Here is a 115,343-nt window from a genome sequence, read left to right on the forward strand (position 1 = left end):
CATTTGAAGACAGAATTTCACAAGTTGATTTATTGAGTTAGGGGGCTAGCCCCCTAACTCAATAAATCAAATGACACAGTTTAATGAACACTCCCGCTTAGACTTTTTGTTTTTTTACAAAGACAACTCCGTCAGGAGTAAAATATTGGTAGCAAATTAATGATAAAATCCCATCAGTGTTCCGCAGGAACATTATATTTCGTTCCTACGGAACTTGAGATTCAATCGCTGTTTTATCTATACTACCGATATAGAATCCCTACGGGATGGATGAGTTTATAGTTGTTACTAAAACCATCAGTATTATTGAGTACTAATCTAAAATTCTATCTTTACAAAAAAGAAAAGGTCAGATAGACTTAAAAAAACATCGATATTGAAGGCTTATCCAATTCAATACAATTATAAAACAATAAGTTTATGAACATTAATCGAAGAACATTTATCAAGGCTTCGTCTATTGCAAGTGCTGGTTTACTGGCAAATTCTCCCGTTTTTGCCAATGAATATCCTACCGTTCGTGTGCCATTGAGCCAAAGAAAATTTAGCAGTCCAATCATTGAAGCAACCATCAAAAGAATGAAAACCAGCATCAAAGATACGGAGGTAGCTTGGATGTTTGAAAACTGTTTTCCGAATACGTTAGATACGACGGTCAATTACCAAATCAAAAATAATCGTCCTGATACTTTTGTCATAACGGGCGATATTCATGCGATGTGGTTACGTGATAGTACGGCGCAAGTTTGGCCTTATATGCCTTTAATCAAGGAAGACAAACAATTAAAAGCATTGATTGCAGGCGTAGTAAACCGCCAAACAGAATGTATTTTGATTGACCCTTATGCGAATGCTTTCAACGATGGACCGGGGAAATCTGAATGGCTTTCTGACCACACCGAGATGAAGCCTGAATTGCATGAAAGAAAATGGGAATTAGATTCATTATGTTATACTGTTCGTTTGGCTTTTCATTATTGGAAAACAGCAAATGATACCAGTATTTTTGATGAGAAATGGTTGAAAGCTGCCAAATTGATTATTGCTACTTGTAGAGAACAACAACGTTTTCATGGAAAAGGACCATATCATTTTGGAAGAACTACTTCTTGGTCAACTGATACCGTTCCGGGAAATGGTTATGGAAACCCAACAAAACCAAATGGTTTAATTAATAGCATTTTCCGTCCATCTGATGATGCCACTACTTTTCCTTATTTAATTCCTGCTAACTTATTCGCAGTCGTTTCTTTCCGTCAGATTGCGGAGATTGCTACGAAGGTTTATAAGGATACAGCTTTTGCCAAAGAATGCACAGATTTTGCTAGTCAAGTAGAACAAGCAGTGAAGAAACACGCTATTATTACGCATCCTGTTTATGGACAAATGTATGCTTTGGAGGTAGATGGATATGGAAACCGTTTATTGCAAGATGATGCCAACGTACCAAATTTAATGGCTTTACCCTATTTAGGAGCCTTGAAATTATCTGACCCAATTTATCAGAATACTCGCAAGTTTATCTTTAGTGAAAACAACCCTTATTTCTTCAAAGGGAAAGCAGCCGAAGGTGTTGGTAGTCCGCATACTTTAATTGACCAGATTTGGCCTATGAGTATCATCATGCGTGCTATGACTTCCACAAACGACCAAGAGATTTTAGCCCAATTACGTTTCTTGAAAAAGACTCATGCCAATACAGGTTTTATGCACGAGTCTTTCGATAAAGACGATGCTACCAAATTTACCCGTAAATGGTTTGCTTGGGCAAATACTTTGTTTGGTGAATTAATGCTGAAAATAGAAAAGGAAAGACCGCATTTGTTGGGTGTGAAATTGTAGGTATTCTGATAGTTTAGTAGTAAAAAAAGGTTTGCAATACTATTCTTTGCAAACCTTTTTTAGTTCAAACATAGAAGAAAAACAAATGTCTCACTCATCAAACACAAAATGTCATTTCTTCAATTACTCCATTTTCTAAAACGTAAATATTATCTGATTTTTCGGCTATGCTATTACGGTGTGTAACCATGAAAATTCCTATCTCAGATTTTAGTTTTTCAAGAAGGTTTAGCACAAAATTTTCGGTATTATTATCCATTGCAGAGGTAGCTTCATCAAGTAACAATAAGTTGGGCTTACGATACAAAGCTCTTGCTAAAGCAACTAATTGTTTTTGTCCACCTGAAAGGTTTATACCTTCTTCGCCTACTATGGTTAAATAGCCTTGAGGAAGGTTTTCAAAAAATCTATCTAAACCAATGGATTTACAAAAGTCAACAGCTTTTTGTCCTTCATCCATCACATTACCTAAAATGATGTTATCAATTAAAGTACCATTAAAAATCTTAACGTCTTGTGGAACTACTCCTATTTTTCTACGCCAAACATCAGGGGCTATATTTTTGAATGCCAAATTATCATTTACAGAAATTTCACCTTCTTCATAATGCTGAAATTTTTGTAAAATTTGTAATAGCACACTTTTTCCAGAGCCAACTTCTCCTAACAATGTTACCATTGTACCTTTTCTTAGAAAAAGGGAGACCTTTTTCAATAATTGTGTTCTTCCTGCAAACCTAAATGACAAACTATTTACTGTCAGCGAATTAATATCTTCTAACTCTGTAATATCATATTTAACATCTAAATCATTTTCTGGTTTAATACTCGCAAATTCATACATTCTTTCAAAAGCTACTTTCGCTTCTTGAAGTTGTATATTGGTTGTTGATAATCTACTAACCGCTCCAATCATTCCAGAAGCAATTGAAATAGTTGCCATCATCGCTCCAATTTTAATATCCTTGTGTAATACAGCAAAAGAGGAAACGGACAAAATCGTGGTAATTAACAGTGCATTTAAGATTTCACTCCAAAATCCGTAACGATTGCTTAAAGTACCAAGCTCGTAGATTTTTTGTTGAAAAAGTTGATAATAAATCTTTCCAACTTGTACAAACATTGATTCTTTATTAGTTGCTTTGATAACAGAAATCCCAGTTATTGCATCTACAAAATGACTTTCAGTACTGGCGTATTGGCTCATTACCCCTTTTTGATTCTTGATGATTCTATCGTTGTATTTCCATATCAAACAGCCAAATAAAGGTAAACTTAATAAGGATAGTAAACCAACTGTAACGGAATAATTGAATACATAGACTGCCGAAACTAACAATACCAAAATATCAATGACTACGTTTCCTACCAGATAACTAATTACTTGTTGTATTCTACGAGTATCGTTTAGCCTTGCTATAATTTCCCCTGTTTTACGAGTATCAAAAAAAGATTTATGAAGGTGAAGAAATTTGTCATAGAAATCATCCATTAAACGATTATTAAAATCTTTACTTTGACGAAGTAAAAAGAAACCTCTTAAATAACCCAAACCAGCCCTCGCTAAAAGTAAAAAGCCTAATAAAGCCATTCCTAACCAAAGGCGTTGAGTTTGGTGTTTTGGAATAATTTCATCTAATAATTTCTGGCTAAAAATGGCTGTTGCCATACCTAAAACAGCTAAAGCAATACCCAAAACGGCTGCTATTACCAACATGGAAGTATCATCCCTCAATAATTCTTTAAACCATGCAATCTTTTTTTGATTATTTTGAGGAACTTTTTCAAAAGCTTCGGTTGGGCTTAAAATCAACACAGCTCTTGTTTTCCAGCAAGATAGTAATTCTTCTTCAGTCCAAATTTCAATACCTTTGGCGGGGTCTCCAATAATAAAACTTCCGTTAGTGGATGCTTCATAACAAACGATATAGTGTTCTAATTTTTCATCAATTACTACGTGGAGAATACAAGGAAAACTTGCTTGTTTTTTGAAAACTTCAAGGTCATCAACTTCAAAAGCTTCTGCTTGTAAATTTAGACTGTTAGCTGATTGTTTTAAACCTAAAAGGCTTGTTCCCTGAATACTTGTACCACTTGATTCTCTCAGACATTCAAGGGTATTTTCACCTCCATGATAGCGGATAATAGATAAAAGGCAAGCAACACCACAATCGGATTCATCTTGTTGAAGCATGAACCCTTTGGTTTGCTGAGAAAGATTTTTAGAAGTATTATTTTTCATAGTTTAGGTAAGATAAAAGGTAAAAACCATAGCAATAAAAGGACAAGAACTTGCCAGAGTAAACGTTCCATAAATTATAGATGATTGCTTTTCTGAGTAACTACATATTTTAAAAGTGCTTCTACTTTAGTCTCGCCTTTGAATTCTTTTTGCAATTGTTTTTGCTTATCATAAATAAAAATATGAGGAACAGAGATTGAACCAAAAACTTTCATGACACTTTCAGTCTTTAAATGTGCCAAAGACGTATTAGGCTGGTTGTATAAGTGATATTCTTTACTAAATGCTCTGATTGATGAACTATCAGCAAACGAAATCCACCATAAGTTGATACCAGAAAACGCTTGTTTCTTTTCAGTAATTGTTTTGGCTTCGTATTGGCAGTGTTCACACTCTGGATGAAAGAACATGATAATTGTTGGTAGTTCATTCATCTTAGGTTTATTATCTATCCATTGAAATAAAGAAAGCTGAGGCAAATGTTTTACTTGTTCAGTAAAAACCTTCTTTTCTTCAATTTTTTGATAGGATTGATAGCCAAAATAGGCTATAGTTGCCAAGACTAACAGAATTAGACCTAATAGTAATAGTTTTTTCATAGGGTATATTCAATTTATAATTTCCTACTTGGTGATTTAGGATGCTATATTTAAGCTAAGAAAAGTAATAAAAACCACCCAAAGTAAAAGCCCAGTACCATAACTTGACACTACCACTTCCATACTTTTGTTGAGAGAAAGGTTAAGAAGTTTTTTGAGCCAATAAGCCAAAAGAACCCAATAAATTAGCTCAAAAACATTCAATAACTGAAGTGGGTATACTTGCCAAGAAGGAAGCTTCTGTACATCAAATAATTGTAAAGCTGAAAGAGGAAAGAAATATTGTAAATCGTTTAAATCATAATGTGTTTGGATAAACAAAAACCAAAATAGCTTAATAATAGGAACTATCAAAAAAGGTGCTTCTGCCAACATCACAGCTTTAAAAATGATTGAAAAACTTACTTTACGCTCAAAGAAAAAGAAACCTGTTTGTAGAACAAGAGTAATAAGTAAAAATTTCACATAGTAAATAATTGGCAAAAGTAAATATCCTACCCATGCCCATTTATGAGATTGCTCAATTATGCCTTCAATTTTTTCTATTGTTAGTTGTTCTGCAAATGTATTGTAATACAGTGTATCAGAAATTAGAAATAGATTAGAGAAGTATGTAAATGCAATAACATTTAAAATTACTGTGAGAAATAAAACTGTATTGTTGTTTTTAAACAAGGCAATTAAGTTCATATTATTATATTAAAATTAATCATTCAATCTCTTGTCTTTTCCTTCAAGCTTATGAGAAATATAAACTGTAATTAGGCCTAAGATAAAGCCTCCGATAAGCCTATAAGCAGTAGATATATTTAGGCTAATTAAAAAATTCCTTAATGAAAGGTTGAAGCTGGCTCTAAAACATAAATATGTTGCAAATATTAACCAAGCAATACCGAACAAGCGTTGTTTTTTTTTACTCTTCATGATATTTTACTTTTATGTAGTTGAGTTGAAAGTACGTGTATCCCGTACTTTCAACAGAATGATTACATTACTACTTACTAGAATCACCTAATAAACATGCACCTCCAGCAAGAATTACTACCCCTATACCAACTGGCCCTAATGTCCAGCCTAATGAAAGACCTACACCAACACCTGCTGCATACCCAGCACAAAAAGTTGTTAAATCTCCTCCCTTTATCCCTGATAATTGGCAGTTTTGCGTTATTTTATTCATAATTGACAAATATTTAAAGGTTTTCGTTTATTAACATTATTATTAAATATAGATTCTTTTGGCTGCTGCTCCCCCACAGAAAGCCGCTACACCTACACCTATAAATCCCCAAGTTGCAGGAGCTATTGGAGATGTTGCAAACGCAGCAACTGTCCCTACACCTAAAGCAAAACCACAGGCAGCATCCCAATCGCCTCCCTGTAAGACTTCCATCTGATTAATTTCAATTTTTTTCATTGTATAAAAAGTTTATTGTTCAATTCAAGCACTATTGCAAGAACACAACAAACTTATGATAAGCTACTGAACTAAAAGTTCAGTGGCGAAAAAATATTTTAAATAATTTTCATTACTATATTTTTCATGTAATAATGTACTCAACGTTTGTACTTTTTGTTTGTAGCTTTTGTTATTCAATAGCTCAAATATAGCTTGCTCAATGCTTTGTTTGCTATCTGCTAAATCTGCTTTTTCTCCTAAACCATGATATACTACACGGGCAGCAGTTCCATTTTGGTCCCATTTATCATTTAATGGAAACAGAAGCATCGGTGTTGCTTGAATGATAGATTCAAATACAGAACCTGGGCCTGCATGGGTTAAAAAGACATCAGCTTTGCTCAGTATATCCATTTGTGGAGCATAATCTAAAAAAATGATGTTTTCAGATTTTGTTTTCAAGCCCGAACGCATACTTTTTTCTAAGGCAATCACAAAATATAAGCTTGGGTTCTCAAAAGCAATATCTATCATTGCGTTAAAAAATGTATTGATATTTACTTTTCTGTGGGTCAGATGCGATTTAAGCACCGTTCCTAATGAACAATACAACAATTTACTATTTTGATAAGTCTCTTTCTTTTTGATAAAATTCAAATAATTAGACTCTAAGTTTTCTTGTCGGTCTGTCATTACCATTGGGCCAACATACTTTTGCCAAGGTAATAATTGTTGTTCAGGGAAATCTAACTCTTTAGGTATCAAAAACCATTCTTCTACATTATTAAAGGTAGGGTTAAAAACTTTTTGGGTATTTATTTGAAACTTTTGAGGTATTTTTTGCTCTTTAAATTTCTGTCTGAGCATACTTAAATCACCTTTCCCAAAAAACTTTAAATCGTTTAAGAAGTAACGCCATTTGTATTTTCTAAAATACGATTTCCACAATTTTTCAGCATCTGCGTTAGGAAAGGCATAAGTATTTAACGGCGGTACTTTCTGATGATAATACATGGGAAACTTAGTTTGGAGTATTACCAATTTTCTTTTTTCAAGAAATGGATATAATAAAATAAAGTCTGAATAATTGAACTCATCCAAAAGTATCAAATCAGGATTTACGGTTTTTATTAGACCTTCGATATCTTTTTTCCTGAGCTTATATAGTTTATTGGTATGTCTATCAACCAAACTTTCCAGCCATTTTTCCTTTTTATCTTCATGTAAAAGGTCTTCAAGCCCAAGTGCAAAAGATATACTATTCATAGCATGAAATTGAAATCCATGTTTTTGGGTAAACCCAGTCATTTCTTGTGTCCCACCATAGTAAACATTAAAACCCTCATTCTTGTAATATTCAGCCAGCTTAACAGTTGGGTTTAAGTGTCCCATCAAAGCAGGAAAAAGAAAAACAGCAGTTTTCATATTGAAATATTGTATTATCAATTCATTTTCTGCAAATAGTTTTCTTTCACTGAACTATAAATTCAGTGAAAGAAAATTTCTAAAATAAATATTAATGTTGCTTCTTCCTCCATTGAGCTTTTCGGTTTCGTTTTTGGTGAGTTTCCGAAAACCAATTTCAAAGCTACCTTCTTCGGTATAAATATAGCTTCTGCTGAATGGACAGTAAGTGATGGGTAAGTTTAAATCATTGATTAACTCATCTCGGTATTTATACCATGCACGTTCGGTAATACCCAACTTTTGTGAAAGTTCTTTTGGTGTTCCAGTCGCTTTTAATTTTATAAGCCTATCTAAGTAGCTCAGGCGTTGGCAAATTTTAAAAATCATAGCTGTATTTTTGAGGGAGAAATATTTTTCATATTTATTATTAATGCTAAATTTTGCATTAATAATGCAGAAAATATGAAATAATTGATTTCGTTGTAATGTAAATATATTCATTTTCAATATTTACTGCAATTTTTTCAAGCTTTTTTCTTACAAAAAAATATTTTGAAATAGCATTCGTATTTGCTTAAGATTTTGGAAAGAGTATAAAACTAAAAAATCGGCATCAGAACAATCTGATACCGATTTTCAAGACATAAAATGTCAATACTTAATTCCCCAACTGACTGGCAATTTGCTTTAAAGTAATCTCAGCTATTTTGGCTGTGTAGCTTAAATTATTCAGGCGATAGCCAGAGTTTTCAAAACTTTGTTGTGCTTGTTTTACATCAATAATGGTGGCTTGTCCTAATTGAAAACGTTGATTCATTAATTTCAATAATCTATCTGCCAACTCATAATTTTGTTTTTCCGATTCAATCAACTGCAAAGTATTGCTATAAGCTTCCCAAGATTTTGCCGCAGTATTCTGAAAATTCTGAGCAATTACTTCTTTCTGTAAACGAGCCGTTTCTGTGTTAATCTTGGCAACTTGTACTTGGCGAGTATTTGCTGTTCCTGCATAGATTGGAATACTTGCGTTTACTCCTAAAAATGGTCCATAAGTTTGGTTTAATAAAGTAAAACCTGCACCACTTTGGTTACGTCCGTAGTTATAACCAGTATTCAAATTGACGGTTGGATAACGTCTGGCATTAGCTTCTCTTTCTAACAAAAGATTTACGTTAATTTGAGCTTCTGCCGATAAAATACTTGGATGCTTTTTGATATTCGCTTCTATGTTTTCCCATTGAAGACTTTTATCTAATTCAATCGTAGTATCAACAACAGTAATTGCCGTTTTAGGATTTAAAACTAAGCTACGAAGTAAGTCTGCTTTGCTTTGTTCAATCACAATTTTTTGTGTTTGTAAAGCTTGAGTTTGTGCATTCAAATCTAAATTCGCTTGTAAGAATTCCGCTTCGTTTGATAAACCAACGCTTTTACGAGCTTCAATCAATGAAAGTTTTTGTTTTGAAACTTCAATAGATTGAAGTAACGTAGCAACAAAATTTTGCTGTTGTACGACTGCAAAATACTTCAACATCACATCAGCAATGACATTCTGAACACTTGTATTGACTTGTTCTTGACTTTGCTTTTGCAATTCTTCCAAACGCTTTTTAGTAGCCATTACTCTACCCCCATTATACAACATCATAGTAGCCGTAACACTCATATTGGTATTGTTCGACACTACGCCTGTTCTGTTGGTACTTGTTCCGTTACTCAATTCTTGGTTCAAACCAGTTACTTGTTCATTCGTATTGAAACTACCCGTAACCGTTGGCAAACCGCCTGCAACACCAATATAATTATTGACAGTATTCGCAGAAAGCGCATTCTTTGAAATCTGAATATCCAAATTGTTTTTTAAGGCTGTTTCAATCGCTTGGCTTAGCGTAATTTGTTGCTGGGCCACAATCGTATGAATGCCTGTAACCAACAAACAGAACGCTAAAGGAACAGTATATTTAAGAAATATTCTCATGTTTTTTCGTTGATTTTCAAATTATTAGCCTACGATGTAAGCCTTTCTTTTATTAGGTTAAACCATTGCTTAACCTAATTCTTCCGCTAATTTAGATTCTTCCGTTTTGTAAGTTTTATTAGAGATAAATGTGTAAACGGCTGGAATTACAATTAGAGTAAGGATTAAAGAGAATAAAATCCCGCCAACAACTACAGTTCCTAAAGGAATACGGCTTGTTGAAGCAGCTCCTAAGCTCAAGGCAATCGGTAATGCTCCTAGTGAAGTAGCTAAACTTGTCATCAAAATCGGACGTAAACGTTGCGTGGCAGCTTCTACTACAGCATCAATTCTTGATAGTCCTTCGGCACGTTTATGGTTGGCAAATTCTACAATCAAAATACCATTTTTCGTTACCAAACCAATCAACATAATCATCCCGATTTGCGAGAAAATATTCAACGTTTGTCCGAATATCCAAAGACTACCCAATGCACCCGCCAAAGCCAAAGGCACCGTAATCATGATAGTGAATGGGTCTTTGAAACTTTCAAACTGAGCGGCTAATAACAAGTAAATCAATGCCAAAGCTAAACCAAAAGCAAAAGCAGTGTTTGACGAACTTTCAGAATAATCTCTTGAAGGACCACTCAATGCCGTTTGGAAAGATTTGTCCAATACTTTATCGGCAATGGCTTGCATGGCTTTTACGCCATCACCAATTGTTTTTCCTTCTGCCAATGAAGCCGAAATCGTAGCCGATTTCAAACGGTTAAAGTGAAATAATGTTGAAGGATTACTACTTTCTTCCAATTTTACTACCGCACTCAAAGGAATTCTTTCTCCACGAGCGTTTGTCACAAAAAGGTTTTCAATATCTGTTGGTTCTTTTCTTTCTTTACGTTCTACTTGTGCAATTACTTCGTATTGACGTCCATTCATCGTAAAGTAAGCTAACCTTCTACCACTGAATGCACCTTGAACAGCACTTACAACATCTTGTGTGGTTAAACCTAAATCCTTGATTTTAATGCGGTCGAAAGTCATTAAAATCTCAGGTTTGTTGAATTTTAAGTTTACGTCAACATTTTGAAAGGTTTTATCATTACGAGCTTCGTCCAAAAACTTAGGAATCGCTTCTTTAATTTTCGCAAAATCAATATTTTGTAATACGAATTGTACGGGCAAACTACCTCTTGAACCCAAACCTACCGAAATGGTTTGTTCTTGAATACCAAATACACGAGCGTTGTTAAAACGGCTCATTTTTTTGTTCAATAGTTTCGTCAATTCATCTTGGCTTCTTGTTCTTTGGTCTGGGTCAACCAAACCAATACGAGCCGCAGAAGAGTTTGTTCCGCCATTTCCACCAAAACCTGGCACAGCATTAAACACAAAGTCTTTTTCAGGAATAGAATCATTCAAGAAATTCGTTACTTCATCCGAAACCTTTTGGGTAAATAAATAACTTGACCCTTCGGCAGTACTTACTGTAAAACGGATACTACTTTTATCTTCCATCGGTGCAATTTCACTTTGTAAGTTTTTACCTGCCAGCCAAATTAACACACCACAAGCCACTACAATTACCCAAGCTACCCAACGAACTTTCATGAAGCCTTTCAAAATGTTTTTGTAGCCACTTTCCATACCCGTAAAGAATGGTTCGGTTTTGTCGTAAAGCCAACCGTGTCCTGCTTTTTTACGAGTTAAATAAACATTCAGTACAGGCGTAATGGTTAGCGAAACAAAGGCTGAAATCAATACCGCACCTGCAACCACAATACCAAATTCACGGAATAAACTTCCTACGAAACCTTCTAAGAAAATAACAGGAAGGAATACCACCGCAAGGGTTAATGAAGTAGAAATTACGGCAAAGAAAATCTCTTTACTTCCTTCCAAAGCCGCTTTTCGAATCGGTAAGCCTTGTTCTAATTTTCGGAAAATGTTTTCTGTAACAACAATCCCATCATCTACCACCAAACCTGTTGCTAATACGATTCCGAGTAAAGTCAATACATTAATCGTAAATCCGCAGAAGTACATGATAAAGAAAGTAGCAATCAAAGAGATTGGAATATCAATCAATGGACGAATCGCAATTAACCAATTTCGGAAGAAGAAGAAAATTACCAAAACTACCAAGCCAAATGAAATCACCAAAGTTTCTTCTACTTCTTTCAAAGAACGACGAACGTTTTTGGTGTTATCAATCAATAATTTAAACTGAATATCAGATTTGTTTTCCTTCTGAATTTCTTCTAAACGTTTATTGAATTCGTCTGCAATTTTAATGTAATTCGCTCCGGGTTGAGGAACAACTGCCAAACCCACAGAGTAAACGCCATTGTATTTCCAACTTTGTTCAAGTGTTTCAGGTCCTAATTCTACGTCTGCAATATCACCCAAACGCACAATACCAGTAATACTTTCACGGATAATTAAATCACGAAATTGTTGCTCAGTCGTTAATCTTCCCAAAGCACGAATCGTCATTTCGGTATTACTACCATAAATTTTACCTGCTGGTAATTCAACGTTTTCACGAGCCAAAGCTGTTTGAATATCCGTAAACGATAAACCATAAGCATTCATGCGGTCGGTTTTCAACCAAATACGCATGGCATAACGTTTCTGTCCTAAAATATTTACACCACTTACGTTATTGATGGTTTGGAAACGTTGCTGTAAAACGTTTTCTGCATAATCACTCAATTCCAGCAAACTTTTACTTCTACTTTGAATAGCCAAAAGCAAAATAAAATCACTGTTAGCATCTGCTTTAGAAACTACTGGCGGAGCATCAATATCTTGGGGCAAGCTTCTTACGGCTTGTGCTACTTTATCACGCACATCACTGGCTGCCGCTTCCAAAGGCACATCTAAGTTGAATTCTACCGAAATAGAACTACTTCCTAAAGTACTTGATGAAGTAATTGAACGAATACCCGGAATACCATTAATTTGTTTTTCGAGTGGTTCAGTAATTTGGTTTTCAATAATATCAGGGTTCGCACCAGTGTAAGATGTTCTTACGGTAACAATGGGCGGGTCGATGGCAGGGTAATCCCTTACTGCCAAAAACGAAAATCCAACTACCCCAAAAAGGATAATCAAGACGTTCATCACCGTGGCAAATACGGGTCTTTTAAGAGATAATTCTGAAATATTCATGAATAATGCTGATTAAATTAATGCAGGCTCTACTAAAAGAGTGATTAATTTTATGAAATCTTTTGAATGATGATTTTGAACGAAGAAAGTAAAATACTTATAAGTTTTTTACGCCTCTTACTTTAACAGGTTTATCTGGACGAGCAAATAAAACACCATCAACCACTACAGAATCGCCTTCGCTCAATCCACTTGTAATTTCAACAACATCTTCTTGTCTGAAACCCGTTTCTACTGTTACGTAGCTTGCTTTTCCATCTTTAACAACTACTAGTTTTTTAGATTTATCATCAGGAATAATAGCATTTGTCGGAATCAAAATACTGTTTTGAGCAGCACCAGCACTAAAATATACTTTTGCGAAAGTTCCCGGATTAGCATTGCAATTTGATAACAAAGCACGTACCAATAAATTACGAGTAGTTTGGTTGATTTGTGGCTCACGAGCAATGACAACTGCTTTGCAACGAGCTGCTTTTTGTCCTTCTACTTCTACTTCCACAACTGTTCCTTTGCGGATTAATTGTGTGTATTCTTCAGGAACGGTAAAATCAACTTTTAATTTATTGACTTGCTGAATGGTAGCAATAATGGTAGTAGGTGAAACATAGGCTCCTTGACTGATTTGACGTAAACCCAATACGCCAGTAAACGGAGCTTTCAAGACCGTTTTTTCAATTAATACTTGAGTATAAGCTAAATCTGCCTTTAAACTATTTACTTGGTTTAAAGCAGTATCGTATTCACCTTGACTAATCCCATTAATTGATAAAAGTTTAGCCAAACGTTTTTCTGTTTTTTCAGCTAAATCAAGCTGAACTTTGGTTTTATTCAATTGAGCTTGCAAATCAGCATCGTTGATTCTTGCCAAAACTGTTCCTTGGTTAACAGTAGTGCCTTCAGCAATATTCAAATAAGTAATTCTTCCGCTAACTTCTGTATGAAGTTCTACGAATTCATTAGCAACAATAGAACCATTGGCTTCAACATCCGAGCTAATGCTTTGTTTTTTAGCAATTACTACATCGACGATAGCAGGTTGGTCTTCTTTTTTATTATTGTCTTGAGGCTTCTTACTGTGGCAACTAGCCAAAGCTAAACAGATTGATGCCCCAACAGATACCATTGAGAGCGTATTTTTTTGCTTCATATTTACGTTTGTATGAATAATTTTCTTGCTAAATTTCTATAAAGGTACTTTATAAAGAATAACCTTTTGTCCCGATTTACTTCGTAATCTTAATATATTTCGACTAACTTATCATTTCTATAGATAAGTGGATTAAATATGCCAATTAACTACCTAGTAATGAGCATTCCTTGCTTCATGATGTTTCAAAATCTATGGCATAAAAAGCAGGCTTAGACTGTAAATGACACCTAACTCACCAATACTGAGCCTTAACTCACTAAAACTGCATTGTAAGTCAGATTTTCTGTATTAGCTTACAGTTTTAGTGAGCTGGAATACAGAAAATCTGAGTTGAAGCTCGCCAAAACAGTATTGAAGCTCAGAAAATCTGAGTATTAGCTCACTACTACTGAGTTAGTACTCAATAAATCTGAGTTAAAGCTCAGCCAAACTGAGTTAATAGTCAGAAATACTGTATTAGAACTCCCTTCGACGTTCTTTTGCTAATGCCAAGCGAGGGCTATAAAGTCTCCCAAATCCATTTAAGCCAGCCCCAAACCATTCTTCACAAAACGGAATATTTTTATTCGGTTTTCTACAAATTTGGTTCATGAACTTAAGCATCTGAGTTCAAAAATCAACCAAAACATACACAACAATGAACATTCCTATTACCACCATTATCAGCATAGCAATTCCTGTGCTTTGTTTAGTTTTCTACAAATTTATTTTTCGTTTACTGGGCATTATCATTATTCCAGAAGACAAAATTGGCTTAGTTACCAAAAAGTTCGTACTCTTTGGCGATAAAAAATCTTTACCCGAAGGACGAATCATTGCCACCGAAGGCGAAGCGGGTTATCAAGCTAAACCTTTAGCTCCAGGTATTTATTTTTGGTATTGGATTTGGCAATACGATATTACGCTTCAGCCACTTACCATTATTCCAACTGGTAAAATTGGCTTAATCTTGGCAAAAGATGGCAAAGAACTTGAAACAGGTTCTATTTTAGCTAGAAAAATCGAATGTGATGGTTTTCAAGATACGGAATCTTTTTTAAAAAACGGCGGAAGAAAAGGACGACAAACAGCGGTAATTACAGCGGGTTCATACAGAATTAATACTTTTTTGTTTGAAGTAGTCATTACTGATATTACTGAAATCCATGAAAACATGGTTGGGATTATTACTACGATGGATGGTGCTTCTATCGAAGCAGGACAAATTGCAGGTAAGTCAATTGACGGTCATAATAATTTCCAAGATGCTGATACTTTCTTGAATAGAGGAGGAAACAAAGGCTTACAACAACAAGTAATTTTAGCAGGTTCGTACAACTTGAATCCATGGTTTGTGAAAGTAGAAGAAATTCACATGACCGAAATTCCGATTGGTAATGTAGGCGTAGTCATTTCTTATGTAGGCGAAGAAGGTGTTGATATTAGCGGAACGGAGTTTAAACACGGAAATATTGTTTCAAAAGGCTACAAAGGCGTTTGGGCAGAAGCTTTTGGACCGGGTAAATATCCAGTAAATACTTATGTTCAGAAAATTGAAGTCGTGCCGACAACCAATTTGGTTTTAAACTGGGCAAGTGCAAGGTCAGAGTCGCATCAATTGGATAAAAATCTGTCAACAATTACGGTTCGTTCAAAAGATGGTTTCCCTTTCAATTTAGATGTTTCGCAGATTATCCACATTCCTAATTACGAAGCACCAAAAGTAATTGCCCGTTTTGGAAATATGAACAATCTTGTAAGCCAAGTGCTTGAACCAACCATTGGTAATTACTTTAGAAACTCAGCTCAGGATTCAGATGTAATTTCTTTCTTAGGCTCAAGAAAGGAACGTCAGGAAACAGCCAGAAGATATATTGGTGAAGTACTTTCGCAATACAATGTAAACGCTGTGGATACATTGATTGGTGATATTGTTCCGCCAGAATCATTAATGAAAACTTTGACTGATAGAAAATTAGCCGAAGAACAAAAGGTTACTTATGAAACCCAGAAAATGGCACAGGAAACCCGCCAAGCTTTAGAAAAAGAAACAGCAATTGCCGATATTCAAAAAGACATTGTAAAAGCCGACCAAGGTGTTGTAATTGCGGAAAGAGTAGCCGATGCTTCGGTGAAAAAAGCACAAGGTGAAGCCCAAAGTTTGAAATTGCAAGCAGGAGCAGAAGCCGAAAGAGTAAGAGTACAAGCCAGTGCGGAGTCTGAAAGAATTAAATTGATTGCCAATGCAGAAGCTGAAAAAATCAGTAAAACGGGTACTGCCGAAGCTGAGAAAATTTTAGCGATTGGTAAAGCTGACGCAGAAGCCTACAAATTGGCTGTTTCGGCAATGGGCGAAGGCAACTTTACACAATTGAAAATCACTGAAAGTATTGGTAAAGAGAAAATCAAAGTAATGCCTGATATTTTAATTACAGGCGGTTCAAACGACCAAAACGGAGCTTTGAGTGGATTGTTGGGCTTACGTTTGATGGAAGAAGTAGGCAAGAAAGTAGAGAAAACTTCTGTTGATGTACAAACAGATAAAAAAGAGTAATTAAAAGTGAGAAAGATTCATAAACCCGTGGAATATTTCTACGGGTTTATTTTTTCTAAGTATTAATACCAGTTTTCAGTCACCTAATCATCTTTTCAAAAATATCATGAACTATTCTAAAGTGTTTTTTCGTTATAATTTTCCCCATCTAAAAAACTAATGAAAATATACCGAATAAACTGATATGCAGAAACTTAATTTAACAATCACCCTCGAAACGTACAATAACGACACTGAGCTGTCGGTATTAGAAAATAAATTATTGAACGAAGCTCGTAAAGCTACTTACAAATCGTATGCTCCTTACTCAAATTTCCATGTAGGTGCTGCCATTCTTTTGGATGATGATACCATTGTGATGGCGAATAACCAAGAAAATGCAGCTTTTCCTTCTGGTTCTTGTGCAGAACAATCTGCTATTTTTTGGGTCGGAGCGAATTATCCAGAACGAAAAATAAAATCCATAGCAGTTATTGCTCGTCCGGGAAAAGGCAATGTATTCAGAGGCGTTTCTCCTTGTGGAGCTTGCCGACAAGCGATGTTGGAATATGAAGTTCGTCAGCAAGAACCAATTCGTTTTATCATGTTAGGAGCAAACAATCAGATATTAGTGACAGAATCCATTGGAGATTTACTTCCAATCAAATTCACTGATTTCTAAGTTTTTTGTAGAATGCTGTTAAGGCATCTATCTTTGTACAATGTTAGATTTCCTCCAGAAAAATACTTTTTCAATAGTTTATACTTTCTTTTTGGGCTTGATGCCCATATTTGCTAGCTCTAGTATAAGCTATTGGCTAATTATGAACGAGCAGGAAGTTCAACATTTTACAACACTTCAATGGGTTTTGGTTTATGTAGCTTCGTGCTTTAGCATGGCTTTTGCCCTTACTCCTACTACTTTTATTGCATTATTGAGTGGCTATTTCTTGGCTTGGAATGCCTTCGTTCCTATTGCCATTAGTTATTGGTGTGCCTCATACTTGGGTTTTAAAGTAGCGAAATTGATAGATGGGGGAAGATTTCTAAACAAACTTTCAGAAAAACCTAAAGTAAGACAAGTACTGGATAATCTTCAACAAGATGAATTTAAGATTATTTTATTGGCTCGTCTTTCGCCTGTTTTGCCTTTTGCCATTACTAATGTGTTGTTTTCTTTCTCAGGAACGAAACTAAAAAACTTTCTAACAGCAGGTTTTATCGGAATGCTTCCAAGAACTATTCTTTCAATTTGGTTAGGAACACAAGCCCAAGAAATTCGTAAACTGATAGAACACCCAAGTCAAGGCAGTGGCATTCAGTTTTTTGTTTTTGGTTTGATTCTGGTATCAATGTTGGGTTTGGGATATTTTATTAAGAAAGCTGTAAGTGTTAAGCTGTAGGAAGCAAGTTGTTCGTGAGACACGAACAATGGCAAGAGACACGAACAACGGCAAGAAGAGCTCAAAGCTCATAGCTTACAGCTTACTCTTAGCCTTCTCCATATAATACCTACGAGTTCTTCCAATCATCATTCCGCCGATTACTCCTGGTGCAATCCAAACTACTAAACCCGGAATATATGGTGGATTATTTACAACCAAAAATGCCGTTACCGTAGCAATATAAGCTCCGCCCATTCTTGAAATATGATTCTGAAACCAATATCTCGCTTGGAAAGGAACAGTATTATCAATTACTTTTTTGCCTGAGAATACTCTTAAATCTTCTGTAGCCATCAACAACGAAAAGATGCCAAAAACATTAAATAAAATGGCATAAAAAGTAATCCCTTTTTGATAAGCCAATACTCCAAAAGTCATCATTGCTAAAGCACTAATGATGGTTAAAATTGCACCAATCCAATCAATTAATTCGGGTGCTAAATTTTTCTTCATTCGCACTAATCTTACACCTGTGAAAGTATTATAAAAACTAAAAACAGCAATTCCTGCCAAGAATATTAATCGAAATTCCATTTTGAAGCGAATCAAAGCCGTTAGGGCTACTAAGAACATCGCCCAGTAAAATACATTGCCCCAAAACACATGGGCTTTTCCTCCTTTCTCGGCAAACATGGGTACTAAACCAGCAGTGAGTGCTGTAAAACCTGCTGCGATATGCACATACAATGCCATTTTTAAAACTATTTCCATTAGAGTATTCGTTTTGTGATTTACGTTTAGATTTTTATTTTTTGAATGGCTCAAAGGTAGGGCTACCTCACAAAATGGTAAAATACTTGGGGAAATGAACAAGAGATTGGGATGTTTGACAAAGTGGAGGGGATGTAATATCATCAATATAGTTCGTTAGGGCTAACTGTCAAGCTATATCTGAATATAACTACCCCTAAAAACTACTTATAAAAGGTTGAAATGTTAAAGAAATAAATTTAGATTTGTATAGACGATTTAAACAAAATTCTCATGGAAACAAATCAAGTTAAACTTTTAGCATCATTGGCTAAAAAAATCAAATCTGAGAGAAAAGAAAGAGCTAAAGTGATAGCCTCTTTACAGTCTGCCAAAATCTTAACAAAAAACGAAAACTTCACTGGTCATTACAGTCATTTAAAAAAAGTTGTTAATGTTTCTGCCTCCTAATGTATAATAAAAGACCAAACTTAATGCTTGGTTTTCATGGATGTGATGAATCTGTGAGAAACGAGTTAGTTACTAAACCTGATATTGTAAAGAAAAGTCAAGAATCTTTTGATTGGCTTGGGAATGGTTTCTATGTCTGGGAAAATAACTACGAGCGAGCTCTTCAATGGGCTTTAGATAAAAAAGCAAGAGGGAAACTACAAAACCCATCTGTTGTTGGAGTTGTATATCAACTGGATTACTGTTTAGATTTTACTGATGCTTCATTCATTAATATCCTTTCTTCATATTATGAATTGATGAAAGATGATTTACTCTTTGCTGGCAAAACACTTCCAGAAAATAAAGATTTACCGAAAGACAAACACCATGATTTAATTTTAAGAGAATTAGATTGTGCCGTTATTGAGTATTTACACCAAAAAATCAACGAACAAATCATTTCAGATATATCAACAAAAGGCTTTAGTGAATTAAAACATTTTGATACGGTAAGAGGTATTTTTACAGAAGGTGGACCTGCTTTTGAAGGGGCAGGTATTCAGGCTAAAAATCATATACAAATTTGTATTAGAAACCTTAACTGCATTAAAGGTTTCTTTATTCCTAGAAAAGAAATAAAGTTTCCATAACTTATTTTCAAGCTATGAAAAACCTTCTTTATCGTAAATTCAAACAATGGGAAGGTTATTTCATACTTCTCCAACCATCAATAATTAACATATTTTTCGTCAAAACTACCGTCTGCATATAAGTCTAATAGTCCGTAACCCGGAGCGGTTTGCTTGTTGTTGCCTTTCCACCAAGCACCACTTACAGCACCGTTACAGATATAAGTCACGTTATTATACTCAACTTTATCCCGTAAATGCACATGTCCACTCAAGCAAACTTTAACATTGGGATGTTGATAAAATAGATTGATAATTTTTGCGGTATCGGTGTGCATATCGCCTCCTAACATTTCCCATCTGTTTCCCACTTTTTCTTTAATCATCAAAGTGGCTGTAAGGATTGGAATATGCGATAATACAAGAATCGGTGTGGATGGATTGGTATTCTTTAGCTCATTTTCAAGCCAAGCAAATTGCTCATCACCTAGTTTACCAATGTACCAAGTATTATCAACATCAAGATGTACGCTATCAAGGATGATAAACTTCCAACCATTTTTCTCAACACTGTAATATGGTTTGGCAAGGCTCAATTTATCTAAAGTATATTGTTTGCCATAAACGGCTTGTCCTTTGTTGTTTTCACTCCACCAAACATCATGGTTTCCTAAACAGTAATGGGCTGGAATAGAACTTTCTGCTTTGATGATGTCTTCTAATAATTTCCATTGACTATTGATGTTGCTCAAATTTTCTTTGTTCATATCGAAAACAATATCGCCACCATTCAAGATAAAATCTACTTTAGGACTTTGTTGCTGAACGTGATGCAGACATTTAGCAAATTTTGCTGGAGCGTCTAATTCATTTTTTAAATGAACATCGGTAAGATGCGCTACTCTCAGGACTGGCTTTTTTCCTTTCAAGAGAGGGCTTAAAGCTGGCGTTAAAAATAAGCCTCCAATATTTTTAATGACGGATCTTCTTTCCATTATTTTCCTTGTTTGATTGTTTTTTTGAGTATCATTCCGACAAAAGTAAAGCCTTGATATATACTTTAGATGTTGGTATTGTCATGATTTTATTAAGAGTTGATAAAGCACTGTACTCATCATTTAGTAGCTAGGACGAACTTTAAAATTTGAAGAAGATAAAGGATACAATGTAGTACTGTATTGAGTAAATAGAGGTGATATTCGGTGGATTAAAGGAGCTATTGATTAACATTGCCTCGTTGAATGATAAAATTTATTACTTCACTGAGATATATACCTTGGGCATTTAGATTTATTAGCTTGGATTTTAGATATATGCTTTGGGCATTTAGATTTATTGGCTTGGATTTTAGATATATTCTTTGGGTAATTAGATTTAATAGCTTGGATTTTAGATATATATCTTTGGTATTTAGATTTATTGGCTTGGCTTTAAGATATATACCTTGGGCATTTAGATTTAATGGTTTGGCTTTTAGATATATATCTTGGGCATTTAGATTTAATGGCTTGGCTTTAAGATATACTCCTTTGGCATTTAGATTTATTGGCTTGGCTTTGTGATACATGCTTTTGGCAATGATACTAAAAAGGGAGAACAAGTTAATTTGCCCTCCCTTCTTTATACTATAAATTCCAACCTTGACGGTACTCTCTCTTCACAAACTGATTTGCTTCATCGAAATTGGTAATTTTCATCTCTTTTCCATCCCAAAGCAGTTTCTTTCTTCCATTATAGTCATATTCTTGTAACCATTGTTTGTCTTTTTTAGGAGAACGGAAGAAGTAACTTCTAATCGCTAAGTTCCCCATCAAAACAGCTTCCGACATTGGTCCTGAGTAATCAAAAGAAGAACTTAAAGGCTTATGTTTTCCGTAACCATCTCTACAAGCTTGTAACCATTGTTGATAATGTCCTGCACCATCCGAACCGACTACTCTTTCAATCGTGATAGGCAGTTTTTCGCCTTTTGCTTTCAAGCTTTCGCTTCCCCAAAGCGTAGGATTTGAACCATACACACCGCACATCATTACGCCTTTTGTGCCAAGCAATAATACTCCACCACTCCAGTCACCTAATTTTACATCAGCAGGAATTTCTTCTGGACGTTCAGGCATTAATCCGCCATCATACCAAGTCATTTTTACATCAGACTTTCCTTTTCTCGGAAATTTCAAATGAATCATGGAAGCAGCAGGATAACTTTCAGGGAAATATCCTTCTTTGAAAGGACCTGTCCAAGCGGTATTTGCAATACTACATTCCACTTCCGAAGGATAACCCAAGCCTAATACTCTATAAGGTGGGTCCATCATGTGGCAAGCCATATCGCCCAAAGAACCCGTTCCATAATTCACCCAACCTCTCCAGTTGAAAGGATGATAGGCTGGTTGATAATCTTCCCACTCGGCAGGACCAAGCCATAAATCCCAATCTACTTCTTTAGGAACTTCTACTTTGCCAGTTGGTTTAGCTATACCCTGTGGCCAAACTGGTCGGTTTGTCCAAACATGAACTTTAGATACTTCACCAATCAATCCAGCTTTATACCATTCCATCATTCTTCGTACACCATCGCCCGAAGAACCTTGATTTCCCATTTGTGTCACTACTTTTTGCTGAACAGCAGCTTCAGTCATTTTACGAACTTCGTAAATATTATGTGCCAAAGGTTTTTGTACATATACATGTTTGCCTAAACTCATCGCCGCCATTGCTGAAACATAGTGCGTATGGTCGGGCGTAGAAACCGTTACGGCATCAATATTATCCTTTTCTTTTTCCAGCATGATACGGAAATCTTTGTACTTATTAGCACTAGGAAACTTCTCGACAGACTGCTTCATTTGGCGGTCATCAATATCACAAAGTGCTGCAATGTTATTTCTTCCACTATCATAAGCGCCAAGAATATCCGACCAACCTTTACCTCCGCAACCGATGGCAGCGATATTGAGTTTATCGGAAGGAGCAATGAAGCCTTTTCCGCCTAACACATGGCGAGGTACAATGTAGAAACCCGCTACTGCCAAAGAACTTTTCTTGAGAAAATCCCGTCTTGAATTATTTTCCATATTTAAAAACTCCTTTGCCCAAACAGGAGTGGTTTAAAGCTTTTACTGATTCGAATGGGCAAATGAATCAGTTTGGTTTGCTAATGATTATTGAATATAAGAAGTTTATTGATTCGCTACTAAAGATATACTCGTTGAAATTAGCTTTTGTACTGTGATATGAGGAATTGATTATGTTATTTTGAGAAAGAATTCCAAACACTTCACTCAAATGAAAATTGAAACATTAGCGATACAGTCCACTCAAATGCACGATGCCAATGCAGGTGCTGTCACTTCGCCTATTTATTTATCCACCACTTTTGAAAGAGAGACAGACGGCTCATACTCACACGGATATATTTATTCAAGAGCTGATAATCCCAATCGTCAGCTTTTAGAAAAAAGTATTGCTTTACTTGAAAACGGAACCGTTGGATTAGCCTTTGCTTCAGGCATGGCAGCAACTACTGCTTTGTTTCAAAGCTTACAATCAGGCGACCATATCATTACTCCAGACGATGCTTACTTTGCTACGAATGTATTAATCACCGAAGTATTCGGACAATGGGGTTTGTCTATGACAACTGTGGATATGACAGATTTGGAAGCAGTAAAATCAGCCATTCAACCCAATACCAAATTATTTTGGATAGAAACGCCTTCCAATCCACAACTAAAAATTGCCGATATTCAAGCCATTAGCGAAATCGCAAAAGGAATCGGAGCTTTGGTAGCCGTTGATAATACTTGGGCAACACCCATTTTACAAAGACCATTAGATTTAGGTGCTGATATAGTGATGCACTCAACCACAAAGTATTTTGGTGGACACAGTGATGTTTTAAGTGGTGCGTTAATCATCAAAGAAGAAGGTGAATTATCGAATAAATTAAGAACGATTCAGAAATTAACTGGCGGAGTACCTTCTCCATTTGAGTCGTGGTTAGTGGCGAGAGGCATTAAAACTTTGGCTTTAAGAGTAAAAGCACAAACAGAAAACGCTGGGAAATTAGCTGATTTCCTAAGTACTCATCCACAAATAGAAGCAGTACATTATCCAGGTTTAACAACCCATCCACAACATGCAATTGCCAAAAAACAAATGGTAAATGGTTTTGGAGCGATGCTTTCAGTACAAGTAAAAGGTGATGCTAAACATGCGATGGCATTAACTGGGAAACTCAAACTTTTTATAACAGCAACCAGTTTAGGCGGCGTAGAAAGTTTAATTGAACATAGAAAATCAGTAGAAGGAACAGATAGCCCAACACCCGATAATTTACTTCGTGTTTCTGTGGGACTAGAGAATATTGATGATTTAATTGATGATTGGTCAACGGCGTTGAAATAAGTTTTGAAGGAGGTTTCGCAAGAGCCTCCTTTTTTGATGCACCTGTTTCAAATTTATCCTTGTTTAAAAATAAAATTGCAAATTTTATTATGCAAGCATACTATTTTATATATTTGAGTAATAATCTCAATATAAAAACTTGATTTAACATGAGTGATTCAATCTTTCAAGGCTTGAACTTTCAATTATCGGAAGAACATCTTGCCGTACAACAAGCAGCTCGTGATTTTGCTCAAACAGAATTACTTCCAGAAGTAATTGATCGTGATGAAAAAGAATTTTTTCCAGAAGAATTAGTGCGAAAAATGGGAGAACTGGGTTTTCTGGGCATGATGGTTTCACCAGAATATGGAGGTGGAGGAATGGATACTGTTTCTTATGTGTTGGCGATGGAGGAATTATCAAAAGTTGATGCTTCTGCTTCGGTAATGGTTTCTGTCAATAATTCTTTAGTTTGTTATGGATTAGAAGCTTTCGGAACGGAAGAACAAAAACAAAAATACCTTGTGCCTTTAGCAAAAGGCGAAATCATCGGGGCTTTTGCTTTGTCTGAACCCGAAGCAGGTTCGGATGCTACTTCTCAGCATACCACTGCCGAAGACATGGGCGATTATTACTTATTAAACGGCACTAAAAACTGGATTACCAATGGAGGAAGAGCGAGCGTATATTTAGTAATGGCACAAACACATCCAGAATTGGGTCATAAAGGAATTAATTGCTTGATTGTAGAGCGTGGAATGGAAGGTTTTCAAGTAGGAAAGAAAGAGAAAAAACTAGGAATTCGAGGTTCTGATACACATTCATTAATGTTTACAGATGTGAAAGTACCCAAAGAAAATAGAATTGGAGCAGATGGTTTTGGTTTTAAATTTGCCATGTCCACTTTAAATGGCGGCAGAATTGGCATTGCAGCACAAGCTTTGGGTATTGCCTCTGGTGCTTATGAATTATCATTGAAGTATGCACAAGAGCGAAAATCATTTGGCAAAGCCATTGCTGAACACCAAGCGATACAATTCAAGTTAGCAGATATGGCAACGAATATTGAAGCGGCTCGTTTACTTTGTTTCAAAGCTGCATTTGATAAAGACCAGCACAAAAGCTATGTACAGTCGGCGGCGATGGCAAAATTATTTTGTTCGCAAGTAGCGATGGATACAACCATTGAAGCCGTACAAATTCATGGAGGTTATGGTTTTGTAAAAGAGTTTCACGTAGAAAGAATGATGAGAGATGCCAAAATCACACAGATTTATGAAGGTACTTCAGAAATTCAAAAAATGGTTATTGCTAGGGAAATCCTAAAATAAAAATTGGAGGCTTTTAGGCCTCCAATTTTTATTACTCTTCTTCAAGTACTCTTTGTAATACTTTCACGGAATAGTTTGCTATTACCTCTAATTTAGTGAATTCAGATTTAATAATTGACATATCGACCATTGTTTTCGCTTTATCTTCAATTGATTTCAACAATCCATTTTCATTGACACCCATTGAAGAAAATGAAGACTTTAATTTATGTGCCGTTGATTTCGTTAGCACATAATCAACAGCATCAATTGCCTTTCTGAGTATGTCGAAATCAATAGGCATTTGGTTCAAATATAATTCAATAATTTCTTGTTCAAACTCTTTGTTTCCGTCAGACAATTCCCTCAAATAGGATAAATCTACGATTCCTTCTAGGTTCTCTTCCATGTTACTTTCGTTGTTTTGACCATTTATTTCTGCATAAGTGATAATTTTATCAAATAATTCTTGAGGTACAAAAGGTTTTGGTATATAATCGTTCATTCCGATTACCATACATTTTTCCTTTTCACCTACCAAAGAATGCGCAGTCATAGCAATAATTGGCGTGTTAATTTTTAATGTTCCTCTAATATATTCTGTTGCTTGATAACCATCCATTTCAGGCATTTGTAAATCCATCAAAATTACTTCATATTGGTTCTCCTGAACTTTTTCTACGGCAACTCTCCCATTTTCAGCTAAATCAGCAGTGAATCCAAATTTACTAAGTACTTTTAAAGCTAACTTCTGATTTAATGGATTATCTTCTACCAAAAGTACTTTTACTTCACGTTCACTTTTTAAGGCTGTCGAATTTTTAGCGTCATTTTCGTTGTTTTTATCTTTCACGTCAATGCCAAAAGGTAAACTCACATAAAAAGTTGACCCTTTCCCTGGCGTACTTTCTACCCATAACTTTCCGTCTTGAAGATCTGCCAAAGATTTTGAAATGCTTAAACCTAAGCCAGTTCCTCCATATTTTCTAGTCGTATCGCTATCTGCCTGTGTAAATCTATCAAAAATAGAATCTAATTTATCAGCAGGTATACCAATTCCCGTATCCATTACACTAAATAAGATTGAACATTCTGTTGATGATTCTTTCAGAAGTTCAACCAGAATCTTTACTCTTCCTTTTTCGGTAAATTTAATCGCATTATTAGTCAGGTTGAGTAAAATTTGATTTAAACGAGTAGGGTCACCGATAACAAACGTTGGAATATTTTCATCTACGATACTGCTCAATTCCAAACCTTTTTCTTGGGCTTTGTGATTTAAAACAGCTTTTGCATTTTTCAGTAAATCTTTAATATTGAAGGCAATTTTTTCAATAACAATATGCCCTGATTCAATTTTTGAAATATCTAAAATGTCATTGATAATCCCTAATAAATTTTCGGAAGCAATATTGATATTTGATACATAATCACGTTGCTCTTCTTCTAGCTCTGTATCTTTTAATAAATTAGAAAAACCAATAATAGCATTCATAGGAGTACGAATTTCGTGGCTCATATTTGCCAAAAAGGTATCCTTTGCAAGAGCATTTTTCTCTGCATGTTCTTTTGCTTTTATCAATTCCTTTTCCATCAATATTCTGTCGGTTATATCTACAGCATTACCAATTATATATTGTTGTCCATTTATCAATTCCGAAAGTACATTATTGTACATCCAAGTCCTGGGCGAACCATTTTTATGGATTACTCTCATCAGTCCTTTACTGCTGCCTTTATGAAGAATTTCATCAAGGTAGGCTTTCACGCCTTGGACAGACGATTCAGAAACGATATCAAACAAACTTCTTTGTAAAATTTCTTCTTTGGTATAACCCACCAATTCAGCTCCAGCAGGGTTAATTGTCAAGAAATTTCCATAAATATCATGTGTACACATCAGCCCTTGCGTATTTTCGAAGAAGCCTCTATGTCTATTTTCACTAATGAGTAATTGATTTTCCCAAACTTTTTTCTCTGTTATATCCTTTGCAATCCCCATAAAGCCTGTAATAACATTATCGTTATTTCTCAAGGAAGTAACAGAAAGTTCTACAGTCAATCTTGATTTATCTTTTCTAATATAAGTCCACTCATTGCTATCTGCAACGCCTAACCTTGCTTTTGCATGAAAAACTTCATGCCCTGGTTCAAGTGTAATTCCTAATTCTTGTGATAATATTTCGGCTCTTTTTACGACTTCTTCTTTATCATGGATGATTTCAGGCGTTACTTTTCCAACGACTTCATCGGCGAGATAACCCAACATTTTTTCAGCACCACGATTGAATGTCTTAATCACGCTGTTGGTATCAACTGAAATAATTGAGTAATCTGTTCCGTCCAAGATGATATTTTGAATCTCCGAAAGTTTTTCTACTTCTACTTTTAGGCGTTTGTAATCTGTAATGTCTCTGGCAATCGCATAAAGTGTTCCAGTTGTAGCATCGGGAGTAGCTACCCATTCTAAAAATTTATAATCACCTGATTTCGTTCTGAAACGATGCGTAAAGTTTAAAGACAATACTTTATTTCCTAGACTTTCAACTTCTTCTTTTGTTTCTTTAAGATCATCAGGATGTAAAAAATCGTAAAAAGATTTATCAATTAAATCAACATCATCCCAACCCAAAGTTTTGCAAAAAGCAGGATTTATCTTTTTGAAAAGACCGTCCGTTTTTGCAATGCAAATCATATCTTTTGATTCTAAGAATAGTTTTTCATAATTCTTAAGAATCGCTCTTTCTTTTCGAGCTACAATTTGTGCGGCTACTTCTTTCCCTAAAATTCTTAATGCTAATTGTTGTTCTGCATCTAATTTTTTGGCTTTAGTATCAATTACACAAAGCGAACCCAATGCAAATCCATCTGGGTCGATAAGTGGGTATCCTGCATAAAACCGTATTTCAGGGGCATGCTCAACGAATGGATTATTATGAAATCTTTCATCAAGCGTTGCGTCCTCTACTTCAAAAATATCTTTCCCAACGATGGTATATTGGCAAAATGAAATATCTCTAGCTGTTTGAGTGCCATCTAAACCAACATTAGATTTAAACCATTGTCTATCTTTATCAATCAATGAAATCAAAGAAATTGGTACACCACAAATTACGGAAGCCAATTTTGTTAGCCTATCGAATTCTTCCTCAGGTAAAGTATCAAGTATATTATACTCCTCTAAAGCTTTTAATCGCAAGTCTTCATTCTCTGGTATTGGTAAATTCTTTTTCTCCATGATTGAAGTATATTAAAATAAATAAGGAGCCGCCAATTATGGATCTCACAAATCAACAAGTATCAAAATTTAGTAACAATTACTCAAAAGTAATAACAATTCCAGTCAATGACTTAGTATTTATCAAAGATTTTTACTCTGAAAAACAAAACATTCATCATTGTTTTCATTTCCCAAATTGATATTAATTAAGTGGCTATTTTTGTACTCCTTATGAATTATGTTATCATTTACCTATTTGCTTTATTTAAATTTTTGCATTCTATAAAAAATCGAAATTATATAAAGATAAATTTATTTTTTTTGGATTAAATCTATCGCCTTTTTGCTGCATTTTTCTACTTCAAAACCTCTACAACTTGTAAATTTTCAGCTACTTGTATGTTGATAAAACTCGCTATTTTATTGAACAAATCTTTAGGCGAAAAAGGTTTAGTAATGTAATCATTCATTCCAACAGCCATACATTTTTCTTTTTCCCCAATTAGTGAATGCGCCGTTAAAGCAATGATTGGTGTATTGTTTTCAAGCTTTTTCCTGATAAATTGTGTTGCCTGATAGCCATCCATTTCAGGCATTTGTAAATCCATCAGAATAACATCATATTGTTTTTCTTGTACTTTCAATACCGCTATTCTTCCATTTTCAGCAAGCTCTGGAAAAAAACCAAATCGCTCTAATACTTTCATGGCAAGCTTCTGATTTAAAGGATTGTCTTCTGCTAATAATATTCTTACTTTTTTATGTGGGTCGATTGGTAAAAGATATGTTTCTTGTTTTTGAATGATTTCTCCTTTTACTTTTTTGAAGGATAAATTAAAGTAAAACGTAGAACCAACGTGCTCTTCACTCTCTACAAAAATGTTCCCCTGTTGTAATTCTATCAATAATTTTGAAATACTTAATCCCAAGCCTGTTCCACCAAACTTTCGGGTAGTATCTGAATTAGCCTGTGCAAAACGGTCAAAAATAACCATTAATTTATCTTGTGGAATACCAACTCCTGTATCAATAATTTTGAATAAGATATTGTACTCATCCTCATTCTCACTTTGTAAATCAAGTACAATTTTCACAGAACCTGCTTCTGTAAACTTAATGGCATTATTGGTAAGGTTTAATAAAATCTGCGTGAGGCGTGTTGGGTCACCTAATATCGTATGAGGAATACTTGCTGAAATTTGATAATCTAACTCCAGGTTTTTACCAAGTGCCTTATAAGTAAGTACCGATTTTATGTTTTTGATAACTTCGTACAGATTAAAAGGCACAGATTCTATCACCAAATGTCCTGACTCAATTTTAGAAAGGTCAAGAATATCATTAATAATTCCCAACAGATTTTCGGCAGCAGTATTTATGTTTGATACAAACTCTTTTTGTTCAGAATCTAATTTAGTTTCTTTCAATAAATTGGCAAAACCTGTAATCGCATTCATTGGTGTGCGAATTTCATGGCTCATATTTGCCAAAAACACATCCTTTGCATGGGCATTTCGTTCAGCTAATACTTTAGCACTGATTAATTCCCGCTCCATCTTGATGCGTTCTGTCATATCGACGGCATTGCCAATTACATACTTTCTACCATCTAATAATTCAGAAAGTACACTATTAGATAGCCAAGTTCTAAACGAACCATTTTTATGAACAACTTTCACCAAACCCTTATACGAACCATATTTGGCAATCGCCTCAAGATAACTTGTCATTTTATCTTGTATTCTTTGAGGAGTAATATCAAAAAGATTTTTTGATAAAAACTCTTCGGTTGTATAACCAAGTAAAGCGGCTCCAGCAGGATTTACCGTTAGGAAATTCCCTTCAAGGTCGTGCGTACACATTAAACCTTGTGAGTTTTCAAAAAAACCTCTGTGCTTTTCTTCGCTTAATAACAGTTTCCGTTCCCAAGTTCTTTTAGCAGTAACATCTTGTACTTGACCAATTACATTTAAAGGTTTGCCTTTATGGTCTCTGACGATGGTTGCTACCAATTCAACCCAAACTTCTGTATTATTTTTGGTGATATATCTATTCTGAACCGTTATTACTGATGATGCGCCTGATAATAATTTAAAAAAATAATCATCACTCATTTTTAAGTCTTCTGGATGAATTAAATCTCTAAGACTTAAAGATAAAAGTGCTGTTTTATCGTATTGAGTAATGCTAGCAAAGGCTTCATTTACTTCTATAAAAATACCCGTAGCAAGTTGGGCAATAAACATCCCTGTAGCTGCATTATCAAAAGTTTGTCTGAACCTTTCTTCACTTAAAGAAATCTGTTTGTCTTTGATTCTTTTCTCGTGAATATCCTGAAAAGTACCATATAACCGTACACATTTTTGTTGCTCAAAAGTAGTTTTTCCAGTTACTCTTACCCATTTTTTGAGTCCTTGATAGGTAATAATTTGTACTTCTATATCGAATGGTTTTCCAAGTTTTATGGCATTTAAAATTGCTCTTATAACAGCCTTTCTACTTTTTCCATCTCTGAAAAAATGTAAAGCTTCCTTGAAACTTGGATTAGAGTCGTTCGGGACTTCATGTAATTCACGAGTGACATCCGACCAAAAAAAAGTTTTCTTTACTAAATCTATTTCCCATCCACCAACACGAGCCACACTGTTGATTTCCTCTAACATTTCAGTAAATCTTGATACACTTACTGTTATTTCTTGTAATTTGTTAAAGTCTTTTACAAAGGCTTTTAATGCTTTTTTAGCAGAAAGTTTATCAGCAATTTCAGCAACTACATTTTCTAAAGCATTGATTTCTTTAGTTTTTAGTGTTTTGGCTTCATTTCCTAATAATGAAAGTACGCCAATAGTTTTTCCTTCGGGATTGACCAAAGGAAATCCTGCATAAAAACGAAATGAACGTTCTGAAAAGAAAGAATGATAAGAATTGGAAGTTTGTTCTCTTGAAATATCGTCAAGAATAATGAATGATTTTGAATTGACTACTTCCTGAGTAAGTAATGATAGATTTGAAACGAATGTTTGATCTTCAATCAGTGGAATTGTTGTAATCCATTGTGATTTTTCATCTAAAAGAGAAATATATGTCAGAGGGACGTCGCAAAGTAAAGATGCCAAATTTGTAAGACGGCTAAAGCCATCCTCAAAAGAAATCCCTTTAATAGCGTTGCTTTGTACTTCTTTTTTTAACATCGTTTTCCTTTTATAGAGACTGGAGTAAAACAATCTTTAGGCGACAAAGATTATTTACTTTCAAAGAATATCTGTTGATTATGTTGTAAATAGGGAACAAATACTGAAAGTGATATTGAACCCAAACAAATTTTCATTTGAATACGCAAGATATATGATGTAGTATTTCTATAGAAAATTTTATACAGTAAGTTAGTACTTTTTTATGAATCTTGAACAAAACTAAAGTATAAGGACACAAAAAAAGATAAAATTTTGATTTAGCTATCTACTAACTTATCAAGATTTTATCTTATTAAAACTGCTTCTAAATAACAAATTGTCTCAACTTGTTAAAATCTAATTTTAAAACTCAACATTATAAAGCAATTATATTTTGATTTTACTGGATAGCATTTAACACTAACGCTCCTAAAACTGCCCCTAAAATAGGTCCAACTACTGGAACCCACGCATAAGACCAGTCTGAAGTACCTTTACCTGCTATTGGCAAAATGAAATGAGCAATGCGTGGACCTAAATCTCTCGCAGGATTAATGGCATAACCTGTTGCTCCGCCCAAAGAAAGCCCAACAGACCAAACTAAAATACCAACAACAAAAGGTCCTAAGCCTGTTTCAATACTCCCAAATGAACCTAATGCAATAATAGCAATAGCTGTAGCAAGTAATTCGGCAAGTACATTAGAAAAAGGATTTCTGATGGCAGGCGCAGTACTAAAACACGCCAATTTTAGCCCTTTGTCTTCTGTAATTGCCCAATGTGGCAAATATTGCAACCATACTAGCGTTCCTCCGAGTGCTGCTCCCAAAATTTGTGCAACGATAAATCCTAAAGCGTTTGACCAGTCTCCTGACTTTACAGCTTCGGCAATAGTAACTGCTGGATTTAAATGCGCTGCGGGGCTTCCAAATTTGGTAGAAACAAAAATACCCATCGTAACGGCAAAAGCCCAACCTTCTGTGATGGCAATCCAACCACCGTTTTCACCCTTTGAGCCTTTTAATAATACTGTAGCAACGACGCCATTGCCTAAAAAAATTAATACTGCTGTGCCGACAAACTCGCCTAATAGCGCTGAATTCATAGTTGGTTAGATATTTAATGGTTTAATAGTTTTTTATTGAGAATTAATTGTACAAATTAAAGCAAAATTTCTAAATATAATGTTGTAGAAATGTTAAAAGCGAAAGCCTTTTCAGAATGTTTTTATCAGACTAGAAAATGGCGTATTTTTGAACATTCAGAACGAATCAAAAAGAAATGATATTGAATAAGGATTTGATACAAATTCCGCTTTTCAGTTAATTTTCATCAAAATATGCGAGAAGATTATTTAAAAGGAAATAAAGAAACGCTTTCTCCCGTAGAAAAGGAAATCGAAAGAGCGCTCAGACCGCTCTCTTTCGATGATTTTGCTGGGCAAGATAAAGTACTGGAAAACTTACAAGTATTTGTAACGGCAGCAAGGCTACGAGAAGAAGCACTTGACCATGTACTTTTGCACGGTCCTCCAGGTTTAGGAAAAACCACGCTTTCAAACATTGTAGCGAATGAATTAAAGGCAAATATCAAAATTACATCTGGACCAGTATTAGATAAACCTTCTGATTTAGCAGGTTTACTTACGAACTTACAGCCTTTTGATGTGTTGTTTATTGATGAAATTCACCGATTGAACCCCATCGTTGAAGAGTATTTATATTCAGCAATGGAGGATTATAAAATTGATATTTTGTTAGATTCTGGTCCAAATGCTCGAAGTGTACAAATTTCATTGAATCCATTTACTTTGATTGGTGCAACTACTCGTGCAGGAATGCTGACTTCGCCTTTAAGAGCGAGATTTGGGATTAATTGTCGATTGGAATATTATGATGCAAAATTGTTGACAAGTATTGTAAAACGTTCGGCGCAAATTTTGAACACGCCAATTGACGAAGCAGGCGCTTTTGAAATTGCACGTCGAAGTAGAGGAACACCTCGTATTGCCAATAATCTTTTACGAAGAACTCGTGATTTTGCACAAGTAAAAGGAAAAGGAGTCATCACAATCGAAATTGCAGAAATGGCTTTGTTGGCTTTGGATGTTGATCAAAATGGTTTAGACGAAATGGATATTCGTATTTTAACGACCATTGTGGAGAAATTCAAAGGTGGACCAGTCGGTTTATCAACCATCGCAACAGCTTGTGGCGAAGAAGCAGAAACGATTGAAGAAGTATATGAACCTTTCTTGATTCAGGAAGGATTTTTAAAGCGTACTTCTCGTGGACGAGAAGCAACAGAACGAGCCTACGTTCATTTAGGAATTGTTCCAAAGTATCGGAATGGAGAATTGTTTTAAAGTAGAAAATCCCTTGAACCGTATGATTCAAGGGATTTTCTTATGTACTTTTACTTTCTTACTTCATCAATAAAATTCTTCAAAGCTTCCGCTGGATTTTCGGTTTTCATAAAGGTTTCGCCGATTAAAAAGCCTTTATAGCCAACTGATTTTAATAATTTAATAGTTGCCGCTTCTGAAATACAGCTTTCTGAAATCTTGATACATTCTGCTGGAATTTTCTCTGCTAATTCCAAAGAAGCATTTACATTTTGTTCAGCAAAGTTTTTTAGGTTACGATTATTTACGCCCACAACGTCAATATACTGATTCAAACTACGATTCAATTCTTCTTCGTCATGGATTTCTAAAAGTGTTTCCATACCTAATTCTTTCGTCAGTTTACCCAAATCTTTGATGCGTTGTGGTGTTAAATTAGCTGCAATCAATAAAATTACGTCAGCTCCCAAAGATTTCGCTTCGATGATTTGGTACTCATCAATCATAAAATCTTTACGAATCATCGGAATTGTTGGATTCGTGCGACGAGCCTTTAAAAAATCTTCACTTGAACCTCCAAAGAATTCAAAATCTGTTAACACAGAAAGACAAGCCGCACCCGCTTTTACATAACCTGCTGTTACTTCTTCTACAGTAACGTTTCCGTTAATGATTCCTTTCGAAGGCGATTTTCTTTTAAATTCAGAAATGATTCCCGAAGAAGCTGGATTCAGTAAACTTGTCTTTAATGAATTATTTGTTTTGGCGAAAAAGCCACTTTTTTCTAATTTCTGCACAGAAACTTGCTCTTTGCGTTGGGCTACTTCTTGCGCTTTATGAGCAATAATTTTATCTAAAATTGTCATTTCCTCTAAATATTTTACTGAATAAATTGCTTGAAACCCGCTAATGCTTTACCACTTTCTAAAGATTCTTTGGCTTTCAATACAGCATCTGGCAAAGTTAAGGCATCGTCAGCACAATATAAAGCTGTTGCTGCATTGGCTAAAACGGCTTGTGTTTGGGCTTGCGTTCCTTTGTTTTCAAGAATATTGATTAATATTTTCGCTGATTCTTCAACCGTATTCCCCCCGTGTAAATCTTCTTGCTTACATCTTGTGAAACCTAATTGTTCAGGCGAATATGTTTCTTCTCCTTTTACGGTAATTAATTTAAAATCAGAAGTAAGAGAAATTTCGTCGTAGCCGTCTAAAGCGTACACTACGCCAAAATGCTTATACGATTTCTGTAACAGCTCACCATAAAGTTTCAAAACGTCTAAATTATAAACTCCAGTGATTTGCTTTTGTACCAAAGCTGGATTTAAGATTGGACCAAGCATATTGAAAAAGGTTTTCATGCCTAATTCTTTACGGATTGGACCTACAAAACGCATCGCAGGATGAAACAATGGGGCATGTAAAAAACAAATTCCAGACGTTTCTATTTTCTGACGAAGATAAGCTGCATCATTACTAAATTTCACGCCCAAGTACTCCAACACCGTTGAAGAACCAACCGACGAAGATACTCCATGATTCCCATGTTTGGCAACTGCCTGACCAGCACCTGCTACTACAAATGAAGCTGTCGTTGAAATATTAAAAGTATCTTTTCCGTCTCCACCCGTTCCGCAAACATCCATTGGGTCGTAGGCAGAAAGGTCTATCGTTAAGGCTAATTCCAACATGGCATCTCTGAAACCTGCCAATTCTTCCGTCGTGATGGGCTTCATCATGTAGGTTGTTAGAAATGCCGCAATATGACTGTTATTGGCTTCGCCTCTGGCAATGATTCCCAAGGCTGCTTGGGCTTCTTCTTGCGTTAGGGCATTGCCTTCTGTTCTTTTTTGTAAGTATTTTTTCATTTTCGTGTTCGGTAAGTAGCGTTTTTGTTTTACTAGATTTTCACCCAGTTTTCTACCATTTTCACACCGTACTCTGTTAAATACGCTTCTGGGTGAAACTGAACACCTCTTACATCATATTTACTATGTGCTTCTGCCATTACATAACCTTGTTCGTCGAGAGCAGTTACTTTTAATTCTGCGGGCATGGTATCTTTTACAACCGTCCATGAGTGATAGCGACAAACATTTACTTCATTCGGTACTCCTTGGAAAAGTACTTCTGTTGGGTCAGTGATGATACATTTGGTTGTTACGCCATGTAATACATCGCCCATGTTGTGCAATTTTGCTCCGAAGGCTTCGCCAATGGCTTGGTGACCAAGACATACGCCGAAAATAGATTTCGTAGGGGCATATTCACGAATTACATCTAATAAAATGCCGGCTTCTTCTGGAATTCCTGGTCCAGGCGAAAGTAAGATTTTATCATACTTGCCTACGGCTTCTAATGAAATTTTATCGTTGCGGAATACATCCACTTCATTGCCTAAATCTTTCAAGATATAGACTAAATTATACACGAATGAATCGTAATTATCAAGGACTAATATTTTCATGGTTGTATCGAGCTGTCAGCTTTGAGCAATGAGCCTTGAGCTTTATTAATCATTTATATTTTAATTTGACAGAATGATGATAATTTTCAGCTCAAAGCTGATAGCTATCGGCTAAATGCTTTCTGCCATATCCAAGGCTTTTCTTAAAGCACCCAATTTCAATTTGATTTCTTGCATTTCGTTTTCAATCACCGATTTGGCTACTACGCCCATACCTGCTTGGTAATAAAGCGTATTATTTTTACTCATAAAAGTACGAATTGCAATGGCATGATTAAAGTTTCCGACAAAATCCATATAGCCAATTGCCCCGCCGTAAATGTGGCGATTTACGTTTTCTAAACGGTTGATGATACTCATTGCATTATGTTTTGGCGAACCAGAAAGCGTTCCCGCAGGGAAAGTATCGGCCACCAATTGCAATGGATTCGTTCCTACAGTCATTTTTCCTGTTACTTTAGAAACCAAGTGAATCACGTGTGAATAAAACTGTACTTCTTTGAAAGTCTCTACTTTTACCACATCCGAACTTCTTGATAAATCGTTTCTTGCTAAGTCAACCAACATCACGTGTTCGGCAGATTCTTTGGGGTCGGCTAATAGTTGGCGAGCCAATTCAGCATCTTTTTCATCATCGCCAGTTCTTCTAAAAGTACCTGCAATGGGGTGAATTTCAGCCATTCCATTTTTAATACCGATTTGTTTTTCGGGCGAAGCACCAAATATTCTATAATTTTCGTAATCGAAATAGAACATATAAGGTGATGGATTGATAGAACGCAAGGCACGATATACTTGGAAATCATCGCCTTCAAAAGTACGACTAAAACGACGAGAAGGTACAATCTGGAAAACATCGCCACGCAAACAGTGTTTGATACATTCCTGAATAATCACACGCATTTCATCATCCGTATAATTGGTTGTTTCATCGCCCGTCAATTTGAATGATTTCGTTGCATAATGTGGCATATCCAACAACATCTCAAGTACTTCTAAACCTTTTACTTTGTCTGCCTCTTTTTCTTTTTCTCCAGTATATTGATGCTCGTACAAGTACAATTCATCTTTGAAATGATTGATGGCAATCACATAACGATACACATGATAAATGATAGAAGGCATTTCTGTGTTTTCGTTTTTATCCTGAATTTCAATGTCTTCAAAATATTCAACGGCATCATAAGCAATATGACCAAACATTCCGTTTGCCATCGGCGCATAATCAGGCTGACGTTCCCACTCAAAGCGTTTGGCGAAATCCATTAAAGCTTTTACGGCATCCTTGCGATGTGCCAATGTAAAAGTTTCGGTAGTTCCATCGGGAAAAGTTTGCGTTACGACATCTTTATCGATAACAATACTAGCCACTGGGTCGCAGGCGATGTGGCTATAGCCATGTTCTTTTCCGTGATAATCGGCACTTTCTAGGATAACCGAATTTTTGAACTTATTACGCAATTTCAGAAAGATTCCAACGGGCGTAATGGTATCTGCTAAACGTTTCTTCTGGGTTGTTTTTACTGAAAAAGTCATGCTGATTTTTAGTGATTTTTAAAGAGCAAAGAAAAAGGCTTACTGGTTGAACAGTAAGCCTCTTCGTGAAGAAATATATCTTTATCGAAAATACATTATAACGCTGTTCAACGGACGCTTGTCAGTTGCCACCACCATGCTGTATTTTTGAAATTGTTTGTCATTGTCTGATTTTTATTTGCACAAACTTAGTATTAAAAAATTAGATTCAAAAAATATTGTTAAAAAAATTATAGATAACATTTTTTCAGGTCTAACAAAGCGTTTATAAATTTTCTTCAACTTGAAATACCAGAAACATTTGTATCTTCATTTCTGAAAATAAGTAAATAATATTGAAAATGAAAAGACTTAAAACTTGGGGGAAAAGAACCTTCTTTGAATATGAGGATTCTGATAGTTCAAAAATTAACATTTATTATGGTGCTGATTTAAAGTGGAAAGTCGAACTTTTTAAGAAGGACTACGAAAAATTAATTAAGGAGTTTGAAGGAAAAACAGTTCCAATAGGAACGAGTCTTGACAAACCACCAACAGGAAGTGTGGGAGAATGGATAATCAAAAACTTAAGAACAAGCCAGATTGCCTATATTCTTGGAGCTATTCTAGTTGAAGACGGATATGCTACTAAAAAAGGGTCTGAGATTATTTTTAAATAAAAAAGTATTACACTTAAAATAGTCAAAAAACCTTTAGAATTTTGTAATCAATTATAAATAATAAAGTCCTTATATCCGAATTATAAAATAATCACCCCATGAAAACAAAAACATTGTTTATTATCCTAAGTTTTACCTATTCTTTTATTTCTTATGCTCAAAAAACACTTGATACAGAAATTATTCTAACTAGCAATGATACCCTCAGGACAAAAATTAGAGTTTACGCAACGGTGATAGATAATGGTTTTTTTAATAATGAGCTTAATTTCTATAAATCCGTTCGTATTTTGGACGGAGATGGGAATAAACATAAAATAGATGCCGATTTCATAAAACAAATGAAGTTTGTTGACCTCAATGGAAAAAAAAGAACCTTTGTGCAAAACTCAGGTAAGTTGGCAGAACTGAAGTATAATGGTAAAATAACTTGGCTTAGAGAATCTTATCAATACAATTATTCAAAAATAAATACCGATTACCTCAAAAATGAATTGGGTGAAGAAGTTAAGATGGGAGAATTTAATAGTTACAGAAATAAGCTCAAACAAATTACAAAAAGTAAGCCTGAATTAAAATCATTAATAGAAGAAACAACAATGAATGATGCTGGTATATTGTTGATTTTAGAAAAATACGAGGGGAATTAACTATGTATAGTATTCACATTTATGCAGAATGATTGAAAGTATGTAGCCTACAAAAGATTTTCCAAAGGTTTTTTGCAAGTTTGATGAAGCTAGCACCTTCCTTCAATGTGGTGGAACACAGTATTTTTTGTATCCAATAAATTACTGTAAGAAACACTACAGAAACATTTGTATCTAATCATTTCCTACATAAAACAGCATAGAAACATTTGTATCTAATCATTTCCTACATAAAACAGCATAGAAACACTTGTATCTAGTCATATCCTATATGAAATAGTATAGAAACACTTGTCTCTAATTATTTTCTGTATGAAAAAGCATAGAAACACTTGTATCTAATCAATTCTAATAAGAAATAGTATAGAAACACTTGTATCTAATCATTTTCAATAAGAAATAGTATAGAAACAAAATGATTTGCTTTAAATCAATTTGAAGCAAATCATCTCTTAGGCATTTATTGACTGCCACATCCATTTTCAGAAAAGAGTTCGGTGATTTTGTTGGGGAATTGAGTGAATTGGGTGAAATTGTAGTATTAATTTAGTCCTAAGCTCTTGCACGACTAAATTAACAAGAGCGTTACGCTCAAACCTAAACAATAAGCATTATGCCTAAAGATAATTTCTCGACACAAGCAGCGCTTTATGCTAAATTTCGTCCTAAATACCCTGCTGAATTATATGACTTTGTTTTGACAAAGGTGAAAAACTTTGAGGCTGCTTGGGATTGTGCCACGGGCAATGGACAAGTGGCATCGCATTTATCAACAATATTTCAAGAAGTTTTTGCGACGGATATTTCGCAAAAGCAGTTAGATAATGCTCATCAGGCGGATAATATTCATTATTCAATTGCTCAAGCTGAAAAGACGGAATTCCCTGCAAATACTTTTGATTTAATTACGGTCGGGCAAGCCATTCATTGGTTTGATTTTGAGTGTTTTTTCCAAGAAGTACATCGTGTTGCTAAGCCAGAAGCTATTTTTGCGGCTTGGGGTTATGGTACTTTGACGATAGATAATGAAAAAGCCAATGCGCTATTTCAGGATTTTTATCAAGAACAAATTGGTGAATATTGGGATGCGGAACGTAGGTTTATTGATGAAGAATACAGAAGTATTCCATTTCCTTTTGAGATGATAGAAAGTCCAAAATTTGCGATGAACTATCAATGGATGCTTGCTGAATTAGAAGGATATTTGAATACTTGGTCGAGTGTACAGAAGTACATCAAAATTCACCATGAAAATCCTGTAGATAGTTTTATAGAAAGTTTAAAAGCTATCTATAAAAGTTCAGATATTTTCAGGGTGAATTTTCCTGTTTTTATGAAGATGGGAATTGTAAAATAATATTTTTCAATTTTACTCTTTTACTCATGGCATGACTCCAAGTCATGCCATGAGTAATTTTCAGTTTGAAATAGTAATCACTAGTTAAGAAGTAGCTTACATCTCAATCCCAATCCTCTTCATTAACTGACTAGCATTAAAACTATGGCAAACGCCTTTGCGAAGTTTATAATCGAATACCAAATCGTCGTTGACTACTTCGGATGAAAAGCTATAGTTCTTCACAAAATCTTGTTCATCAAATTCATCGCCTAATTCTACGTCGTGTGTAGAAATAAAACCAGAAGCTGAGGTTTTATGCAATTGTAACATCAAGGCTCTTGCTCCTTCGTGGCGGTCTTTTGAGTTTGTTCCTTTCAGAATTTCATCTAAAAAGTATAGTATCGAAGCTTTACTTTGCTCGCCTGTTCCTACTTCGTCAATCAATTGCTTCAAGCGTTTTAGTTCGGCATAAAAAGATGAAGTACCCTCTTCTAAAGAATCATTGCTTCGCATACTGGTGAATACTTGTAAATAAGAACATTCAAAACTTTCAGCACAAACAACACCACCCGTCAATGCCAATACTACATTTATGGCAACTGTTCTTTGGAAAGTACTTTTGCCCGACATATTCGAACCTGTAATGATAATGGTTTTCCCTCCACCAATCAGTTCAATATCGTTTGAAACTCTTTTATTATGGCGAATCATCGGGTGTCCCAAAGCTTTTGCTTTTAGCAATACTCCGCCAGCAACGATATTGGGTTGAATAAAAGTAGGATTAGCAAAACGATAGCCCGCCAAACTATTCAAGGTTTCAAATTCGGCAATGATAGCCAACCAAGTAGGTAAATTTTCACGATGATTTGCTTTCCAATTTTCTAATTTGATAAAATATTGAATATCCCATAAAGTTGGAATGCCCACCACAAAAGCGAAAAAAGGATTCGTTCTATTCGCCATTTTGTTCAGAATATCTTCTAAAGCAAGAATGGCTGGACTAGCCTCTGCAATTTGGCTTTTTAGGTTTTGTAGTTTTTCTTCTTGAAAATCTTCCCTGACAATCAATTCAGCCAAGGCAGAATATGCTTTCATCGCACCAGCAATGCGATTAGTTTGGTCGAGCGCAACGGTTACTTCAGTAAATATTTGTTTTAAAATCAAACCATGAATTCCCATCAACACCAACACGATATAGATGGGCACAAAGCCCAAAATCCAAGCCAAAATCACAGGAATGGTGATATAAGGCAAAAAGCGAGCAATTTGAAATAAACTTTGTTGGATTTTCTGATTAGCTGGAGCATCGTTCCAAGCCAATAATTGATGAGTTGGTTCGGATACTTCTTCAATCAACATGGCGGAGGCTTCTAAATCTTGTCGCCAATCTATTTTCTCTGATAATTCTTGAATAGCTTTTTGTCGATTGAGAATTTCAGTCGTTTCTGCTGGATGCAAAAGCCAATTTGCCAACATTTTCGCCCCCCCAAAAGTATGCGTGCGATTCAGTAATTTATAAAGCGATTGCTTTCCGAAAATATCTAAATCGCTTGCATAAAAGTGGTTGTCTTCTGCAAATACTTCGCCTGTTTCTGTACGAGTAAATCGATTTTCTAAACGATGAATTTCGTCTTCATTCAAAGTGCTTAAAGTTCTATTTTTGTCTCTTAAATACTTTATTTTTAAATGTTTAGTTACGGAAAACAAAAACAAGGCAATGCCAATAATTAGGACTAATAAAGTATAAGCAAAATCATAAAATTCATAGCAGAAATAGCCAATCGCAGCAACAGCCACAAACAAAATAGCCCTAAAAACAGCCCATTGATTATATTGTTTTTGGAATTGCTCGGCAAGGTTTTGGAAATGAATTTTTCTAGATTGAAAAGTTTCGAGTGGTGTCATAAACGGTATTTTTTTCAACAAAGATACAGAAAGAGCTTTGAACATTCTCAAAGCTTATAATGCTTGCAATTCATCCGATTCAAAGAAATGCACGCCTGTCAAACCTTTGTTTGCCAATACTTGCATCGCTTTGGCGATTTGGGCGGCTTCAATTCCTCTGTATTTTTTCAAACTTCCTAGTAAAAGTGGTGAAATTGCTTTGGCTAAAACAATTCCTATTTTCTCGCCCAAACGAAATTCTTGTCTATCTCCCAAAATAAAAGAAGGACGAACACTGATGAAGTTTTCAAAGTCGAGCGCTTTAATTTTCTGTTCTAAATCGCCTTTTGTTCTCAAATAAAAACTATTTGAATTCGCATCCGAGCCAATGGATGAAACCAAAATGTACTGTTTTACGCCATTGGCTTTCGCAATTTTTCCAAATTCATAAGGATAAGTACAATCAATTTTATATTGTGCTTCTTTAGAACCTGCTTTGCGCAAAGTTGTTCCCATCGCACAAAATAAATCGTCGCCAATAATTTTTGTGGCATCAGGTTTATCGAAATCAACGATTTCTTGTTGCAAATTTGGATGCTGAATATCCAAAGGTTTGCGAAGTAACAGCGTTACTTTTGAATAGTTTGGGTTGTCAAGTATTTGCTTGACCAAAGTACTGCCTACCAAGCCAGTAGCACCGATGATTATAGCTGTTTTCATATTAATTTCCAGATTTTCGTGTAAATTTGAATAAATCTGTTCATCAAATAAGCATCGTGGAAGAAAATACTTTACATTCTATCCTGAAATCATATCAAAAAAGACTTACTAACCTGAGTACTAGGAATAAGTCGTTGTTACTTTCATCAGCAACTGAGCAGTTTTTAGATGTTCACGAACTTGATTTTCTTCAAAACACTCCTTCTTTTCAGCTAATTGAGCAGTTAATTGCTCAAAAAAATACGATTACGCTTTGCGAAAAACATGACCCACGTTTTGAAAAAGTAAATGAAATCAGCAAGAAACTACGCAAGATTTCAAGGCATGAAAAACTGATTGAAGAAGAGCGTGGTTCGGAAGATTTATACATTGGTTATCCGATTGTAAAAGGTAAATTTTCAGATGGAACAGTAGTTCGTTGTCCTTTACTTTTTTTTCCTGTTCATCTCGATTGCGTGTTGCTTCCTCAGAAAAATGCAGGGACAGATGAGTCTTTGAGCGAAATCTGGCAAATAAAACAAAGAGACGAAGTTATTTTCAATAGAAGTTTTTTGCTGGCGTATTCTTACTTCAACGAGATTCAAATCTCAGATGATTTTTTAGATAATTCGTTGGAAGATTTTTCGAAAAATGCCCTTGAATTCAGAACGCAATTGTATGAGTATTTGAAGAACTCTCCTTTAAAAATCAATTTCAATCAAGATAATTTCACGAATCAATTAACACATTTTGAAAAGATTGCTAAAACGACTTTAGAAAGTACTGAACGCAACGGTGAACTTACTTTATTTCCACAGGCTGTTTTAGGAATTTTTCCACAAGCAGGTTCATTTTTAGTGCCAGACTATCAATTTTTGATTGATACTTTAGCCAAAAATGAAGACAAGACGGTTGAAAATCTTTTCCCGAATGATTTTGAAGAAGCAATTCAGATTAGAGAAGAACAATTGCTGACGCCTTTTGAAATTGATATTTCTCAGGAAAAGGCTTTGCGAGAAGTAAAAGCTGGACAATCGTTAGTCGTTCAAGGTCCTCCGGGAACGGGAAAATCTCAATTAATCTGTAATCTCGTTGCCGATTTTACAGCACGTGGCAAAAAAGTTTTGGTGGTTTGCCAGAAACGGGCGGCTTTGGATGTTGTTCAGGAACGCCTCGCAAAAGTTGGAATGCGTGCTTTTGTTGGCAATGTGCACGATTTTAAAAATGACAGGAAAGCACTTTATGAACAAATTTTGCATCAGATTGAGCAAGTCGATACTTATCAAAAGCAAAATCAGAGCTTGGATGCCATTTTTATCGAAAGAAATTTCAGTCAGCAAAGCAAACAAATTGATAAAACTTCTGAAGAATTACAGACTTTTAAAGACGCTTTATTTGCCGTAAATGAATGTGGAATTTCTGTCAAAGAATTGTATTTAACAAGCTCTGCAAATGATACTTTTGTTGATTTAGAGGCATATTATAAATATTTCAATTTCACCGAAATCAAGGATTTTGTTGAGAAATTTAAGTTGTACTTCGCTTATCAAGAAAAGTTGGGAAATAACGACGCCAGTCTTTTTTGGCAAAATCGACTTTCGTTTCAGCATCGTCAGCCAGTAGATATTTCGCTAATTGCCAAGACTATTAAAGAGTTGACGCTTTTTGTGCAAGAAATAGAAAATCAATCTCAAACAATATTTGACAAAAAACTGTCTTTAGATTCCCTCCAGAAAATTTCACTTGAAAAAGTAAAGCTACAAAATCTGTTACATGGCATTTCAACAGACAAAATCTATCAACTTCTTGCCAGAAATTTGTCGCAAAAAATCAAGACTAATACAAGTAAAATTTCAAGTTTAGAAACAGAAGTTGCTCAGTTTTTTGCGGGCCAAGGCATAGAAATCACTTTGTCAAGTGCAGATTTATTGACGTTTTCTGGAAAAATAAGCAAAGCTATCCATGCCAAAAGCAATACTCTTGAGAGTATTTATTGGTCGCTGTTTTCAAAAGAGAAAAAAGAAATCCAACAGCTTGCCATCGCCAACGGACTAAGTATTGGGCTAGAAGATTTGAAAAAACTGCATGAAAGAATTCAGAACAGAATAGGTTTAGAAAAATGGTGGAAAGAATGGGCTTATTTATTTGGCAATGAGTTTTCAAAAAATGCAGAAAGTAGGGAAGAAGTTATTTGGTTGAGAAAAGGTTATCGTTGGTTCGAACGTCATTTTCAAATGTTGTACCAAGTAGCCAAAGCAGAAACGATTTTTAGAAGTATTAAAAATGTTCCGCTGAATGAATGGACGAGTTTTTCTTGGTCAGAATTTCAGCAAAAAGTAAAATTTCTGATTGAAAAGTCAATCCAATTAGAAGAACAACAAGCACTTTGGCAAGTAAATTTATCAGTGATTCAAATCAACGAATTAGCCAATTTACAGCACGGAACTTTGGTGATAAAATACTTGCAAGAACATTTTGACGATATGCAAGAATTAGACGCTTTGAAAGCAGTGTGCAGTCACACGGAGTTAGCCGTAATCCATTTATTTGTTGAAGAAAAAAATCCACTTGATAGTTTTCTGAATAGTTTAAAACTAGCTTGGATTAAAGATATTGAAATCAAAAATCCTATTTTAAGAGGAGTAAGTTCTTTGAAAATTGGTCAATTAGAAAGTCAATTACAAGAAGCTGTACTTCAAAAACAGCAATTGAGCAAAGAGATTTTATTGCTAAAATTACGGACACTCAGCTATCAAAATTTAGAAAAAAATCGTTTGCAAAACGTGGTTACTTATCGTGATTTAAAACATCAAGTAGCCAAAAAAAGAAAATTATGGGCTGTTAGGCGATTGATTGCGGCTTATTCAGATGAAATTTTCAGATTAGTTCCTTGTTGGTTGGCTTCGCCCGAAACGGTTTCAGCCATTTTCCCGATGGAAACTGAAAAACCATTTTTCGATTTAATCATCTTTGACGAAGCCTCACAATGTTTTGCCGAACAAGGAATTCCTGCACTGTTCAGAGGAAAACAAGTAGTGATTGCGGGCGATTCAAAACAATTACAACCGAATGATTTATACAGGCTAAAATTTGAAAATGACACAGATGATTCGCCAGCATTAGAGGTAGATTCTTTGTTAGATTTGGCTTGTCAGTACTTGCCACAAACGCAGTTGCGTGGGCATTATCGTAGTCGTTCCTTGGATTTAATTGATTTTTCAAATGAGTACTTCTACAATAATACTTTACAGCTTTTGCCCGATTTTCATGAAATCAACAAAGCAGAACCTGCGATTCGATATTTAAAGGTAAATGGCATTTGGGAAAACAACAGTAATCTTGAAGAAGCAGAAACGATTATTAATTTGGTCGAAAACCTCAAAAATGATTTCCCACAAAAATCAATTGGCATTGTTACTTTTAATTTTAAACAACAAGGCTTGATTCAGGATTTATTAGAAACAAAGGCTTTTGCATTGAATCATTCTGCTGAAAACATTGCGCCCATTTTTGTAAAAAACATCGAAAATGTACAAGGCGATGAACGAGACATTATCATTTTTTCAATTGCTTATGCACCTGACATGAACGGAAAAATGAGTATGCAATTTGGTTCGCTGAATCAGCAAGGAGGCGAAAATCGTTTGAATGTGGCGATTACTCGTGCCAAAGAAAAAATACTGATTGTCAGCAGTATTTTGCCACATCAATTAAATGTTGGCGATACGCTCAACGAAGGTCCAAAATTATTGAAAAGTTATTTAGAATATGCTTTGTCGGTGTCGGAAGGAAACTATAAACCGAAACCGTTTTCTTCAACAAAATATCAAGCAGATTGGTTATTGAAAGAGCAGATTGCAAAATACAATCAGCAAAATGTTAAAGAATTGCCATTTGCTGATATTACGGTAAAAACAGGGGGAAAATACGAGTCACTTATTTTGACCGACGATGATTTGTATTATGAACATATTTCTCCGAAAGAGACTTTTGCATACATTCCTGCTGGTTTAAAAGCAAAAGGTTGGACTTTTGAACGAATCTATAGCCGTAATTTCTGGAAAAACACTTGATGATGTTAGATATGGAATTTCTGATTGATGATAAAATATAAAAACCGTAGCGGCAACTCTCGCAGTTACCGACGAGAATCAAGAAATTTACAGATTATGTTCAGTTGGAATATTAAAAATCACTCATTCACTAACTCGCTCAATCACTCAATAACCCAAGTATGAAAAATATTCTTTTGCATCTCAGGATTCCATTTTCTTTTTTTCTCATGCCCGTTTATTGGTTTGCTTTAAGCCAAACAAATCAGGCAAATACAGGAATCAGCATTGGCGTTTTCGTACTTCTGCATTTACTGATTTATCCAGCTTCAAATGCTTACAACAGTTATTACGATAAAGATGAAGGTTCAATTGGTGGTTTAGAAAACCCGCCGCCTGTCAGCAAAGAGCTTTTTTATGTAGCTTGGGCTTTGGACATTTTAGCAATAATCATTGCGTACTTTCTATCTGGTTGGATTTTAGCTTTGGCTTTGTTCATTTATAGCAGTGTTTCAAAAGCCTATTCTAACGATAAAATCAGACTCAAAAAATATCCCATTCTAAGCTGGATTACTGTCGGTATTTTTCAAGGAGCTTTTACTTATTTAACCGTTATTCAAGCGATTGATAATGTTTTGTTAAGTGATTTAATGCAAGAAAAATACTTGTTTCCTGCTGTATTAAGTACTTTTAATTTGTTAGGATTTTATCCGATGACACAAATTTATCAACACGAAGAAGATGCTAAAAGAGGTGATTTAACCATGAGTAGATTGTTGGGAATCAGAGGTACTTTTCTATTCACTGCTGGTATTTTCTTACTGGTTACTGTTGGTTTTTTCTTCTTTTTTCAAGGAAAGGAAATCTTTGACTTCTCTGCTTTTATTGTTTATTTACTTGTAATGTCTCCCGTTTTAGTCTTCTTCAATGTTTGGTTTTTGAAAGTATTTAAAAATGAACAATTGGCTGATTATAAACATACTATGCAACTCAATTTTTTAGGCTCTATTTGTTTGAATGTATTTTTCGTATTACTGTTTTTGAGCAAGTAATAAAGCTAGTTGATGAATAAGTATCAGGATTATTAAAAAGATGTATATTTAACATCAAAATTCAATACTTCAACAAACTATGTCTTCCCAAGCTATTACTACTTCCATTTTTGATTTATTCAAGGTTGGTCCTGGACCGTCGAGTTCACATACAATTGGTCCGATGAAAGCATCTTTTGACTTCTTGAACGAAATCAATCTTTTATCATCGCCAATAACTTCCGAAAACCTTAACATTGAAATTCATTTATACGGTTCGTTAAGCGCTACAGGCAAAGGACATGGCACAGACAGAGCCATCGTTGCGGGATTGTTAGGTTGGAAACCAGATGCTTGTGACCCTATTAAATTTCTGAAAATTCTCAAGAATCCTGCTGAAAAATATCCAGTCAAATTCCATGAATACATCATTGAAGTAAATGCAGATAGTTTTTTCTTTCACAAAGGAAAATACGATTCTCCTCATGCCAATACGATGGTGTTAAAATTGAAAGATGGAGAGCAATTGATACTTGAACATGAATATTATTCAATTGGTGGTGGATTTATTTATCGAAAAGGAGAGAAACAAAATACTAAAAGTTCTGTAATACTTCCTTTCCCATACACCAGTATGAAGGAATTAAAAGCGCATTTAAATCGTGAAAAAATTACTTTAACGGAACTCATGTTGGCAAATGAAATGGCTTTGACGGGTGCTTCTAAAAAAGAAATCGAACATAAAATAGATACCATTTTAGATTTCATGCACAAAGCCGTAAAACGTGGTTTGAAAGACAACAGAGTATTGCCCGGTACAATTAAACTACGCAGAAAAGCTCCCCTACTTTATCAAAGAGCCAAAAACTTGGCGATTACGAGCGATAGTTTTTTGATTTTTTTAAATGCCTATTGTTTGGCAGCTTCCGAAGAAAATGCGGCTGGAAATATTGTGGTTACCGCTCCAACTTCGGGTGCATCTGGTGTAATTCCCGGCATTACTTATTTGATTAAAAACCATTTTCATTATGCTCCATCCTTAATGCGAGATGGCATGTGGGCGGCGGCGGCAGTTGGTTTTTTGGTAAAACATAATGCCAGTATTTCGGGTGCGGAAATGGGTTGCATGGGTGAAATCGGTTCAGCGTCGGCAATGGCTGCTGCGATGCTGACTTACTGTGCGACAAAAGATATTAACGCTATGGAATCGGCTGCTGAAATTGGCATCGAGCACCATTTAGGCATGACTTGCGACCCAATCGGTGGTTATGTTCAGATTCCTTGTATCGAACGCAATGCGATGGGAGCAGTAAAATCTTATAATGCTTTTTTACTAGCAACTGCTGGCGATAGTTCTTTACAGAAAATTTCTCTGGACAGTGTCATTAAAGTAATGAAAGCAACAGGAAAAGATATGTCTAAAAAATACAAAGAAACTTCAGAAGCTGGTTTGGCTCTGAGTGCGACGGAATGTTAGGATATAAATTAAAACCTATATCCTACTGCCCATTCAAAGCCACCAATATCATTTATTTTTGGTCCATCAACATAATCTTTCAATCCATTATCAAAAGGGTCATTTGGTTGAAACTTATCATATAAATACAAATTTTGTCGCTCTTGTTTAGAAAAGCCTTTGTAATATCTCAATTCAAAATTCAATGGAATTTTCTTTAAGCCATATACTAATCCCAGATTTATTCCATAGTCAATTTTTGAAGCACCAATTGTAGAACCATCAAATTCTTTAGCTTTATCTCTCAACCAGTCATTATCCCTCATCCCACTTTTCAAAAAAAGCGTTCTTTTTAGTGAATAACCAATATATGGTCCAGCTTTTAACGAAAAGCCAGTGTTTGGGTTATTGTTTTTGTTAAGATGAAGTTTCAAGTGTACTGGTAATTCAAGAAAGGAATTAACGATTCCCTCATCTCCATAAGCTAAAGTAGCACCTCTAGCATCTAAATATAATACATTAACAATATGTCCTCTTACTGTTCTATTTAACTCAGTACTTAGTGATAATTTGTTAGTTAGTGGTATTTCATACAAAAAACCGATGTTGGGCAAACTAATAATTTGGTCAGAAAAACTCAATCCAATTCTTGCTCCAAATTTTTTGGAAAAAGAAAATGTACTTTGTAAAAGTAGTAGAATCAATAGAAGCTTTTTCATAGAAAGGTACGTGTAAAATGTTATAGAAATAATAATGTAAACAAGGTAATTATCATGTTGTAGATTTCCAAAATCTCATATAAAAACACTCCAGCTTTCTTGAACAGCTTTTCTGAAAGCAGATAAATTTAGTCTTAAATCAATTTGTTGATTTTCGAAAAAGTCAATCAAATTTTGAGTGTTGATATTACCTATTAATTCATCTTCTGCCATCGGACAACCGCCAAAACCTCCGATGGCACCATCAAAACGAGTGCAACCTGCTTCATAAGCCGCTTGTATTTTGGGTAACCAAGCATCAGCACGGGCATGAAAATGTCCGCCAAATTCAATATTCGGATAAGCTGGAATTAAAGTATTGAAAATTGATGAAATAATTTCAGCATTTGCCAAGCCAACAGTATCCGAAAGCGCAATAATTTTGATGCCAATATTTGCCATTTTTTTCGCCCAATTCGCTACAATTTCAGCATCATAAACATCTTGATAAGGATTCCCAAAAGCCATTGAAAAATATACAACCATTTCTTTATCATTCTTCAAACAAAGTGCTTGAATGGCTTCTACTGTTTTAAAAGCTTCTTCAACAGAAATATTCGTGTTGCGTTGTTGGAAGGTTTCTGAAATAGAAAATGGAAAACCTAAGTATTTGATTTTTTCAAAAGTAACAGCTTTTTCTGCTCCACGTAAATTAGCGATGATAGCCAGTAATTTCGTCGGAGAATTACTTTCTTCCAAAGCACGATACACCAATTCTGTATCTGCCATTTGAGGAATGGCTTTGGGCGAAACAAAACTACCGAAATCAAGCGTGTCAAAACCGACTTGTAATAATTGCTTGAGATAAGTAATTTTTTGTTCCGTCGGAATTTGCCTTTCCCAGCCTTGCATGGCATCTCGTGGACATTCTATCAGTTTAATGCTTTTCATGTTTTAAGGTTCATTATTGAATTATCAACAATGATTTTAGATTGTTTTTGAAGTAGCGAATTACTCATTAAACATAGCTTTTTTCTGATGAAAAACAAAAATCCCGACCATTGCTGAATCGGGACTTTGTAAAAGTGGTCAGGTAATTATTTCAAATGAATGAAATCCCAAACATTTCAAAATCATCTTCATAGTAAATAGCATAAGATGTTCAACATAAAACCACTACTTTATGGGTGAATTAAAAAAATCAATATGAGATTTTAAATGATTGTTTTTTGTTTCAATCATAACGAAAGGATTTTGCCTTTAGTCTTTCAGCATACTTTTTTAACAAAACTGAGTAAAAAGAGTAAAAAAACCTTTGTACATCCTATTAAACACATGTCAATATGTCAATTGGCATAAGGTTTGACCGTTTAATAAATGAAATTTGTTTGTATAATTTTTAAGTGTAATTTTATAACTTCTGTCATTGTGGCAGAACAATTCATTTGAATTTGGAAATAGTCTTTACTAAATTTCAAACTATTCTCCACTTAAATTAAATCGTGTTTAGCCAGCTTAGCTACATCATCACATTACATATTTCCAAATTTGCATAATACATAATATGAGTCTAGATAAAAACTTTTTAAATAACCTTAAGCTTGCCGAAATTTCTGATTTCGATGGCATTGAATTAATTCCTCTTGGTTCAGAAGGAGTTGATGATGAAAAACTTGGAAAACTTACTGACGAATTACCAATATTACCTATTCGAAATGTTATTTTATTCCCCGGAATGGTAATTCCAATTACTGTTGGAAGACAAAAATCTGTTCGACTTGTCAAAAAAGCTTACAAAGGAAATAGAACCATTGGTGTAATCACACAAGCCAATCCGAATAAAGAAGAACCCGTTGGTGAAGATTTATACAAAGTTGGAACGGTAGCGCATATCATTAAAATGATTGTTTTACCGGGCGGAAACACTACGATTATTGTTCAAGGACGCAAGCGTTTTGAAGTAGATAATTATATCAAAACAGAGCCAAACCTTATTGCGAAAGTAAAATACTTAGAAGATAATTTGCCTTCTAAACTCAATAAAGAGAATAAAGCTTTGATTCAATCTTTGCGAGAAATGGCTACAAGAATTTTGTTCTTGAACCCAGAAATTCCTCGTGAAGCACAAATTGCTTTAGATAATATTGAATCTCCAAACTTTCTGATTCACTTTCTTTCTGCCAATGTCAATGCTGAACTAGCCGAAAAACAACAATTGTTAGAAACAATTAATGGACTTGAGCAGGCTAGAAAATTACTTGAATTAATGATGACCGATATTGATTTATTGGAAATCAAGCGTGAAATTCAAAGTAAAGCAAGTAGCGATATTGATCAGCAACAGCGTGATTATTATTTGCGTCAGCAAATTAAAGTTTTGCAAGAAGAATTGGGTGTTGATAGTCCAGAAGCCGAACTTGATAAAATCAGAGCAAAAGGAGCGAACAAAAAATGGAGTAAGGAAGTCGGTGACCATTTCCAAAAAGAATTAGCCAAATTACAACGCACCAATTCGATGTCGGCAGAATATCCGATGTTGATGAATTATGTTGAATTATTGGTTGATTTACCTTGGAATGAAATCACGAAAGACAATTTCGACCTAAAGAAAGCCCAAAAAGTACTTGATTCAGACCATTTCGGACTAGAAAAAGTAAAAGAAAGAATCATAGAATACTTAGCCGTATTAAAAATGAAGGGCAATATGAAAGCCCCAATTTTATGTTTATACGGCCCTCCAGGCGTTGGTAAAACTTCTCTAGGGAAATCTGTAGCTAAAGCTTTAGGTAGAAAATATGTAAGAATGGCATTGGGTGGTTTACATGATGAATCTGAAATCAGAGGACACCGTAAAACCTACATCGGTGCTATGCCAGGAAAATTAATCCAAAATATTAAAAAAGCAGGTTCAGCGAATCCAGTTTTTATTTTGGATGAAATTGATAAAGTTGGCTCAGACCACCGTGGCGATCCTTCTTCGGCTTTGTTAGAAGTACTAGATCCAGAACAAAACAATGCGTTCATGGATAATTACTTGGAAATTGAATATGATCTTTCTAAAGTATTGTTCATCGCTACGGCAAACTCTTTGGATAGTATTCATCCCGCACTTCGTGACCGTATGGAAATCATTGACATCAGTGGTTATACGATGGAAGAGAAAGTACAAATTGCCAAAAAACACCTTGTTCCAAAACAAAAAGAAGAGCATGGTTTAGAAAATAAAACCTTGAATATTACGGATGCTGCTTTACAAAAATTAATTGAAGGCTACACTCGTGAATCTGGCGTTAGAAAACTAGAACAACAAGTAGGTAAATTGATTAGAAAAGTAACGAAATCAATTGCCATGCAAGAAGAATATCCAAAGGTGATTAAACCAGAGGAAGTGGTGAAGTTATTAGGACAAGAGTATTTCGATAAAGATTTGTACGAAACAAACGATACTGCTGGTGTAGTTACAGGTTTAGCTTGGACACCCGTTGGAGGCGATATTTTATTCATTGAGTCAATCTTGAATCGTGGAAAAGGTGGCGTTACTTTATCGGGTCAGTTAGGTGATGTAATGAAAGAATCAGCGATGGCAGCGCTTTCATATTTAAGAGCCCATGCTGATGAATATGGTATTGACTATCGTATTTTCGATTATTATAACCTTCATATTCACGTTCCAGCAGGTGCAGTTCCTAAAGATGGACCATCGGCAGGGATTACGATGACAACGTCTATCGCTTCTGCTTTAACACAGCGTAAAGTAAAGCCTAATTTGGCTATGACTGGCGAAGTAACCTTGCGTGGTAAAGTATTGCCAGTTGGTGGTATCAAAGAAAAGATTTTAGCTGCTAAACGTGCAGGAATTCAAGAGATTATTTTATGTCATAAAAACAGAAAAGACATCGAAGAAATCACGCCGTCTTATATTTCAGATCTCACTTTCCATTATGTAGATATGGTAGATGAAGTACTGAAAATTGCCTTAATGGAAGAAAAGGTGTCAAAACCAATCAATTTTATTTTTCCTGAAGATAAGCGAGAAGTAATTTTAAATTAATCATAAAAAAAGCGGAGGACCTAAATCTTCCGCTTTTTTATTTTGCTTTCGTTTCTTACTTCACCGAAAGTACTTTAAATTCTGTTCTACGATTTAGCTGATGCTCTTCTTCTGTACAATTTACACCGTCGGCGCATTTATTTACTAGTTGACTTTCACCATAACCTTTAGCTACAATTCTGGCAGAAGAAATTCCTTTTGAGATAATATAAGCAACTGCTGCATCTGCTCTTCTTTGTGATAATTTGGCATTATACTCTGTCGTCGCTCTTGAATCGGTATGTGAACCTAATTCTAGCCTAATAGTTGGATTATCATTCAAAATCTGAACAATTTTATCTAATTCTGGCGAAGCGTCACTTCTAATATCTGCTTTATCTAAATCATAATAAATTGGGGCGATTTGGAAGATTTTTGTGATTTCTTTCCCTACTTCTGGTTTATCTAATTTAATACTTGCATAAAAAGTAGTATCCGTTTCCGCTTTTGTGAGAAGCTCTAATGGAACCGATTTTCCAAGCATCGTAAAAGGTTCACGTTTGGTGAAATAACCATTTTTCTCTGTTACAATCGTATAAGATTTATCTTCTTCCATTTTCACTTTGCCAAAAGTACCTTCCGATTTTGTGTAAATTTCCTCAATAGCTTGGTTAGTAGAGTTATCAATAATTGCCACCTTTACTTCATCCAATGGCTGATTATTCATATCAGTAATACTTCCAGCTAAGAAATAACGAATAATTTTCTTTTTAGGTGTTTCTTTAGCAATTACTGGAACATCGTACTTTTTATCTGGCTGAGTATTCTCGAAATAATAAATATCATCATCTCCTTTTCCTGAATCTCTATTTGAGGCGAAATACCCTTTGGTAGAATCTATCGCAACCAAACCAAAATCATCAAAACGAGAATTCAAAGGAATACCTAAATGCTCTACTGCAATCTCTCCATTTTTACGAGTTGCCACAAATAAATCTAAACCTCCTAAGCCTGCGTGTCCATCCGAAGAAAAATATAGTTTTCCATCTGCTGAAACATAAGGAAACATTTCATCACCAGCGGTATTAATGTCTGCACCTAAATTGATGGCTCTGCCGAATCTACCTGCATTGTCAATATTGGCACGATACAAATCTATACCGCCTTTTCCACCTGCACGATTTGAACCAAAATAAAGGGTTTTATTATCGGCAGAAAAAGATGGACAACCGTCCCAAGCCAAAGAGTCTGATACTGAGATGATTTCTGGTTCAGTCCAAACGCCATCAATATTTCTTGAAATGTATAAATCAACATCTGGTGATTCATCTGAACGTTTTCCTGCATTTCCTCTAGCAAAAACCATCATTTTGCCATCTTTTGAAAATGTTGGCGTTCCTTCATTTGCATTATTTTTGAAGATTGTCGTGCTGAAAAGTGTTGGATTGCCCAATTCTGTTGGACTATTCAAAGCCGCTCTGTATAAACCCAAGTAAGGTAAACCGTTATTTTTATAGATAATGTCTTTGCGTGAAGCCGTAAAAATCAAATCGTTTCCTTGAATAATCGGAGCAAACTCAGCACCCGTAGAATTGATATTCAAAGGTTTTAATTCGATGTACGTTTTTTTATTGGCTAAAGCTTCTACTTCCTCTAATTGGTCGATTTCAGCTTGGGCTTTACTTTTGAATAATTTACTTGGCACTCCCGATAGATACTTCTCTAAATTTTGAGCAGCTTCTTGATATTTCCCTTGCATTTTTTGCGTGGTAGCCAAGTGATAGCGCAAATCATTTTCTCTGCTTCCCGCAGCTAATGCTTTTTCATAAAATTCGCCTGCTAAAATACTTCGATTCGATAATCGAAACGATTCGGCAAGTAAATAATTCGTTTTAGCCAATTCATAATTTGCTGCAGATGCCTTTTTTAATTCTTTAATGGCTAATTCGTATTCACCATTGTCAAATTTTTTCTGACCTTTTTTAAACGATTGAAGTGCTGAATTACAACTATTCAACAAGATTATCGCAGAGAAAAGAGCTATAAGTTGACGAAATTTTTGCATAGTTTTCTTTAAGAGAATTGATTTGATTAATCTGAGTAAGCTAAACTTATCTTTTCACAAACCTTTAAAAGGAATAAAATTCACTCAGAATACGGTAAATATAACCAATTTATAAACGAGTTTTGGCGTAAAATGATTGTACTTGATAGATTTTAATTTAGTCTTAAAATTCAAACAAATCTAAATTGATAAAACAGGGAGTTTTTAGGATGCTATTTTACCGCATTTCGAGAAGCTTCGAGTTGGTAAAATCAGACTTAATAAACCAAGAAAAAAATATTTGAAAATTTGTACTTTAATAAGTATTTAAAGTTTAAAATATATTGTACCTTTGCGAGCCTTTTGCCAAAAGGCAATTTTTAAGTTTCTGAAAGTGAATAACTTATTTTTAATTATTCAATAAATTATTTCGCTATTCAGCCATTTGAAAATTTTATTTTACAGCAGTGATGTTGCAATATTTTAACTAAGACATCTGCGATTTAGAAACAGATAATTTTCTAGAATCGTCGATAAAATTAACAATGAGAAAGCGAATCGAAAAAGAAGATTTGGGCTTCGAGAGAAGACAACAAACTCGTGAAAGAAAAGACGAGTTAAGCCGTGAATTAGGACGTGAAGTGCCTGCAAGAAAGACTTACGGAGGCGAGAGACCTCAAGGAGAAAGAAGAGAGTTCAACTCAGGTGAACGTCGTGACTTCAAACCACAAGGAGAAAGAAGAGAATTTAATTCTGGTGAACGTCGTGATTTCAAACCACAAGGGGAAAGAAGAGAATTTAATTCTGGCGAGCGTCGTGAATTCAAACCTCAAAGGGAAAGAAGAGAATTTAACTCAGGCGAGCGTCGTGATTTTAAACCACAGGGAGAAAGAAGAGAATTTAACTCAGGTGAGCGTCGTGATTTCAAACCACAGGGAGAAAGAAGAGAATTCAACTCAGGCGAACGTCGTGAATTCAAACCACAAGGTGAAAGAAGAGAGTTCAACTCTGGTGAGCGTCGTGAATTTAAGCCTCAAGGCGAAAGAAGAGAATTTAACTCAGGCGAACGTCGTGATTTCAAACCTCAAAGCGAAAGAAGAGAATTTAACTCAGGTGAACGTCGTGAATTCAAACCACAAGGAGAAAGAAGAGAATTTAATTCAGGCGAACGTCGTGATTTCAAACCACAAGGGGAAAGAAGAGAATTTAACTCAGGCGAACGTCGTGAATTTAAACCACAAGGCGAAAGAAGAGAATTTAACTCAGGCGAACGTCGTGATTTCAAACCACAAGGTGAAAGAAGAGAATTTAACTCAGGCGAACGTCGTGAATTTAAACCACAAGGCGAAAGAAGAGAATTCAACTCAGGCGAACGTCGTGATTTCAAACCACAAGGAGAAAGAAGAGAATTCAACTCAGGCGAACGTCGTGATTTCAAACCACAAGGAGAAAGAAGAGAATTCAACTCAGGCGAACGTCGTGAATTTAAACCACAAGGCGAAAGAAGAGAATTTAACTCAGAGCGTCGTGACTTCAAACCACAAGGTGATAAGCCAGCTTTTGAACGCAAAGAGTTTGTAGATAAAAGAAAGCCTGTAGGCAAGAGATTTGATAAAGGTGACTTTAACAAGCCTCGTCCAGATGCAGGAAGTTTTGAAAAAAAAAGTAGAAGCGAAAGACCCGAAAAAACTTTTGGTTCTGCCAAAGCAAATTTCGGAGGAGAGAATCTTTTTAAAGCACACAGACCAGTAGAACAGTCTGATAAATGGACTCCGAACTACAAACTTGATAAGTACAAAGATACTGCACCAAGAAAAGTTCAGAAATTGATTGAAAAATCAGAGCATAAATCTAATTCAGATGTACGTTTGAACCGTTATATTGCTAATTCAGGCGTTTGTTCTCGTCGTGAAGCTGATGATTTAATTAAAGCGGGTGCTATTAAAGTAAATGGCGAAGTCGTTACTGAAATGGGTTATCAAGTAAAACCTGGCGACATCGTTAAGTACGGAACGAAGAAATTGAATCGTGAGAAAATGGTTTATGTTTTGGTAAACAAACCAAAAGATTTTATCACCACGACTGAAGACCCGAACGACCGTAAAACAGTAATGGATTTAGTGAAAAATGCTTGCGAAGAACGTATCTACCCAGTAGGTCGTTTAGACAGAAACACGACTGGTCTTTTATTGTTGACGAACGATGGTGAATTAGCCGATAAATTGACTCACCCTTCTAACGAAATCGAAAAGTTATACCAAGTAGAATTAGACAAACCTTTGACAGAAGAACATTTCGAGAAAATCAAAGCGGGCGTTACTTTAGAAGACGGTGAAATCAAAGCAGATGAACTAGGAATGGTTACGCCTGATGGAATGGTTGTTGGTATTAAAATTCACTCAGGTCGTAATAGAATCGTTAGACGTATCTTTGAATCACTAGGTTACGAAGTATTAAAATTAGATAGAACTACTTTCGCAGGTTTAAGCAAAAAGGATTTACCAAGAGGAACTTGGCGTTTCTTATCTGAAAGAGAAGTGGTGAAATTGAAATTTTTTAAATAAGCTATCAGCATTGAGCAGTAAGCCATGAGATTTTTTATATAGTCGAATCTTTTCTCTCAATCCATTTTATAAAAAGCTCCGCAGGATTTATTTCTGTGGAGCTTTTTTACTTATTTTTAATCGAATAAACATTCATTTGGCGACCAAAAAGACGAAAAAATCAAAAAAGCCACTGAAATTCAGCGGCTTTTCTAATATCTAAACAACTTTATAAACATAATCTCGAAGCTCATCGCTCAAAGCTAACAGCTGCTAATTACAAATTCATTAACGATTCTCTACGTCTCATTTTTCCTGCAGGAATACCAAACATCATTTTGAAACGACGACAGAAGTATGCAGTATCTTTATAACCTACATCAGCGCCAATCGCACGAATAGATTTCTTAGAAGTTCTTAACAAACCTACAGCCGCTTCCATTCTTTGATATTCGATATAATCTTGAGGATTAATACCTGTCAACATTTTGAAATACTGACCAACGTAGTCTTCAGAAACGTTTGCAACGTTTGCTAATACTTTATTCGATAAATCTCCACCGATATTATCTTTGATATATGCAAAAATATCAATCAAGCGTGGATCTTTGAAATAAGTACTGTTGGTTGCTAATTGCTCAACAAACAAACGGTTTTTGATGATGTAACGAATAATTTCGATAACAATCTCTTCCGTTTTAATTTTGATGACACGACCTTTACCAAGAATATCCGTCATATCTTCTTTCAAAATCTCCGCTAGCATGTGTGCTAGTTTATCGTCTCTTTTGATTAAGAATGGTGGAATATCTAGAGAAGTAAAGAAGTTTACCGAATCAAAAACTTTTGCCTCAAAAGCAACCATACCAAATGAATTCTCCATTTGCCCGATTCTTGAAGGCTCAAGGTTATATTCAAAATAAGACTCTCTATGAGTCATAAATTCCTCATTTGATATAGCTTTTGGTTTGTCAGCATTACCATAGGTTATCGAAAGCATTTTTCCACCAGGGATAAAAAGCATGTCTCCAACCTCAGCATGGATTGCTTCCTCGCCAAAAGAAACCTCGCCGTTGTACAAAATCAAGAGTGTATTTTCTACATCATAAAAGTTTTTGATACGGATAGGTTGTAATATTCTAATGTTACGTGACTTGATAAACTTCACGCCTAGCGATTCAATTATCTTATTATAATCTTCCATTTTGCATCGTAATTTGGGTAATTGGAATTATAGAGCATTTAATTTTGGACAAAACTAATAAATCCATGTAAAATTCCAAAATTAAATGTAAAAAAGTGTTATATAATTATTTAACGGTAAAATACTTCCGCCATTCAAATTTATTGTAATATCCTAAGAATTGAAAATTTGGTAGATTTTTTTTTGAAAATTTAATATTTGGAATTTTAGGGGATTTTTGCCAATTCAATTATTTTTTCACAAAAAAAGCCTCTTAAAACTCTATTACGATAGAAAGAATCTGCTGTTATTGACGGCTAGGAAGTCATACTCTTTCTTTTAATATTACAACTTTTCTGCTAAGATGCAAGGGAGATTTGAGTAATTATTTTTACAAAACACAAAAGATTCTCCTGAGTAATATTTCTCATCTCGAAAAATACATACTAAGTATAAAACTGAGATAAGTAATGACTATAAATATGCTTCGGTTATATATTACTTCTTAAAATTAAAAATGCGCAATTCAAACTATAAATGTTGCAATTTGAAAAAAACTTCTATCCATTCTTGGCTTTAAAGGCTTGTAAAGTTTCTTTAGTAAAATTACTTAGCACAAGCTTTCCACTAATTTCAGCTCTCTCAAGCAAGAGTGAATCCCAATGGTCAGTGTTTTTCCAGAGTATTCTTTTGAGTTCCTTCAATGCTTCTGGATTATATTTTGATAAACTTCTTGCCAAACCAAGAACGGCTTCGTCCATTTCTGTAGCTGTTTCAAATACTTCCATGTACAAGCCTTTTTCTTTTGCCCAATCAGCAGAAAAAAAATCTGTTGCTTTTAACGCAAGTATCGAAAATGAGGAAAGTCCAATTTTACGTTCCACTGCAGGTTCAATCACAGCAGGAATGATTCCGATACTTAGTTCACTTAATTTGATAGTCGCAAATTTGGTTGCAAAACAATAATCTGTTGCTGCTGCTAAGCCTACTCCGCCACCAATGGCTTTTCCTTGAACTCTTCCTATTATTATTTTAGAAGATTTTCGACAAGAATTTATCACTTTGGCAAAGCCCGAAAAAAATATTTTGCCTGACATGGTATCATCAATTGCCATCAATTCTGTAAAATCTGCTCCAGAACAAAAAGTTCTATCACCTTCACTTTGCAGAATAATGATTTGTACTTCTTCTTGTTCTCCTAATTTTTCTATGGTCATTGCCAATTCTTCCAAAAGTACAATAGACATAGCGTTTGTGGGCGGATTTCCAAAGACTAGCTTTACAATACCTCCGTCTAGCTCTTCCAACCTGATAGTATGTCTTTTAGTATCTTGCATAATAAAATTATTTTTAGATATTACAGTATTATTTTAATTTCAATAGCATTAAATTACAAATAAATAAAAGAATAATTTTATAAATAGCTTTCATTTAATGTATTGAAAACAATCAAAAGAATGAAGAAAAGCTATTAATAAAAGTAAATTAAACAATCTCAACAAACAATTCAACTTAAAAATGTACAAATCAGAACAATTAACCTTAGTCCGACAAAGTACTAAAGAGTTTGCCGAACGTAAAATTCGTCCTCATGTAATGGAATGGGACGAAGCCCAAATTTTCCCGATAGATTTAATGAAACAATTGGGCGAACAAGGCTTTCTAGGCGTACTCGTACCAGAAGAATATGGCGGGGCAGGCTTAGGCTATCATGAATACGTGGCAGTTATCGACGAAATTGCACAGGTTTGTGGTTCAATCGGTTTATCGGTTGCGGCACATAATTCATTGTGTACCAATCATATTTTACAATTTGGTTCAGAAAATCAAAAACAACAATATTTGCCTCAACTTGCTTCAGGTAATTTTATTGGAGCATGGGCTTTAACGGAAGCCAATACAGGTTCTGATTCTGCCAGAATGCAGTGTGTAGCCCACAGAGAAGGCGACAACTATATCATCAATGGTTCAAAATGCTGGATTACCCACGGAAAATCAAGCGATGTTTTGGTTATTATGGCAAGAACGGGAGCATTAGGAACAAGAGATAATGCCACGGCTTTTATTGTAGAACGTTCAAATACTGGTTTGAAATTTGGCAAAAAAGAAAATAAATTAGGAATGCGTGCTTCTGAAACGGCAGAAGTAATTTTAGAAGATTGCGTTGTGCCTGTTTCGGCTCGTTTAGGAAACGAAGGAGAAGGTTTTAAACAGGCCATGAAAATTTTGGATGGCGGACGAATTTCCATCGCAGCACTTTCTTTAGGCATTGCTAAAGGGGCAATGAAAGCCGCCGCTCGTTATGCGCAAGAACGCCAACAATTTGGACAGGCTATCGCTAATTTTCAAGGAATCAGTTTTAAATTGGCTGAAATGGCGACTAAAATTCATGGCGCTGAATTGATGACACTTCACGCTGCCGACCTTAAAATGGAAGGAACGCATCTTACTAAAGAAGCTGCTATGGCAAAATATTATGCGTCGGAAGTGGCAGTAGAAGTAGCAACGGATGCTGTTCAGATTTTTGGAGGTTATGGTTATACCAAAGATTTTCCTGTTGAAAAGTTTTACCGAGATGCAAAACTTTGTACGATAGGCGAAGGAACTTCTGAAATTCAGAAAATCGTAATTGCGAGAGAAGTACTAAAAGAATATCCAATTGCTTAAAAATAATCCTCAGCATAAATTTATGTTGGGGATCATTTTTTGAAGTATTCTTGCATTCATTTTCTTATTTCGACTGGCTTCTTATTAATTTCGTGTGAACCAATTGTATGCTAAACAAAAATTGGCTTTATCACAAATGCTAAAAATACTTCAACAACCTTATCCACATAACGATTCTACTCGTCGAAAACTTTTTCTTTCATTCGCTGCGGGTATTTTTATTAGCGCATTTTTAATGTTTTTTAAGCCTTTTGGTATTGCTAATTGGCATGATGATTCAAAAGTTCTCATCTTAACAGGATTTGGTGTCATTACTTCTGCTACCATGCTTTTTATTTATTTCGGTGTTCAAAGCCTTTTCTCCAGTTACTTCCAAGAAGAACGGTGGACGGTTGGCAGAGAAATGGGAATGGTTGCCTTGAATGTACTTTCAATCATGGCAATCAATGTACTTTATACTCAATATTATATCGCAAAAGGTTTCAATATGCTGAATCTGGTTTCTATGGTAATTTATACACTCGTGTTGGGCGTATTTCCAGCCACAGGCATTATTTTAATCAACTATATTTTTTACTTAAAACAGTACAGTAAACCTCCTCAGCCAAGTCATCTTCCAGAAAAAAATATTGAAGAAGTATCAGCAACAAACGATATAATTTTGATTGCCGAGAACGGAAAAGACACCATTACTTTATCGCCCAATTCATTTTTTTACATAGAATCAAGTGATAATTATTCGACTGTTGTATTTCTGAAAGAAGATATTTTTCAAAAAGAATTAATCAGAAGTAGTTTAACAAGGCTTGAAGGTCAGATTTCTCAAACACAAATTGTTCGTTGTCATCGTTCTTTTATCGTGAATCTTGATAAAGTGGATAAAGTAACAGGCAATGCACAAGGCTATAAATTACACCTAAATGAAAGTGATTTTGTAATTCCTGTGGCTCGACGATATTCTGAAATTGTATATGAATTGAAGTAATTAATTTTTCTCATGCACTTCCGTCAAAATCTTCGTTACTTCTTTTCTGATTTCTGACATTGGTTTCAAGAAACTATTATTCATGATGCTGAAGATTAACACTTTCCCTTTTTTAGTAAGCAAATAACCGCTAAGGTTATAATTATTGCTAAAGGAACCCGATTTGGCAAAAATAAAAGCTTCTTCGTTAGCAGGTAAACTCTTTAAAGTACCAGATTTTCCAGCTGCGGGAAGTAGTTTAAATAGTCTTTCTTGCGGAACTGTTTGGTAAATATTTTGCAAAAGCTTCACGATACTTCTTGGCGTAAATAAATTATAGCGTGAAAGCCCAGAACCATCCACCCATCTTGAAGCATCAGGCAAATCACTCATAAACTGTTTTTTTGATGCTTCAATTCCTTTACTGACATTCAATTCGCCTGTTAAAACATCTGAATTTAATAACATCAAATGTTCGCCAATCATGTTATCACTAACATGCAACATTCTTTTGTATAAACTATCTGCGGGCAAACTATAAAATACTTTGGCTGATTTATCCAGCGCTTTATTAATCATCGTTACTTCTTTTTTCAAAGTATCGCTTAATAAAGCAACGGTAATTTCTACGCCAGTTTTGAAGGGAACATCTTGTACAAAATTTGCCTTTATTTTTTGAGTATTAGGATGGCTAAATAAATTGGCTCCTAAATCTCGCTGAATGGAAAAAGTATTCTCATTCGACCATTCATAAGCTTTATTCTCGAAAAGTCTAGGCGTGACCGACAAAGCTTTTTGGGTATTTGCTGTGAATCGAACTACATTTCCATGAATTGGAAATCCTGAAATTTCTGCCGCATAATAATCATTGTAATCGTCCCAAGCCCAACCTTGTCCGAAGAAAGTACCTGTGAAATTATCATTCGAGAAATAGATTTTTTCAGAACGATTTTTTAAAAAATCATAGACTTTACTTTTCGCTAAATCTGGATTGAGAAAAGACGGATCGCCAGTTCCCCACAAAATCAAGGAATCGCCAGATACTTGATAATGAAAAGCAGGAATGGAATCTCCCAAAGCTTTCAAACTAGCATAAAAAGTAAACAATTTTGTATTGGAAGCAGGCATGAAATAACGATTTGCCTCTTGTTCGAAAACTATTTTTTGTTCGGAAATATCATAAAAAACAATTCCTGTTTGGTTCTGAGCAAAGGTTGTTGATTGCTGAATTAATCTAGCCGTAGATTTCATCGATACTTTATTGATATTGCAAGATGAAAACCCAAGTACCATCAAAAACAAGAAAGGAATAATAATACGCATCATAAGTATCCAATAATTTTAAATGAAATAAGGATTCAATTCAGGAAATCATCGAAAAATACGCATTTTTTCTACACTAAAATCACAAAATAAGATATATAGTTTTGCGTGAATCTCAAGTCGAAACGTGTCCAAAAGTATTTTCTTCATTACCTTTGTGTCGCTATAACTAAGCTTTTGTAAAACTCAAAGGCTAAACTTTCGTTATCTAATTAGATTTATATCATTCCATAAAATATTTCGTAATCATAAAATGTCTGTAAAATATTTTCATCTCACAGTAAAAGAAATCATCGACGAAACGCCCGATACTAAAACCTTTACTTTTTGGCATCCAGTACATCAATCTGTAAGTTATAAAGCTGGTCAATTTCTTACCTTAATTCCAGTAATCAACGGACAAAAAGTACGTAGAAGTTACTCAATGTCAAGCTCGCCCAATAAAGATGCTTCCATTGCTGTAACCGTAAAAAGAGTACCAAACGGATTAGTTTCTAATTATTTGTGTGATTCTGTAAAAGTAGGTGATGCCATCGAAGTAATGGAACCGATGGGACATTTTGTGCTTGAGCCCAACCCAATGAAAGAACGTACCATCGTATTATTTGGTGGAGGTTCAGGAGTTACACCTTTGATGTCAATCTTAAAATCTGTTTTACCAGTTGAACAAGGCTCGAAAGTATATTTGATTTATGGTTCAAGAAGTGAAGAAGATATTATTTTCAAAAAACAATTAACAGAGCTAGAATTAAAATACGAAGGTCGTTTCAAAGTATTACACGTGTTGACGAAACCTTCTTATACTTGGACGGGCTACAAAACTCGTATTAATCAAGCATCAGCCGTAATTTTTTTGAAACAAGATTTTGCTATTGATATTGCCAAAGCAGAATATTATTTATGCGGACCAGAAGGAATGATGGAACAAGTAGAAAGTGCTTTGAAAATGTTTAATGTTTCGACGGATAATATTCATAAAGAACATTTTGGTGGAAATACATCGCATGAAATTCATGTAGAAGACGAAGATGATTCTATCAAACCACAAACTGTAACGATTCAATACGAAGGCAATGAATATGAAGTATTGGTAAAACCGCATGAAACAATTTTAGAAGCGGCTTTGCGTGAAGATATTGATTTACCTTATTCTTGTCAGGCGGGAATGTGTACTGCTTGTTTAGGAAAATGTGTTTCAGGAAAAGTACATATGGATGAGGAAGATGGACTTACTGATAAAGAATTACAACAAGGTTATATTCTTACTTGTGTGGCGCATCCTAAAACGGCAGGCGTTGTGATTGAGGTAGAGTAAGTTATTGAGATAAAATAATTTAAAATGGTGGTTTTGGAGATTTCCAATATCACCATTTTTTGTTTTTACCCGCTTATTCCCTACAATTGCTGTCCCTGTCTCACGAACAACTTTTAAAAACTGTAAGCTCAAAGCTTACAGCCCAACGCAAAACCTTATCTTTCAAACAACATTCTTTTACCCGTTACACTTTCGTCGAAAGTACCTTCTTGGAAAGCTACATGTCCTGAAACGATTGTATGTGTGATTTTTGAATGCAAAGTTTGTCCTTCTAATGGCGACCATCCGCATTGATAATAGACATTCTCTTTGGTAACGGTGGTACTTTCGTTCAAATCTACCAAGACTAAATCTGCCCAGTAGCCTTCACGGATATAACCTCTTTTTGAAATCTGGAAACAGTCTGCCACGGCGTGCGACATCTTTTCGGCGATTTTCTCTAACGTAATTTTTCCTTCTTTATAAAACTCCAACATTAAGTTCAAAGGATGCTGTACCAAAGGCAAACCTGATGGCGAAGACCAGTAAGGATTTTGTTTTTCAGCCCAAGTATGTGGAGCGTGGTCGGTTGCAATTACGTCAATTTTATCATCTAACAATGCTTGTAATAATTGTTGTTTGTGTCCGTCGGCTTTTACAGCAGGATTACATTTGATTTGGTTGCCCAACGTTTCATAATCACGAGCATCAAACCAAAGGTGGTGAACACAAACTTCAGCAGTAATTCTTTTTTCTTTTAATGGAATTTCATTCGTGAATAATGCCGTTTCTTCACCCGTTGTGATATGTAAAATATGCAAACGAGCATTGTGACGTTTAGCTAATTCAACCGCCATTGACGACGATTTATAACAAGCCTCCACATTTCTAATTTCTGGATGTACTCTCGGATGTGGATTATCTCCAAAACGTTCTTTATAGATTTCAGAATTAGCACGAACCGTAGCTTCATCTTCGCAATGCGTAGCAATCAACATCGGACTTTTCGAGAAAATATTCTCTAAAGTTTTCTCATTATCCACCAACATATTTCCCGTAGAAGAACCCATAAAAACCTTGATACCACAAACATTTTGGATATTGGTTTTTAGTACTTCTTCGATATTATCATTAGAAGCACCCATGTAAAAAGAGTAATTTGCCAAAGAAGTACGAGCAGCAATGTCGTATTTATCAGCCAATAATTCTTGATTCAAAGCATTCGGAACAGTATTGGGCATTTCCATAAAAGAAGTAACACCGCCAGCCACACCAGCACGAGCTTCTGAATGAATACAAGCTTTATGAGTAAGTCCTGGTTCACGGAAATGTACTTGGTCATCAATTACACCCGGGAAAAGATATTTCCTAGTAGCATCAATCACATTATCGGCTGTTAAGCCAGAGAGATTTGTACCAATTTTTTCAATCAAACCGTCTTTTACAAAAACGTCTGCCGATTGAATTTTGCCTTCGTTAACTACTTGGGCATTTAGAATAAGTATTGTTTTCATGCTTAAATCAGACTCAGAATTTACTTCCTTAACTTGTCAATTTGTTTGGGTACGATGTCAATTGCTCTTTCAACTACTTTCGGAGCGAGCGGTTGAACGAGCGGGTAAAGATATACTTTTTCAGAATCACTTTCGGGAATTTTGATACCGATTGCCGTAATTAACCAAATGAAAATACTGATGCCAAAAGCCCAAGTAAAAGCCCCAACGACAGCACCAGCAAAAGAATCAAAATTGCCTAAAACGGTATAACGGATAGATTTTCGTAAAACCCATCCTAATTTATTAATGAGGTAAACGATAGGGAAAAATACAGCACCGAAGCCAATATAAGGCATGATTTTATTGGTGACAGTATTACTCATATATGGCGAAGCCAAATCGCTGGCAAAACCAAGCGTTTTGAAACCGATAATGACAGAAAGAACGAAAGCGACGATAGAAATGATTTCAATAATAATGCCCCGTTGATAACCAATGTAAGCTCCCCAAAGGGTAGGTAGCAGTATAAAAATATCGATTGGTTGCATAGAAAAGAGATATGTTACCTCATCCCCCAGCCCCTTCTCCATTTGAGAAGGGGAGAAAAGCTTTGAGTTCAAATCTCCCCTCTCAACAGGAGAGGGACTGGGGGTGAGGTGAATAACTAACTCAAAATGGCTTTCACCATTGCAGAAACTACTTTGCCATCAGCTAAACCAGCTAATTCTTTCGTAGCAACGCCCATGATTTTACCCATGTCTGATGGAGCAGAAGCACCCACACGTACTTTAATTTCTTCTAATTTAGCACGAAGTTCATCTTCTGTTAATTGTTTTGGTAAGAACTCTTCGATGATTGATAATTCGATTTGCTCTTTTTCAGCTAAGTCTGCACGACCTTGAGTTGTGAATATATCTAAAGAATCTCTTCTTTGTTTAGCAGCTTTTGTCAATAATTTTAATTCAACATCGGCTGATAAATCACCACTGGCATTGTTTCCAGAAGTTTCTTCTAACAAAATGAGTGATTTTATAGCACGTAAAGTACGAAGACGGTCTTGGTCTTTAGCACGCATGGCATCTTTAATGCCGCTTTCAATATTGGTTTTTAATGACATGATTTTATTTGAGATTTTGAAAATATGTAATTTTGAAAATGATTCTTTTTCAAAATACTTATCTTTGAAGCTTCTAAAGAACAAAGGTCTTAATAGAAATGTTCTTTTTACAAAGGTAAAAAACAGTTATCAGGAATTGTTTATCATTTATCAGTATTTTGAAAAAATGAGAAGACTAATCAAGATTGACTTTATCAATAACAGCGTTATGACTAAATTAAGTGTAAATATTAATAAGATTGCTACTTTAAGAAACTCAAGAGGTGGAGACAATCCAAATGTTGTGAAAGTAGCATTAGATTGCGAGCGTTTCGGAGCAGAAGGAATTACTGTACATCCACGCCCAGACGAACGCCATATTCGTTACCGTGATGTATTCGATTTGAAAGAAGTAGTAACGACAGAATTTAATATTGAGGGAAATCCATCAGAGAAAAAGTTTGTAGAATTGGTTTTAGCCAACAAACCGACACAAGTAACTTTAGTACCAGATGCTTTAGGAGCAGTTACTTCTAATGCAGGTTGGGATACTGTAAAATACAAAAGTCAGTTGATTGATTTAGTTGCTCAGTTCAAAGAAGCAGGCATCAGAACTTCTATTTTTGTAGATGCCGATGTAAGAATGGTAGAAGGAGCGAAAGAAACAGGTACAGACCGTATCGAACTTTATACAGAACCTTATGCCGAAAACTATTTCAAGAATAAAGAATTAGCTATCCGTGATTTTGTAACGGCTGCCACCAGAGCCAATGAATTAGGCTTAGGCTTAAATGCAGGACACGATTTGAGTTTGGATAATTTACGATACTTTCAACAAAACATTCCTAATCTTTTAGAAGTATCCATCGGTCACGCTTTGATTTGTGATGCACTTTATTTAGGGTTAGAAAATACAGTACAATTGTATTTGAGAGAGACGAAAGCGGTGGATTAAAAGAATCATTGTATTAAATAAAAATCCCCAGTTATTCAAATAGCGAATAATTGGGGATTTTTAATATGTTGAAACCTACTTACAATTAGGCGTAAAAGTACCAGTAATATTTAAGGTATTGGTTCCAGCATTATAAACCGAATTTCCAACAATTCCAGTACCCGGAGGAAGAGCAAAATTGTTTTTATTAAGGGTAAATAATCCCGAAGAATACCAAGTATTATTGTTCCAAGAATAAACCATGTATTGATGTCCATTTACTAATTCAATAGTAAGTACTCCGTTATTGTTAGTAATCTTAGAGCCATAACTGAAATTGATGACACCATTGACTAAATACAAGTAAGTCCAAGGATTTTTACCAGCCATCGCATCAGTGTTATCATAAAGATAGAACCAACCAGAAGGCAAAATTTTAACATTTTTATTACTACACTTTCCGCTAATATTTATGTTTACCTTGACAATATCAGGAGTAGCTGGTGCGCCAAAGATAATATCTATCGCTCCCTGTGCACAAGGGTTGAATAGATTGGTTTGTGCTAATATTGGTAGCCTTGGATTTAGGTATAAGTTAAAAGATGATATAACAATTTTTGCTTGTGGTATTTGTGCCACATAAGGAAAGGTTACTCTCATTCCATCTGTTAAATATGCCCCATGCAATGCTGCCAAGTATTGGTTATTAGGCGTAACCAATGTTACATCAAAATATCCACTTTTCCCCGGACCAATACGTAATGTTACCGTTAAGGGTCTATTGCAAGTTCTTATGCCATACCAATACCAGTCAAGGTTAAAACAAGATAAGTGTTTGGTTTCAAAATTAGCGACAAGTTTACCATTCGAATTGGTTGTGACGGTTACATCTCCTTCACTTTTCCATTGACCAGTTTGTTCATTTAAACTCCAAAGTGGTACCACATCACCAACTTTAATGTTTTCACCAGTATCAAAATTGGTTGTATTGGCATTGATTTCCATAGAAACCTTTACTGGAGAAGAAAACTGTTTTACATCAGTATTGCCAGCTTTCATATTAATAGCCACTAATCCAGCCGAAACAAAATTAATTCCTTCACCATTATTGATAGGCTGACCGTTTTGGTCCACCACATTGGTTGGGTTAAAACCTCCCGGAAATGCGCTATAAGAAGTAGGAGAACTAGGACTAAAATGAACGATATTTGATGTTAGTTGATTGGCATTAATCGCTACTCCGTTTGCATCTAACACTTTTGTTCCAGCAGGAATTGTAACGGTGGTTGTTTCAGACATTGTGGCACTTGTACCAGTCTTAAAATTATCGCCATTTGAAACCCCATTGGTTAAAGTAGCTTGACTAACCGATACCGATGTTCCATCAGCTGGGTTGGCGTACTCTATCGCAGTAATATCAATTACTTTTACAGAATCCGAAGTAATGGTAACCGATTGTGTAACGGGAGCAAAACCCGGTATTTCTGCATAAACATTGAATTTTACAGGATTGGTTGTAGATGGATTAGCCGTATTAACAATGTATAAAGGTAAAAGACCATGCGAGGCTTGAAAATTGGTGCTACCACCATCCATTTCCACCAAATTGGCATTTTTGCCACTTATTGTAACATTAAAATCTCCTGGTACGTTGGTCGATGAACTATTAGCATTGGCAAAATGAATCAGGATAGGAGATTTCGTTACATCGTTGTTTACAGTTAGCTCAACTTCATCTAAAGGATTTAATTTGCTACATGAAAAGGTTAAATAGAATCCAATGAATACCAAAAGCATTGGACGAAAGATTGATAGAAAATTTGTTTTCATTTGATTAAGAAAAGTTTTGAGATTGTTTTTGGTCACAGAAATAGATACTTCAAAAAGAGAGAGAGAAGGTTAAATAGCCCAACAAATAATATTTTCAGACTTACCGATTACCTATGAGGTTATATATCAACACAGAAAGAAACGATGACTTTCACTATGAATCATAGAAAAAGTCATTTTACGAGCATTAAAAATCAATGCTTAGCCTAACGAGAATACTTGCAACACTATACGGTTCATCATGAACAAATAATGTCCTAAAATTTAAGCAACAGAAATAGTTGAACGAAAAGCATTAGCGTCACCTTTTTACTTAAAATAATTATTGGAGAAGGAATAAAATTAAGTTTAAGTAATCAAAACAGCCTTAATACATAGATACTTTGAGTGTGTTACCCAAGAGCCAAGACAAACACTGACATTGGTCAGTTCTAAATTTCTAAAAAATAAAAACTTTAGTTGTAATGATGAAGTATTAAACGTGCTTTGGCTAAAAGAAGAAATTAAAGTCATCTTTTTAGCTTTATGGGAGGATTAGGATGAATATGCCGACAAACATATAAATAAATTGCAATATTTTATAATAATATTTTAATTTATATTTTGTCTATAAAAGAGAAGTAGTATTAAAATCAAAATTTTAAATAACATTACTTTATTTAAGATACAGAAAAGCTTGATAAGAACGGTAAATAGAAGTTAGTCAAGTATTTAATAGTATATCCAGAACCCAAAAGAATCTTTACTTAGGACTAGAAAATAAAAAAGCGTTTCAAAGTAGCATATAAAATCTACCTTGAAACGCTTTTTTGTTAAATACTATTTTTATTTACAACTATTAAGTGGATAAACAAGCGTCGCATCTACTTCTCCTGAGGTTGGATTAACTGGAAAAGAACCTGTTAAGCCTACCGAAGAGACTATGGTTGCTGTACCATTGCTGATAGTAACTTCTCCTGAATAGTTAGTTCCATCATAAGTGGTTGTTATTGTATATTTTACATTTTTCTTCATACCAAGTGTTGCCTTCCCTTCTACTACATTTACTAACTGTTCTACTCCTGACGCATCGACTAACTTCACCCAAACTGTTGGTTTAATATTTACGCTTTTGTTAGTACATGCAGCTGTAAAATCTAAATTAACTTTAACAGCGTCAGATTCAGTTTCAGCTGCGTCGTCAGGAGTATTTGGAGGGACTACTACTTCAGGTACGTTAACTGTCAAACCAATTTTTTTATTGATACAAGCGTTAAATGTGCTACTTCCAATAACAACACCATTAGAACGATACACAACAATCCTTGTTGAATATCCTTTTGGTACTTTTTTGGCTTTAAACTTTACTGTTGTACTATTAGATATTTTAAATGAAGGGTATCTTTTGGTATATCTAGCTCTGCCACTTTTTATATACGATACCGTAGCATAATACCTTGATGTTGAATTTCTGATATTGGATTTAATGCTTACAGTATAAGTTTTACTTCCGCAAGTTTTACCTTTATACTTCCAAGCAATCGTCCAAGTAGATAAATGAGGTACTTTAAAATTGGCAATTAAATTTCCGTTCGCATCTTTAGTAATGGTTGCATCATCTTCTTCTGTCCATTCGTCTTTGTCTCTATTATAGCTAAATACTGGAATTTGGTCACCTACTTGTACAGGTTCTTCTGTATCAGGATTAACTAAATCAGGATGTAAAGAAAGAGACATATCTAAAGGCTTTGAAAAGCTTTTTACACTTTTCCCGCCCGCTGTCATTTCGATATCTACAAAACCTGCTGTGATAAATGAGGCTTCGTCGGTAGTTCCATCTTTAAATTTAACGGTGTTTGCTTCGCCTTCATTCGGGAAACTATTGAAAGCATCTTCTGTACCAGTTCCGTACTGAATGATATTACTGTTTACACTTGTAGCATTGATTATGGCTCCAGTTTCGTCTTTTACTTGTGTGCCAGCAGGAATAGTAATTTTTGCAACTTCAGGTTTGTCGGTACTTGCAGGAATCACGATGGTTTCTCCTGTAGCCAATGATGTTGTTTTTGCAACTGATTTTACTCCATCAGGCAGAGCCGAGAGGTTAGTAAGTGCTACTCTATAAGTAGAACTTAAAAAATCTACAATGGTAATAGTGTAATTCGTCGGGGCATAATTCGGACCTTTTACCGACACTGTAAATTCAACAGGAGCGCTTTCTGATGGGTTTACATTTTCGGCTAAAACCAAAGAAAGTAAATTTCCTGCAACCTTGAAATCTTTTCCTCCTTGATCGTTCAAAACAAGGTCTTTGTTCGGACCTGAAATAGTCACAGTTAAATCCTTTGGGAGAGTAGTACTGTTGCTGTTGGCATCAACAAACTCAATAAGGATTGGAGCTTTATAGATATTACTGTTGACGGTTAAATCTACGCCTTCAAATGGGTTGATTTTCTGACAAGCAAAAACAAGGGAAATCCCTAAAGAAAAAAGTATTACTGGACGTAATATGGAAGTAAAAAAGTTTTTCATCTTTTAGAATAAAGTTTAAATGACATTATTGAATTAGTCGAGTCTTACGGCTAATCTCAAATTAACAATTGGCCAGTACTGCCAATCTTTCATATTTTCTTGTACTTTAGCTTGTTGTTCACTCATGCTACTCAATCTTTTTTCACCCGTTAAAGTAACTACTGGCGATTGTGTATAATAAGTACCGACTTCAAATCCAAAGCCAATTCTACTTTTAGGAATAGTCCTTCCAAATCCAATTCCAGCGAATGGTGCAATTTTCTTTCCATAGTCAACCGAAAACTTGACATTACCAATTTCATCAGGAGTAAAAGTAGTACTTCCAAAAGTGTAAGTTCCAGTAGGAGTTACAACCACCGATACTTTTCCTTTGTCGATATAAGATGTACCACCAAATAGTTTAAAACTACTTTTCTTGAAAGGGTGATATTCAAAAGATAAACCAGCCATCGCCATATCCACATCGCCAGCCAATTTTACTTCTTCGTCAGAGGTATTTGTGGTAGAATTTACGTTGTACTTGAAATAGCTAAAGCCCAGTCGTGCAGTAATTTTAGGACTCAATTTATAAGCAATGTCAATTCCTGGCGTTGTGCCAAGATTCAGTGCAAAGCCTAATTTATGAGGCGTATTAACCAAAGTTGAGTCTTGCCCAAAAGTTGTATAGACACAATTAATGAAAAATGTACAGAGAAGAAATAAACTAAGAGTAGTTCTTCGTTTCATGAATTTGTATTTGTTTAAGTTTAAAATTTAGTCATACACTAGCTGTACATATATTAAAAAGCAATGTTAGGTTTTAGCCAATTGATTTAGGTTTATGATAATTGTTGACAACTACCATAAACCTTATTTAGAAAAATCCATAGGTTTAACGATAAGACAAACCTTTAAATAAAAATGCTTTGATTCGAACCCATACAAAATAATTATTGCGATAAGTAATTGTAAAGCATTTGGATGTGTTAGAGATTCAATATAACAAAGGCGAATTGTTCACAGGATTAATAATAGTATAATCAGATAGATAAATATTAAGCGTGTTGGAGTTTAAAACAGCCTATTCAATTCTTTAAAAAGAAAGAAAATAGACAAATAGAAATATCTGCATTTGACCCTACAAAGGTTGCGAGAGAAATAAGAGGAAAGCAAAAAAAAGGCATGACAAAAAGATGACAAAATTGTAAAGTATTAATAAATAGGTCTTTGTGAGTAGTATTTATACTCTATCATTTGTTTTTCGGCGTAAGCGTAGCCTTGTTTGGTGAATGGTATTTTTGTTTACACCAATCATATTGGCCATTTCTTGAGCACTCAAATCTAGCTTTTCAAGCATCAATAAACGTGTTTCGGCATTGGTGAGGTCGGGATATTTTTCTTTTTGTACTTGAATATAGCCGGGATGAACTTTTTCAAACATCACTTTGAAGTTTGTCCAGTCTTCATCAGTCAAAATAGTCGATGATATGAGTTGTTCTAAGTACTCGTTCTGATTATCATTGGTAATGAGTTTTTCGTTCTCATGGCGGAGGTTTTCTGCTAAATCCGACATTTTGCGGAAATGTTGTGTCAATGAATTGAGGTCGTACTGGGCATTTGCCAATTCTTTTTCCTTTTGGCGATGTTTATGGTGTAAGCGTCTGAGATTAACGTATGCAAATCCTACAACTAACAAGAGGATGACAAGTACGGCATTGCGTAGGTATTTCTGTAATTGCTTCTCATTCTCTATCATTTTTAAATGTCCAGCATACTTTTCTACTTCATAACGAAGCTGCATTTGCGATAATTTTTGGGCATCGTTACGTAGATTGAGGCTATCTTGTAGCTTTTGAGCAAGATGTGTGTAATGTAATGCAGTCGCAAAGTTTCCTTGTTCTTCCTGATATTCTGAAGAATATTTATAGAGTTTGAGGGGCTTAAAATAATCTAATAAACCTTTGGGACTTAAATTGTTTTTGATTGTTGTAGCACGTTCTAGTAGCGTATTAACCTCGTGGGTCTTACCCAATTTTAATTTAATTGGAATAAGTACCATCAAAACATCAAACTCTGCTTGCATAGAAACAATAGAATCTAATGAAAACTGTGTTTTAATAAGTTGGTAACCTTTGTTTGCATAGAATTCTCCTTCCTTAATTTTTCCTTGTTCAATAAGTAATGAAGCAATATCAAGAGCAGAAAAATTCAACCAGAAGCGATTCCAAAATTTTTGTTCAAGCTCTTCTACTTGCAAATTTTGGTGATAAACCAAGATTTTTTTAGCATAGAAGATAGCCTTATTGTAATCTTTCTTTTTTTGCCAATAGGTTTGTAGATAATTCAATACTTGTGTGTAATGAAATCCACCTTCAACAGTTGGTTCAATAAAGCGTTCAGCTATACTTAAGTATTGGTATGCTTTGTCTAAATCTCCTAAATCCCAAAGACATTTACCGAAATTAAAAAGTAATCCTGCTACATTATAGTCTTTGAATTTTTCAAAACCAACACGTTGAAGCTGTTCAAAACAATGTTGAACATCCACATAATATTGTTCTTTTGATAATTTCTGACCTAAGTATAAGTTGTTAGTTAAATAACAAAATGCCACAACGTCCTCTACTTCGTAGCCTTGTTGAGTGGCAATTTTTTGCATTTCAATTAAAACGTCATTTGCATTTTTACCTTTTGGTATTTTAAATCCAACTTTCCCCGAAACCAAAGAGGTGTAATATTTTAGAGCAAGTTCGCTATGGTAATCTTTTTTTTCGACAGCAATACCAACCATTTGCGTAAGAATAGTCGATAGTTTCTTTACATCATATACTTTCCAAAATGGGTAATCATGTACAAAGCGATAGCGTTCCTTTGCCGTCATGTTTCTGAAACTCCCTTCATTGAATGATGGCTGTGAAAAAGAAGTATTCGAGAAACCGCATGCAAATAATAAAGCAACAATGAGAAACAAGGATGATTTTTTTAGTGGTATTATCAATGATAAGCAATGTTTCATATTAAATTTTCTGGACCATAGCATTCTAAAGTCGCTTAAATCTATTTTGTCAGGAAAGTTTTAGATTTCTCAAAAAACTTTCACACAAAGATTTTGATTGAAATTATTTCTATAAAATTACAAAGTAAATATATTACAAAATTGATTTTACAGATTTTTATCATTTTAATAAACTTATCATTTTCAAAGTCTAGTAATAAAAAGAGGGAAGTGTAAAATGAAGAATTGAATAGAAAATAATGATAACTTAGTAGCTATCAATCAAAAATGGGTCAAAAAAATAATTTTTTGACCCATTTTTGATTTTTGAATTGCTTGTGTTTATTTACAATCATTTGTTACATAACTTGCCACGACTTGAACTCTGCCAGTAGCTGCGTTATATGAGGTAGTTCCAGTAATACCAGTTCCAGTAGAAGTAATAATTTTTGAACTTGTTTTACTAAATGTCACTTTGCCTGAATAATATTTTCCACCATAATATGCACCAAAAGTATATTCTCGACCCTCGTAAACAACAATTGTTGCTTTTCCACTTCTCATATAACCATCTATATAGCGCTCATAATAAGTTCGACCAGTAGGATCATATAAACTTACCCAAGCAGATGGTTTAATATTAACACTCTTGTTTTGACATTTAGCTGTAAAATCAACATCAACTATAATTGGAGTTGGTGGTGTTGGGGCATTAATCGTAATTGGAATTTGATTATTTGCACATGGATTAAATATGCCAGTTGTTCCAATTTTAGCATTGTTGCTATAAGCATAAACATCAATTCGTACACGAGAGCCATTTGGTGTATATAAGCCCACGTACTGATTTAACTCCCCATTTTTAGCATTAAAACCGTAAGCTTGATAAACGTATTGGAAGTTATTAGAATTGGCAGGTGCCCAATAAACTTTTGCATAATAATTACTATAAACAACATTTGTAAGTAGGTTTGACGTAACTTTCAAGACAAAGCTTGGTCTGCATCTTGGAAGATAATAAAACCAGTCAATGTTCCAGTAAGATAAGTGTGATGCCTTGAAGGTTGCTGATAATTTACCGTCACTCCCTTTCACAACAGTTGCCACTCCTTCTTCTTTCCATTCACCTGTAGAACTTTCAAAACTCCAAGTAGGAATTTGGTCTCCTTCTTTTACTTTTTGGTCAGTTTCAGGATTAAATAATTCTGTATTGATACCTACATTTACATCAATCGGTTTTGTGAAACTTTTAACTTTTTTTCCGCTAGCTTCCATGTCTATAGCAACAAAACCTGCTGATACAAATGTTCCTGCAGTGGAAGAACCAGTCTGTAAAGTAACATTTTCTGGGGTGAAACTTCCAGGGAAGCTGTTTAATGACTCCTCATTACCAGTACCATATTGAACAACTTGCGCATTAACAGTATTTGAAGAGATAACATTTCCTGTTTCATCTTTTACTTGAGTACCCGGTGCAATAGTTATTGTAGCAACTTCGGGCTTATCAGCTGTTGCAGGTACTGTTAATGTTTGTCCAGTTGTTAATGAAAGTGTTTCTGTTTTAGCTGCTGTACCTTCTGGCGTTGCGGCTACGTTTGTCAACGGAACGGTGAATTCAAGAGATTTTGTGGGATCTGTGATAGAAATAGTTTGGCTAGTTGAAACATAGCCAGGAGCAGTTACAGAAACGGTAAATTCAACTGGATTAGTTTCTGTTGGTTTTACATCTTTATCTAATACTAATGATAGTACGTTACCAGCGACAGCGTAATCTTTTCCTCCTAAATCATCAAAAATTAAATTTTTTCCAGTCCCAGAAATAGACACAGTGATATTTTCAGGCAATTTGGTAGCATCGACATTTGCATCAAGGAAATGAATTATAATTGGAGCTTGATAAATATCAGTATTCACCGTCAGCTCTACATCTTCAAAAGGATTTATCTTCTGGCAGGCAAATACAAGTGAAAGCCCAAGAAATATATATATTATTGGACGAAATATAGAAGTAAAATTTGCTTTCATTTTTTAAATTAAGTTTAAATGATTGATTTAGAATTGCTTATGTTAAATCGTTAAATACACAATTATCCCTTAGTCTAATCTTACGGCTAATCTCAAATTAACAATTGGCCAATACTGCCAATCTTTCATATTTTCTTGTACTTTAGCTTGTTGTTCACTCATGCTACTCAATCTTTTTTCACCCGTTAAAGTAACTACTGGCGATTGTGTATAATAAGTGCCTACTTCAAATCCAAAGCCAATTCTACTTTTAGGAATAGTTCGTCCAAATCCAATTCCAGCGAATGGTGCAATTTTCTTTCCATAATCAACCGAAAACTTGACATTACCAATTTCATCAGGAGTAAAAGTAGTACTTCCAAAAGTGTAAGTTCCAGTAGGAGTTACAACCACCGATACTTTTCCTTTGTCGATATAAGATGCACCACCAAATAATTTAAAGCTACTTTTCTTGAAAGGGTGATATTCAAAAGATAAACCAGCCATCGCCATATCCACATCGCCAGCCAAATTTACTTCTTCATCAGAGGTATTTGTGTTTGAATTTACATTGTACTTGAAATAGCTAAAGCCAAGACGAACGGCAACTTTTGGACTCAATTTATAAGCAATGTCAATCCCTGGCGTTGTGCCAAGATTCAAAGCGAAACCTAATTTGTGTGTTGTTTTTACTTTAGTTGGTTTAGCTAGTGTAGTGTCTTGACCAAAGCAGATACTACTTATTAAACACAAACAAAAAAGCAATAAACTGGAGGTAGTTTTTGTTTTCATTGGAGTTTTATTTAAATCGGTTATATTTTACTGGGGCAAAAATATTGATTAGCGCATAATATTACATTTAATATTGAAATTATTATAAAAAACATTGAAATTTTTGTATTCAAACTTGAAAAATAATCATTAGACGTTCATCCAAGTATTTTTCTGTAAGGATGATAATGCGCAAATACTTGCTTGAGAAGTATTTATCATTTCATCAAATGAAATGATTGCCTCTCCCCCATTTTTTAACCTTTCTAACCATAATTTAAACTGCTGAGAATGCCCCTTATCTTGTGTCTGCGAGAATCCAGAATTTCTTAAACCGAAGTATTCAACTTTCCTGAAATTATCAAGAACAATCGTTCGTCCTTGAGAGTAAATTTCTATGCGTTCTTTTGAATAATTTTTATGACCATTTGAAAAATAGTTGATTACGCCTGTAGAACCATTTTGATATTTCAATAAAATCGTAGCATTATCAGTGTTTAAACTGGGTGATTGTTCCATGGCATTCATCACTACACTTTCTACGAAACTACCTGTTAGAAAAGTTATTAAATCAATTAAATGACAAGCCTCTCCAATAATTCTTCCCCCGCCAATACTCATATCTTGCGTCCAATGTGTACTGGGAATAAAACCAGCGTTCATCGTAGCAATTACATTCATCGGTAAATGATTATTGCCTAATTGTTTTTTTACATCTTGTATAAAAGGTGAAAATCTTCGATTAAAACCAACAGTCAATGTTTTACCAGATTGCTGATAGACTTTGATAATTTCATCAATTTCTTCTTGAGTCAGTGCCAAAGGTTTTTCTACAAAAACATGTTTTCCTGCTTTCAAAGCCTCAATACAGAGCCGTGCATGAGTATTGTGTTGTGTCGTGATGATGACGGCTGATACTTCTGGGTCATTAAAAATGATTTCATTATTACTCGTAGCTTTCGTAATGCCAAATTGTTGGGCAACAAGACTTGCTGATAAACCATTGGATGAAGAAATGTACTTAACTTTCGCCTTTAGTTTTTTTAAATTTGGCAATACAATACTTTTCGTAAAATTACCAGCACCAATAATGGCTAAAATATCATTACTTTTTTCAAAAGTATTATTATGAAACTGAACGGTGTCTTGAAGTGAAAAACTCTTTCCTGAATACTCTAAAATTGACGCAATTGCATTGTTTTTCTCCATATTGGAGTAAATTTCTTGAAAATTTTCAAAAGCTACTTTTTGCGTAATCAAGGAATTTACTTGTAGTTTTTTCTTGGCAATGGCATTTAAAACGGCTTCAAAATTGCGTTTTGCCGTCCAACGCACAAAGCCAATCGGATAATCTTGTCCATTTTGCTCATAATTTGTCACATAGCGACCAGCTCCATACGAACAAGAAACTTGAAAAATCAATTCTTTTTCATAAAAATCCGCTCGCTGAATATCCAAACCGATTACACCCACCAATACAATTCTTCCCCGTTTTCGGCTCATTTGGGCAGCTTGGGCAATTACTTCATTAGATTTTGTAGAGGCTGTAATGATTACGGCATCTACGCCAATTTGTTTTGTTAAGGTTTTAGCAATCTGCAAACTATCATCTTTTTCCCTTACTTGAAAAGCTTTTATGCCTTTTGAAATGGCTAAATCGACTTTACTTTGTTCAAAGTCAAATGCAATTACTTCGCAACCATTGGCTAATAATAATTCCGCCGTTAGTTGCCCGATTAAACCTAAGCCAATTACTGCAACGGTTTCTCCAAAAGTTGGGTTGACTAAACGAATACTTTGCAAAGCAATCGCTCCTACGACTGTAAAAGTAGCTTCTTCATCAGAAACTTCGTCAGGAATTAAAGCGACCAAATTTTTAGGTACACAAACTACTTCTGCATGATTTCCATTAGAAACTACTCTATCGCCAATTTTAAATTCGCTTACTTCAGCTCCAATGGCAATTACCTCGCCCACATTGCAATAGCCCAAAGGAATAGGTTCATTCAATTTTCGTCTGACAGCATCAAAAGTGGGTCTAAAACCATCCGTTTTAATTTTTGCTAAAACCTGTTTTACTTTTTCGGGTTGTTGTTGGGCTTTTGAAAGAAGATTTGATTTCCCGAATTGAACTAACATTTTCTCTGTTCCCAGCGAGACTAAAGAACGATGAGTTTTGATGAGTACACAACCTTTGCGGACTTGCGGAACTGGAGTTTCAACCAAAGTAGTTTCACCAGTTTGTAGATGCTGGATGATTTGTTTCATGTAAAAGGATTTTGAATAAAATTTGAACTATTAGCTTGATAATCATTGAGATAAATATAATAAAAAAGAGTAAACGAGATTTAAAAATCATCATTTACTCTTTTTATTAACTTTTAATAGCCGAAATCCAACATCCCACTCCTATTTATTCAATTTTTCAATCAAAATATCCGCAATTCGTTCAGAAGTATGTCCGTCCCAAAGTGGTGGAATTAGCCCTTTTTTTGTTTTTCCTGCTAAAATTTCTAATAATTTTTCATGAACTGTCACAGGATTTAAGTCAGCCAATAACTGATTTGTTCCAATTTCAACCGTAATTGGTCTTTCCGTAGAATCTCTGAAAGTCAAGCAAGGAATTTGCAAGAAAGTAGTTTCTTCTTGAATTCCTCCCGAATCAGTGATGATAATCGACGCATTTTGCATCAATTGCAAAAATTCTAAATAGCCTTGTGGTTCAGTCAAAATCAAACCTTCAATCGCTTCTAATTTTTCAGATAAACCAAACTTCTTAAAATTATTCGCAGTGCGTGGGTGAATAGGCAACACCACTTTTTTATAGCGAGTAGTGTCGGCAATGATGTTCAAAATCGCTTCCAAACCCTCTGGCGTATCCACATTGGCAGGTCGGTGCATCGTCACGACGGCGTACTCATCTTTTTGCAAGTTTAAATCTTCTAAAACGCTGGTTTCACGAGCTTTTTCTAAATAATGCACCAAAGAATCAATCATCACATTGCCCACAAAAAATACTTTTTCGTCTGGCACTCCTTCATGTTTCAGATTATCCACGCCCGATTGTTCGGTAATAAATAAATACTCCGCAACGCTGTCCGTCAAAATTCTGTTTAATTCTTCGGGCATAGCACGGTCGCCACTTCGTAAGCCTGCTTCTACGTGAGCCACAGGAATATGCGATTTTATCGCCACCAAAGTACAAGCCAAAGTAGCGTTTACGTCGCCAACGACCAATACTAAATCAGGTTTTTCTTCCAACAAAACTTTCTCAAATTCAATCATCGTCTTCGCCGTAACTTCCGTATGCGAACCACCGCCAACCCCTAAAAAGTAATGTGGTTTGGGCATTTGCAATTGCTCAAAAAAGACATCGCTCATTTTTGCATCAAAATGCTGACCAGTATGTACAATTTTTGATTCAATTTCTGGACGTTGTTCAAAAGCACGGTGCAAAGGTGCTACTTTCATAAAATTCGGTCTTGCCCCGACGATGTTCAAGATTTTTATCATAATGATATTTGTGGAAGCGTTGAGCTTTGTTTTTGTTTAAATGTCAAAAATTTAAAGGGAAAAATTGAAATTATCTTAAAAAAGATAGCCAATTTTAATAGTAGAAATTTTCAAATCATCAAATCATCAAATCATCAAATTTCCAAATTTTCAAATCCAATACAAAGTTCAATCATTTTTCAGAACAGGCAAGGCAAATTTCAATTTTCTATACTTTTGCCATTTTTTGAAGAAAAGTAAAAGTTTCATCCGCACAGCGTTGCCAAGAATATTGCTGAGCATTGGCAAAGGCTTTTTCTGCTTTTTCAAAACATTTTTCGGGAGAAGTAAGCATCATTTTCAAGCTTTCATAAATAGAATTAACATCTAAAGGCTCAAAGTAAAAAGCAGCATCGCCCAAAATTTCGGGCATTGGCCCATAATCAGAAGAAGCAATCGGCAAACCTGCTCGCATAGCTTCAACAAGAATATTCGGCATATTTTCACAAGTAGAAGCAAATACGAAAATGTCTGCTTGTTGGTAATAAGTGGCTATTGCTTCAAAATTGACTGCTCCATGAACCTTGACAAAATCTTTTGATGCTGGAAATTTTGCTAAAGAATGTTGCAATTTTTGCCAAGCAGGCCGATAAAAATCACCAATCAAGTCAAGATTCACTAAAAAACCATCTTCTCTAAGTTTTGCCACAGCTTCCACCACATTCCATTGATGTTTGTAAAGTGAAATCGTAGAAATGTACAAAAGTCGAATAGTAGCTTTTGGGTTGAACATTTTTGGTTTTTGCGAAAATCTATCCGCAACGCCATGATAAATGACTGGAAAATCTGAAAAGTCTTTTATTAAACGTTGACCAATATAATGTTTTGCATACTCCGAAATAAAAATAATTCCCTTCGCCTGCTGAAATGACCAATTTTGTAAAGCTGATAAAAACAAGTAACGAAACCAATTGAAGCGAAAACGAAAGCGGTTACGTTCTTTTTTCTCGAAAACCAACATATTTTGTGACATCGAAACGTAAGCCATTTTTGTACTAAAAAAACTTCCGCCAGGTGAAAAAAGTAAATCACAATGCTTTCGAGCGATATTCGAGAAAAAGAACATTCTTTGAAAAAAAGCTTCAAATGGCTGTTGTGTTTGTGGAAAAATAGCCGTTTTCAACCAGTCAGAATTAGGAAGTAAAGCTAAGGTTTCGGCATTTCCCCAAACAATTACTTGCTCGAAACCATAACGCTGAGGTTGGGCAACTTTGAGTAATTCGCAAATGTGCGTAAGTCCACCGCCTTTTTTGATATTCGTTAAGTCTATGCCTAAAATCATAGCCAAGTAGGTTTAGGTTTTTGTAGCTGAGGATTTAAACAAAAGTCAATACATTGACCAAAATAGCTTGAAATTGATTTTGAGTTAATTTTTTCGGCTGTTTCGCTTAGTTTTTCAACTATTTCAGTTCTTGAATTTTCAGATAAATTCATAAAATGCTGCAATTGACTAAGCAAAGAATGAAGATTTCCAGCTTGAAAAGTAAAGCCATTTTGATTGTTTTTTATCAAGGAAGTAGCACCACAAGCATCCGAAACCAAAACAGGCGTTTGGCATAAAATAGCTTCATTAACAACCATTCCCCAACCATCGAAATCAGAAGGAAGAATTAATAAATCTGCTTGTTGAATAAATTTTGGTACTTCATTGGCTGGAATTGTTCCGAGTAATTTTACATAATTTTCAAGTTGATAATGTGCTATTTTTTCAAGAATTGTGGTTTCAAGTTTCCCAGAACCAATAATGGTTAAAGAAAAATTATTAAAATGTTGTTTCAAAGCAAAAATTGCATCAATCAGCAAAGCGATTCCTTTGCGTTCAATCAGTTGCCCGACGAAAATAAATTCAATTGTATTCTTGTGGATTTTTTGCTTTTTGCCAAGACTTAAATTTCTAAAATAACCAAAAGGCAAAATCCGATTTTCATCAACGCCCAAATTTTTAAAGAAATCTTCACCACTTTTTCCAACAGCTAAACAGCCTTTGGCATCTTGAAGGAGTTTGCGAGCGATAAAGTTGAAGCCATTTTGTAGAAAAAATCGTTTTAAAATACTTCGCTTTTTATTCGGAATCTGAGCTTCGGAGTAAATCAAGTACTTTTCTTTAAGCAATTTTAACAAAATCAAAGCCATAAAAAAGTATTTTTCAGCCCAAATTCCACCGAAAATATGCAAAGCATTTTTATGTTGATAAATGAATTGAAAGATTTGGAAAATACTTTTTTCCGAAAGATAACAGTAAGAAAAATTCATCGAATTTTCACTAAAATCCCAACCTTGCTGTACTCGTTCAGTATTTAATTTATGAGCAAAAACTACGAATAATTCAAAATTAGAGGATATTTCATTCAAAAAATCATTTTGATGAAAACTCGGAATGTTCATCCAAAAGATAATTTTCATTTTTTATATTTATTTGGGTGTAATAAGAATTTTAAAAGTGTGCGATAGCATTTTTGAAATTCCGCTGTTTGAGCGAAGCGAGTTTCGGAATTTCTTGATTTTCTTTTGTTACTTTTCTTGTATCAAGACAAGAAAAGTAAGAACTAACCATAGAGAAAATTTAAATTGTGAGCCTAAATTTATGATTAGTCAAACTATGAATTTTCAAATAGATTGAAATACTTTACCTTTCAAAACACTAAAAATCCAAATCAAAAAACAAGGAATATTATAAATCACGATAAAAGTAAAGACTGAAACCAAACCATCTCGATAAACCTGTACCAAAACTGAAATCAATAAAAAATACAAAAAAACAAAAGCCGAATCGGGCGGACTTCGAAGTACTTTGAAATAACAACGAGCCGTAAACCGAGCAAAAAGAAAAGGAATCAGCACAATTCCGAAGTAACCAAAATTGGCATAAGCTTCGCCATAAATTGAACAAACCGCACCCAGTTTACTAATGTCACGCTCTGGTACAGAAATATCCAGCGTCCACTGCATCAAAGAAGGTTTTTCAGTCCAGAAATTTCGTGGAATCGGCGAAACTAAAATTGGAAAAAATGTTTTGCCATAATAATACGAACCCGCTTCATCCACAAGCGTCATCGACACCGCATACATATCCAAAAAAGCCAAATCTGCATTGCTTCCATCGCCACTTACTTCTTGATATTCCGTAAAAAAATCTGAAAAATCTTCCATCGTCGCTCCCTCTTGCACCAATTTCCCGATGTACTTCAAAGGTAAAAAAAGTAAAAAACAAAAAATCCCGATAAGCCAATAGCGTTTGGGCATCCACTTTTGTTGATTGCGATACAAATACAACGAACCTAAAAAAATCAGTGGCACAATTACTCTGTAACGATGATAGCCTTGCAAAGCCAAAATCAGGAGAAAAATCAAGACAATAGCCAAGTAGGTTTTCTTGAAACCATTTTTAAAAATCAAAGCCATCATACTCAGCACCACAAAATTTTGGGTATTCGACAAATAAGAAGAGCGTTCCCAATCCCCAAAATCGTGTTCAGATTTACCAAGCATCGGAATATATTGCTGAGAAAAAATCCCCCAAATACCCAAAGGAATCGTAACGAAAAGGATAATGTTCAGTACTTGTTCATCAATTAAAATACTTTGTTCGGTCTGGATAAAATCGTCTTTATTTTTCTGAGCTTCCACAAGCCAAGCAAGCGTCATAGCCAGAAAACCCATATCTGCCCAGAAAGCAGCACGACTAATTTCATGGTTTTCTGTACCCAGAAAATAAGAGCTATTGCTCAAGAAAAGTGCCGCTCCGCTATTAATCGCAAACAATCGAACAGTAAAAATCAGAAAATGAAAAACCAAATAAATCGTAGCAGGATGATAAGCCGACAACTTGCCATAACGCCACAAAAGCGAAATACATAGCAAGAAAACCGATAGGTCTATGAGCAAAGAAATCAGCAAATTATCCCACATAAGTATTTTTTCTAAGAAAGTACAGCGAAATTAAAAGGCTTAAGTTTTTCGAAAAACCAGTCAAAATAAAAGCAATGACGATTCCAGAAATGCCGAATTTGGGAATCAGTAAAACATTCGCAACAACAGGAACCAAAGCCGTAATAAGATTTGGAATGAATAAAGCTTTGGCTTGTCCTAAAACATTCAATAAAAAACTGAGTAAATGTCCCAATTGAAAAATCATCCAAGCAAAACAAAGCCAGACAAAAAGCTCTTTTTGTTCCAAAAAAGCTTTGCCCAAGAGTAATTCCAGTAGAAAATCTTGGAGTAAAAAAATAAATAAAATTTCAACTGAACAGATTAGTAAATAGATTGAAAATAAGGATTTTACATTTTTTGTGAATTCAGGTCTTTGAGATTTGTCTGCAACATTTTTGTATAAAAACGGACTAAATTTCGCCATCAATAAGCCCGAAACAATACTAAAAGGATGAATTGCAAGCTGAGAATAAGAACTGTACAAACCCGTTTCGGAAGTACTCAGAAAGCCATTCAGTAACCAGCGGTCGAGCCAAACTTGCACCCAAGCAAAAGTATTTACGAGCATCAGCCAACGTGAAAAACTATTAATTTCCGTCCAAGAAGGGTTTTCTTGAAAATTATTTTCGGGAAGGATTGCTTGCTTGAAATTGTATTTTAGATAAAAAAGACTCAACAATGTACTTATCGCCCAAGCTCCCCAAACAGCGTGCAGGCTTTTTGAAAAATGCACAAAGAAAATCAACAAGGCGAGGCGAATACCAAAGTAAAGTGTAACGGCAATAGCGATTTGTTTGCGTTGTTGGAGTAAATGCAAGCGAGTTTTATAAAATTCATGCTGCGATTCAAGAATGACAATTGGAATTAGCCAAAGGCTTAGGAATAAGTATTGAAATTGTTGAAGATAAATTGACCCAAAAATAAAGGCAAAAACAGTACCGATGACCAAGCCATAAATTCTATGAAAATAAGGTTGTAAGTATAAAAAAATACGATTGAAACTTTGAAAACGAAAAGCGAAAGTACTGGCAGTTTGTGTAAAGGAAGCAAAAAATATCATTGAAAAAAATTGTAGCGAAGCATTAAAAAGGCTGATGATACCGTATTCTTCGGTAGAAAAAGTACTGGTTAAATACTTGATAATACTCGCATTCAGGCAAACCTGTGTAAAAGTGTAAAACAAAAGCCAAGCTGAGTCAGCATTTATTTTTTTTGTGAATATGTGTAGTGTTTTTTGCATGACTTTAAATAATTCTTTCTAAAATCTCTTTCGACAGAATCGGTACTTCATCCAAAACATAATAATCCAAACCAGAAAAATCATTCAGATAGCCTTTTGGTTCTGGAATCAGCAATATTTTATTTCCCATAAAACTTGCCCAAGCTGAAAAAGTAGAATTTGAACCAATAATAAATTCACATTTGGATAAAGCCACGAGGTCGGCAATTGAAGAACCAAAATGTGTATTTTGTATTCTTGAAGAGTAATTTAAAAGTTGTGTCAGTTCTTCGGGTTTTCCATCTGAAAACAGTAAAAATTCAAAACTGTAATTCGTATGTAAATCAATTTGTCGGATAATTTCCAGATACCAATCCAAACTTTTTTGTGCCGAAGGATGATAATCTCCCAAACGAATATGAATTCCAATTTTTCTTGAAAAAGATAAATTATGCACTTCATTCAACTGAAAAGGATGAATGAGTTTTAGCACATTTTCTACAATAAAGTCCCGTTCAGTAATCAAGTCTTTGAAATATGGCTGAACGCCTTTTACTTCAACAATGAGATTTTCGTGCCTGGAATATTCAATTTCTGATAACTCATTTTCAGAAATTCTTTTTAAACAATGCAACAAAAAGTACTTTTTCCAGCCAGAAATTCCTGCTTTTTTGAAAATGTTGAAGTAATGTCTTTTATCAGATTCTTGTCGTAAGTACGGCCCAAAATTGAATTGTTCCCAAGTGGGAGTAATCATTTGGGCATTTAGCTTTTTTGCCAAACACAAAGCTCTGGCGTAAACCAGCAGACAATTTGCCAAACCCATCCCTCCGATTCTGATGCCAATGTCTATTCTGGAACGAAATTTTGGATAAACGTAAATCATTTTTAGGCATGAGTTTGGTGTTGAAAATGTGGAGTATATTTTGTCGTAGTCTATATTCTTTGCCTCAAATGGTAGCAATTTATAGCAAAGTCAAATTTAGAAGAATCAGACTTTAATGATTTGTTCAATGAGTAGAAAATCAATGACAATTCACAACTATCTCGGTACTTCTATTTTTTGTAAAATCTGTGCAATTACGTCTTCTGGCGTTGAGCCTTCCATCTCTTTTTCTGGTGTCAGAATTATCCTGTGGCGAAGTACTGATGGCGTAAGTTCTTGTACATCTTCGGGCGTTACAAAATCTCTCCCACGAATGGCGGCTAAAGCTTTTGAAGCATTCAACAATGCCACAGATGCCCTTGGTGAAGCACCTAAATAAATGAATTTTGAATTACGAGTTTCATGAATAATCTTGGCGATGTATTCCAAAACCTTAATATCAACAATAGATTTACGTACCTTTTCTCTTAAAGTACTGAGCTGTAAAGGCGTTAAAATGCTATTAACTAAATCAACAGGATTGTTAGATTCTGCACTAGAACGCCCATGATTTCCTTGAAGAATTTGTACTTCTTCCTGATAAGATGGATACTTGATGATAATTTTAAAAAGAAACCTGTCAAGCTGGGCTTCTGGTAAACGATACGTTCCTTCTTGTTCGATTGGGTTTTGGGTTGCCATCACCAAAAATGGGAATGCCATCGGATAAGTAGTTCCCGAATTGGTAATTTGTCGTTCTTCCATTACTTCAAACAAAGCAGCTTGTGTTTTGGCGGGAGAGCGATTTATTTCATCAATCAAGACAATATTTGAAAAAATTGGACCTTTCTTAAAGTCAAATTCAGCTGTTTTAGGATTGAAAATGGCTGTTCCCAACACATCCGAAGGCATCATATCTGGCGTAAATTGAATACGACTAAAATCCGTGGAAATGGTTTTTGCCAACAATTTTGCCGTAAGTGTTTTGGCAACACCTGGTACACCTTCTAACAAAACATGACCATCTGCAAAAATGGCAGTAAGTAATAAATCAATTGTATTTTGCTGACCTATGATGATTTTCCCAATTTCTGCACGGATATTCGCTACTGCTTCTTGTAAATCGCTTAGGTCTATTCTTGATTCAAATTCCATTGTTTCTTAATTGTGAATTGTTAGTGATATTTGTAATTCATTTTAAAGTGTTCAAATACAGTGAGTTAAGTAGAATCTGTAAAGTGTCGATGTTATTGCGTGATTTAAAGCATGTATGATATATCAGTGCTAGACTGCTCATAATTCACAACTCTTAATCAGGTCTTTTGATAAAAATCTTCAATGTATTTATTCAGTTTGATTAAGTCTTTTTCTGTTACTTTTTCACTGATTTGGATATTTTCAACGTAGTCAAAAAGTTTGTTGATTTCTGAAATTGTTAGATTACTTTTTCTACTTAAATCTTCTCTGAATTCTTGGTCAATTACTGTTGTTTTCAGGTGAAATTTATTCCTGATATATGCCAATAAGTAAGCAATTTTCTTTTCTGAAATAGCTTGATGGTCTTTCTGATTATAATACAAAGCGCCAATTGTTTCTACGAAAGCCAATGAAGTATTTTGTGGCGTTCCGATGATTGGAATAATTCTTTGTTTCCGTTTTCCTTCAAAAATCAAGTAAATACACAAGGATGCTAAAGTAATAAAATAAGCCCATTTCAAGGCTGGCTGACTTACAATAAACTTGAAGGGAGAAGTATCAATACCGTCGTCTTCGCCTTTTGCATTTTTAGCTTTCAAAATACTTCTGTCCTTTTTCCCAAAGCCAACGATGCTTACGTATTCATCCCAAAAAACTTGGTTTTCGGGCAAGTACGAAAGTGCCTTGAAAGCATAATCTGCATTATTATCTTTCACTAAATAAAAATTTGAAAAAACTTTAGGAACTGTGCTTAAGTAAAAAGCTCCTTTACCAAAATCTATTTTGATAAAATTGGGTTTGCCATCGTAGTTTTTACCCAAGATTTTAGCATTAGTTTTTATGATTACTTTCTTCAAACTATCTTTTGGTAAATCAAGTAAAAAGTAGCTACCTATTGATTGATGATGATAAAGATAAGGCTTATTGGGCTTGAGAGCTGGGTTTTCGAAATTGATATTGACAGAATCTTTTGTGAATTTCTGAAGGTAAGCTGTTTCAAAATGTAGCGTATCGTTTAGTCCATAGAAATCTTCAGCAGCAATAAAAGCATGATTGCCTTCTTGAACATATTTTAACAATTTAGACAAGTTGGCTAAATCTGCTCTGAAATACTGATAAACGTAGATATAATTGCTTTTTCTATTTTTCCATTCATCACTTTTATGATAAATCGGCACTTTGCTATCGGATATTTGCTGATTTCTGAATACTTGTGGGAGCAGTTTATACAATAGTTCGCAACCATAAGGAATTTTGTCCTTACTTGAATAAGTCTGTGTCCAATCGATGGGTTTTGGTTTGTAGATTTCTACCAAAACGAAGCCAAGAACGGTTGAAAAAAGGATTAGAAGATACAAACGGTGTTTTTTCATGCTTACTCTTCTGAATCGCTACCATCGTCGGTGATGGTTGTTAGGCTAATAATTTTATCGTTTTGAACGGTAATTTCCAGAAAAGAATCACTTGTTCCGAATCTTATGCTTACTGTTGTAATCCAATCTTCAACAGAATTATCAACGTCACGAAGTTTATATGATTTTGGAAAACGTTTTTTTACTTTCGCCATCGCATCGCCAACTTTTAAATCTAAATTGTCGATTTTGAACTTTGGCGTTTTTAAATCAAAACCACTAACGGTTTCGTCCATCACAAAGAAAGTATCTTTTCCATAGAAATACATTTCAAAATGATTTGATAGTTGCGCATCTTGGGTTTCCTCTTTTGTTACTGAATCTGGCGAACCTAATTTGTCTAAAATTGCACCATAATTACTCGCTAATTTAATGCCTGATACACTCATTGTATAATAATCGAGTGTATCATAATCATCGCCTTCATCTTGAGCTTTATTAGTTTGAGAAGAAGGTTTGAAAGATGAAAATGCAATAAATACCAAAATTGAAAAGAAAGTAACTGAACCTAGATATTTCATATTTTTATGTACGATTTAGATTGTGAATCGTATTAGTTAATTTGATTACTGAATGTTAAAAAGGAATCACGAATCTCTAAGAAATGCGCTTCATCAATCGGGAAATCACCGTACCAAGTATATTCAAATTGGCGTGTTACCTGATTAAAACTAGCATTAAGTTGAGATGATTGTAATTCATAAACGTAAGATTGATTGGTTTTATTGATTTGCCAATGAATCAAACCTGCATCACTCAATTCTTTTAACGCTTTTAAATAATATAACCTTACCGCTAGACGATAGTTTTTTTGAAGGGCTGCCTCAGCAATGGCTTCATTAAAATCTATTTGATGAATATCTTCTTGAACAGTTTGATAAGGAATATTGTACTTAGATTTCTTCTTGAAAAGTCCGTCGAAATCAACACCAATCAATTTCAAAATAATAAAAACAATGACTACAGCTACAAAAAAGTAAGCAACAGCTTTCCACATATCGGGATTTCCAACAGCTGAAAACCTTTCTGAAAACCACTCAAAAAGCTCACGCAGAAAACGCCTCCACCAAGTATCTACATAATTTACTTGTTCTGTTCCGTATTGATAATCTTTCAGTTTTTTGAAAGCACTCAGCTGGCTTTCGCTTGGTTTTCTCACAATTACTTTTGTAGAGTCTGCAAAAGTATTGAAGCCAAAGAAAGCCGAAAGGAATATTAAATTTATAAAAATGTGATAATACAATCTAATATTCTTCATCTTCATTTTCAAATGTTTTCTTCTGACCAATGTCTGAAATCTGAGATTTTAAAGAGTTTCCATCTCTTCTTTCCACCAAATTAAAGTATTGAAAACTTAGTGCCACATAAGTTAATGAGGAAATTAATACACGCCCAATGGTAGCAAAAATTGTTGAAATAATAATTGGAATGTTTCCTGTACCGCCAGCACCTACTTTAAATATTTTCAGAAAAGTAATAATGATAGATGGTGCTGAGAAAACTAAAGAAAGAAAGTAATTGATGATGGCAAAAATTATCATCAAACCAAAAGTTGACCACCACTTTTGTTGAATCAAATAATTGGCTCTGCTGAAAGCTTCCCAAGTGCCAATTCTTTCAAAAGCTATAATTGGTGTATTTAAAATAAAGATTATTCCTAAATACAAAATCGTGATAAAACAGAGCATTCCTGTTAAGAAAATAGACAAATTCGCTCCAACACCAGAACCCGCACCTGAACTGATGATACTTATAAAAAGAACAAAAGCTAATACAATAACCAATAATGCGATTGTAACACTCAAGATACTGGCAAGAATTGGCAGAAATAAACCTTTTACTCGCTCCCAAACCATTGGAACAGTAATGTTTGTTGGGTCTTCCGATTCTTGATATTCGATGAAAAAAGCATAAACCGTAGCTGCAACCATTATCGTTGCTAAAAAAATAAACAACAAGGCAAAAAAGTAATTCGCTGACAATAAGTAAGCTGTATTTTTACCAATGATTTCTCCGAAAATCTCTGCTGGATTTGTACCTTCTGGACTTTGTCCTTGCGCAAGTCCGCCTACTTCTAAAGCTGCAATTTGCACCAAACCACTAAAAATACCACCAATCAGTACCAATGGACCCGTTAAATACAATAAAGACAAACATAAAGGTTTAAAATTGGCAGTCACAAAATTGAAAGTGATATTGATTTTGTCACTGAAATCACGCTCTTGTTCAAAGACTATTTTTGATGAATTTTTCATTAGAAAAACGGTTTAATTGTATAGGATAAACTACAAAATACCAGATGATAAACAGTGCCGATGGCAGAATAATCATCATACTTGGTATCAGAGAAAGATGTTTACGAGTAAGAAAACTTTCGATAAAACCAGCAGTAATAAACAAAGGAACTAAGCCAATGATAATTTTTAAGCCTTGTTTGGCTCCTTTTTTAAAAGACTCAAGTCGGGTAAAAGTTTTAGGAAACAATAAGCTATTGCCCATTACCAAACCTGCGCAACCTGCAATTACGATGGATGAAATTTCAAGTGTACCATGAAGCCAAATTGTCAACAAAGAGGTTTCTAAAAAACCGTGTTGATAACAGAAGTATTGAAAAACGCCCACCATAATTCCATTAAAAATCAAGAAATATCCTGTACCAACAGAGAAGAAAATTCCCATGACAAAAGTGATAAACGAAACCCTGATATTATTGATGGTAATGAGAAAAAACATTGAGATTTCATCCTGATTTCCATAAACAGCCAATGGATCGCCTTTTTCTACATTTTCTAAAGTCATTTCTACATATTCATTTCCTAAAATTAAACGAGCAAAGGAATCATCATAAGCCACTGAAACAGCACCAATCAAAGCTGAAATCGTGAAAATAATAAATGAGAAAAGTAGTTGTTTCTGAGATTGATAAAACAAAAAAGGCAGTTCTACTTTCCAGAAAGTAATAAAGCGATTAGCCTTTTCACGTTTATTCGCATAGATTTTACTAAAAAGACTTGATGTTAAACCATTCAAATATTTTGTAGTAGGAGAATCTGGGTAGAAAGTACGAGCATACGAAAGGTCGTCTGTCAATGCTATAAATCTTTCAGAAAGTATATCAGGATTGACATTGAGAGCGTCTTCCTCAAATTCCTGCCATTTGTCGAGGTTATGCTTTTTAAATAGGGCTTCCCGCATGAAAGTAAATTAGGGCTTATAAATAAAATTTGTTTGAAATGCTTCTCTCTGCTAACTTTCGGAAAGTTACAAAACTTTCTGAAAGTTGCCACACTACTAGCTTTTTTGCATCGAAAACTTTTCTTAGTTTTAGGTAAATTAATACACATTCTCAGCCTTAAAAAATTAACAATGAGTAAAATACGCATTCAAACCACACAAAATGTTGCTTTAGACTTTACACCTGCAAGTGTTGGCGATCGTATCTTAGCTCATATTATCGACTGGATTATTTTTTTTGCTTGGGGAACATTGTACTTACTCGTCTTTTCTGGCTTGGATGCTTCTTTTGATGATAATATTTTAGGCATTGTCATTTTATTTGTCTTTCTTATTTTACCCATCATGTGCTATGATTTACTTTTTGAAGTATTCATGAATGGACAAAGTATTGGTAAAAGAGCCATGAAAATCAGGGTAATTAATCTTGATGGAACACAACCTACTCTTGGTGCATATTTGATGCGTTGGCTTTTTAGACTAGCCGATACTATGATTTTTGGCTCAGTTGTGGCATTGGTTGTAGCTTCTGCTAATGGAAAAGGACAAAGAATTGGGGATATTGCCGCAGGAACAGCCGTTGTGAAAATCAAGCCATTAGTAAGTTTAGAACAACTTCGTCAGGAAAGTATTGCTGAAAATTATCAAGTAATGTTTCCAGAAGTAAGTATTTTATCTGATCAAGATATTTCAACACTTCGAGCTGTGTTGAAAAAAGGAGAACACAATCATCAATTGATTGAAGAAGCGACTGAAAAAGTAAAAGAAGTAATGGGCGTTATTACTGATTTGGATGATGCTGATTTTTTGAAACAAGTACTAAAAGACCACACTTATTTAACCACTATTGAGGGCTAGCTTTCACCCATCTTTCACTTCTGATAAAAGCGGCTTTTGCTAAAAATACTTTTCTGTAACCAAGTGGACTTTGTCCAGTTACTTGTTTGAACTGCTTGTTGAAATGTGAAATATTTCCAAAACCACTTTCAAAGCAAACTTCGGCTACTTGTTTTTCAGAATTTGCCAATAAATTACAAGCGTGTTTGATGCGATATTCGGTTACTAAATCTAGGAAGGTTTTCTTGGTGATTTTCTTGAAGTATCTACAAAAAGCCGTTTCTGTCATACTCGCTAAATGAGCGGCGGTTTCTAAATGGAGTTCTTGCGTGTAATTTTCGATGACATAAGCGTAAATTTTATTGATTCTATCTAAATCTACAGCCGACATTTCAAATTGCTTTGGTTCACTTTCAATCAATTTTAAATCATTAGAAATAGCAATTGTATTCAATAAATCTAGCAAACCAAGCATTCGTTGAAAAGGAGGAACATTCAAAAGAAAAACCATTTCCTTGGCAATTCTGTCTCTCGTTTTTCCAGTGATTTGTAGTCCTTGTTTCGCTTTTTCAAGGAGTATTCTGATGGGTTCTATTTCTTGATTTTTAAAAAACATTTCACCCCAAACTTCTTCTTTAAATTGTACAACGATAGCCTGTGATGAATCTTCAGGGCCAATTCCATCGTTTTTCCAACAATGCGGAATGTTTGGTCCTAACAAAACCAAATCACCTGCCTGAAAATCAGCCACGTTCGTTCCTACAAAACGTTTTCCCTCACTTTTTACAATCAAAGTAAGTTCAAATTCTGGATGAAAATGAAAAGGAGCATCGAAATAAGAATAACTTAATTGTTTGAAGAAAATCGAGCTATTCGATGAATCACTCAATTGTTCAAAAGAAGCTTTCATTTATTGTAAATTTATCGAATTGATTGAAAACCAAAGTTTTAAGGTAAAAATGCACATATTTTACTAAAAAACCATAAAAAATCAATCAAATTGAAAAATGATTAATGCTTCGGACAGCCACAATCTTTTTTCTTGAAGATTCCCCAAAGAAAGCCTTTTTTGCGACGACGCTTCGTTTTTAAGCTCGAATGTGACTGGCTTTCAGCAATAGTAGTTTTTGTAGCACTTGTAGTAAATGCTTCACTTTCAACTTGTACACAAGAGAAAAGAACGGTAAGAAGAATTAATTTTTTCATCAGTGACAATGCTTTAATGATTTTAAACACAATGCTATTTCAACGAAAAAAACAGCAAAATTGGTATCACAACAGTTTAAAACTTGCGAATTAACACAACAGCGATGATTAATAAAATAGCTCCAATAATTTTTCCAATCGAAATATGCTTTACTGGTAAATCAAATAATCCGAAATGGTCTAAAGCCATAGAAATTGCCATTTGTCCCGCTACAATTAAGCCGAAAGTAAATGCTACGCCCAATCTTGGAATCAAAATTACGACTGTACTCACATAAAAAGCACCCAGAATTCCTGCAAACCAAACATACCAAGGTGCATTTTGTGCATGAGTAATTTGTTTGAGAGGCACTTTAGTAATGATCGCATAAATGCCCAAAGTAATTAAACCCGTCAAGAATGATAAAAACGCCGCTAAAATTGGGTTTTCAACAATTTTAGTCATTTTTCCATTCAAACCAGCTTGTATCGGAAAAACCACTCCGCAAAGAAAAGCCAAAAACATAAAGAAGTATTGCATCGTGAAATTTAATAAAAATAATTCATTGAGTACGTTTTTCGCAAAATCATATTTAAAGTTTGATAGTTCATTCTTATTGTCTTTCTGATGAACAATCCCTATTTTTAGACAAAAACCATTTATATGTCACCAACAACTAAAAAAACTGAAATACTTGCAGGCATAAGTTCATTTTTAGCCACGATGTACATTATCATCGTCAATCCCTCTATACTTTCTCAAGCTGGAATGCCTTTTGATGCCGTGCTGACAGCCACCGTTTTACTTTCATTCTTTTGTAGTTTGATGATGGGCTTGTATGCGAAAAACCCAATTGTAGTTGCTCCGGGTATGGGAATGAATGCGTTTTTTACATTCACAGCCGTAAAAGGCATGGGGATTTCTTACCAAGTAGCTTTGGGAGCAGTGTTTTGGGCGGGTGTTTTTTTCTTGCTTTTATCGATTTTTAATTTGCGTACTTATATCGTAAAGGCGATTCCCAAACCACTTCGTTTTGCTATTTCTGCTGGAATTGGTTTGTTTATTAGTTTGATTGGTTTCGAAAATGCACATTTTATCGTTTCAAATCCTGCTACTTTGGTGAGCATTGCCAGTTTTCATAATCCGATTATCATTACTTTTTTAATTGGGTTATTACTAACTGCGATTTTGATTGTTCGTGAAGTAAAAGGTGCAATCATTATCGGTATCATTATTACTACTTTGTTGGCAATTCCTATCGGAAGAATTTGGGGAGATGCTTCAGCCATTAATTACGGACAAAAAACTTTAGTCAATTGGAATGGACTTGTCGCTTCTCCAGATTTTAGTTTACTTTTTCAATTAGACATCATTGGCTCTTTCAAATTTGCTTTGTTTCCTATCATTTTTGCTTTTGTGTTTACTGATATGTTTGATAGCCTTTCTACTTTTGTGGGTTTGGCAGAAGCTGCGTACTTGTATGATGAAAATGGCGAACCACGAAATATTAAACAGTCTTTATTGACAGACGCTGTCGCTACTTTGCTGGGTGGCATTTTAGGAACAAGTCCCGGAACTGCTTACATAGAATCAGCAGTAGGCATTGAACAAGGCGGAAGAAGAGGTTTAACCGCCATTACTGCTGGGATTTTGTTTTTGCCTTTTATGTTTTTATCGCCTTTATTGTCGGTGATTCCTTCCATTGCTACGGCTCCAGCTTTGATACTTGTTGGAGTATTTATGATGAAACCCATTACCAAAATCAGTTGGTCGAAAATGGATGATGCCATTCCTGCTTTTCTAGCTTTGGTACTGATTCCTTTTTCTTATTCCATCACACAAGGAATTATTTGGGGTTTTCTTTCTTGGACAATCATAAAAGTATTCACTGGAAAACACAAAGAAGTCTCAACCGCACTTTGGGTGATTGATGCCTTTGCAATCTTGTCTTTAGGGATAAGTTAGCGGTGAGCTATAAGCTTTGAGAAGAAGGAGTAAACTTTTATTCCAAATTCATATTGATTTAATTTCACTCATGGCATGACTTAGAGTCATGCCATGAGTATTCATTTTAAGCATACATTTTCAAATCAACATACTTTCAAATTACTTCCCATGAAAAAATTACTTTTCCTTCTCTTCATCAGTTTACAAATTCAAGCTCAAAAGCCTTTAACGGCTATTTTGGGGGCTTTTAGTCAGGAAGTAAAATTATTGGAAGATTCACTGAGCAATAAAAAAGAAGTAAATCTAAAAGGCATTCGTTTCTTGACGGGCGAATTACGTGGACGTTCAGTTGTGGTAGCTTTAACGGGCGTTGGTAAAGTAAATGCCGCTATGACGACAAGTATTTTATTGATGAAATGGAATCCTGAACAATTGATTTTTACAGGAATTGCAGGTGGGATTCATCCAGATTTACAACCGGGCGATATTGTAATTGCAAAAGCTACTTTTGAACACGATTTTGGCAAAATAGATTCTACAGGTTTTACCTTGCGTGCTACTCGAAATCCTGCATATATTGAATTAAATCCGATTTACTTTCCTGCGGATGAAATCTTACTGAAAAAAGCACAAAGTATTTCCAATAAAACACCTTATAAATCTGTCGGAAACAGAAACTTAAAAGTAATGACTGGAACAATTGCCACAGGCGATGTTTTTGTGAATTCAAATCAGAAAGTAGAAGAATTAAGACTAAAATACGGTGCAGATGCTACCGAAATGGAAGGTGCTGCCGTGGCACAAGTATGTTATCAACAAAAAATTCCTTGTTTGGTCATCAGAAGTATTAGCGATAATGCCAATTCAAAAGCACATTTAGATATGAAAACCTTTGAATTTGTGGCAGCATACAATTCAGCTAGTTTGGTTTTGGGGATTTTAGGAAGTTTGTAAAAGTTAATGATTGTTAATAGAAAAACTATTTTTGTTGAGAAAAGCGTTCTTTCTTTTTAGATGTTAGAAGCAAGAGACAAGAAGCAAGACTGTGGACTTGAAGATTTAGGACTGGAGGAATTTGGAATTTTAAAAACAAGCTTCAAGACTTTAGGATTTTGGACTTAAATTATAAATATAAGAAACAAAAAAGCTAAAAGCTCATTACTCATAGCTCAAGGCTAATAATATGAATTCAAAAACACTCAGAATATTCGTTGCACTTTCTGTACTTCTTTTGGGAGGAGTAATTATTGTACAGTATTATTGGTTTCGTCAGGCTTATGATATACAAGACCGTGATTTTGACCAGCGAGCAACTTCCGCTTTGCGAGTAGTGAGTAAACGACTGTTGGATTTTAATAAAAATCCCAATAATAAATTGATTGACCCTGTCGAGCGAATTACTTCAAATTATTATACCGTTCAGGTAAATGATACAATTAATCACATGATTTTGGAGGAGTTTCTAAAACAGGAATTTGCTCATAATGATATTCGCCTCAATTTTGAATTTGGTGTTTATGACTGCTTGAAAGATGACATCAATTATACTTCTTTTGTTTGTCATTCTGAAAATTGCGACCGTTCAGATTCTACCAGTAATTATCATTTTCCCGATTTGAAAATTCATAATTATTACTTTGGTGTTCATTTTCCTGATAAAAAATTATTCCTTTTAAGCGATCTCGACAATTGGTTTGTTTCTTCGGCAATTTTGTTGGTTGTGATGGCTTTTTTCGTGTATGCTTTGATGTTGATTTTCAAGCAAAAAAGGCTTTCTGAAATTCAGAACGACTTTATCAATAATATGACGCATGAATTCAAAACGCCTATTTCAACCATTTCTATTTCCAGTGAAGTACTGATGAAACCAGAAATTGTGAATACTCCTGAACGATTATTAAGCTATGCAGCCATTATCAGGAAAGAAGCGGCTCGTCTGAAAAAAAATGTAGATACCGTTTTGCAAACTGCCAACATTGCCCAGAAAATTGATAAACTTAATTTTGAAGAAGTAGATATTAATGAATTAATTGAAGATTTGTCTATCAATTGTGAGCCATTATTTAAGGAGAAAAACGGAGAATTAATTGTTGAATTGAAAGCCCAAAATGCCTTAATCAAAGCCGACAGGTTACATTTTACTAATATTATTCACAATTTAATTGACAACGGTGTTAAATATTGCGAACGAAAACCTCTTATTAAGATTTCTTCAGAAAATATTGGTAACAACTTGGTGATTTCTATTAAAGACAATGGTATTGGGATTTCGGATAGAGACCAAAAACAAGTGTTTAACAAATTCTTTAGAGTACATACTGGTGATGTTCACAATGTAAAAGGTTTTGGACTTGGGCTTTATTATGTGAAAGAAATGGTGGAAGGTCATAAAGGAAGAATAGAATTGAAAAGTAAAATTGGGGAAGGTTGTGAGTTTAGATTATTCATTCCCTACATTGTTTAAATCAAAAAAGGTATCGACAAATGCCGATACCTTTCTGAAAACCTAAACACCTAACTAATGATTTTTATTACTTCGTACCAGATTTCTCCGTTTTGTAAAACTGCTCTATATTGAACCCCATCAACGATATAATACGTATCACCATTGATTTGTAATTTCTCATAACCATCAGGAATACTTTCAACCAAAGCACCGATTGGAGGAGGAACCACTACGTAATCGTTGTTTTGATATTCATAATACGCTCCATTATAATAATGATAAGGACGATTATAAAGATTAAAAACTCTGTGTTCACGTGGTAAATATTGTACTCTAATACCTATCGGTGCTGGCGTAACCATGTATGTGTTTTGGTACGGTCTGTAATAAACACCATTGTTATAACGGAAATTTATTCCTCCGAACGAAACAGAAATAGAAGTACTCGGGGCAACATTTACTACCGTGTTACGTCTTGGTAAAGAAGCATAACGCCAGTTTGGAGTACTGTTTCTATAAATTACAGTTGTTTGTGGTCTTCTGTTAACAACTACTTTACGGTTATCGTATCTGTCGCCACCACGGTTATTGTCGTATCTGTCATTACCACGGTTATCGTCTCTGCCTCGTCCATGATTTCCATTGTCGTGTTTTTCTTTTTTGCCTTTGTCGTCTCTTCCTCTATCACCATGTGGATTTTGAGCGTTACCAGCAAAAGAACTACCAAGCCCTATACTTGCCATCAAAATAAGCGTGGCTAATGTGATTTTACTTTTAGAACCAACTTCTACTGAAGTGTTAGGTTGAATGTGCATTGCTTTCATAATCGTGTTTTTTTAATTTTATGTCGTTTAGATTGGGTATGATTTTAATAGTTTAGTCTATATCATTTCATTAACAATCATTAACATTTGAGTAAATTGAGCATTTATTGGCTTAAACAAAATCATTTAAACCCTTCTAAAAAAATAACAGATGAGAAAGTACCTTATTTTAATCTATTTATTAAACGGTTGTTTTTTTTCAATCTTCGCTCAAAAAAAAGCTGATAAGCAAGAATGGATAAAACTATTTAACGGTAAAAACTTGGATGGCTGGGACATCAAAATTGCTGGTGAAAACCTCAATGTAAATTATAAAAATACTTTTCGTGTAGAGAACGGCATGATGCGTATTGCTTATGACCAATACAAAACTTTTGATGATAAGTTTGGGCATATTTATTACAAAACGCCATATTCTTATTATATCATTCGCTTTGAATATCGTTTTCAAGGAGAACAACTGGCTGGTGGTGCATCATGGAATGTAAGAAATAGCGGTGTAATGTTGCACTCTCAATCAGCTAAAAGTTTATCAAAAGGACAATCTTTCCCAGTTTCTTTGGAATTACAATTATTAGGTGGTTTAGGAAAAGGTGAGCGTCATACTGGAAATTTATGTACGCCGGGTACAGAAGTATATATGAATGGAAAAATAGTAACTGACCATTGTACAGATTCACATTCAAAAACATATCACGGCGACCAATGGGTGAAAGCTGAGGCAATTGTATATGGCGATTCGTTGATTCATCATATCATTGAAGGCGACACAGTATTGACTTTCGAAAAATTACACATCGGCGGAGGTTTTGTTAGTCCTGATTATGATTGGAAACAAGCTAAGATTGATAATGGAGCAGAATGGATTAAAAAAGATGGACAACCATTGAAAGGTGGTTATATCGCAATGCAAGCAGAAAGCCATGCCATTGATTTCCGTAATATAGAATTGCTGAATTTAAAAGGATGTACCGACCCAAAAGCAAGCAATTACAAATCTTATTATAAAGAATCTGACAATAAAAGCTGTACTTATCGCAAAAAATAATGACGTTTTACTTGTTCCATTTTTCAATACATTCTTGTTCGGCTTTTAGCCAATGGTCGAGCGCTCTGCCACGTGGGCGACGTTCTTCAAGATAAATTTCGTAAGCACGCAATTTTATTTGTTCAAAACGCTGAACATCTTGCCAGAAAAACTCACAAGTATTTTGTTCAACATCAAAAGGGGGATTAGGAAAAAAATCCTGTCTCCCTTCAATGTCTGCTGTATGTCGATAGCAAAGGTGTTTTTTAGGGCAAGCCTCTCCTTTGCACATGGTTATATCGTATAGCATTATTTTGACATTAAATAGAAATATTGTTCGCTCAATAATTTCAACATAATTTATTGAATTTCGCTGAATTATCTTCTTTAAATTAATTTTACTCCGTCTTTTATCAAATTATTCCGACAGATATTGTCTTTTAAAGCACTTCATTGAAAAAAACTCATCAAAATCTTTCATAACTATTTGTATATTAAGAAGAAAGCCGTAATTTTGCAGTCCGTTTCATAGACCAGTTAGGTAAAAAGTATGAATAAGTACTTTCAAATGACTGTGAATCAGATTGTTTAGTTACAAAATAATCTACATGAAATAGACCGAGGATTTTCAGGTAAGGAAGCTTCCACCCTTATTGGCAGAAAATTTTCAATAACTCAAACGATTTTAAATTTTTACCATAATGGCAAAAGAAATAGCAGGCTACGTAAAGTTGCAATGCAAAGGTGGTGCCGCTAACCCATCACCCCCAATTGGTCCAGCCTTGGGTTCTAAGGGTTTGAATATCATGGAGTTCTGTAAGCAGTTCAATGCTAGAACACAAGATAAACCAGGTGTTATTCTTCCTGTTTTGATTACTTACTACAAAGACAAATCTTTTGATTTCGTAGTTAAGACTCCTCCTGCACCAATTTTGTTGTTGGAAGCAGCGAAAGTAAAATTGGGTTCTGCTCAGCCAAACTTGAAAAAAGTTGGTTCAGTATCTTGGGATCAAGTTCGTACTATCGCAGAAACAAAAATGCCTGATTTAAACTGTTTCACCATCGAATCAGCAATGAGCATGGTAGCAGGTACAGCTCGCTCAATGGGCTTGAACGTAACAGGAGAAAAACCTTTCTAATTTGAAGATTAGATAATTTGAAAATTTGAAGATTGATTTTAATCAACTTTAATTTCAATGTCATTTTCGAATTAGCTCATTTTCAAATTTTCAAATTGAAAAGAATAATGGCTAAGTTAACAAAAAAGCAAAAAGAAGCTCAATCAAAATTTGATGCAACGCAATCGTATTCACTTACGAAAGCTGCTGAAATTTTGAAAGAGATTTCATATACGAAGTTCGACTCTTCAGTAGATATCGACGTTCGTTTGGGGGTTGACCCTCGTAAAGCTGACCAAATGGTTCGTGGCGTAGTTGCTTTGCCTCATGGAACAGGAAAAGAAGTACGAGTTCTTGTACTTTGCACACCTGATAAAGAGGAAGAAGCAAAAGCGGCAGGTGCTGATTTTGTTGGTTTGGATGAATATATCCAAAAAATTGAAAAAGGTTGGACTGACATTGATGTAATCATCACAATGCCAACCGTAATGGCTAAGTTAGGTCGTTTAGGTCGTGTTTTAGGACCTCGTGGCTTAATGCCAAATCCAAAATCAGGTACTGTTACCTTGAACGTTGGACAAGCTGTTACAGAAGTGAAAGCTGGTAAAATTGACTTCAAAGTTGACAAAACTGGTATCATCCACACTTCTATCGGTAAGGTTTCATTCACTCCTGAGAAATTAGCTGAAAATGCTCAGGAACTTATCAACACTTTGTTGAAATTGAAACCATCTTCAGCCAAAGGAACTTATGTGAAGTCAGTTAATTTGTCTTCTACAATGTCTCCGGGTGTTAAAATTGACCAAGGAACAGTTAAAGGTTTGTAATCATGACAAAGGAAGAAAAAGGTATAATTATCCAAGAGTTGAGCGAAAAGTTCGCTGCTACTCCTTACTTCTATATTACAGATACCGGTGGTTTAACTGTTGCAGAAGTAAACGCATTTAGAAGAATGTGTTTCCAACGTGGTTTTGAGTACCGTGTCGTTAAAAACACGCTTATCGCAAAAGCATTGGAAACAACTGGAGTAGACTATACTTCATTTAACGATACAGTTTTCAAAGGTTTATCAGGAATCATTTTCTCTCCAGAAAATCCTAAAACACCTGCGAAATTGATCAAAGACTTCAAAAAAGAAGCAGGTAAAGATAAAATTAAATTCAAAGGTGCTTCTATTGAAGGAGGTTTATACATCGGAGAAGATCAATTAGCTGCTCTTGAAAATGTTAAGTCTAAACAAGAGATGATTGGCGAAATCGTTGGATTGTTACAATCTCCTGCGAAAAATGTTGTTTCTGCTCTTCAAAGCAGCGGTGGCAAATTAGCTGGTATCATCAAAACTCTTTCAGAGAGAGAAGGTTAATTTTCAAACTTGATTCTGATTGCAATAATCATTTTCAAATTTCTAAATTAGCTTATTTTCAAATTGAAATAGGCTTCCAAGTACAAAAACATATAGTAAATTAATAAAATCGTAAACAATAAAAAATCTTAATACAATGGCAGATTTAAAAGCATTCGCTGAGCAATTAGTGAACTTAACTGTAAAAGAAGTTAATGAATTAGCAGCAATTTTGAAAGATGAGTATGGTATCGAGCCTGCTGCTGCTGCTGCAGTAGTTGTAGCTGGTAACGCTGGTGGTGGTGACGCTGCTGAAGCTCCTGCTGAACAAACATCATTTGATGTTATCTTGAAATCTGCTGGTGCTAGCAAATTAGCAGTAGTTAAATTGGTGAAAGACTTAACAGGTCTTGGCTTGAAAGAAGCTAAAGATTTAGTTGACGGAGCTCCAAAAGCTGTTAAAGAAGGTGTATCTAAAGACGAAGCTGAAGGTTTGAAAAAATCTTTAGAAGAAGCTGGTGCTGAAGTTGAAGTTAAGTAATTAGCTGATATTTTAGAATAGAAAAAGGGTTGCAACTTAGTTGTAACCCTTTTTTTTGTTTTAAAGACTAATCGACTGATTTTAAAGGATTTAGGATGGTTGTCAAACCCTTGTCACTAGAAAAAAGAACTCTTCCTATTAGAGGGTGACTTAAGTCGCCCTCTAATAGGAAGAGTTCTTTTTTACATAATGTTTCCTTAAAAGGGGAAACAAATAATAAACATTGCTGTCTTTTTATATACTCCAAACGGTAGCCGCAAGGGTTACCGATACGTTTTAAAAGAAATAATTGGTTTGATTTTAATTAATAAACAAACTCTCCAAATTCAGATTGAATCGTTACTTGTTTACCTTCAAAACCTTCTACTCTACCAATAATCTGAGCATCAATACCAAATGATTTTGAAATATCAATCAAAGTTTGAGCGTATTGTGGATTAATATAAACTTCTAAACGATGTCCCATATTAAATACTTTGTACATTTCTTTGAAATCAGTATTGCTTTCTTCCTGAATCATTTTAAATAATGGAGGCAAAGCAAAAAGATTATCTTTGATAATATGTACATTATTTACAAAGTGTAAGACCTTCGTTTGTGCGCCACCAGAACAATGTACCATTCCATGAATTACAGGTCTTAATTCGTTTAATATCGCCTTTACAACGGGTGCATAAGTACGAGTTGGCGAAAGGATTAATTTACCTACATTTAATGGTGCTCCTGCAACTTCATCTGTCAAACGTTTTGAACCACTATATACTAAATCTTTTGGTACAGCAGGGTCAAAGCTTTCAGCATATAAATCTGCTAAATAATGACCAAGTACATCATGACGAGCAGAAGTTAAGCCATTAGAACCCATTCCACCATTATATGTTTTTTCGTAATTCGATTGTCCGTCTGAAGCCAAACCAACAATTACATCTCCCGCTTGAATAGTATGGTTAGAAATTACGTCTGAGCGTTTCATCCTAGCAATTACCGTAGAATCTACAATGATTGTTCTTACTAAATCTCCAACGTCTGCTGTTTCGCCACCAGTACTCCAAATACCAATGCCATTATCTCTAAGCATTTCTAATACTTCTTCAGTACCATTGATGATTTCAGCAATTACTTCACCTGGAATAAGGTTTTTATTACGACCAATCGTACTTGATAACAACATATTATCTGTTGCACCTACGCAGATTAAATCATCAGTATTCATTACAACGGCATCTTGAGCAATACCACGCCAAACAGAAACATCGCCTGTTTCTTTCCAATAAAGATAAGCTAATGATGATTTAGTACCCGCACCATCGGCGTGCATAATATTGCAATAGGTGTCGTCGCCACCCAACATATCTGGAGAAATTTTACAAAATGCTTGTGGAAAAAGCCCTTTATCAAGTTTTTCGATGGCTTTATGTACGTCTTCTTTAGAGGCAGAAACACCTCTTTGCATGTAACGATCGGTCATTATGCGGTTTACTGTTTTCGTTTGGTTAATCAATGATACAAAGTTACGCTTATCTAAACAAAAAACTTCATTTATAGCTTTACTAAAGAATGCTTCTCTATAAATTTCTTAAAAAGAGATAAAACCATCTGAATTTAGGGCTGTTTTTAATGTTTCTATAAACTTCTGATTAACAAAAGATTAAGTGCAACAAAAAAGCATAGTAAGACGTTATTTTTTCAAGATTTATCAGTAATTTACCAAATCATTAAATACATCTGTTAAAAATACATAAATCAGTAAAATTTACAAAAGCAATCACGAGTTCAAGTATATTCTTTCAACATTAAAATTTAAGGATTATGGGTCGGAAAGTTTTAGTTTTAAATCAAGATTATAGTGCTTTAACCGTTTGTTCGATTCCTAAGGCTTTTTTGCTAGTGTTTCTAAAAAAAGCTGATTTAATATCTGAGTCTGCTACTGAGCAACTAAGAAGTGTCTCGCAATCTTTTCCAATGCCTTCGGTGATTCGCTTACATCGTTATGTGTATTTACCTTATAAAGGTGTGATGTTATCAAGACAAAATATCTTTAGACGTGATGGCGGGCAATGCCAGTATTGTGGAACACCAGAAGATTTAACCTTAGACCATGTTTTGCCAAAGTCAAGAGGTGGAAGAACTTCGTGGGACAATCTCACTACGGCTTGTAAAAGATGTAATTCACGAAAAGGAGACCTTACTCCAGAAGAAGCAGGAATGCCTTTAAAAACCAAACCTTATAAGCCTTCGTTTGTGATGTTTTTAAGAGATTTCGGAGGAAGTATAGAAGATAGCTGGTTGCCTTTTTTGGGAAAAAGAAAAGATAAAGTAATGGTATAATAAATTAAAAGGAGGTCGCTCAAAAATTGAGCGACCTCCTTTTAATTTATTCTTGATTCGAAGAAAGACTCTATCTAACCATTGCCTTTTTATAAAGTGGCACAGTACTACAAGGTTCCCCAAACATCAATGATTGTACATAAGGTTTAAACAATCTCGTGATTTCTATATAAGCACTAGTCGGTACAGGCACTTTTGAACAGCCTTTTATCACGACTTTCGCTCCACGGTATTCTTCTGGATTAATTTTAGCGAGGGCTTCGTAAAACAGTTTATTTTCCAATGCTTTTAAATCTCCGAAAACGATACAGTTGGCAAAATCCTGAAGTTTCAACGTCAATAACATGTATGCCCAAGTAGGGATTACGGCATCTTCCGAGCAAATCACAGCGACATTTTTGCCTTCATACTGCGACCAATCATGATTTTTAAGAAATTCTCTAAAGTCTTTTTCCTTTAAAATCATGCCCATAAAAAGATTGTCTTTCAAATCATATATAACTCTTTCGCCTTGATGATAAAGTTCTTCAAGGTCGAATGAGATTAATCCACTGCTGGCTACTTTATTGATGATAATATCTTCTTCCATTTTGATTAAATTTTCTTTGGCTGTGTTCCTACAAAATCCTTTAAATAGAAAGGTTCGAAGCTCACTACGTTCTCAAACAACGATTCTTCAAAAGATTTAGTTGCCAAAATACCAATGGTTTTGGCAGAAGGATGAACAGTATTGTCTAAAAAAATGGCATTTTTATGTGAAATGGCTTCACGACATTTTTCTGCTCCGTCGCCGAAGAAAACAATGGGCTGTGTATTTAGCAAATCAAGAAAAGAATATTCGTCAATAATTTTAGCTTCTGTTTCTAAAATATTGTGATGCTTTTTATCCCAAATACTACAATATACCTCCATTCTTCGAGCATCAATCATCGGACAAAACAAGTAATTCTCAGGAAAGAAATCACTTATTTGCATTATCATCGCTTCTAAAGTATTAACCGAAATCAATGGTTTATCCAACGCAAAACAAAAGCCTTTTGCTGTAGAAACACCAATCCGTAAACCCGTATATGAGCCTGGACCTTTGGCTACGGCAATGGCATCTAACTGATTCAAGCTAAAACCAGAATGATTAACAATATTTTCGCAAAGTGTGGTAAGCATTCCTGAATGAGACTTTTCTGTATAAAGCTCACTACAAGCCAAAATTTTGCCATCTTGATGAAGAGCAACCGAACATACTTTGGTGGAAGTATCTATGCTAAGGATTAATGCCATTGGGATATTGATAATTTATTTTATGCAAAATTACATCCAAGCTATGGCAAATAAAAATGGCGATAGATTTCTCTAACGCCATCTTGTTTTTATACTTGTATAATTTGCTAGTTACCTTTCAAAATTGATTGATAGCGAGGCATATCAGTAAACAATTTCAAGGCTTCCTGAATTTCTGGGTCTTTAGCAAACGATTGTTCACGAGTACCTTTTTGTAAGTAATAATGAACTACAATTTCTTGCTCCAAAGCTGTTTTGATTTCATCCTTAAACTTCATAATATCAGCTTCTTTACTGTGTGAAAGTTTATTTCTTAAAGCTTTCAATTGTTCAGAAATATTTTCAAAATAACGTTCTCTTTTCGCTGAGGCTTCCAATAGATTAAGGTCTTTTTCAGCTTGCGTGGTATAATCAAAATCTTGCGTAACTGCCCATTTTACAAAATCATTGTATTCAGCATTCGTCAATTCAAAATCTTTTGCAGGTTTGATGGTAGGATGTTCAAAATGATATTTGATAGCATAATCAAACAAAATAAACTTGTTAGACAATGCCAAAGTAACCGCTGCTGGATATGGTTTGTCAACTTCAATATCTGGTAAAACGCCACCGCCATCATACACGACTCTTCCACTTTTTATGGTTTTAAATGGTCTGCGCAACGAATCTGGCAATTTACCAACACTTCCATCTGGATTACGGTGACTATAATCAATTGCCTGAATACAACGTCCACTTGGAATATAATACTTTGCAGTTGTTACTTTTAGTTTCGTATTATAAGTTAAATCACGAGTAATTTGTACCAAGCCTTTTCCATAACTACGTTGTCCGATTAACACGCCACGGTCATAATCTTGAATTACTCCTGCAACAATTTCAGCAGCCGAAGCACTTCTTGAATTAGTTAAAACCGTTACTGGAATTTCTGTATCCATCGCTGCATTTAAGCCAACATAAGTTTTGTTCCAGTCTTGTACTTTACCTTTTGTTGAAACAATTTCGGATTCTTTTGGAAGAAAAATGTTACAAATATCAACCGCCATGTTCAATAATCCTCCCGGATTTTCACGTAAATCCAATACTAATTTTTTCATGCCTTTACCTTTCAATTCGGTAAATGCAGTACGAACTTCTTTGGAAGCAGTACTTGTAAAATCTTTTAAATCGATATAACCAACTTCGTTATTAATCATGCCGTAATATGGGACGTTTTTCATTTTTACGACATCACGAGTAATCGAAAATTCTTCTAATTTATCCGTTCCATAACGTTTTACGGTGAGTTTTACGGCTGTACCTGTTTGCCCTTTGATGAGTTTTCCTGCATCATTGATTTTTCTTGCGGCTAAATCAATGCCATCGACTTTTACAATTTCATCACCAATGCGTAATCCTGATTTTTCTGCAGGTGTTCCTTCATCAATAAGCATGACTACAATTTTGCCATTTCTATTACTGGTAACAATGCCAATACCATTGTACTTGCCCGTTGTCATGGTCATATAATCTTCGATTTCATCTTCTGCATAATATACAGTATATGGGTCGAATGATTTCAACATGGCATCAATAGACGTTTTGATGGTTCTATTGGGATTGATTTCATCTACATAATAACGGTTCAATTCCTTGAAGAGCGTTGCATAAATGTCTAAATTTTTGGCGATTTCGAAGAAACGTTCGCCTGGGTCAGTAAATGAAGCCAACGAAAAGCCCACCACAGTAACGGCTGTGATTATTAATGACTTAGCAGACATTTTTATATTCATTTGTCAGAAAATGTTAAAAAGAAAATTCGTAAAGTATGAATGCTTTACTTGATTGTACAAAGAACCAAACGAAGAAGTTTGTAGAAGTATTTCATGGCTTTGTGTAATTTCTTAGCTGATTGAAATACCAATGGGCTACACCATTTTCTTGAAAATCGCTTTCATCGATTTTTCAATTTTGGCATAATCTTCTATCGTCTTTGCAATATACACAAAAGCAATATAAGCTGGAATCTGTGAAGAAGGTTTTTCCATCAAAAGATGTTTGTTCAAACGATAAGCTTCACGAGTACGTCGCTTGATGAGGTTTCTGTCAACAGCATGTTTGAAGTAACGTTTTGAAACAGAAATTAAAATAGCAGTATTAATTGTAGGCGTATTTTCTGTAGAAGATTCAGTTATAATGTCAACATCTACATCTGTACTCTTTATTACAGATGTTAAACTTGCATCATCGAGAATATAAGAAACACGAAAAGGGTAGAGAAAAACCGAGTTGATTTTTTCACTACCCTTTCTATCGAAGAGCCTATCTATAACTTTCTTAGAACTGAGACGTTCTGACTTTTTGAAAGTAAACTTCATGCTTTAATTTGTTAATTTGAAGATTTGTTCGCTTGAAAATGTCATTAAAACAAAGTTCAAACGCTACTCATTTTCAAATTTTCAAATTGTTCACATTCTTAGACTATTTACCTCTTTTCTCGTCTGAAACTGTCAATTTGTGTCTTCCTCTTGCACGACGAGCAGCCAAAGTACGGCGACCGTTTGGAGTTGACATTCTTTCACGGAATCCGTGTTTGTTCTTTCTTTTTCTTACAGAAGGTTGAAATGTTCTTTTCATGGCATTATATCTTTATAATTCTTATATTTCTAAAACAGGACTGCAAAGGTACAGAACTTTTTTGAAGTTGCAAATTCTTTCTGAAAACTTTCTGATACTAAGGCAATGATAATGAGTATCTTTGATGAAAATTATTAGAAAATTAGCCCTAAATGCCTATTCAATAGGTTAGTTTTTTGTTAGTCCGAAAAAGCATAATAAGAATATGAATTATAAAATTGATGTTAAAGAACCGCAAAGCCATCTCTTAAATATAGAAATGCTTATCGAGAATATTCAGTCGGAAACGATTGAAATTCAGTTGCCTGCATGGCGACCGGGACGTTATGAATTACAAAACTTTGCTAAAAATATTCAAAGTTTTGAAGTATTTGATTTAGCAGGAAATCTTCTTGATTTTAGCAAAATAACCAAAGATAGATGGAAGATTAATGCTACTGATATTCAATCAGTTAAGGTGGTTTTGAATTATTTTGCAAATGTACAAAATGCAGGAAGTTCCTTTGTGGATGATACCGTGATGTATATCAATTTTGTGAATTGTTTGCCATACTTAGAAGGTAGAATGGATGAAGCTTGTGAAGTAAGTATTTCTTTGCCAGATGATTACAAAATTGTATGCGGTTTACCCAATAAAGCAAATGAAGCACATACTTTATTGGCAACAGATTATTATCATTTGGTGGACTCGCCGATGTTGGCAAGTCCGTACTTGCAACATCAAAAATATCGTGTAGCCGATACTGAATTTTTTATCTGGTTTTTGGGAAATTATATTCCAAACTGGGAAAAAACTTTGGCTGACTTCCAACAATTCACCGAAAAACAGATTGAAGTAATGGGCGATTTTCCTGAAAAGGATTATCATTTCATCAATTGGATGTTGCCTACTTCTTTTTATCATGGCGTAGAACATCGCAATTCTACCATGATAGTTTTAGGACCAGCTTCCGAAGGCGACGGACTTTATACAGATTTATTGGGCATCAGTTCGCATGAATTATATCATGCTTGGAATATTTGTAAAATTCGTCCGATAGAAATGTCTCCTTACGATTTTACCAAAGAAAATTACTTCCCAACAGGTTTTGTAGCCGAAGGAGTAACTACCTATTTCGGCGATTTATTCTTGGTACAATCAGGAGTATTTACTTTAGAAGCCTATTTAAAGGAATTAGAAACAGTCATCAAACGCCATTTTGAACAAGATGGAAAAGCTTTTCAATCATTAACAGAATCTTCATTTGATTTGTGGTTGGATGGTTACTCACAACCAATTCCCAACCGCAGAGTATCTATTTACCAAAAAGGAGCAGTGGTTGCTTTGATTTTAGATTTAATGATTCGTTTGAAATTTGGTCATCGTCGTTCATTGGGTAATGTGATGCAGTTGATGTGGGAACGATTTGGAAAAACAGGCGAAGGTTATTCGATAGAAGATTACCAAAAGATATGCGAAGAAGTATATGCAGGTTCATTGAAAACGTATTTTAAAGACTGCATTTACGGCAACATGCCTTTGGAAAGTTTAGTAAATGAATTACTCCAAGCTTTTGGAATCAGGATAGAATGGAACGAAAACGGCAAAATACATTTGGAATTATTAGATTCAGAGAATGAAAACCTAAAGTTGTGGTTAAATTTGTAAACTAATTTTAAATCACCTGTTTTTTATAACTTAAAAGGTTATATTTTTGTTATGGTAATTGAATTTGATAACGATGATTTATACGATTATTATGTAGGAAGTTTTAAAGGAAAACCTAAATTTCCAATGGCTGTACAAAATCAATTCCGCAAGGTAGTTTCATTATTTCAAACTGCATCTTCATTTTCAGAAGTTAAGAAAATTAATTCTCTAAGAATACATCCATTGAAGCGAGATTTAATGGGTTATTATTCTGCAAGAATTAATGACCAATATCGCTTGATTTTTGAGTTAAAATTCGAGGAAAATGGAGAAGAAGTATTAGAAATCATCATTATTGAAGATTTAACAGATTATCATTAACAAAATGAAAAGAAGATTAGACATAAACTACCTTCCTCCTGTGGCAATGCACCCGGGCGAATTGTTACGTAATGAAATCAAAGAAAGAGGGCTAAAACAAACCGAATTAGCAGAGAAATTAGGTATTAGTCAGCCTTTTTTGAATGGTTTATTAAAAGAAAAGAAAAAAGTAAGTATTGAATTAGCCATCAAATTAGAGGAAGTATTAGGTATTGAAGCCGAGCAATGGGTGAAACTCCAAAGACTTTTTGATAAAATAGAAACAAGAAATAAAACAGAGCAAAGCCTTCAAAACTTAAATATTTCATCTCAGAAAAGAGAAAGCATTTTAGTGGCTATGATGGCGTAAGACAAGAGA

General features: G+C 34.8%; 97 protein-coding genes. 35 read left to right on the plus strand and 62 right to left on the minus strand.

Features of this window, described 5'->3' with window-relative positions:
• Window positions 1-420 precede the first annotated feature (420 nt).
• Window positions 421-1,842 carry a glycoside hydrolase family 125 protein gene (locus ABID42_RS17025; RefSeq protein ID WP_367284708.1) on the plus strand — a complete coding sequence of 474 codons (1,422 nt, stop codon included), beginning with the start codon at window positions 421-423 and terminating at the stop codon, window positions 1,840-1,842.
• Window positions 1,843-1,939: 97 nt separating this feature from the next.
• Here ABID42_RS17025 and ABID42_RS17030 read toward each other — a convergent pair whose 3' ends face one another.
• From ABID42_RS17030 to ABID42_RS17080, 11 genes are all read right to left on the minus strand, one after another.
• The gene (locus ABID42_RS17030) at window positions 1,940-4,084 is read right to left on the minus strand and encodes a peptidase domain-containing ABC transporter (protein ID WP_367284709.1); all 2,145 of its coding nucleotides are present in this window, start codon (window positions 4,082-4,084) and stop codon (window positions 1,940-1,942) included.
• Between the two features lie 74 nt (window positions 4,085-4,158).
• A complete protein-coding gene (locus ABID42_RS17035) occupies window positions 4,159-4,683 on the minus strand; it encodes a peroxiredoxin family protein (RefSeq protein ID WP_367284710.1) in 525 nt (174 codons plus the stop codon).
• 36 nt (window positions 4,684-4,719) lie between these two features.
• On the minus strand, window positions 4,720-5,373 hold the full coding sequence (locus ABID42_RS17040; RefSeq protein ID WP_367284711.1) for a hypothetical protein: 654 nt from the start codon (window positions 5,371-5,373) through the stop codon (window positions 4,720-4,722).
• Window positions 5,374-5,388: 15 nt separating this feature from the next.
• Window positions 5,389-5,607, minus strand: coding sequence for a hypothetical protein (locus ABID42_RS17045; protein ID WP_367284712.1), 219 nt, complete (start codon window positions 5,605-5,607; stop codon window positions 5,389-5,391).
• 70 nt (window positions 5,608-5,677) lie between these two features.
• Window positions 5,678-5,863: a hypothetical protein gene (locus ABID42_RS17050; protein WP_367284713.1), complete on the minus strand. Its 186-nt coding sequence runs from the start codon at window positions 5,861-5,863 to the stop codon at window positions 5,678-5,680.
• A gap of 42 nt (window positions 5,864-5,905) precedes the next feature.
• Window positions 5,906-6,076, minus strand: coding sequence for a hypothetical protein (locus ABID42_RS17055; protein WP_367284714.1), 171 nt, complete (start codon window positions 6,074-6,076; stop codon window positions 5,906-5,908).
• Between the two features lie 87 nt (window positions 6,077-6,163).
• A complete protein-coding gene (locus ABID42_RS17060) occupies window positions 6,164-7,507 on the minus strand; it encodes a glycosyltransferase (RefSeq protein ID WP_367284715.1) in 1,344 nt (447 codons plus the stop codon).
• Window positions 7,508-7,561: 54 nt separating this feature from the next.
• Window positions 7,562-7,990, minus strand: a complete 429-nt coding sequence (locus ABID42_RS17065) for a hypothetical protein (protein WP_367284716.1) — start codon at window positions 7,988-7,990, stop codon at window positions 7,562-7,564.
• 157 nt (window positions 7,991-8,147) lie between these two features.
• Entirely contained in the window at window positions 8,148-9,467 is a 1,320-nt protein-coding gene (locus ABID42_RS17070) for a TolC family protein (RefSeq protein ID WP_367284717.1), read from the minus strand.
• A 69-nt stretch (window positions 9,468-9,536) separates the two neighbouring features.
• Window positions 9,537-12,623, minus strand: coding sequence for an efflux RND transporter permease subunit (locus tag ABID42_RS17075; protein ID WP_323258417.1), 3,087 nt, complete (start codon window positions 12,621-12,623; stop codon window positions 9,537-9,539).
• A 97-nt stretch (window positions 12,624-12,720) separates the two neighbouring features.
• Window positions 12,721-13,773 (minus strand): efflux RND transporter periplasmic adaptor subunit, encoded by a 1,053-nt coding sequence (locus tag ABID42_RS17080; protein WP_367284718.1) that lies wholly within the window; start codon window positions 13,771-13,773, stop codon window positions 12,721-12,723.
• 640 nt (window positions 13,774-14,413) lie between these two features.
• On the opposite strand from ABID42_RS17080, the gene ABID42_RS17085 reads away from it, so the two are divergent.
• The 3 genes from ABID42_RS17085 (at window position 14,414) to ABID42_RS17095 (ending at window position 17,691) form a co-directional block, all read left to right on the plus strand.
• Complete coding sequence (locus ABID42_RS17085; RefSeq protein WP_367284719.1) at window positions 14,414-16,309, plus strand: SPFH domain-containing protein; 1,896 nt, start codon at window positions 14,414-14,416, stop codon at window positions 16,307-16,309.
• A 184-nt stretch (window positions 16,310-16,493) separates the two neighbouring features.
• Window positions 16,494-16,970: a cytidine deaminase gene (locus ABID42_RS17090; protein ID WP_367284720.1), complete on the plus strand. Its 477-nt coding sequence runs from the start codon at window positions 16,494-16,496 to the stop codon at window positions 16,968-16,970.
• Between the two features lie 142 nt (window positions 16,971-17,112).
• A complete protein-coding gene (locus tag ABID42_RS17095; protein WP_367284721.1) occupies window positions 17,113-17,691 on the plus strand; it encodes a TVP38/TMEM64 family protein in 579 nt (192 codons plus the stop codon).
• Between the two features lie 75 nt (window positions 17,692-17,766).
• Here the strand turns inward: ABID42_RS17095 and ABID42_RS17100 are convergent, their stop codons facing one another.
• Complete coding sequence (locus ABID42_RS17100) at window positions 17,767-18,444, minus strand: DUF2306 domain-containing protein (protein ID WP_367284722.1); 678 nt, start codon at window positions 18,442-18,444, stop codon at window positions 17,767-17,769.
• A 273-nt stretch (window positions 18,445-18,717) separates the two neighbouring features.
• Between ABID42_RS17100 and ABID42_RS17105 the strand changes: the two genes are divergently transcribed.
• Both ABID42_RS17105 and ABID42_RS17110 read left to right on the plus strand, forming a co-directional pair.
• Window positions 18,718-18,894, plus strand: a complete 177-nt coding sequence (locus ABID42_RS17105) for a hypothetical protein (RefSeq protein ID WP_367284723.1) — start codon at window positions 18,718-18,720, stop codon at window positions 18,892-18,894.
• 23 nt (window positions 18,895-18,917) lie between these two features.
• Window positions 18,918-19,526, plus strand: a complete 609-nt coding sequence (locus ABID42_RS17110; protein WP_367284724.1) for a hypothetical protein — start codon at window positions 18,918-18,920, stop codon at window positions 19,524-19,526.
• A 77-nt stretch (window positions 19,527-19,603) separates the two neighbouring features.
• On the opposite strand, the gene ABID42_RS17115 is transcribed toward ABID42_RS17110, so the two are convergent.
• Window positions 19,604-20,500 carry a metallophosphoesterase family protein gene (locus ABID42_RS17115; protein WP_367284725.1) on the minus strand — a complete coding sequence of 299 codons (897 nt, stop codon included), beginning with the start codon at window positions 20,498-20,500 and terminating at the stop codon, window positions 19,604-19,606.
• A 246-nt stretch (window positions 20,501-20,746) separates the two neighbouring features.
• Between ABID42_RS17115 and ABID42_RS17120 the strand changes: the two genes are divergently transcribed.
• Complete coding sequence (locus ABID42_RS17120; protein ID WP_367284726.1) at window positions 20,747-21,067, plus strand: hypothetical protein; 321 nt, start codon at window positions 20,747-20,749, stop codon at window positions 21,065-21,067.
• 63 nt (window positions 21,068-21,130) lie between these two features.
• On the opposite strand, the gene ABID42_RS17125 is transcribed toward ABID42_RS17120, so the two are convergent.
• Window positions 21,131-22,579 (minus strand): Gfo/Idh/MocA family protein, encoded by a 1,449-nt coding sequence (locus ABID42_RS17125; RefSeq protein ID WP_367284727.1) that lies wholly within the window; start codon window positions 22,577-22,579, stop codon window positions 21,131-21,133.
• 211 nt (window positions 22,580-22,790) lie between these two features.
• On the opposite strand from ABID42_RS17125, the gene ABID42_RS17130 reads away from it, so the two are divergent.
• The gene (locus ABID42_RS17130; RefSeq protein WP_367284728.1) at window positions 22,791-23,912 is read left to right on the plus strand and encodes a trans-sulfuration enzyme family protein; all 1,122 of its coding nucleotides are present in this window, start codon (window positions 22,791-22,793) and stop codon (window positions 23,910-23,912) included.
• 173 nt (window positions 23,913-24,085) lie between these two features.
• The gene (locus ABID42_RS17135; RefSeq protein WP_435521483.1) at window positions 24,086-25,225 is read left to right on the plus strand and encodes an acyl-CoA dehydrogenase; all 1,140 of its coding nucleotides are present in this window, start codon (window positions 24,086-24,088) and stop codon (window positions 25,223-25,225) included.
• A 31-nt stretch (window positions 25,226-25,256) separates the two neighbouring features.
• Here the strand turns inward: ABID42_RS17135 and ABID42_RS17140 are convergent, their stop codons facing one another.
• From ABID42_RS17140 to ABID42_RS17150, 3 genes are all read right to left on the minus strand, one after another.
• On the minus strand, window positions 25,257-28,442 hold the full coding sequence (locus ABID42_RS17140) for a PAS domain S-box protein (RefSeq protein WP_367284730.1): 3,186 nt from the start codon (window positions 28,440-28,442) through the stop codon (window positions 25,257-25,259).
• Between the two features lie 338 nt (window positions 28,443-28,780).
• Window positions 28,781-31,615: a PAS domain S-box protein gene (locus tag ABID42_RS17145; protein WP_367284731.1), complete on the minus strand. Its 2,835-nt coding sequence runs from the start codon at window positions 31,613-31,615 to the stop codon at window positions 28,781-28,783.
• 382 nt (window positions 31,616-31,997) lie between these two features.
• Window positions 31,998-32,702 carry an MIP/aquaporin family protein gene (locus ABID42_RS17150; RefSeq protein ID WP_367284732.1) on the minus strand — a complete coding sequence of 235 codons (705 nt, stop codon included), beginning with the start codon at window positions 32,700-32,702 and terminating at the stop codon, window positions 31,998-32,000.
• Between the two features lie 234 nt (window positions 32,703-32,936).
• Between ABID42_RS17150 and ruvB the strand changes: the two genes are divergently transcribed.
• Entirely contained in the window at window positions 32,937-33,962 is a 1,026-nt protein-coding gene (ruvB, locus tag ABID42_RS17155) for a Holliday junction branch migration DNA helicase RuvB (protein ID WP_323258399.1), read from the plus strand.
• Between the two features lie 50 nt (window positions 33,963-34,012).
• Here the strand turns inward: ruvB and trpC are convergent, their stop codons facing one another.
• The 4 genes from trpC to ABID42_RS17175 form a co-directional block, all read right to left on the minus strand.
• Entirely contained in the window at window positions 34,013-34,807 is a 795-nt protein-coding gene (trpC, locus tag ABID42_RS17160; protein WP_367284733.1) for an indole-3-glycerol phosphate synthase TrpC, read from the minus strand.
• A 14-nt stretch (window positions 34,808-34,821) separates the two neighbouring features.
• Complete coding sequence (gene trpD / locus ABID42_RS17165) at window positions 34,822-35,808, minus strand: anthranilate phosphoribosyltransferase (RefSeq protein ID WP_367284734.1); 987 nt, start codon at window positions 35,806-35,808, stop codon at window positions 34,822-34,824.
• A 32-nt stretch (window positions 35,809-35,840) separates the two neighbouring features.
• The gene (locus ABID42_RS17170; protein WP_323258396.1) at window positions 35,841-36,407 is read right to left on the minus strand and encodes an anthranilate synthase component II; all 567 of its coding nucleotides are present in this window, start codon (window positions 36,405-36,407) and stop codon (window positions 35,841-35,843) included.
• Between the two features lie 111 nt (window positions 36,408-36,518).
• Entirely contained in the window at window positions 36,519-37,943 is a 1,425-nt protein-coding gene (locus tag ABID42_RS17175) for an anthranilate synthase component I family protein (RefSeq protein ID WP_367284735.1), read from the minus strand.
• A 341-nt stretch (window positions 37,944-38,284) separates the two neighbouring features.
• On the opposite strand from ABID42_RS17175, the gene ABID42_RS17180 reads away from it, so the two are divergent.
• The 3 genes from ABID42_RS17180 to ABID42_RS17190 all read left to right on the plus strand — a co-directional run bounded on the left by ABID42_RS17180 (window position 38,285) and on the right by ABID42_RS17190 (window position 40,609).
• Window positions 38,285-38,602, plus strand: a complete 318-nt coding sequence (locus tag ABID42_RS17180) for a hypothetical protein (RefSeq protein ID WP_367284736.1) — start codon at window positions 38,285-38,287, stop codon at window positions 38,600-38,602.
• A 98-nt stretch (window positions 38,603-38,700) separates the two neighbouring features.
• The gene (locus ABID42_RS17185; RefSeq protein WP_367284737.1) at window positions 38,701-39,252 is read left to right on the plus strand and encodes a hypothetical protein; all 552 of its coding nucleotides are present in this window, start codon (window positions 38,701-38,703) and stop codon (window positions 39,250-39,252) included.
• A gap of 613 nt (window positions 39,253-39,865) precedes the next feature.
• Window positions 39,866-40,609, plus strand: coding sequence for a class I SAM-dependent methyltransferase (locus tag ABID42_RS17190; protein ID WP_367284738.1), 744 nt, complete (start codon window positions 39,866-39,868; stop codon window positions 40,607-40,609).
• Between the two features lie 96 nt (window positions 40,610-40,705).
• Here the strand turns inward: ABID42_RS17190 and ABID42_RS17195 are convergent, their stop codons facing one another.
• Both ABID42_RS17195 and ABID42_RS17200 read right to left on the minus strand, forming a co-directional pair.
• Entirely contained in the window at window positions 40,706-42,496 is a 1,791-nt protein-coding gene (locus tag ABID42_RS17195) for a MutS-related protein (RefSeq protein ID WP_367284739.1), read from the minus strand.
• 54 nt (window positions 42,497-42,550) lie between these two features.
• Window positions 42,551-43,195, minus strand: a complete 645-nt coding sequence (locus tag ABID42_RS17200; protein ID WP_367284740.1) for an oxidoreductase — start codon at window positions 43,193-43,195, stop codon at window positions 42,551-42,553.
• 56 nt (window positions 43,196-43,251) lie between these two features.
• Between ABID42_RS17200 and ABID42_RS17205 the strand changes: the two genes are divergently transcribed.
• The 3 genes from ABID42_RS17205 to ABID42_RS17215 all read left to right on the plus strand — a co-directional run bounded on the left by ABID42_RS17205 (window position 43,252) and on the right by ABID42_RS17215 (window position 49,734).
• Window positions 43,252-47,247 (plus strand): AAA domain-containing protein, encoded by a 3,996-nt coding sequence (locus tag ABID42_RS17205; RefSeq protein WP_367284741.1) that lies wholly within the window; start codon window positions 43,252-43,254, stop codon window positions 47,245-47,247.
• 161 nt (window positions 47,248-47,408) lie between these two features.
• Window positions 47,409-48,278, plus strand: a complete 870-nt coding sequence (locus ABID42_RS17210; RefSeq protein ID WP_367284742.1) for a UbiA family prenyltransferase — start codon at window positions 47,409-47,411, stop codon at window positions 48,276-48,278.
• Window positions 48,279-48,357: 79 nt separating this feature from the next.
• The gene (locus ABID42_RS17215; RefSeq protein ID WP_367284743.1) at window positions 48,358-49,734 is read left to right on the plus strand and encodes an L-serine ammonia-lyase; all 1,377 of its coding nucleotides are present in this window, start codon (window positions 48,358-48,360) and stop codon (window positions 49,732-49,734) included.
• A gap of 8 nt (window positions 49,735-49,742) precedes the next feature.
• Here the strand turns inward: ABID42_RS17215 and ABID42_RS17220 are convergent, their stop codons facing one another.
• Window positions 49,743-50,432: an outer membrane beta-barrel protein gene (locus tag ABID42_RS17220; protein WP_367284744.1), complete on the minus strand. Its 690-nt coding sequence runs from the start codon at window positions 50,430-50,432 to the stop codon at window positions 49,743-49,745.
• Window positions 50,433-50,507: 75 nt separating this feature from the next.
• Entirely contained in the window at window positions 50,508-51,362 is an 855-nt protein-coding gene (locus ABID42_RS17225; RefSeq protein WP_367284745.1) for a hydroxymethylglutaryl-CoA lyase, read from the minus strand.
• A gap of 613 nt (window positions 51,363-51,975) precedes the next feature.
• Here ABID42_RS17225 and lon point away from each other — a divergent pair.
• Window positions 51,976-54,462 (plus strand): endopeptidase La, encoded by a 2,487-nt coding sequence (gene lon / locus ABID42_RS17230; protein WP_323258385.1) that lies wholly within the window; start codon window positions 51,976-51,978, stop codon window positions 54,460-54,462.
• Between the two features lie 55 nt (window positions 54,463-54,517).
• Here lon and ABID42_RS17235 read toward each other — a convergent pair whose 3' ends face one another.
• Window positions 54,518-56,506: a CHU_0125 family OmpA-like outer membrane integrity protein gene (locus ABID42_RS17235; protein ID WP_367284746.1), complete on the minus strand. Its 1,989-nt coding sequence runs from the start codon at window positions 56,504-56,506 to the stop codon at window positions 54,518-54,520.
• Window positions 56,507-57,030: 524 nt separating this feature from the next.
• Here ABID42_RS17235 and ABID42_RS17240 point away from each other — a divergent pair.
• Entirely contained in the window at window positions 57,031-59,049 is a 2,019-nt protein-coding gene (locus tag ABID42_RS17240) for a pseudouridine synthase (protein ID WP_367284747.1), read from the plus strand.
• Window positions 59,050-59,305: 256 nt separating this feature from the next.
• Here the strand turns inward: ABID42_RS17240 and ABID42_RS17245 are convergent, their stop codons facing one another.
• Together ABID42_RS17245 and ABID42_RS17250 are read right to left on the minus strand one after the other, a co-directional pair.
• Window positions 59,306-60,232 carry a helix-turn-helix domain-containing protein gene (locus ABID42_RS17245; protein WP_323258382.1) on the minus strand — a complete coding sequence of 309 codons (927 nt, stop codon included), beginning with the start codon at window positions 60,230-60,232 and terminating at the stop codon, window positions 59,306-59,308.
• Window positions 60,233-60,771: 539 nt separating this feature from the next.
• Complete coding sequence (locus ABID42_RS17250; RefSeq protein WP_367284748.1) at window positions 60,772-61,548, minus strand: enoyl-CoA hydratase/isomerase family protein; 777 nt, start codon at window positions 61,546-61,548, stop codon at window positions 60,772-60,774.
• A gap of 181 nt (window positions 61,549-61,729) precedes the next feature.
• On the opposite strand from ABID42_RS17250, the gene ABID42_RS17255 reads away from it, so the two are divergent.
• Together ABID42_RS17255 and ABID42_RS17260 are read left to right on the plus strand one after the other, a co-directional pair.
• Window positions 61,730-62,878: an acyl-CoA dehydrogenase family protein gene (locus ABID42_RS17255; protein ID WP_367284749.1), complete on the plus strand. Its 1,149-nt coding sequence runs from the start codon at window positions 61,730-61,732 to the stop codon at window positions 62,876-62,878.
• Between the two features lie 136 nt (window positions 62,879-63,014).
• The gene (locus tag ABID42_RS17260) at window positions 63,015-63,863 is read left to right on the plus strand and encodes a LytR/AlgR family response regulator transcription factor (RefSeq protein ID WP_367284750.1); all 849 of its coding nucleotides are present in this window, start codon (window positions 63,015-63,017) and stop codon (window positions 63,861-63,863) included.
• Here ABID42_RS17260 and ABID42_RS17265 read toward each other — a convergent pair whose 3' ends face one another.
• A complete protein-coding gene (locus tag ABID42_RS17265; RefSeq protein WP_367284751.1) occupies window positions 63,864-65,168 on the minus strand; it encodes a D-alanyl-D-alanine carboxypeptidase/D-alanyl-D-alanine-endopeptidase in 1,305 nt (434 codons plus the stop codon).
• Between the two features lie 250 nt (window positions 65,169-65,418).
• Between ABID42_RS17265 and ABID42_RS17270 the strand changes: the two genes are divergently transcribed.
• Complete coding sequence (locus ABID42_RS17270; protein ID WP_367284752.1) at window positions 65,419-66,480, plus strand: 2Fe-2S iron-sulfur cluster-binding protein; 1,062 nt, start codon at window positions 65,419-65,421, stop codon at window positions 66,478-66,480.
• Between the two features lie 155 nt (window positions 66,481-66,635).
• On the opposite strand, the gene ABID42_RS17275 is transcribed toward ABID42_RS17270, so the two are convergent.
• The 3 genes from ABID42_RS17275 to ABID42_RS17285 all read right to left on the minus strand — a co-directional run bounded on the left by ABID42_RS17275 (window position 66,636) and on the right by ABID42_RS17285 (window position 69,072).
• Window positions 66,636-67,973: a dihydroorotase gene (locus tag ABID42_RS17275; RefSeq protein WP_367284753.1), complete on the minus strand. Its 1,338-nt coding sequence runs from the start codon at window positions 67,971-67,973 to the stop codon at window positions 66,636-66,638.
• A 20-nt stretch (window positions 67,974-67,993) separates the two neighbouring features.
• Window positions 67,994-68,503 carry a CvpA family protein gene (locus ABID42_RS17280; RefSeq protein ID WP_367284754.1) on the minus strand — a complete coding sequence of 170 codons (510 nt, stop codon included), beginning with the start codon at window positions 68,501-68,503 and terminating at the stop codon, window positions 67,994-67,996.
• A 116-nt stretch (window positions 68,504-68,619) separates the two neighbouring features.
• The gene (locus tag ABID42_RS17285; RefSeq protein ID WP_323258374.1) at window positions 68,620-69,072 is read right to left on the minus strand and encodes a GatB/YqeY domain-containing protein; all 453 of its coding nucleotides are present in this window, start codon (window positions 69,070-69,072) and stop codon (window positions 68,620-68,622) included.
• Between the two features lie 208 nt (window positions 69,073-69,280).
• Here ABID42_RS17285 and ABID42_RS17290 point away from each other — a divergent pair, with 208 nt between their 5' ends.
• A complete protein-coding gene (locus ABID42_RS17290; RefSeq protein ID WP_367284852.1) occupies window positions 69,281-70,006 on the plus strand; it encodes a pyridoxine 5'-phosphate synthase in 726 nt (241 codons plus the stop codon).
• Between the two features lie 75 nt (window positions 70,007-70,081).
• Here ABID42_RS17290 and ABID42_RS17295 read toward each other — a convergent pair whose 3' ends face one another.
• From ABID42_RS17295 to ABID42_RS17385, 19 genes are all read right to left on the minus strand, one after another.
• Window positions 70,082-71,815, minus strand: coding sequence for a hypothetical protein (locus tag ABID42_RS17295; RefSeq protein WP_367284755.1), 1,734 nt, complete (start codon window positions 71,813-71,815; stop codon window positions 70,082-70,084).
• Window positions 71,816-72,640: 825 nt separating this feature from the next.
• Window positions 72,641-74,326: a hypothetical protein gene (locus ABID42_RS17300; protein ID WP_367284756.1), complete on the minus strand. Its 1,686-nt coding sequence runs from the start codon at window positions 74,324-74,326 to the stop codon at window positions 72,641-72,643.
• Window positions 74,327-74,359: 33 nt separating this feature from the next.
• Window positions 74,360-75,052 carry a hypothetical protein gene (locus ABID42_RS17305; protein WP_367284757.1) on the minus strand — a complete coding sequence of 231 codons (693 nt, stop codon included), beginning with the start codon at window positions 75,050-75,052 and terminating at the stop codon, window positions 74,360-74,362.
• 493 nt (window positions 75,053-75,545) lie between these two features.
• Entirely contained in the window at window positions 75,546-77,276 is a 1,731-nt protein-coding gene (locus ABID42_RS17310) for a helix-turn-helix transcriptional regulator (protein WP_367284758.1), read from the minus strand.
• Between the two features lie 366 nt (window positions 77,277-77,642).
• A complete protein-coding gene (locus ABID42_RS17315; RefSeq protein WP_367284759.1) occupies window positions 77,643-79,325 on the minus strand; it encodes an astroprincin family protein in 1,683 nt (560 codons plus the stop codon).
• Window positions 79,326-79,394: 69 nt separating this feature from the next.
• Window positions 79,395-80,096, minus strand: coding sequence for a hypothetical protein (locus tag ABID42_RS17320; RefSeq protein WP_367284760.1), 702 nt, complete (start codon window positions 80,094-80,096; stop codon window positions 79,395-79,397).
• Between the two features lie 129 nt (window positions 80,097-80,225).
• Window positions 80,226-82,343, minus strand: coding sequence for a bi-domain-containing oxidoreductase (locus tag ABID42_RS17325; protein ID WP_367284761.1), 2,118 nt, complete (start codon window positions 82,341-82,343; stop codon window positions 80,226-80,228).
• Between the two features lie 141 nt (window positions 82,344-82,484).
• Complete coding sequence (gene wecB, locus ABID42_RS17330) at window positions 82,485-83,588, minus strand: non-hydrolyzing UDP-N-acetylglucosamine 2-epimerase (protein WP_367284762.1); 1,104 nt, start codon at window positions 83,586-83,588, stop codon at window positions 82,485-82,487.
• A gap of 208 nt (window positions 83,589-83,796) precedes the next feature.
• Window positions 83,797-84,909 (minus strand): glycosyltransferase family 4 protein, encoded by a 1,113-nt coding sequence (locus ABID42_RS17335; protein WP_367284763.1) that lies wholly within the window; start codon window positions 84,907-84,909, stop codon window positions 83,797-83,799.
• Window positions 84,906-86,030: a glycosyltransferase family 4 protein gene (locus ABID42_RS17340; protein ID WP_367284764.1), complete on the minus strand. Its 1,125-nt coding sequence runs from the start codon at window positions 86,028-86,030 to the stop codon at window positions 84,906-84,908. The genes ABID42_RS17335 and ABID42_RS17340 overlap by 4 nt, the downstream gene beginning before the upstream one ends.
• Before the next feature lie 204 nt (window positions 86,031-86,234).
• The gene (locus tag ABID42_RS17345; RefSeq protein WP_367284765.1) at window positions 86,235-87,536 is read right to left on the minus strand and encodes an O-antigen polymerase; all 1,302 of its coding nucleotides are present in this window, start codon (window positions 87,534-87,536) and stop codon (window positions 86,235-86,237) included.
• Window positions 87,526-88,797, minus strand: coding sequence for a lipopolysaccharide biosynthesis protein (locus tag ABID42_RS17350; protein WP_367284766.1), 1,272 nt, complete (start codon window positions 88,795-88,797; stop codon window positions 87,526-87,528). Before ABID42_RS17350 ends, ABID42_RS17345 begins: the two co-directional genes overlap by 11 nt.
• 4 nt (window positions 88,798-88,801) lie before the next feature.
• The gene (locus tag ABID42_RS17355) at window positions 88,802-89,662 is read right to left on the minus strand and encodes an alpha-1,2-fucosyltransferase (RefSeq protein WP_367284767.1); all 861 of its coding nucleotides are present in this window, start codon (window positions 89,660-89,662) and stop codon (window positions 88,802-88,804) included.
• A 156-nt stretch (window positions 89,663-89,818) separates the two neighbouring features.
• Window positions 89,819-90,796: an AAA family ATPase gene (locus ABID42_RS17360; protein WP_367284768.1), complete on the minus strand. Its 978-nt coding sequence runs from the start codon at window positions 90,794-90,796 to the stop codon at window positions 89,819-89,821.
• A gap of 158 nt (window positions 90,797-90,954) precedes the next feature.
• Complete coding sequence (locus ABID42_RS17365) at window positions 90,955-92,211, minus strand: DUF4350 family protein (RefSeq protein ID WP_367284769.1); 1,257 nt, start codon at window positions 92,209-92,211, stop codon at window positions 90,955-90,957.
• Window positions 92,212-92,213: 2 nt separating this feature from the next.
• Window positions 92,214-92,771 carry a hypothetical protein gene (locus ABID42_RS17370; RefSeq protein ID WP_367284770.1) on the minus strand — a complete coding sequence of 186 codons (558 nt, stop codon included), beginning with the start codon at window positions 92,769-92,771 and terminating at the stop codon, window positions 92,214-92,216.
• A 32-nt stretch (window positions 92,772-92,803) separates the two neighbouring features.
• Window positions 92,804-93,508, minus strand: a complete 705-nt coding sequence (locus tag ABID42_RS17375; protein ID WP_367284771.1) for a DUF4129 domain-containing protein — start codon at window positions 93,506-93,508, stop codon at window positions 92,804-92,806.
• Complete coding sequence (locus tag ABID42_RS17380) at window positions 93,495-94,505, minus strand: DUF8558 domain-containing protein (RefSeq protein WP_323258356.1); 1,011 nt, start codon at window positions 94,503-94,505, stop codon at window positions 93,495-93,497. Before ABID42_RS17380 ends, ABID42_RS17375 begins: the two co-directional genes overlap by 14 nt.
• Window positions 94,477-95,445, minus strand: coding sequence for a stage II sporulation protein M (locus ABID42_RS17385; protein ID WP_367284772.1), 969 nt, complete (start codon window positions 95,443-95,445; stop codon window positions 94,477-94,479). Before ABID42_RS17385 ends, ABID42_RS17380 begins: the two co-directional genes overlap by 29 nt.
• Before the next feature lie 171 nt (window positions 95,446-95,616).
• Here ABID42_RS17385 and ABID42_RS17390 point away from each other — a divergent pair, with 171 nt between their 5' ends.
• Window positions 95,617-96,342, plus strand: coding sequence for an RDD family protein (locus ABID42_RS17390; RefSeq protein WP_367284773.1), 726 nt, complete (start codon window positions 95,617-95,619; stop codon window positions 96,340-96,342).
• Here the strand turns inward: ABID42_RS17390 and ABID42_RS17395 are convergent.
• The 3 genes from ABID42_RS17395 to ABID42_RS17405 all read right to left on the minus strand — a co-directional run bounded on the left by ABID42_RS17395 (window position 96,329) and on the right by ABID42_RS17405 (window position 98,047).
• The gene (locus ABID42_RS17395) at window positions 96,329-97,231 is read right to left on the minus strand and encodes an AraC family transcriptional regulator (protein ID WP_367284774.1); all 903 of its coding nucleotides are present in this window, start codon (window positions 97,229-97,231) and stop codon (window positions 96,329-96,331) included. The genes ABID42_RS17390 and ABID42_RS17395 overlap by 14 nt on opposite strands.
• Window positions 97,232-97,332: 101 nt before the next feature.
• A complete protein-coding gene (locus ABID42_RS17400; RefSeq protein ID WP_323258352.1) occupies window positions 97,333-97,527 on the minus strand; it encodes a hypothetical protein in 195 nt (64 codons plus the stop codon).
• Between the two features lie 76 nt (window positions 97,528-97,603).
• Complete coding sequence (locus tag ABID42_RS17405) at window positions 97,604-98,047, minus strand: DMT family transporter (RefSeq protein WP_323258351.1); 444 nt, start codon at window positions 98,045-98,047, stop codon at window positions 97,604-97,606.
• Between the two features lie 123 nt (window positions 98,048-98,170).
• Here ABID42_RS17405 and ABID42_RS17410 point away from each other — a divergent pair, with 123 nt between their 5' ends.
• From ABID42_RS17410 to ABID42_RS17420, 3 genes are all read left to right on the plus strand, one after another.
• Window positions 98,171-99,472 (plus strand): NCS2 family permease, encoded by a 1,302-nt coding sequence (locus ABID42_RS17410; RefSeq protein ID WP_367284775.1) that lies wholly within the window; start codon window positions 98,171-98,173, stop codon window positions 99,470-99,472.
• Window positions 99,473-99,622: 150 nt separating this feature from the next.
• Window positions 99,623-100,408: a 5'-methylthioadenosine/adenosylhomocysteine nucleosidase gene (locus ABID42_RS17415; protein ID WP_367284776.1), complete on the plus strand. Its 786-nt coding sequence runs from the start codon at window positions 99,623-99,625 to the stop codon at window positions 100,406-100,408.
• 229 nt (window positions 100,409-100,637) lie between these two features.
• Window positions 100,638-101,918: a sensor histidine kinase gene (locus ABID42_RS17420; protein WP_323258348.1), complete on the plus strand. Its 1,281-nt coding sequence runs from the start codon at window positions 100,638-100,640 to the stop codon at window positions 101,916-101,918.
• A gap of 50 nt (window positions 101,919-101,968) precedes the next feature.
• On the opposite strand, the gene ABID42_RS17425 is transcribed toward ABID42_RS17420, so the two are convergent.
• Window positions 101,969-102,724, minus strand: a complete 756-nt coding sequence (locus ABID42_RS17425) for a DUF6515 family protein (protein ID WP_367284777.1) — start codon at window positions 102,722-102,724, stop codon at window positions 101,969-101,971.
• 151 nt (window positions 102,725-102,875) lie between these two features.
• Between ABID42_RS17425 and ABID42_RS17430 the strand changes: the two genes are divergently transcribed.
• Window positions 102,876-103,772 (plus strand): 3-keto-disaccharide hydrolase, encoded by an 897-nt coding sequence (locus ABID42_RS17430; RefSeq protein WP_367284778.1) that lies wholly within the window; start codon window positions 102,876-102,878, stop codon window positions 103,770-103,772.
• 7 nt (window positions 103,773-103,779) lie between these two features.
• Here the strand turns inward: ABID42_RS17430 and ABID42_RS17435 are convergent, their stop codons facing one another.
• The gene (locus tag ABID42_RS17435) at window positions 103,780-104,061 is read right to left on the minus strand and encodes a DUF2934 domain-containing protein (protein ID WP_323258345.1); all 282 of its coding nucleotides are present in this window, start codon (window positions 104,059-104,061) and stop codon (window positions 103,780-103,782) included.
• Window positions 104,062-104,452: 391 nt separating this feature from the next.
• Between ABID42_RS17435 and rplK the strand changes: the two genes are divergently transcribed.
• The 4 genes from rplK (at window position 104,453) to rplL (ending at window position 106,752) form a co-directional block, all read left to right on the plus strand.
• Window positions 104,453-104,890 carry a 50S ribosomal protein L11 gene (gene rplK / locus ABID42_RS17440; protein ID WP_309914709.1) on the plus strand — a complete coding sequence of 146 codons (438 nt, stop codon included), beginning with the start codon at window positions 104,453-104,455 and terminating at the stop codon, window positions 104,888-104,890.
• Window positions 104,891-104,997: 107 nt separating this feature from the next.
• Window positions 104,998-105,696 (plus strand): 50S ribosomal protein L1, encoded by a 699-nt coding sequence (gene rplA, locus ABID42_RS17445; protein WP_309914707.1) that lies wholly within the window; start codon window positions 104,998-105,000, stop codon window positions 105,694-105,696.
• Window positions 105,697-105,698: 2 nt separating this feature from the next.
• A complete protein-coding gene (rplJ, locus tag ABID42_RS17450; protein ID WP_184129286.1) occupies window positions 105,699-106,232 on the plus strand; it encodes a 50S ribosomal protein L10 in 534 nt (177 codons plus the stop codon).
• Between the two features lie 136 nt (window positions 106,233-106,368).
• Window positions 106,369-106,752 carry a 50S ribosomal protein L7/L12 gene (gene rplL, locus ABID42_RS17455; RefSeq protein ID WP_184129288.1) on the plus strand — a complete coding sequence of 128 codons (384 nt, stop codon included), beginning with the start codon at window positions 106,369-106,371 and terminating at the stop codon, window positions 106,750-106,752.
• Between the two features lie 304 nt (window positions 106,753-107,056).
• Here the strand turns inward: rplL and ABID42_RS17460 are convergent, their stop codons facing one another.
• On the minus strand, window positions 107,057-108,220 hold the full coding sequence (locus tag ABID42_RS17460) for an AIR synthase related protein (RefSeq protein ID WP_367284779.1): 1,164 nt from the start codon (window positions 108,218-108,220) through the stop codon (window positions 107,057-107,059).
• A 341-nt stretch (window positions 108,221-108,561) separates the two neighbouring features.
• Between ABID42_RS17460 and ABID42_RS17465 the strand changes: the two genes are divergently transcribed.
• Complete coding sequence (locus ABID42_RS17465; protein WP_367284780.1) at window positions 108,562-109,080, plus strand: HNH endonuclease; 519 nt, start codon at window positions 108,562-108,564, stop codon at window positions 109,078-109,080.
• Between the two features lie 70 nt (window positions 109,081-109,150).
• On the opposite strand, the gene ABID42_RS17470 is transcribed toward ABID42_RS17465, so the two are convergent.
• The 5 genes from ABID42_RS17470 to rpmH form a co-directional block, all read right to left on the minus strand.
• The gene (locus ABID42_RS17470; RefSeq protein ID WP_367284781.1) at window positions 109,151-109,669 is read right to left on the minus strand and encodes a DUF2480 family protein; all 519 of its coding nucleotides are present in this window, start codon (window positions 109,667-109,669) and stop codon (window positions 109,151-109,153) included.
• A gap of 5 nt (window positions 109,670-109,674) precedes the next feature.
• Window positions 109,675-110,358: a tRNA (adenosine(37)-N6)-threonylcarbamoyltransferase complex dimerization subunit type 1 TsaB gene (gene tsaB, locus ABID42_RS17475; protein WP_367284782.1), complete on the minus strand. Its 684-nt coding sequence runs from the start codon at window positions 110,356-110,358 to the stop codon at window positions 109,675-109,677.
• Window positions 110,359-110,465: 107 nt separating this feature from the next.
• The gene (locus tag ABID42_RS17480; protein ID WP_367284783.1) at window positions 110,466-112,130 is read right to left on the minus strand and encodes a S41 family peptidase; all 1,665 of its coding nucleotides are present in this window, start codon (window positions 112,128-112,130) and stop codon (window positions 110,466-110,468) included.
• 135 nt (window positions 112,131-112,265) lie between these two features.
• Window positions 112,266-112,715, minus strand: coding sequence for a ribonuclease P protein component (gene rnpA / locus ABID42_RS17485; RefSeq protein ID WP_367284784.1), 450 nt, complete (start codon window positions 112,713-112,715; stop codon window positions 112,266-112,268).
• 103 nt (window positions 112,716-112,818) lie between these two features.
• Complete coding sequence (gene rpmH / locus ABID42_RS17490) at window positions 112,819-112,974, minus strand: 50S ribosomal protein L34 (protein WP_309921952.1); 156 nt, start codon at window positions 112,972-112,974, stop codon at window positions 112,819-112,821.
• A gap of 205 nt (window positions 112,975-113,179) precedes the next feature.
• Here rpmH and ABID42_RS17495 point away from each other — a divergent pair, with 205 nt between their 5' ends.
• From ABID42_RS17495 to ABID42_RS17505, 3 genes are read left to right on the plus strand one after another with little or no spacing between them, the layout of a single operon-like run.
• Window positions 113,180-114,622 (plus strand): M61 family metallopeptidase, encoded by a 1,443-nt coding sequence (locus ABID42_RS17495; protein WP_367284785.1) that lies wholly within the window; start codon window positions 113,180-113,182, stop codon window positions 114,620-114,622.
• A 51-nt stretch (window positions 114,623-114,673) separates the two neighbouring features.
• Complete coding sequence (locus ABID42_RS17500) at window positions 114,674-114,985, plus strand: type II toxin-antitoxin system RelE/ParE family toxin (RefSeq protein WP_367284786.1); 312 nt, start codon at window positions 114,674-114,676, stop codon at window positions 114,983-114,985.
• Window positions 114,986-114,989: 4 nt separating this feature from the next.
• Complete coding sequence (locus ABID42_RS17505) at window positions 114,990-115,334, plus strand: HigA family addiction module antitoxin (RefSeq protein WP_367284787.1); 345 nt, start codon at window positions 114,990-114,992, stop codon at window positions 115,332-115,334.
• Window positions 115,335-115,343 lie beyond the last annotated feature (9 nt).

This window comes from Arcicella rosea (genome assembly GCF_040543805.1).
Taxonomy (GTDB): Bacteria; Bacteroidota; Bacteroidia; order Cytophagales; family Spirosomataceae; genus Arcicella; species Arcicella rosea.

Coding starts and splice junctions, on each gene's coding strand:
- ABID42_RS17500 (WP_367284786.1), top strand. CDS start 114,674: ATGGTAATTGAATTTGATAACGATGATTTATACGATTATTATGTAGGA.
- ABID42_RS17420 (WP_323258348.1), top strand. CDS start 100,638: ATGAATTCAAAAACACTCAGAATATTCGTTGCACTTTCTGTACTTCTT.
- ABID42_RS17085 (WP_367284719.1), top strand. CDS start 14,414: ATGAACATTCCTATTACCACCATTATCAGCATAGCAATTCCTGTGCTT.
- ABID42_RS17505 (WP_367284787.1), top strand. CDS start 114,990: ATGAAAAGAAGATTAGACATAAACTACCTTCCTCCTGTGGCAATGCAC.
- ABID42_RS17270 (WP_367284752.1), top strand. CDS start 65,419: ATGTCTGTAAAATATTTTCATCTCACAGTAAAAGAAATCATCGACGAA.
- ABID42_RS17190 (WP_367284738.1), top strand. CDS start 39,866: ATGCCTAAAGATAATTTCTCGACACAAGCAGCGCTTTATGCTAAATTT.
- ABID42_RS17495 (WP_367284785.1), top strand. CDS start 113,180: ATGAATTATAAAATTGATGTTAAAGAACCGCAAAGCCATCTCTTAAAT.
- lon (WP_323258385.1), top strand. CDS start 51,976: ATGAGTCTAGATAAAAACTTTTTAAATAACCTTAAGCTTGCCGAAATT.
- tsaB (WP_367284782.1), bottom strand. CDS start 110,358: ATGGCATTAATCCTTAGCATAGATACTTCCACCAAAGTATGTTCGGTT.
- ABID42_RS17295 (WP_367284755.1), bottom strand. CDS start 71,815: ATGAAAACAAATTTTCTATCAATCTTTCGTCCAATGCTTTTGGTATTC.
- ABID42_RS17335 (WP_367284763.1), bottom strand. CDS start 84,909: ATGATTTTAGGCATAGACTTAACGAATATCAAAAAAGGCGGTGGACTT.
- rnpA (WP_367284784.1), bottom strand. CDS start 112,715: ATGAAGTTTACTTTCAAAAAGTCAGAACGTCTCAGTTCTAAGAAAGTT.
- ABID42_RS17100 (WP_367284722.1), bottom strand. CDS start 18,444: ATGGAAATAGTTTTAAAAATGGCATTGTATGTGCATATCGCAGCAGGT.
- ABID42_RS17140 (WP_367284730.1), bottom strand. CDS start 28,442: ATGGAGAAAAAGAATTTACCAATACCAGAGAATGAAGACTTGCGATTA.
- ABID42_RS17210 (WP_367284742.1), top strand. CDS start 47,409: ATGAAAAATATTCTTTTGCATCTCAGGATTCCATTTTCTTTTTTTCTC.
- ABID42_RS17415 (WP_367284776.1), top strand. CDS start 99,623: ATGAAAAAATTACTTTTCCTTCTCTTCATCAGTTTACAAATTCAAGCT.
- ABID42_RS17410 (WP_367284775.1), top strand. CDS start 98,171: ATGTCACCAACAACTAAAAAAACTGAAATACTTGCAGGCATAAGTTCA.
- ABID42_RS17245 (WP_323258382.1), bottom strand. CDS start 60,232: ATGGAAGATTATAATAAGATAATTGAATCGCTAGGCGTGAAGTTTATC.
- ABID42_RS17260 (WP_367284750.1), top strand. CDS start 63,015: ATGCTAAAAATACTTCAACAACCTTATCCACATAACGATTCTACTCGT.
- ABID42_RS17250 (WP_367284748.1), bottom strand. CDS start 61,548: ATGCAAGATACTAAAAGACATACTATCAGGTTGGAAGAGCTAGACGGA.
- ABID42_RS17460 (WP_367284779.1), bottom strand. CDS start 108,220: ATGACCGATCGTTACATGCAAAGAGGTGTTTCTGCCTCTAAAGAAGAC.
- ABID42_RS17225 (WP_367284745.1), bottom strand. CDS start 51,362: ATGAAAAGCATTAAACTGATAGAATGTCCACGAGATGCCATGCAAGGC.
- ABID42_RS17110 (WP_367284724.1), top strand. CDS start 18,918: ATGCTTGGTTTTCATGGATGTGATGAATCTGTGAGAAACGAGTTAGTT.
- ABID42_RS17380 (WP_323258356.1), bottom strand. CDS start 94,505: ATGAAAAATTCATCAAAAATAGTCTTTGAACAAGAGCGTGATTTCAGT.
- rplL (WP_184129288.1), top strand. CDS start 106,369: ATGGCAGATTTAAAAGCATTCGCTGAGCAATTAGTGAACTTAACTGTA.
- ABID42_RS17435 (WP_323258345.1), bottom strand. CDS start 104,061: ATGCTATACGATATAACCATGTGCAAAGGAGAGGCTTGCCCTAAAAAA.
- ABID42_RS17090 (WP_367284720.1), top strand. CDS start 16,494: ATGCAGAAACTTAATTTAACAATCACCCTCGAAACGTACAATAACGAC.
- ABID42_RS17320 (WP_367284760.1), bottom strand. CDS start 80,096: ATGAAAACAAAAACTACCTCCAGTTTATTGCTTTTTTGTTTGTGTTTA.
- ABID42_RS17075 (WP_323258417.1), bottom strand. CDS start 12,623: ATGAATATTTCAGAATTATCTCTTAAAAGACCCGTATTTGCCACGGTG.
- ABID42_RS17195 (WP_367284739.1), bottom strand. CDS start 42,496: ATGACACCACTCGAAACTTTTCAATCTAGAAAAATTCATTTCCAAAAC.
- ABID42_RS17030 (WP_367284709.1), bottom strand. CDS start 4,084: ATGAAAAATAATACTTCTAAAAATCTTTCTCAGCAAACCAAAGGGTTC.
- wecB (WP_367284762.1), bottom strand. CDS start 83,588: ATGATAAAAATCTTGAACATCGTCGGGGCAAGACCGAATTTTATGAAA.
- ABID42_RS17070 (WP_367284717.1), bottom strand. CDS start 9,467: ATGAGAATATTTCTTAAATATACTGTTCCTTTAGCGTTCTGTTTGTTG.
- ABID42_RS17345 (WP_367284765.1), bottom strand. CDS start 87,536: ATGTGGGATAATTTGCTGATTTCTTTGCTCATAGACCTATCGGTTTTC.
- ABID42_RS17045 (WP_367284712.1), bottom strand. CDS start 5,607: ATGAAGAGTAAAAAAAAACAACGCTTGTTCGGTATTGCTTGGTTAATA.
- ABID42_RS17200 (WP_367284740.1), bottom strand. CDS start 43,195: ATGAAAACAGCTATAATCATCGGTGCTACTGGCTTGGTAGGCAGTACT.
- ABID42_RS17340 (WP_367284764.1), bottom strand. CDS start 86,030: ATGAAAATTATCTTTTGGATGAACATTCCGAGTTTTCATCAAAATGAT.
- trpD (WP_367284734.1), bottom strand. CDS start 35,808: ATGAAAAAATACTTACAAAAAAGAACAGAAGGCAATGCCCTAACGCAA.
- ABID42_RS17300 (WP_367284756.1), bottom strand. CDS start 74,326: ATGAAAAACTTTTTTACTTCCATATTACGTCCAGTAATACTTTTTTCT.
- ABID42_RS17125 (WP_367284727.1), bottom strand. CDS start 22,579: ATGGAAAATAATTCAAGACGGGATTTTCTCAAGAAAAGTTCTTTGGCA.
- ABID42_RS17105 (WP_367284723.1), top strand. CDS start 18,718: ATGGAAACAAATCAAGTTAAACTTTTAGCATCATTGGCTAAAAAAATC.
- ABID42_RS17470 (WP_367284781.1), bottom strand. CDS start 109,669: ATGGAAGAAGATATTATCATCAATAAAGTAGCCAGCAGTGGATTAATC.
- trpC (WP_367284733.1), bottom strand. CDS start 34,807: ATGACAATTTTAGATAAAATTATTGCTCATAAAGCGCAAGAAGTAGCC.
- ABID42_RS17350 (WP_367284766.1), bottom strand. CDS start 88,797: ATGCAAAAAACACTACACATATTCACAAAAAAAATAAATGCTGACTCA.
- ABID42_RS17175 (WP_367284735.1), bottom strand. CDS start 37,943: ATGACTTTTTCAGTAAAAACAACCCAGAAGAAACGTTTAGCAGATACC.
- rplA (WP_309914707.1), top strand. CDS start 104,998: ATGGCTAAGTTAACAAAAAAGCAAAAAGAAGCTCAATCAAAATTTGAT.
- ABID42_RS17025 (WP_367284708.1), top strand. CDS start 421: ATGAACATTAATCGAAGAACATTTATCAAGGCTTCGTCTATTGCAAGT.
- ABID42_RS17095 (WP_367284721.1), top strand. CDS start 17,113: ATGAACGAGCAGGAAGTTCAACATTTTACAACACTTCAATGGGTTTTG.
- ABID42_RS17325 (WP_367284761.1), bottom strand. CDS start 82,343: ATGAAACAAATCATCCAGCATCTACAAACTGGTGAAACTACTTTGGTT.
- ABID42_RS17060 (WP_367284715.1), bottom strand. CDS start 7,507: ATGAAAACTGCTGTTTTTCTTTTTCCTGCTTTGATGGGACACTTAAAC.
- ABID42_RS17375 (WP_367284771.1), bottom strand. CDS start 93,508: ATGAAGAATATTAGATTGTATTATCACATTTTTATAAATTTAATATTC.
- ABID42_RS17035 (WP_367284710.1), bottom strand. CDS start 4,683: ATGAAAAAACTATTACTATTAGGTCTAATTCTGTTAGTCTTGGCAACT.
- ABID42_RS17480 (WP_367284783.1), bottom strand. CDS start 112,130: ATGAATATAAAAATGTCTGCTAAGTCATTAATAATCACAGCCGTTACT.
- ABID42_RS17170 (WP_323258396.1), bottom strand. CDS start 36,407: ATGAAAATATTAGTCCTTGATAATTACGATTCATTCGTGTATAATTTA.
- ABID42_RS17180 (WP_367284736.1), top strand. CDS start 38,285: ATGAAAAGACTTAAAACTTGGGGGAAAAGAACCTTCTTTGAATATGAG.
- ABID42_RS17395 (WP_367284774.1), bottom strand. CDS start 97,231: ATGAAAGCTTCTTTTGAACAATTGAGTGATTCATCGAATAGCTCGATT.
- ABID42_RS17465 (WP_367284780.1), top strand. CDS start 108,562: ATGGGTCGGAAAGTTTTAGTTTTAAATCAAGATTATAGTGCTTTAACC.
- ABID42_RS17040 (WP_367284711.1), bottom strand. CDS start 5,373: ATGAACTTAATTGCCTTGTTTAAAAACAACAATACAGTTTTATTTCTC.
- ABID42_RS17150 (WP_367284732.1), bottom strand. CDS start 32,702: ATGAATTCAGCGCTATTAGGCGAGTTTGTCGGCACAGCAGTATTAATT.
- ruvB (WP_323258399.1), top strand. CDS start 32,937: ATGCGAGAAGATTATTTAAAAGGAAATAAAGAAACGCTTTCTCCCGTA.
- ABID42_RS17405 (WP_323258351.1), bottom strand. CDS start 98,047: ATGCAATACTTCTTTATGTTTTTGGCTTTTCTTTGCGGAGTGGTTTTT.
- ABID42_RS17430 (WP_367284778.1), top strand. CDS start 102,876: ATGAGAAAGTACCTTATTTTAATCTATTTATTAAACGGTTGTTTTTTT.
- ABID42_RS17240 (WP_367284747.1), top strand. CDS start 57,031: ATGAGAAAGCGAATCGAAAAAGAAGATTTGGGCTTCGAGAGAAGACAA.
- ABID42_RS17280 (WP_367284754.1), bottom strand. CDS start 68,503: ATGCAACCAATCGATATTTTTATACTGCTACCTACCCTTTGGGGAGCT.
- ABID42_RS17055 (WP_367284714.1), bottom strand. CDS start 6,076: ATGGAAGTCTTACAGGGAGGCGATTGGGATGCTGCCTGTGGTTTTGCT.
- ABID42_RS17360 (WP_367284768.1), bottom strand. CDS start 90,796: ATGGAATTTGAATCAAGAATAGACCTAAGCGATTTACAAGAAGCAGTA.
- ABID42_RS17370 (WP_367284770.1), bottom strand. CDS start 92,771: ATGAAATATCTAGGTTCAGTTACTTTCTTTTCAATTTTGGTATTTATT.
- ABID42_RS17065 (WP_367284716.1), bottom strand. CDS start 7,990: ATGAATATATTTACATTACAACGAAATCAATTATTTCATATTTTCTGC.
- ABID42_RS17305 (WP_367284757.1), bottom strand. CDS start 75,052: ATGAAACGAAGAACTACTCTTAGTTTATTTCTTCTCTGTACATTTTTC.
- rplJ (WP_184129286.1), top strand. CDS start 105,699: ATGACAAAGGAAGAAAAAGGTATAATTATCCAAGAGTTGAGCGAAAAG.
- ABID42_RS17115 (WP_367284725.1), bottom strand. CDS start 20,500: ATGGAAAGAAGATCCGTCATTAAAAATATTGGAGGCTTATTTTTAACG.
- ABID42_RS17390 (WP_367284773.1), top strand. CDS start 95,617: ATGAGTAAAATACGCATTCAAACCACACAAAATGTTGCTTTAGACTTT.
- ABID42_RS17265 (WP_367284751.1), bottom strand. CDS start 65,168: ATGATGCGTATTATTATTCCTTTCTTGTTTTTGATGGTACTTGGGTTT.
- ABID42_RS17365 (WP_367284769.1), bottom strand. CDS start 92,211: ATGAAAAAACACCGTTTGTATCTTCTAATCCTTTTTTCAACCGTTCTT.
- ABID42_RS17130 (WP_367284728.1), top strand. CDS start 22,791: ATGAAAATTGAAACATTAGCGATACAGTCCACTCAAATGCACGATGCC.
- ABID42_RS17185 (WP_367284737.1), top strand. CDS start 38,701: ATGAAAACAAAAACATTGTTTATTATCCTAAGTTTTACCTATTCTTTT.
- ABID42_RS17425 (WP_367284777.1), bottom strand. CDS start 102,724: ATGAAAGCAATGCACATTCAACCTAACACTTCAGTAGAAGTTGGTTCT.
- ABID42_RS17385 (WP_367284772.1), bottom strand. CDS start 95,445: ATGCGGGAAGCCCTATTTAAAAAGCATAACCTCGACAAATGGCAGGAA.
- ABID42_RS17285 (WP_323258374.1), bottom strand. CDS start 69,072: ATGTCATTAAAAACCAATATTGAAAGCGGCATTAAAGATGCCATGCGT.
- ABID42_RS17220 (WP_367284744.1), bottom strand. CDS start 50,432: ATGAAAAAGCTTCTATTGATTCTACTACTTTTACAAAGTACATTTTCT.
- ABID42_RS17255 (WP_367284749.1), top strand. CDS start 61,730: ATGTACAAATCAGAACAATTAACCTTAGTCCGACAAAGTACTAAAGAG.
- ABID42_RS17050 (WP_367284713.1), bottom strand. CDS start 5,863: ATGAATAAAATAACGCAAAACTGCCAATTATCAGGGATAAAGGGAGGA.
- rplK (WP_309914709.1), top strand. CDS start 104,453: ATGGCAAAAGAAATAGCAGGCTACGTAAAGTTGCAATGCAAAGGTGGT.
- rpmH (WP_309921952.1), bottom strand. CDS start 112,974: ATGAAAAGAACATTTCAACCTTCTGTAAGAAAAAGAAAGAACAAACAC.
- ABID42_RS17080 (WP_367284718.1), bottom strand. CDS start 13,773: ATGAAGCAAAAAAATACGCTCTCAATGGTATCTGTTGGGGCATCAATC.
- ABID42_RS17355 (WP_367284767.1), bottom strand. CDS start 89,662: ATGATTTACGTTTATCCAAAATTTCGTTCCAGAATAGACATTGGCATC.
- ABID42_RS17120 (WP_367284726.1), top strand. CDS start 20,747: ATGATAAAATTTATTACTTCACTGAGATATATACCTTGGGCATTTAGA.
- ABID42_RS17315 (WP_367284759.1), bottom strand. CDS start 79,325: ATGAAAGCAAATTTTACTTCTATATTTCGTCCAATAATATATATATTT.
- ABID42_RS17145 (WP_367284731.1), bottom strand. CDS start 31,615: ATGTTAAAAAAAGAAGTACAAAGCAACGCTATTAAAGGGATTTCTTTT.
- ABID42_RS17400 (WP_323258352.1), bottom strand. CDS start 97,527: ATGAAAAAATTAATTCTTCTTACCGTTCTTTTCTCTTGTGTACAAGTT.
- ABID42_RS17290 (WP_367284852.1), top strand. CDS start 69,281: ATGACTAAATTAAGTGTAAATATTAATAAGATTGCTACTTTAAGAAAC.
- ABID42_RS17275 (WP_367284753.1), bottom strand. CDS start 67,973: ATGAAAACAATACTTATTCTAAATGCCCAAGTAGTTAACGAAGGCAAA.
- ABID42_RS17235 (WP_367284746.1), bottom strand. CDS start 56,506: ATGCAAAAATTTCGTCAACTTATAGCTCTTTTCTCTGCGATAATCTTG.
- ABID42_RS17215 (WP_367284743.1), top strand. CDS start 48,358: ATGTCTTCCCAAGCTATTACTACTTCCATTTTTGATTTATTCAAGGTT.